At 42.6% G+C, this 83,478-nt stretch carries 78 protein-coding genes and 2 pseudogenes (1 of these 80 running past the window's edge); 63 read left to right on the top strand and 17 right to left on the bottom strand.

The features are described from left to right. The 3 genes and pseudogenes from CVV77_RS20845 to CVV77_RS20835 all read left to right on the top strand — a co-directional run. Window positions 1-230 (top strand): annotated as a pseudogene (locus tag CVV77_RS20845) (glycosyl transferase family A); the annotation flags it as partial. 130 nt (window positions 231-360) lie between these two features. Beyond that, a complete protein-coding gene (ggaB, locus tag CVV77_RS20840; RefSeq protein ID WP_100276407.1) occupies window positions 361-3,063 on the top strand; it encodes a poly(glucosyl N-acetylgalactosamine 1-phosphate) glucosyltransferase in 2,703 nt (900 codons plus the stop codon). 115 nt (window positions 3,064-3,178) lie between these two features. Then, window positions 3,179-4,137, top strand: a pseudogene (locus CVV77_RS20835) (IS1182 family transposase); the annotation flags it as partial. 115 nt (window positions 4,138-4,252) lie between these two features. On the opposite strand, the gene galU reads toward CVV77_RS20835, so the two are convergent. Continuing rightward, on the bottom strand, window positions 4,253-5,131 hold the full coding sequence (galU, locus tag CVV77_RS20830; RefSeq protein ID WP_029316912.1) for a UTP--glucose-1-phosphate uridylyltransferase GalU: 879 nt from the start codon (window positions 5,129-5,131) through the stop codon (window positions 4,253-4,255). 237 nt (window positions 5,132-5,368) lie between these two features. Here galU and wecB point away from each other — a divergent pair, with 237 nt between their 5' ends. Next, window positions 5,369-6,511: a non-hydrolyzing UDP-N-acetylglucosamine 2-epimerase gene (gene wecB / locus CVV77_RS20825; protein ID WP_100276415.1), complete on the top strand. Its 1,143-nt coding sequence runs from the start codon at window positions 5,369-5,371 to the stop codon at window positions 6,509-6,511. A gap of 40 nt (window positions 6,512-6,551) precedes the next feature. Here the strand turns inward: wecB and tagU are convergent, their stop codons facing one another. Further along, window positions 6,552-7,472, bottom strand: a complete 921-nt coding sequence (tagU, locus tag CVV77_RS20820) for a polyisoprenyl-teichoic acid--peptidoglycan teichoic acid transferase TagU (RefSeq protein WP_100276406.1) — start codon at window positions 7,470-7,472, stop codon at window positions 6,552-6,554. A gap of 183 nt (window positions 7,473-7,655) precedes the next feature. Here tagU and CVV77_RS20815 point away from each other — a divergent pair, with 183 nt between their 5' ends. The 12 genes from CVV77_RS20815 to CVV77_RS20760 all read left to right on the top strand — a co-directional run bounded on the left by CVV77_RS20815 (window position 7,656) and on the right by CVV77_RS20760 (window position 22,128). Next, window positions 7,656-7,964: a hypothetical protein gene (locus tag CVV77_RS20815; RefSeq protein ID WP_100276405.1), complete on the top strand. Its 309-nt coding sequence runs from the start codon at window positions 7,656-7,658 to the stop codon at window positions 7,962-7,964. Between the two features lie 23 nt (window positions 7,965-7,987). Continuing rightward, window positions 7,988-10,105, top strand: a complete 2,118-nt coding sequence (locus CVV77_RS20810) for a SpoIID/LytB domain-containing protein (protein WP_100276404.1) — start codon at window positions 7,988-7,990, stop codon at window positions 10,103-10,105. A gap of 40 nt (window positions 10,106-10,145) precedes the next feature. Continuing rightward, a complete protein-coding gene (gene lytC / locus CVV77_RS20805; RefSeq protein ID WP_100276403.1) occupies window positions 10,146-11,636 on the top strand; it encodes an N-acetylmuramoyl-L-alanine amidase LytC in 1,491 nt (496 codons plus the stop codon). A 226-nt stretch (window positions 11,637-11,862) separates the two neighbouring features. Further along, the gene (locus CVV77_RS20800; protein ID WP_003235493.1) at window positions 11,863-12,522 is read left to right on the top strand and encodes a sugar transferase; all 660 of its coding nucleotides are present in this window, start codon (window positions 11,863-11,865) and stop codon (window positions 12,520-12,522) included. A gap of 55 nt (window positions 12,523-12,577) precedes the next feature. Continuing rightward, window positions 12,578-14,029, top strand: a complete 1,452-nt coding sequence (gene tuaB / locus CVV77_RS20795) for a teichuronic acid biosynthesis protein TuaB (protein ID WP_029316911.1) — start codon at window positions 12,578-12,580, stop codon at window positions 14,027-14,029. Continuing rightward, window positions 14,026-15,195, top strand: coding sequence for a teichuronic acid biosynthesis protein TuaC (gene tuaC, locus CVV77_RS20790; protein ID WP_100276402.1), 1,170 nt, complete (start codon window positions 14,026-14,028; stop codon window positions 15,193-15,195). Before tuaB ends, tuaC begins: the two co-directional genes overlap by 4 nt. Window positions 15,196-15,256: 61 nt before the next feature. Beyond that, complete coding sequence (gene tuaD, locus CVV77_RS20785) at window positions 15,257-16,642, top strand: UDP-glucose 6-dehydrogenase TuaD (protein ID WP_100276414.1); 1,386 nt, start codon at window positions 15,257-15,259, stop codon at window positions 16,640-16,642. Window positions 16,643-16,727: 85 nt separating this feature from the next. Continuing rightward, window positions 16,728-18,194 carry a teichuronic acid biosynthesis protein TuaE gene (gene tuaE, locus CVV77_RS20780; protein ID WP_100276401.1) on the top strand — a complete coding sequence of 489 codons (1,467 nt, stop codon included), beginning with the start codon at window positions 16,728-16,730 and terminating at the stop codon, window positions 18,192-18,194. 28 nt (window positions 18,195-18,222) lie between these two features. Further along, window positions 18,223-18,903 (top strand): teichuronic acid biosynthesis protein TuaF, encoded by a 681-nt coding sequence (gene tuaF, locus CVV77_RS20775; protein WP_100276400.1) that lies wholly within the window; start codon window positions 18,223-18,225, stop codon window positions 18,901-18,903. A gap of 23 nt (window positions 18,904-18,926) precedes the next feature. Next, window positions 18,927-19,685: a teichuronic acid biosynthesis protein TuaG gene (gene tuaG / locus CVV77_RS20770; protein WP_019259613.1), complete on the top strand. Its 759-nt coding sequence runs from the start codon at window positions 18,927-18,929 to the stop codon at window positions 19,683-19,685. 28 nt (window positions 19,686-19,713) lie between these two features. Continuing rightward, a complete protein-coding gene (tuaH, locus tag CVV77_RS20765; protein WP_100276413.1) occupies window positions 19,714-20,907 on the top strand; it encodes a teichuronic acid biosynthesis protein TuaH in 1,194 nt (397 codons plus the stop codon). 144 nt (window positions 20,908-21,051) lie between these two features. Then, window positions 21,052-22,128, top strand: a complete 1,077-nt coding sequence (locus tag CVV77_RS20760; protein ID WP_100276399.1) for an MraY family glycosyltransferase — start codon at window positions 21,052-21,054, stop codon at window positions 22,126-22,128. A 71-nt stretch (window positions 22,129-22,199) separates the two neighbouring features. Here CVV77_RS20760 and CVV77_RS20755 read toward each other — a convergent pair whose 3' ends face one another. Both CVV77_RS20755 and CVV77_RS20750 read right to left on the bottom strand, forming a co-directional pair. Further along, window positions 22,200-23,324 (bottom strand): LCP family protein, encoded by a 1,125-nt coding sequence (locus tag CVV77_RS20755; RefSeq protein WP_100276398.1) that lies wholly within the window; start codon window positions 23,322-23,324, stop codon window positions 22,200-22,202. After that, on the bottom strand, window positions 23,324-23,977 hold the full coding sequence (locus CVV77_RS20750) for a YigZ family protein (protein WP_100276397.1): 654 nt from the start codon (window positions 23,975-23,977) through the stop codon (window positions 23,324-23,326). Before CVV77_RS20750 ends, CVV77_RS20755 begins: the two co-directional genes overlap by 1 nt. Before the next feature lie 217 nt (window positions 23,978-24,194). Between CVV77_RS20750 and degS the strand changes: the two genes are divergently transcribed. The 30 genes from degS (at window position 24,195) to minJ (ending at window position 50,388) form a co-directional block, all read left to right on the top strand. After that, the gene (degS, locus tag CVV77_RS20745; RefSeq protein WP_003235467.1) at window positions 24,195-25,352 is read left to right on the top strand and encodes a two-component sensor histidine kinase DegS; all 1,158 of its coding nucleotides are present in this window, start codon (window positions 24,195-24,197) and stop codon (window positions 25,350-25,352) included. 82 nt (window positions 25,353-25,434) lie between these two features. Continuing rightward, window positions 25,435-26,124 (top strand): two-component system response regulator DegU, encoded by a 690-nt coding sequence (gene degU, locus CVV77_RS20740; protein ID WP_003219701.1) that lies wholly within the window; start codon window positions 25,435-25,437, stop codon window positions 26,122-26,124. Between the two features lie 97 nt (window positions 26,125-26,221). Then, the gene (locus tag CVV77_RS20735) at window positions 26,222-27,067 is read left to right on the top strand and encodes a DegV family protein (protein ID WP_019259610.1); all 846 of its coding nucleotides are present in this window, start codon (window positions 26,222-26,224) and stop codon (window positions 27,065-27,067) included. A 107-nt stretch (window positions 27,068-27,174) separates the two neighbouring features. After that, entirely contained in the window at window positions 27,175-28,557 is a 1,383-nt protein-coding gene (comFA, locus tag CVV77_RS20730; protein WP_100276412.1) for an ATP-dependent helicase ComFA, read from the top strand. 68 nt (window positions 28,558-28,625) lie between these two features. Further along, window positions 28,626-28,922 carry a late competence protein ComFB gene (gene comFB, locus CVV77_RS20725; protein WP_019259609.1) on the top strand — a complete coding sequence of 99 codons (297 nt, stop codon included), beginning with the start codon at window positions 28,626-28,628 and terminating at the stop codon, window positions 28,920-28,922. Beyond that, window positions 28,886-29,608: a ComF family protein gene (locus CVV77_RS20720; RefSeq protein WP_142397316.1), complete on the top strand. Its 723-nt coding sequence runs from the start codon at window positions 28,886-28,888 to the stop codon at window positions 29,606-29,608. The genes comFB and CVV77_RS20720 overlap by 37 nt, the downstream gene beginning before the upstream one ends. 72 nt (window positions 29,609-29,680) lie before the next feature. Then, the gene (locus CVV77_RS20715) at window positions 29,681-30,100 is read left to right on the top strand and encodes a TIGR03826 family flagellar region protein (protein WP_100276396.1); all 420 of its coding nucleotides are present in this window, start codon (window positions 29,681-29,683) and stop codon (window positions 30,098-30,100) included. 79 nt (window positions 30,101-30,179) lie between these two features. Next, window positions 30,180-30,446 (top strand): flagellar biosynthesis anti-sigma factor FlgM, encoded by a 267-nt coding sequence (flgM, locus tag CVV77_RS20710; protein WP_003235453.1) that lies wholly within the window; start codon window positions 30,180-30,182, stop codon window positions 30,444-30,446. A gap of 15 nt (window positions 30,447-30,461) precedes the next feature. Continuing rightward, window positions 30,462-30,944 (top strand): flagellar protein FlgN, encoded by a 483-nt coding sequence (flgN, locus tag CVV77_RS20705; protein WP_100276395.1) that lies wholly within the window; start codon window positions 30,462-30,464, stop codon window positions 30,942-30,944. An 18-nt stretch (window positions 30,945-30,962) separates the two neighbouring features. Further along, on the top strand, window positions 30,963-32,480 hold the full coding sequence (flgK, locus tag CVV77_RS20700; protein ID WP_100276394.1) for a flagellar hook-associated protein FlgK: 1,518 nt from the start codon (window positions 30,963-30,965) through the stop codon (window positions 32,478-32,480). Between the two features lie 9 nt (window positions 32,481-32,489). Then, window positions 32,490-33,386 (top strand): flagellar hook-associated protein FlgL, encoded by an 897-nt coding sequence (gene flgL, locus CVV77_RS20695; RefSeq protein WP_100276393.1) that lies wholly within the window; start codon window positions 32,490-32,492, stop codon window positions 33,384-33,386. Window positions 33,387-33,432: 46 nt separating this feature from the next. Further along, entirely contained in the window at window positions 33,433-33,996 is a 564-nt protein-coding gene (locus CVV77_RS20690) for a DUF6470 family protein (RefSeq protein ID WP_100276392.1), read from the top strand. A 32-nt stretch (window positions 33,997-34,028) separates the two neighbouring features. Continuing rightward, window positions 34,029-34,460, top strand: a complete 432-nt coding sequence (gene fliW, locus CVV77_RS20685; protein ID WP_014115344.1) for a flagellar assembly protein FliW — start codon at window positions 34,029-34,031, stop codon at window positions 34,458-34,460. Beyond that, window positions 34,454-34,678 carry a carbon storage regulator CsrA gene (csrA, locus tag CVV77_RS20680; RefSeq protein ID WP_003235443.1) on the top strand — a complete coding sequence of 75 codons (225 nt, stop codon included), beginning with the start codon at window positions 34,454-34,456 and terminating at the stop codon, window positions 34,676-34,678. Before fliW ends, csrA begins: the two co-directional genes overlap by 7 nt. 143 nt (window positions 34,679-34,821) lie before the next feature. Next, on the top strand, window positions 34,822-35,733 hold the full coding sequence (gene hag, locus CVV77_RS20675) for a flagellin Hag (protein WP_100276391.1): 912 nt from the start codon (window positions 34,822-34,824) through the stop codon (window positions 35,731-35,733). 243 nt (window positions 35,734-35,976) lie between these two features. Continuing rightward, window positions 35,977-36,306 (top strand): flagellar protein FlaG, encoded by a 330-nt coding sequence (gene flaG, locus CVV77_RS20670; RefSeq protein ID WP_088111989.1) that lies wholly within the window; start codon window positions 35,977-35,979, stop codon window positions 36,304-36,306. 17 nt (window positions 36,307-36,323) lie between these two features. Next, window positions 36,324-37,820 (top strand): flagellar hook-associated protein 2, encoded by a 1,497-nt coding sequence (locus tag CVV77_RS20665; RefSeq protein ID WP_100276390.1) that lies wholly within the window; start codon window positions 36,324-36,326, stop codon window positions 37,818-37,820. A 21-nt stretch (window positions 37,821-37,841) separates the two neighbouring features. Continuing rightward, entirely contained in the window at window positions 37,842-38,243 is a 402-nt protein-coding gene (fliS, locus tag CVV77_RS20660; RefSeq protein WP_019259599.1) for a flagellar export chaperone FliS, read from the top strand. After that, window positions 38,240-38,581 (top strand): flagellar protein FliT, encoded by a 342-nt coding sequence (gene fliT / locus CVV77_RS20655; RefSeq protein WP_003235438.1) that lies wholly within the window; start codon window positions 38,240-38,242, stop codon window positions 38,579-38,581. Before fliS ends, fliT begins: the two co-directional genes overlap by 4 nt. Before the next feature lie 9 nt (window positions 38,582-38,590). Continuing rightward, on the top strand, window positions 38,591-38,968 hold the full coding sequence (locus CVV77_RS20650) for a DUF8042 domain-containing protein (protein WP_019259597.1): 378 nt from the start codon (window positions 38,591-38,593) through the stop codon (window positions 38,966-38,968). 189 nt (window positions 38,969-39,157) lie between these two features. Next, a complete protein-coding gene (gene hpf / locus CVV77_RS20645) occupies window positions 39,158-39,727 on the top strand; it encodes a ribosome hibernation promotion factor (RefSeq protein WP_003235436.1) in 570 nt (189 codons plus the stop codon). A 168-nt stretch (window positions 39,728-39,895) separates the two neighbouring features. Then, the gene (secA, locus tag CVV77_RS20640; RefSeq protein WP_084995355.1) at window positions 39,896-42,421 is read left to right on the top strand and encodes a preprotein translocase subunit SecA; all 2,526 of its coding nucleotides are present in this window, start codon (window positions 39,896-39,898) and stop codon (window positions 42,419-42,421) included. Between the two features lie 68 nt (window positions 42,422-42,489). Next, window positions 42,490-43,591 (top strand): peptide chain release factor 2 gene (gene prfB / locus CVV77_RS20635; protein WP_100206186.1). Its coding sequence is split into 2 segments (ribosomal slippage): window positions 42,490-42,561 and window positions 42,563-43,591, totalling 1,101 coding nucleotides; the frame shifts between segments, so codons are not numbered across the junction. 165 nt (window positions 43,592-43,756) lie between these two features. Continuing rightward, the gene (locus CVV77_RS20630; protein ID WP_088111991.1) at window positions 43,757-44,602 is read left to right on the top strand and encodes a YitT family protein; all 846 of its coding nucleotides are present in this window, start codon (window positions 43,757-43,759) and stop codon (window positions 44,600-44,602) included. A 48-nt stretch (window positions 44,603-44,650) separates the two neighbouring features. Continuing rightward, entirely contained in the window at window positions 44,651-44,989 is a 339-nt protein-coding gene (gene cccB / locus CVV77_RS20625; protein WP_019259594.1) for a cytochrome c551, read from the top strand. Between the two features lie 234 nt (window positions 44,990-45,223). Next, complete coding sequence (ftsE, locus tag CVV77_RS20620; RefSeq protein WP_003235431.1) at window positions 45,224-45,910, top strand: cell division ATP-binding protein FtsE; 687 nt, start codon at window positions 45,224-45,226, stop codon at window positions 45,908-45,910. Then, window positions 45,903-46,793 (top strand): permease-like cell division protein FtsX, encoded by an 891-nt coding sequence (gene ftsX, locus CVV77_RS20615; protein WP_032731804.1) that lies wholly within the window; start codon window positions 45,903-45,905, stop codon window positions 46,791-46,793. Before ftsE ends, ftsX begins: the two co-directional genes overlap by 8 nt. A 140-nt stretch (window positions 46,794-46,933) precedes the next feature. Next, complete coding sequence (ctpB, locus tag CVV77_RS20610) at window positions 46,934-48,376, top strand: carboxy-terminal processing protease CtpB (RefSeq protein WP_100276389.1); 1,443 nt, start codon at window positions 46,934-46,936, stop codon at window positions 48,374-48,376. A gap of 383 nt (window positions 48,377-48,759) precedes the next feature. Beyond that, window positions 48,760-49,113: a swarming motility protein SwrAA gene (gene swrA / locus CVV77_RS20605; RefSeq protein WP_015251121.1), complete on the top strand. Its 354-nt coding sequence runs from the start codon at window positions 48,760-48,762 to the stop codon at window positions 49,111-49,113. A gap of 78 nt (window positions 49,114-49,191) precedes the next feature. Beyond that, complete coding sequence (gene minJ, locus CVV77_RS20600) at window positions 49,192-50,388, top strand: cell division topological determinant MinJ (RefSeq protein ID WP_100276388.1); 1,197 nt, start codon at window positions 49,192-49,194, stop codon at window positions 50,386-50,388. Window positions 50,389-50,435: 47 nt separating this feature from the next. Here the strand turns inward: minJ and CVV77_RS20595 are convergent, their stop codons facing one another. The 4 genes from CVV77_RS20595 to CVV77_RS20580 form a co-directional block, all read right to left on the bottom strand. Continuing rightward, the gene (locus CVV77_RS20595) at window positions 50,436-51,770 is read right to left on the bottom strand and encodes an MFS transporter (RefSeq protein ID WP_100276387.1); all 1,335 of its coding nucleotides are present in this window, start codon (window positions 51,768-51,770) and stop codon (window positions 50,436-50,438) included. A gap of 30 nt (window positions 51,771-51,800) precedes the next feature. Next, window positions 51,801-52,370, bottom strand: coding sequence for a TetR/AcrR family transcriptional regulator (locus CVV77_RS20590; protein ID WP_084995365.1), 570 nt, complete (start codon window positions 52,368-52,370; stop codon window positions 51,801-51,803). Between the two features lie 76 nt (window positions 52,371-52,446). After that, complete coding sequence (locus CVV77_RS20585; protein ID WP_100276386.1) at window positions 52,447-54,942, bottom strand: PEP/pyruvate-binding domain-containing protein; 2,496 nt, start codon at window positions 54,940-54,942, stop codon at window positions 52,447-52,449. Window positions 54,943-55,241: 299 nt separating this feature from the next. After that, window positions 55,242-55,685 carry a hypothetical protein gene (locus CVV77_RS20580; RefSeq protein WP_100276385.1) on the bottom strand — a complete coding sequence of 148 codons (444 nt, stop codon included), beginning with the start codon at window positions 55,683-55,685 and terminating at the stop codon, window positions 55,242-55,244. Window positions 55,686-55,960: 275 nt separating this feature from the next. Here CVV77_RS20580 and CVV77_RS20575 point away from each other — a divergent pair, with 275 nt between their 5' ends. The 4 genes from CVV77_RS20575 to hag (CVV77_RS20560) all read left to right on the top strand — a co-directional run bounded on the left by CVV77_RS20575 (window position 55,961) and on the right by hag (CVV77_RS20560) (window position 62,468). Then, window positions 55,961-56,191: a CsbA family protein gene (locus CVV77_RS20575; RefSeq protein WP_003228053.1), complete on the top strand. Its 231-nt coding sequence runs from the start codon at window positions 55,961-55,963 to the stop codon at window positions 56,189-56,191. 185 nt (window positions 56,192-56,376) lie between these two features. Further along, the gene (uvrB, locus tag CVV77_RS20570; RefSeq protein ID WP_003235422.1) at window positions 56,377-58,362 is read left to right on the top strand and encodes an excinuclease ABC subunit UvrB; all 1,986 of its coding nucleotides are present in this window, start codon (window positions 56,377-56,379) and stop codon (window positions 58,360-58,362) included. 7 nt (window positions 58,363-58,369) lie between these two features. After that, the gene (gene uvrA / locus CVV77_RS20565) at window positions 58,370-61,243 is read left to right on the top strand and encodes an excinuclease ABC subunit UvrA (protein WP_003235421.1); all 2,874 of its coding nucleotides are present in this window, start codon (window positions 58,370-58,372) and stop codon (window positions 61,241-61,243) included. A 355-nt stretch (window positions 61,244-61,598) separates the two neighbouring features. Beyond that, on the top strand, window positions 61,599-62,468 hold the full coding sequence (gene hag, locus CVV77_RS20560; protein ID WP_019259586.1) for a flagellin Hag: 870 nt from the start codon (window positions 61,599-61,601) through the stop codon (window positions 62,466-62,468). Window positions 62,469-62,666: 198 nt separating this feature from the next. On the opposite strand, the gene CVV77_RS20555 is transcribed toward hag (CVV77_RS20560), so the two are convergent. Then, entirely contained in the window at window positions 62,667-62,897 is a 231-nt protein-coding gene (locus tag CVV77_RS20555) for a hypothetical protein (protein ID WP_100276384.1), read from the bottom strand. 217 nt (window positions 62,898-63,114) lie between these two features. Between CVV77_RS20555 and yvlA the strand changes: the two genes are divergently transcribed. The 4 genes from yvlA to CVV77_RS20535 are packed head-to-tail and all read left to right on the top strand — an operon-like array spanning window position 63,115 to window position 65,126. Then, on the top strand, window positions 63,115-63,441 hold the full coding sequence (yvlA, locus tag CVV77_RS20550) for a protein YvlA (RefSeq protein ID WP_003235418.1): 327 nt from the start codon (window positions 63,115-63,117) through the stop codon (window positions 63,439-63,441). A gap of 24 nt (window positions 63,442-63,465) precedes the next feature. Further along, window positions 63,466-64,563, top strand: a complete 1,098-nt coding sequence (locus CVV77_RS20545) for a DUF4097 family beta strand repeat-containing protein (protein ID WP_088111999.1) — start codon at window positions 63,466-63,468, stop codon at window positions 64,561-64,563. 4 nt (window positions 64,564-64,567) lie between these two features. Then, window positions 64,568-64,765 carry a PspC domain-containing protein gene (locus CVV77_RS20540; protein WP_003235416.1) on the top strand — a complete coding sequence of 66 codons (198 nt, stop codon included), beginning with the start codon at window positions 64,568-64,570 and terminating at the stop codon, window positions 64,763-64,765. Between the two features lies 1 nt (window position 64,766). Then, on the top strand, window positions 64,767-65,126 hold the full coding sequence (locus CVV77_RS20535; protein ID WP_003228066.1) for a phage holin family protein: 360 nt from the start codon (window positions 64,767-64,769) through the stop codon (window positions 65,124-65,126). A 29-nt stretch (window positions 65,127-65,155) separates the two neighbouring features. Here CVV77_RS20535 and CVV77_RS20530 read toward each other — a convergent pair whose 3' ends face one another. Then, window positions 65,156-66,367, bottom strand: coding sequence for an MFS transporter (locus tag CVV77_RS20530; protein WP_100276383.1), 1,212 nt, complete (start codon window positions 66,365-66,367; stop codon window positions 65,156-65,158). Between the two features lie 21 nt (window positions 66,368-66,388). After that, window positions 66,389-66,898 carry a pulcherriminic acid biosynthesis transcriptional regulator PchR gene (pchR, locus tag CVV77_RS20525; protein ID WP_100276382.1) on the bottom strand — a complete coding sequence of 170 codons (510 nt, stop codon included), beginning with the start codon at window positions 66,896-66,898 and terminating at the stop codon, window positions 66,389-66,391. Between the two features lie 429 nt (window positions 66,899-67,327). Here pchR and pchC point away from each other — a divergent pair, with 429 nt between their 5' ends. Both pchC and cypX read left to right on the top strand, forming a co-directional pair. Further along, a complete protein-coding gene (gene pchC / locus CVV77_RS20520; RefSeq protein ID WP_100276381.1) occupies window positions 67,328-68,074 on the top strand; it encodes a cyclo(L-leucyl-L-leucyl) synthase in 747 nt (248 codons plus the stop codon). 14 nt (window positions 68,075-68,088) lie between these two features. Further along, complete coding sequence (cypX, locus tag CVV77_RS20515; protein WP_100276380.1) at window positions 68,089-69,309, top strand: pulcherriminic acid synthase; 1,221 nt, start codon at window positions 68,089-68,091, stop codon at window positions 69,307-69,309. 35 nt (window positions 69,310-69,344) lie between these two features. Here cypX and CVV77_RS20510 read toward each other — a convergent pair whose 3' ends face one another. Next, a complete protein-coding gene (locus CVV77_RS20510) occupies window positions 69,345-69,818 on the bottom strand; it encodes a MarR family transcriptional regulator (protein WP_100276379.1) in 474 nt (157 codons plus the stop codon). Between the two features lie 164 nt (window positions 69,819-69,982). Here CVV77_RS20510 and CVV77_RS20505 point away from each other — a divergent pair, with 164 nt between their 5' ends. Continuing rightward, window positions 69,983-73,852 (top strand): lamin tail domain-containing metallophosphoesterase family protein, encoded by a 3,870-nt coding sequence (locus CVV77_RS20505; protein WP_100276378.1) that lies wholly within the window; start codon window positions 69,983-69,985, stop codon window positions 73,850-73,852. An 18-nt stretch (window positions 73,853-73,870) separates the two neighbouring features. On the opposite strand, the gene nagR is transcribed toward CVV77_RS20505, so the two are convergent. Genes nagR through nagA form a run of 3 tightly spaced genes read right to left on the bottom strand, consistent with a single transcriptional unit; the run spans window position 73,871 to window position 76,535 of the window. Further along, on the bottom strand, window positions 73,871-74,602 hold the full coding sequence (nagR, locus tag CVV77_RS20500; protein ID WP_100276377.1) for an N-acetylglucosamine utilization transcriptional regulator NagR: 732 nt from the start codon (window positions 74,600-74,602) through the stop codon (window positions 73,871-73,873). Between the two features lie 17 nt (window positions 74,603-74,619). After that, on the bottom strand, window positions 74,620-75,348 hold the full coding sequence (gene nagB / locus CVV77_RS20495; protein WP_019259579.1) for a glucosamine-6-phosphate deaminase: 729 nt from the start codon (window positions 75,346-75,348) through the stop codon (window positions 74,620-74,622). Beyond that, window positions 75,345-76,535 (bottom strand): N-acetylglucosamine-6-phosphate deacetylase, encoded by a 1,191-nt coding sequence (gene nagA, locus CVV77_RS20490; protein WP_100276376.1) that lies wholly within the window; start codon window positions 76,533-76,535, stop codon window positions 75,345-75,347. Before nagA ends, nagB begins: the two co-directional genes overlap by 4 nt. A gap of 181 nt (window positions 76,536-76,716) precedes the next feature. On the opposite strand from nagA, the gene hprK reads away from it, so the two are divergent. Genes hprK through hprF form a run of 5 tightly spaced genes read left to right on the top strand, consistent with a single transcriptional unit; the run spans window position 76,717 to window position 80,603 of the window. Further along, on the top strand, window positions 76,717-77,649 hold the full coding sequence (gene hprK, locus CVV77_RS20485; protein ID WP_003235406.1) for an HPr(Ser) kinase/phosphatase: 933 nt from the start codon (window positions 76,717-76,719) through the stop codon (window positions 77,647-77,649). A gap of 13 nt (window positions 77,650-77,662) precedes the next feature. Continuing rightward, a complete protein-coding gene (gene lgt, locus CVV77_RS20480; RefSeq protein ID WP_100276375.1) occupies window positions 77,663-78,472 on the top strand; it encodes a prolipoprotein diacylglyceryl transferase in 810 nt (269 codons plus the stop codon). 23 nt (window positions 78,473-78,495) lie between these two features. Then, entirely contained in the window at window positions 78,496-79,434 is a 939-nt protein-coding gene (locus CVV77_RS20475; RefSeq protein WP_003235404.1) for a nucleoside recognition domain-containing protein, read from the top strand. After that, on the top strand, window positions 79,431-80,081 hold the full coding sequence (ppaX, locus tag CVV77_RS20470; RefSeq protein ID WP_019259575.1) for a pyrophosphatase PpaX: 651 nt from the start codon (window positions 79,431-79,433) through the stop codon (window positions 80,079-80,081). Before CVV77_RS20475 ends, ppaX begins: the two co-directional genes overlap by 4 nt. Window positions 80,082-80,084: 3 nt before the next feature. Continuing rightward, complete coding sequence (gene hprF / locus CVV77_RS20465; RefSeq protein WP_003235402.1) at window positions 80,085-80,603, top strand: heptaprenylglyceryl phosphate O-acetyltransferase; 519 nt, start codon at window positions 80,085-80,087, stop codon at window positions 80,601-80,603. 21 nt (window positions 80,604-80,624) lie between these two features. Here the strand turns inward: hprF and pelC are convergent, their stop codons facing one another. Both pelC and CVV77_RS20455 read right to left on the bottom strand, forming a co-directional pair. Next, on the bottom strand, window positions 80,625-81,290 hold the full coding sequence (gene pelC / locus CVV77_RS20460; RefSeq protein ID WP_003235401.1) for a pectate/pectin lyase PelC: 666 nt from the start codon (window positions 81,288-81,290) through the stop codon (window positions 80,625-80,627). A 254-nt stretch (window positions 81,291-81,544) separates the two neighbouring features. After that, window positions 81,545-82,288: a C39 family peptidase gene (locus tag CVV77_RS20455; RefSeq protein WP_100276374.1), complete on the bottom strand. Its 744-nt coding sequence runs from the start codon at window positions 82,286-82,288 to the stop codon at window positions 81,545-81,547. Window positions 82,289-82,538: 250 nt separating this feature from the next. Between CVV77_RS20455 and CVV77_RS20450 the strand changes: the two genes are divergently transcribed. Next, on the top strand, window positions 82,539-83,478 hold the 5' portion of the coding sequence (locus tag CVV77_RS20450) for an ATP phosphoribosyltransferase regulatory subunit (protein ID WP_100276373.1). Its footprint extends 236 nt past the window's final position; 940 of the gene's 1,176 nt are visible here — the first part of the coding sequence; the start codon lies at window positions 82,539-82,541; its stop codon lies beyond the right edge, outside the window.

Here is an 83,478-nt window from a genome sequence, read left to right as displayed (position 1 = left end):
TATATATAAAATATTTTAATACATTAAAAAAATGCAAACGAGAAGAACTGAAAAAAACAATAGAAGTATGGGGATATAAATTAAGAGATTTTAGACATGCTGGCTTTGTTGTTGAAATACCAATTTGGGCCTTTGCATTTGACTTTATCCTAAAAACACCAAATGATGCTTTAGAACTTAACCATGTAAACATTTTTAAAAGTTTGCTTACAAGGGTTTTTAAAAAATAAGTAAGGAATGCTTTTCATACATTTTACTAAATTAATCATATTTTTTCAAAAATTTAGCACTATCTTTGTTTTTTACTTTTATTTACCCGGATTCTTATTCATATAAACATTTTGTTAGGAGTAATCTTTTATGAACGAAAAGAGTTTTAACTATGATTTCAGTGTTATAATGCCGATTTATAATGTTGAGTTATATCTAACTGATGCTATAGAAAGCGTCATTAACCAGACTATAGGTTTCGAGAATATTCAGTTAATACTTGTGAATGATGATAGCCCCGATAAAAGTGAAATCATTTGTAAAGAATATGCACAAAAATATCCAAAAAACATTGTATATGTAAAGAAACAGAATGGCGGAGTGAGCAGTGCCCGAAATTATGGTTTAAAGTATGCTGAAGGTAGATATATTCAATTTTTGGATCCGGATGATTTAGTTTCAGAAGAAACATTCGAAAATGTTTTAACCTTCTTTAACCAACATAAGAATGAAATTGATATTGTAGCAATCCCTATTTTTTTTGAAGAAGGAAGAACTGGAGAACATAATCTAAATAATAAGTTTTCTTCTACTAGAATATTGGATGTAGAAAAAGAACCACATCATATATTAACTCATTGCTGTTCTACATTTATAAATAAAGGTGCCTTGAAAAATATCAGATTTGATGAAAATTGTAAAATAGGTGAAGATGCCAAACTAGTTAATTTAATAATATCGGAAAAGAAAAAGTATGGTTTGGTTAAAGAGGCAAAATACCATTATAGAGTTAGAGAAGATGGATCATCTGCCATGCAGACAGCTAAAGCAAATAAGAATTGGTTTAACCATTCACTTATCACTTTCTCCAAGAATTTAATCGATAGCACAAAAAATCATGAACAGAAAATACCTTTGTTTCTTCAATATATGGTTATGCATGATTTAAAGTGGAAATTATTGATTAAGGATATTAGTGAAACACCTTTAGACGAAAATGAATACCGCGAATTTTTAAGATTGATTCGAGAAATATTGTCGTATATTGACGATGATGTCATCATTGAAACAAAAAGTGTCAGCCATTTCTATCTATACCATGCTTTAAAAATAAAACACGGTGCAAATTATAGTAGGTATGTATATGAAGGAGAAACTGAACAGGATTATTATTTATACAGAGAAGGTAAAATTGTTTCGAAATTATCGGATCAAACTCTAACTATTGAGATTTTAGAAGAAAATGAGGATTCTGTTCACATAGAAGGTTTTTGGAGCTCTCTGTTTAATTCTAAAGGTTTTAATTTTTATGCTAAAATTGGAGAAACAAAAATAAAAGCAAAGAATATAAAAAGACAGCATAATGATTATATAAGTTTAGGAGAAGTAATAAAAAAATATCCTGGTTTTTCTATAGATATTCCCAAAAGCTATTTAGCAGACAATCACCATATTGAATTTTTTATAACAAAGGGTAAAAAAAGAAAGATGACAAAACTTCGCTTTTTCAAGTATTCAGGTTTGTCAAATGATCTATATAATTCTTATACAGCTAAAAAGGATTATATCTTTCATTATAATTATAAAAAATTAATGTTTGAAAAAAACAATGTTAAAAATAGATTTATAAAAGAATTTCGTTTCTTAAAATCCCTTCCTAAATCAGGAGGGAAATCAAAGAAACGAAAATCAGCTATTAAGAAGGCTATGGTGGCAAGAATTGCACATCATGTTTTCACTATTTTTAATAGAAAACCAGTATGGTTATTCATAGATAGACAAGATAAAGCTGATGATAATGCCGAGCACCTCTTTAAATATGCAATCAATAAGAATGATGGGGTAAAAAAATACTTTATAATAAAAAAAGATAGCAAGGATTACGACAGAATTAAAAAATACGGAAAGGTTATACCATACAGATCTTTTAGACATAAAATTTTAACCTTATCCTCTTCCAAGGTAATATCGACACATGCAGATATATGGGTTGTAAATCCATTTTTCAATATGGAGATTTATTTTAGAGATTTATTTAATTTTGAGTTTGTCTTTTTACAGCATGGAATAACAATGGCGGATCATTCTGAATGGTTAAACAAATACAGCAAGAATATCAAATTATTAGTCACTTCAGCGAAACCTGAATATCGGTCTATTGTGAAAGGGAATTACAATTATAAAAAAGAAAATATCTTTTTGGGTGGATTTCCGAGATACGATAATCTTAAGAAGAGTGAAGGGGAAAAGCAGCTTCTAATAATGCCTACATGGAGGAAAGATATTGTATTACCTAAAGATCAGGCAAAAGGAGTAAGACCGTACAATCCGAAATTTAAAGAAAGTGAATACTTTGATAGGTATAATGCCTTGATTAATGATGAACGGCTAATTGAATTTGCTAAGAATAATAATTATAAGATAACCTTTTTCCCGCACCCGGACATTCAACAACAGATGGTAGATTTTGAAAAGCATGAATATGTAGAGTTTGCAGATTATAATAGCAGCTATCAAATGTTATTTAATTCTTCTAATATAATGATTACTGATTTTTCATCCGTTGCATTTGATTTTGCATACGAGAAAAAACCTGTGATCTATTATCAATACGAAAAGTCATACCATTTTAAACTTGATTACTATGATTATAAGAAAATGGGCTTTGGTGATGTAATAGAAGATCATAATAGTTTAGTTGATAAAGTTATCTATTATATGAAAAATGATAGTCGTATGGAAGATAAGTATAGAAAAAGAGTAGATAACTTTTTTGCATATACTGATAAAAATAATCGGAATCGTATTTATAATGCTATTTTGCAATTAGACAAAAGTAAAGTTGCTAAATAAGCTTGGTTTTGCTCTATATTGACACTTCAAAATGTTGGGAGAAGTTCTGCGGGACTTCTCTTTACTTTTTAAAAGTGAAAAAACTCAACATCTTTTACAATATTCACCGGTTGCTTTTGATGAGATCGTTCTTCAGGCCACAATCATGACATGGTGGGCGGACGTGTCCTATTCACCGATTCCACTCACCTTAAAGCCAATGCCAACAAGCATAAATACACAAGAAAAACGATTGAACTGGATACACAAAACTATATCAAAGATTTAAATGAAGCCATCCAAGAAGATCGGGAGGAACACGGAAAAAAGCCACTAATAGTCAAAGAGGAGGTGACAGCTGAAAAAGAGATCCGCCACAGTACAACTGATCCCGAAAGTGGATATCTGTATCGTGAAAACAAACCAGAAGGTTTTTTCTATTTAGATCACCGCACAACGGATATGAAATACAACATTATCACCGATGCCTATGTCACACCTGGAAATGTCCATGATTCTGTACCTTATCTTGACCGGTTAGATCACAAAATCGCACGATTTGGTTTTCAAGTAGAAGCTGTTGCCCTTGATTCCGGATATTTAACGACTCCCATCTGTAATGGATTATCTGACAGTCATATTTTTGGCGTCATTGCCCACAGACGATATCACCCTACTAGAGGCTTGTTTCCAAAATGGAAATTTCTTTACGACATTGAAAAAGACAGGTACATTTGTCCGAACCATCAAACACTCACATACTCAACAACTGGCTGAAAAGGATACAGGTCATATAAATCAAATCCTGAAACATGTCCCTCATGCCCTTTTCTCGAAAACTGCACAAAATCACATCAGAAAGTCATACCCGGCATGTATGGGAAGACCACAAAGAAAAGATCAGGCAAAATCGCTTGACTATTTCCGGAAAAAACCTCTACAAAAAAAGAAAAAATAAAGCGAAGTTTTGCAGATTCAAAATAGCTGCATGGGCTTCGCTATTGCAGGTTGAGGGGAAAACGGAATGTGAGCGAACAAGTTCTCCTCACAGCCACATGCCAGAACATGAAGAAAATTGCCACATACCTAGCCAAGCCTAGGTATGTGGGAGCTCTTTTTCTGTTTTTGAAATCAGCTGAAAATCTAAAGAAACATTACAAAACAAAAAAGCTTGTAGAAAAAACATCGTTTTCTCTACAAGCTTTTTTGTTTAGATTTCTTCTTTGTTTAGTAAACCTTCCATAAATGGAACGAGCTGCTCGCGAAGCTCTTTATCCTGCATCGCAAACTCAAGAGTTGTTGTGATAAAGCCGAGCTTTTCACCAACATCATAACGCTTGCCTTCAAAATCGTAAGCAAACACTCTTTGAATTTCATTCAGTTTTTGGATGGCGTCTGTCAGCTGAATTTCACCGCCGGCGCCAACCTGCTGCTCCTCTAAGTACATGAAGATCTCAGGTGTGAATACGTAACGGCCTAAGATGGCAAGGTTAGAAGGTGCAGTGCCTTTAGGCGGCTTTTCAACGAAATTTTTCACCTGGTAACGGCGGCCCTCACTTGTCAGCGGGTCGATAATGCCGTAGCGGTGTGTTTCATCTTCAGGCACTTGCTGAACACCGATAATAGAAGAAAGTGTTCTTTCGTATTCATCCATTAATTGGCGCAACCCTGGTGTTTCTGCCTGTACAATATCGTCTCCAAGCAGAACCGCAAACGGCTCGTCACCAATAAAGTTGCGTGCGCACCAGACAGCGTGTCCGAGTCCTTTAGGCTCTTTTTGGCGGATATAGTGAATGTCAGCCAGGTTAGAAGCTTTTTTCACTTTTTCAAGAAGTTCAGTTTTTCCTTTTTCTTCTAGGTTTCTTTCAAGCTCAGGAGAGTAATCAAAATGATCCTCAATCGCACGCTTGCTTTTTCCTGTTACGATAATAATATCCTCAATACCGGCTTCAACAGCTTCTTCAATTATGTATTGAATGGTAGGCTTATCAACGATAGGAAGCATTTCTTTCGGCATTGCTTTCGTAGCCGGAAGAAAACGTGTTCCTAAGCCTGCTGCTGGAATTATGGCTTTACGTACTTTTTTCATTTAAAGGCACCTTCCTTATGATCGAAAAAATTTATGGTTAAACTATTCTCTATTTACCCTAATAATTATGTTTTTACACATTTTCATGATATAGGATAAACCATTTTTAAACAAGGTTTATCCTTAATACATATATAATTTTATTTGAATCGGAATGAAATGATTTAAAATGATATATTTTTATGTAGAATAAGGAGTATGAATTTATTTACTTTAGCAGAAAACCAGGTGACAAATATGAAAAAACTAAAAGTCATGACCGTTTTCGGGACCAGGCCGGAAGCGATCAAGATGGCACCGCTTGTGCTTGAATTGAGAAAATATCCTGAAATAGCTTCCTATGTGACGGTCACTGCACAGCACAGACAAATGCTCGATCAGGTTTTAGATGCGTTTCACATAAAGCCTGATTTCGATTTGAACATTATGAAGGAGCGGCAGACGCTGGCAGAGATTACGTCCAACGCACTTGTGAAATTGGATGAGCTGTTTAAAGACATCAAGCCTGATATTGTGCTTGTCCATGGTGATACGACGACGACATTTGCCGGAAGCCTAGCCGCTTTTTATCATCAAATTGCTGTTGGCCATGTGGAGGCTGGGCTCCGTACGGGGAATAAGTATTCCCCATTTCCGGAAGAGCTCAACCGCCAGATGACCGGTGCGATTGCTGATTTGCATTTTGCGCCGACAGGCCAGGCGAAAGACAATTTATTAAAAGAAAATAAAAAGGCAGACTCCATTTTTGTAACGGGCAATACAGCGATTGACGCACTCCGCACAACGGTGAGGGACGGCTATTCACATCCTGTCCTCGATCAGGTGGGCGAGGATAAAATGATTCTGCTGACCGCGCATCGCCGGGAAAATCTAGGTGAGCCAATGGAAAACATGTTCAAGGCCATCCGCAGAATTGTTGAGGAATTTAAAGATGTACAGGTCGTTTACCCTGTGCACCTGAATCCTGTTGTCCGGGAAGCGGCTCAGAAGCATTTTGGCGATTCTGACAGAGTGCATCTGATTGAACCTTTAGAAGTTATTGATTTCCATAACTTTGCGGCAAAATCCCATTTCATTTTGACAGATTCTGGCGGCGTGCAGGAGGAAGCACCATCTCTCGGGAAACCGGTGCTTGTGCTGCGTGATACGACGGAACGGCCTGAAGGAGTGGAAGCGGGAACGCTGAAGCTTGCGGGGACGGATGAGGAAAACATTTATCAGCTGGCAAAACAGCTGTTAACTGATGATGATGAGTACCAGAAAATGTCCTACGCTTCTAATCCGTACGGAGATGGAGAGGCCTCGCGACGGATTGTGGAAGAATTGCTGTATCATTACGGATATCGGCAAGACCATCCGGACTCATTTACAGGAAATTAAAAAAGAAGCTTTGCACACTGTGCGAAGCTTCTTTTTTATTTTATTTTTCGAGGCTTTCCTTCAGCTCTTTTGTGATATCGGAAAGTGCGCTTTCATCAGCTTGGTAGTAGTAAATTCCGTTGATTTTCGTGCCTGTGCCTTTTAGTTCGTGCTGTTTAATCTTTTTACGCGCGCCTTTGTAGTCGGACTGGATATCCCACATGTCATCGAAGGTCAAGTTCGTTTTCACATTATCTTCAACGACTTTAAACATATCTCCAAATTTCGTGATAGAAGAAATATTTGCGCCTTTATTAATGATTCCTTCGATCACCTGGCGCTGGCGGTCCTGGCGGCCGAAATCGCCTCTCGGATCTTCTTTTCTCATCCGGGTATAGGCGAGCGCTTCTTTTCCGTTCAGCGTGATTTTTCCTTTGCCGAACGAGTAACCGTCATAGCTGAACGCGAATGTGCTGTTTACTGTGATGCCGCCAAGTGTATCAACAACGTCTCTAAAGCTTTCCATGTTTACTTTTACAAAATAATCAACCGGAACATCGAGGAAGTTTTCAACCGTGTCAACCGTCATTTGCGTACCGCCGAATGCGTATGAATGGTTGATTTTATCCATTGTGCCTTTCCCGATAATTTTTGTATATGTGTCACGCGGAATGCTGACCATGTCAGTTGTATTCGTTTTTGGGTTAACGGTCATATAAATGAGCGTGTCGGCACGGCCTTTATCGCCGTCGCGTTCATCCACACCCATGATTAAGACGGAAAACGGATCTTTTTTATTGATGTTGACCTCAGTATCCCTCTTTTTAGATTTATCAATACTTTCATGAATACTTGCCACGGTTGAAGCTGCTTTATGCCATAAGTAGTATGCGTAGCCGCCTGTTCCGAGCACAAGAAGTCCGATTATCGTTAAAATCGTCAATAATAAGGTTTTTTTCTTTTTTCTGCGTTTACTTCTCATCCTTTGCACCTCGTCTGTTAAATTATTTTTATTATGAGTTAAATTTCCAATAAATACAACTCTATTTAATACAAGAATGAAATCCTAAAATAGTCGTTTTTTATTAAAAAAAGTTTCACTGTTTCTTAATTTTTCTTTAAAATATAAAATAGATTGACGATAAAACATAATGAGGTGAAAAAAATGAAAAAATTGATTGCTTTAATGTTCTTTATATTGCTTCTTTCGGGTTGCGGGGTTAATAGCCAAAAGAGCCAAGGTGAAGATGTATCGACAAACAGTAACATTGAAACAAAAGAAGGTATTTATGTAGGGTTAGCAGATACTCATACAATAGAAGTAACTGTAGATAATGAGGCGGTTAGTCTTGATATCACAGAAGAATCGACAAGTGATCTTGATAATTTTAACAATGGAGATAAAGTCAAGATTACATATGAAAAAAATAATGAGGGTCAGCTTCTGTTAAAAGATATTGAACGTGCCAACTAAGATATAGGGAGGAACCTGAAATTTTGAAATCTTGCAAACGATTGATAATGTGTTCGCTTGCTGCAATCTTATTATTGATTCCATCAGTTACTTTTGCAGCAGACTCAAACATCTCAGTTAAATTGTCAAATTATATTGGAAATAAATCGAGCATCAGTCTATCGCCAACAGGATTTTATAAAGTAACTGGAGATAATGTTGCTGTTACGAATCGCTTTGCAGGCGCTTCACGATATGAAACTGCAACTCTTGCATCCAGCAGTCAGTGGAAAAATCCTAATACAGTTATATTGGTGAACCGAGATATATTTATTGATGCATTGCCTGTTATTCCATTGGCAAAAAAACTGGATGCTCCAGTTTTATTTACTCAGCCTGACACGTTAACAAAAACTACTGAAAGACAAATTGCTAAGTTTAACCCTGATAATATTTTAATTATTGGGGGAGCACGAAGCATTTCAAAAGATGTAGAAAACAAGCTGAAATCATATGGAGCCGTGAAAAGGATAAGCGGAAAAAATAGATATGTATTATCAGAAAATATTGCAAAACAAATGGGCAGTTATGATAAAGCGATCGTTGTAACCGGAAGGGTATTTCAAGATGCCTTAGCCATTGCTCCGTACGCAGCAGTAAACGGATACCCTATTTTGCTTACAGAGAAAGATAAGCTTCCGGATTATGATTTGCCAAAACAAGTAATCATTATAGGCAGTTCATTTAGTGTCAGTGATAGTGTAGAAAATCAAATTAAAAAAACTTCAACTGTACAGAGGATACCTGGATCAACCAGATATGAGCTCACAGCAAATATAATTAAGCAACTAAAGTTGAAGGCTGATAAAGTCGTAATGACGAACGGAACGAAATATGCAGACGTATTGGTAGGTGCTTCGCTTGCTTCGAAGAAAAACAGCCAACTTTTATTTATTAAACAAGATAGCGTTCCGACGGCGGCTAAAAGCATAACGAAGGATAAAGCCACATATGCATACGACTTTATCGGAAGCACCAGTTCTATTTCTGCTGAAGTCGAGAATTCACTTGCTGATGAATTTTATTTAGCAAACGGAAGCACCTATAATCTAAAAATCAGCAGTGGAAAATTAAATCTTGAAAATATCAAAACTTACGGAAACTCTCTAAGAATTAAACCAGAAAACTATTCCACTTCTAACAGGATTAGTCTTAATGGAAATCAGTATCTTGGAACGGTTAATTTCTCTATTGAATCTACTAAATATATCCGACCGGTAAATGAAAATATTCCATTTGAGGATTACTTAAAAGGCGTTATTCCAAATGAAATGCCTGCAAGCTGGTCACTTGAGGCTCTTAAAGCACAGACTGTCGCTGCAAGAACCTACTCGATAACAAAAACAGGAACTACTGTACCTGATACAACCGCTTTTCAAGTTTATGGAGGATACAGTTGGAATTCAAATACCAATAAAGCGGTTGAGCAAACGAAGGGGAAAGTTCTGAAATATAACGAATCTCTTGTGACTGCAGCTTATTCTTCCAGTAATGGCGGTTACACAGAAGCGAGTAACGAAGTATGGTCATCAAGTGTACCTTACTTGATTGCAAAGAAAGATACTAAGGATCCTCAAATAAACTGGACGCTTACTCTATCAAAAAAACAGCTTGATACGAATTCGCTGGACTTAACGAAGCCGTCTTCTTGGTGGTCTTCAGCAACTGAAGTTGATTCTGCAAGGCTTTCTGGGGTTAAAAACTGGATCTTGAAAAATAAAGAAACAGGTGCTGACTCTGTCAAAATTGCGAGTATAGATGATTTGAGCTTTAGCGGTACGACGCAGGGACAACGTGCAAAAACAGCAACGATGAAAGTGAAGTATTTTGTTAAAAGCAGTACCGGCTCCTATAACTTGAGTAAAATTGCAACCATTAGTGTACCAACAACTGAGTTAAGAACAATGATTGGGGCGACTGTATTTAAAAGTACTTATGTGACTGTTAAAAAAGATACTTCAAAGTATACAATCAGCGGTAAAGGATATGGTCACGGAATCGGAATGAGTCAATATGGAGCAAAAGCAAGAGCAGAAGCTGGAGATTCATATAGTTCAATTTTGAAATTTTACTATCCTGGTACAACTCTGACAAGTTATTGATTATTTTAGGGTTTTAGAGGCCATTTAAGGAGGAAATCAATTGCGTTCTTATATAAAAGTCCTAACAATGTGTTTTCTGGGGCTCATTCTTTTTGTACCAACAGCATTGGCCGATAACTCGGTAAAAAGAGTCGGGGGAAGCAATAGATATGGCACTGCTGTTCAAATATCAAAGCAAATGTATTCAACAGCAAGTACAGCTGTAATTGTCGGTGGAAGTTCTTATGCAGATGCGATTTCAGCAGCACCTCTTGCTTATCAGAAGAATGCACCATTGCTTTACACAAATACTGATAAGCTTTCGTATGAAACAAAAACAAGATTGAAAGAGATGCAGACTAAAAATGTAATTATTGTGGGTGGAACACCTGCTGTTTCTTCTAACACTGCTAATCAGATTAAAAGCTTAGGGATAAGTATTAAACGAATTGCAGGAAGCAACCGCTATGATACGGCTGCACGGGTGGCAAAAGCGATGAATGCGACCTCAAAAGCTGTTATTTTAAATGGTTTCTTATACGCAGACGCTCCGGCAGTAATCCCTTATGCAGCGAAAAATGGTTATCCAATACTTTTTACAAATAAAACATCTATAAATAGTGCGACAACATCGGTGATAAAAGATAAGGGGATTACAAGTACTGTTGTTGTAGGGGGTACTGGAAGTATCAGCAGTACGGTATATAATAAGCTGCCTTCCCCTCTAAGGATTAGCGGTTCAAACAGATATGAGCTTGCTGCAAATATTGTACAAAAACTTAATTTATCAACAAGCACCGTATATGTAAGCAATGGATTCAGTTATCCTGACTCTATTGCAGGAGCTACTTTGGCAGCTAAGAAGAAACAATCTCTTATTCTGACAAATGGTGAAAATTTATCTACAGGAGCTCGGAAAATCATTGGCAGTAAAAACATGTCTAACTTTACGATTATCGGAAACACTCCTGCTATAAGCACAAAAGTAGCTAATCAGCTAAAGAATCCTGTTGTAGGTGAAACAATTTTTGTTGACCCCGGTCACGGTGATCAAGATTCAGGAGCTATCGGCAATGGACTCCTTGAAAAAGAGGTTAACCTTGACATAGCGAAAAGAGTAAATACAAAGCTAAATGCTTCGGGGGCTCTTCCAGTAATGTCGAGATCTAATGATACTTTTTATTCTTTACAGGAGAGAGTAAGTAAAGCAGCTTCTGCACAAGCAGATTTATTTATCAGTATACATGCAAATGCTAATGATAGCTCATCACCAAATGGAAGTGAGACGTACTACGATACAACATATCAAGCAGCAAATAGCAAGAGACTGGCTGAACAAATTCAACCAAAGTTAGCTGCTAATCTTGGAACGAGAGACCGGGGAGTAAAAACAGCTGGTTTCTACGTTATTAAATATTCTAAAATGCCAAGTGTTTTAGTTGAGACTGCCTTTATCACAAATGCATCTGATGCAAGTAAATTGAAACAAGCGGTTTATAAAGATAAAGCTGCACAAGCTATTCATGACGGCACAGTATCTTATTACAGATAATCGAAAGAGACAAATCTAATCACAGATTTGTCTCTTTTTTATATGAAATGATTAAAACAAATAGTACTTGTATATAAAATAATAAAAGAGTATTAACAACATTTATCAGAAAAAACACGTAATTCACACTTCTTAACATACCATTTACATACAATTAACATCCGTCTGCTAAACTGACTGGCATAGGTCATCATAACATCCCAAACAAATCGTGAGGTGTGTGTCAGTGAGTGCAGAGAAAAGCATGAATGTGAGTCGTGAATTCTCAGTTCAGCAAATAAATTCTTTTACATTATCTGAAAAGACGACTCGTTATTTGGCAGTAAAGCGCGTAATGGATATTTGGTTTGCGCTCATTGGATTGGCGATTGCGCTGCCAATGATTGCGGTATTTTCAATATTGATTTGTTTGGAGACGCCGGGGCCTGCCATTTATACGCAGGAACGCGTAGGGAAAGGCGGAAAACCATTTAAGCTTTATAAGCTTCGTTCCATGAAAATAGATGCCGAGAAGTCCGGGGCTGTTTGGGCGCAGAAGCAAGATCCGCGGGTGACAAGGATCGGAGCTTTTATCAGAAGAACGAGAATTGACGAGCTTCCTCAGCTATTTAATGTGCTGAAAGGCGATATGAGTATGATTGGCCCTCGTCCGGAACGTCCCGTGTTTACGGAAAAATTCCAGAATGAAATTCCAGGCTTTACACAGCGACTGGCTGTTAAACCGGGATTGAGCGGCTGGGCTCAGGTGAACGGCGGTTACGATATGACGCCGAAGGAAAAGCTGATATTTGATTTATATTACATTCGCAATCTGACTTTCACTTTAGAATTAAAAATTATGTTAAAAACTTGTAAAGTAGTCTGGACAGGTGATGGTGCAAGATAAAACTGAATGCCTGCAATCTCCATCAATCTGAGCTTAAAAAGAAGTAGGGAATATGATGCCAAGTATTACAAAACAAATCATGAGCGGGGCAAAGTGGACAAGTATTTCAACCATGTGTATTACAATCATACAAATTGTTCAGTTTGCTCTGCTAGGAAATATGATGACCTTAACGGAATTTGGACTCGTCGGCATGATCACAACGGTTACAGTATTCGCCCAGATTGTGCTTGATATGGGTTTTGGCGCAGCGTTAATTCAGAGAGATGATGCGACGGAGCGACAGCTGTCAACACTGTATTGGCTTAATATTATGACCGGCGTTTTGCTGTTTGTTCTATTATATGTGAGCAGTCCCGTCATTGCGGGATTTTATCAAAGGGAAGAGCTGGTGTTTCTGATTCGGATTTTGGCGATTATGTTTTTAATCGCGCCGATCGGACAGCAGTATCAGTATATGCTGCAAAAGCAGCTGCATTTTAATACGTTAAGTAAAATTGAGATTTTTTCAAATGTATTGTCCTTCGGATATTTAGCGATAGCGGTTTTTATGATGGATGCGATTTTGGCATACGTCATTTCTCAAGTGCTGCTGCAGTCCAGTAAAGGGCTTTTATATTGGGCCGTATACCGGAAAAAATGGCACCCCGCTTTTGTTTTTGACTTGAGAGGAATGAAGGAGTTCTTTTCCTTTGGAGCCTTTCAGCTTTCATCCCGTCTTGTGAACAGGCTGGGAGCGAATATCGATATGATTTTGATCGGCCGGTTTATCGGTGCTGAAGCGTTGGGGATTTATAACCTTGCTTACCAGATTGTTACCATTCCGGTTTTGAAGATCAATCCGATTGTGACACGGGTGGCATTCCCTGTTTTCGCAAAAAACAAATATGAAAACAGCGTGATCAGAGAAGGATTTTTGAATATGACAAAAATGCTGGCGCTAGTGTCGTTTCCTCTGTTAATCGGGCTTGTGTCTGTGTCAGACGCCTTTATCGCAGCGGTATTTGGAGAAAAATGGCTTGCTGCTGTTCCGGTTCTAAATGTTTTGGCCATTGTCGGGATACTTAGAGTACTCATGAATCCAAATGGATCTGTACTTCTTGCTAAAGGAAGAGCGGACTTAGCGTTTTATTGGGATTCCGGTGTGCTGCTGCTTTACGGTTTGTCACTGTTTGCAGCTGTACAAACGGGAAATCTGCAGACAGTCGCATGGGTATATGCCATCATCAGCGTTTTCAATTTCCTGATTGGGCGCTGGCTCCTGTCATATGTCATTAAGCTTAACCTTTCGGCTTATTTCCAGTCTATTATGAAGCCGTTTCTGATCACAGCCGCGATGGGCATCATCGCGTTTGGTGTAAGCCTAGGTACAGAACACTTCAGTCTGCAGGCAGAAATGCGACTGGCTATTTCAGTGGCGGCCGGGGCGCTGTGCTATCTCTTTCTTTTAGTAAAAGCGTACCCTCAAACGAAAAGCAAACTACTAAGAAAAGGACGTTTGTCATGAAGATTTTGTGGATCACAAGCGTATATCCGAGCAGTCTGAAACCCGGTGAGGGTGTGTTTCATGAGACACAGGTGCAAGAGCTGCAAAAACTCGGGCTAGATATCACCGTGATATGCCCAAGGCCTTTTCATTCGGCCCCTGTCCGCATGCTGAAAAAGGCATATCGAAAAAAGGATGCCAGACCAGAGTATGAGATTAGGAAGGGGATACCGGTTCACCGGCCTTTCTATCGAGCAGTTCCCGGCCAGCTGAAATGGGCTCAGCCTCACCGGAGAATCGCATCAGCCGTTTTAAAAACGATAAAACAGTGTGACTTACATCCGGATCTGATCCATGCGCATTTTGCCATGCCATCGGGCGGGGCTGCGGCAGTCGTGTCGGAGTCAGAGCGAATTCCTTATGTTCTGACCTTGCACGGCAGTGATGTGAATGTCTATCCGCATTACAGCAAAGGGGCGTTTAAAGCCTTCAATCGTGCGGTTGGTTCCGCGTCAGCCGTTTTAGCAGTCAGCCACAAGCTCCAGGAAGAAACCAAAAAGCTTTCCGGCTTTGACAGCTCGATTTTGCCGATCGGCATACAGCTGAGCCGCTTTCAGGAGAATGAGCAAACAAAAGAAGAAATCAGAAAAAAACTCGGGCTTCCGCTCGATCAGCGTCTGGCGGTCTATGTGGGACGGCTCGTCAGGGAGAAAGGCATTTTTGAACTGTCTGAAGCCATCGAATCGTTGAAGGAACCTCCTAAGGCAGTCTTTGTCGGGGATGGTCCTGCAAAATCATTGCTGATCCAGAAGGGACATATCGTCACAGGTCAAGTGCCCAATCATAAGGTAAGAGACTATTTGCTTGCGGCAGACATGTTCGTGCTTCCTTCTTACAGTGAGGGGATGCCGACTGTCGTGATTGAGGCGCTGGCGCTAAGAGTTCCTGTCATCTGTACAGATGTTGGCGGTGTGGCATCATTATTCGGAAAGCATCAGCATTTGCTGATTAAACCGAAATCTGCTCAAGCCTTGGCGGAAGCGATCACTCTGTACGAACATGAGCAAATATGGAAACCGGAAGTTGCAGATGATTTGTATGAAATCGTGCAGGCGCAATTTGACGCCGGAAAAAATGCCAAGGCCTTGCATCATCAGTATCAGACGGTCATGAAAACGTCCGTTTAATCGTAAGAAACTGCGACCAATATAAATAAGAAGGTAATTTTACAGGAGAGGGATGAGCGCTGTGAAAAAAATAGCTGTAATTGGAACAGGTTATGTAGGACTCGTGTCAGGCACTTGCTTTGCGGAGATCGGCAATAAAGTTGTTTGCTGTGATATCGATGAATCAAAAATCAGAAGTCTGAAAAATGGAGTAATCCCGATCTATGAGCCAGGGCTTGCAGACTTAGTTGAAAAAAATGTGCTGGATCAGCGTCTGTCCTTTACTAATGATATCCCGTCCGCCATTCGGGCGTCAGACATTATTTATATTGCAGTCGGAACTCCGATGTCCAAAACAGGTGAAGCTGATTTAACGTACGTCAAAGCGGCGGCGAAAACAATCGGTGAGCACCTCAACGGCTACAAAATTATCGTAAATAAAAGCACAGTCCCGGTCGGAACAGGAAAACTGGTTCAATCAATCGTTCAAAAAGCTTCAAAGGGAAGATACTCATTTGATGTTGTATCTAATCCTGAATTCCTTCGGGAGGGCTCAGCGATTCATGACACGATGAATATGGAGCGTGCCGTGATTGGCTCAACAAGTCATAAAGCTGCTGCCATCATTGAGGATCTGCACCAGCCTTTCCACGCTCCTGTCATTAAAACAAACTTAGAAAGTGCAGAAATGATTAAATATGCCGCGAATGCGTTTCTGGCGACAAAGATTTCCTTTATCAACGATATCGCAAACATTTGTGAGCGAGTCGGCGCAGATGTTTCAAAAGTTGCTGATGGCGTGGGGCTTGACAGCCGTATCGGCAGAAAGTTCCTAAAAGCGGGTATTGGGTTTGGCGGCTCCTGTTTTCCTAAGGATACAACCGCACTGCTTCAAATCGCAAAATCGGCTGGCTATCCATTTAAGCTTATAGAAGCTGTCATTGAAACGAACGAAAAGCAGCGCGTTCACATTGTAGATAAACTCTTAACTGTTATGGGAAGCATCAAAGGAAGAACCATTTCCGTTGTCGGATTGGCCTTCAAGCCAAATACAAACGATGTGAGATCCGCTCCTGCTCTAGATATTATCCCGATGCTGCAGCAGCTGGGCGCACATGTAAAAGCATACGATCCGATTGCTATTCCTGAAGCCTCAGCGATCCTTGGCGAACAGGTCGAGTATTATACAGATGTGTATGATGCGATTGAGGACACTGATGCATGCCTGATCTTAACGGATTGGCCGGAAGTGAAAGAAATGGAGCTTGTAAAAGTGAAAACTCTCTTAAAACAGCCGATCATCATCGACGGCAGAAATTTATTTTCACTTGAAGAGATGCAGGCAGCCGGATACATTTATCACTCCATCGGCCGTCCTGCTGTTCGGGGAGCGGAGCCTTCAGACAAGTATTTTCCGGGCTTGCCGCTCGAGGAATTGGCTAAAGACTTGGGGAGCGTCAACCTATAAAAAGAAAAAGTGTTACTTGGTTAAAGCTGCTGGCTGCTTAGGCTCGGCCGCCGGCTCCTGAAACATCAGGAAAGGGGTTAAACATGTGAGTATCAAACGTTCAGCGGTCCATACGCTTTTGTTACTGGCCGCTGCCATATTTGGAGTCGTCCTATTGCTGGGAGCCATCCGTACAGATATAGGTTTAATACAGATGGCTGCCGTGCTTGCGGTGTTGGCAATTGGTCTGTTTGTACTGACGCTTGCAACCGCATTTACAACAAAAGAACGGCTCTTTATGGCTGTAATCTATATTTTGATCGCCTGCACTTTTTTAAATAATGCATTTTTCGCGATTCATCTTGGATTTTTCAGTTTGTTTCTTTACAGGCTTCTGCTCATTGCAGCGGGGTGCCTCCATGTGATCGGTGTAGTGCGGAATCGAACACATATTGAAAGATGGAACGGACTGCAAGTGAAAGGGATTTTGCTCTTTTTCGCTTTTTGGTTTATATACGGCCTTGTTTCTCTGCTGTGGGCCAAATCGGTGACAGCCGGCATCAAATATTTGGCCTTGTTGGCAATGGGAATTTTCTTCATTTACCTCATTGTCATGTACGTGCAAAAAATGGAGCGGCTGATGATCGTTTATACCATTTGGCTGGTGATGACAGTATTCCTGATGATCATTGGTTTTTACAATCATATGACCCATCATCATCTCCCGAGTTCAACGTTATACAGCGGACCGGAATATAAGCAGCATTATCCGACATCGGTCTTTTTTAATCAAAATGACTTTGCAACATTTTTATCGATCAGCTTCTTTTTTTACATTACATTAGTGAAAAACATAAAGAATGGATACATCAAGGCGATTGGCCTTTTGCTCTCGCTCTGTGCGTTGTATTTAATTTTTGCTACCGGTTCAAGAGCCAGCCTTCTGGGCATTTTTGCCGGCACTGCTGTCTACATCTTCATTGTATTGCCGCCTGTTCTAAAGAAAATGGCCATTTGGCTGTCTGCGGCAGGAATCACCATTTTTGCAGTTCTTTTCGCCGGCCGAATTTATTCAAAGTTTTGGGAGCTGTTTCTGGCCCCGCAGACGCTGCATTCATTTCATGACATGCTTCCGTCAAATGTGGCCCGGGCCAATCTGCTGAAAAACGCATGGCACTTTTTCCTTGATTCATACGGATTCGGAGTTGGGGCAGGGAATGTATCCTATTATCTTGAGCATCATGCTTTATATGATACTGACAACGTGACAGAGGTGCACAACTGGCTTGTTGAAATCCTTGCTAACTTTGGCTTGTTCATCATGCTGGGATATCTGGCCGTTTATGCTTACCTCATTTGGGTGCTTTACAAATTTTATGAAAGAAAATTGGGAAATCAGTCAAAACTGATCACAGAAGGGCTTATTACGGCACTGGTCAGTTTCCTGGTATCCAGTATCAGCCCAAGTTCTGTTTCAAATTTATTTTTCCATTGGGTGTTTCTGGCGCTCGTCATCGCCGCCGTGAATGTGTTAAGGCGATCCAGACAGATGCCTGAACCGCTGTACAGATAAACTGACTACAAAAAGCAGGGAGACTTATATGAACGATATATTGATAAGAATAGCCCGGCGTATTAAAAAAAATATCATTTGGATCATAGCAGTGCCAATTATATTAGGTGCGGCCGGTTATATCCTGCCGTCACAGATCGCTGATCAAAAGAGCTATACAGCCGAGGACACTTTGGCTGTGGGGAGCTATGATCATCCGGTTTATAACAATACAGAGGAGATTCGGCTTCTGCTCAAAAGTGACTCTTTTTTGAAGGAGGCGCTTCCTGACGAAAAGGATGAAGATTTGGCAGAGATCAAAGAGAAGCTTACCATCAAAACGGAATCTAAATCTTTACTGACCTTGAGCTATAGTGACGAGGATAAGGATAGAACGGAATCCATCTTAAACGGCATTACCTCCGCCTTTCTCAAAAACGATCAAAAGCTGTATTCAGAAAGAGAAGCCGTCATCCGCCGCAGCATAGATGCACTCGAAGGTGAGACGGTAAGCGAGGATTCCAAAGTGGATAAAGAGAGATTTTTGTATGAGCTGAAAAACACGCAGCTTAATCTGAAACCGGCCAGTGTCACTGATTCTGAAACCGTAAGTGAGGCAGCAGGCGGCGGAATGTCCCCGAAAAAGAAAGCGGTTCTTGGCGTTATGATCGGCCTCACGATTGCCTTTATGTTCGTTGTCATTCCTGAATTTTTCAGGGAATCCTTTTAAAATCATACGATGGAGATGTGATCATGACCAATTGGAAACCTCTCGTATCTGTCATTACACCTTCTTATAATGCGCGTGACTATATTGAAGACACGATTCATTCAGTGTTAGATCAGAGCCATTCTCATTGGGAAATGATTATCGTGGATGATTGCTCAACGGACGGGACACGAGACATTTTAAAGCAGTATGAAAAAATAGATGAAAGAATTCATGTCGTGTATCTGGAAGAGAACAGCGGAGCTGCGGTTGCTCGAAACAAAGCATTGGAGCGCGCTCAAGGACGTTATGTAGCATTTTTGGACAGTGATGACAAATGGAAAAAAGACAAACTGGAAAAGCAGCTTGATTTTATGATGGAGCGTTCCTGTGCGTTTTCTTTTACAGGCTACAGCTTAATGGCGCAGGACGGAACCCCGCTCGATAAATTTATTCATGCACCGGAAAGTCTGACGTACGATGACGCTCTGAAAAACACGATTATCGGCTGCTTGACCGTGATGATTGACAGGGAGCAAACGGGACAGATCCAAATGCCGAATATTAGAACGAGACAGGACTTGGCCACATGGCTGTCTCTTTTGAAAAAAGGATTTACCGCCTATGGAATGAATGAATGCCTAGCTGAATATCGGCTTGTAGATAACTCGATATCCAGCAACAAATGGAAGGCTGCGAAAAAAACGTGGTTTGTCTACAGGGAGATCGAACGGCTTCATTTCATCAAAGCCACATGGTGTTTTGTTCAATATGCAAAAAACGCGGTGAAAAAAAGATTATAGCCGCAGACAGAGAGAAAAGGTGATGAAGGTGGAAACAAAAGAAGCAATCATTCATGTCATCGTTGCCACTGCTGAATGGGGAAAAGACCAATTGAGATACAGAAGGCACCGGCTGGCGGAATTTTTAGCCGCTCAGGAGGAAACGAAGGAAGTCATTTGGGTGTGCCCGGCTCCGCGCCCCCAAGGAAATGAATTTCAGCAAGTTCATTCAGGCATCAGGCAATTTGCTGTCAAAGACCTGCTGGAGAAAAAAATGTTTCGTTTCGGACGATATACAGATGTCTTTTACAGGCATAAGCTCAAACCCTTACTTGATGAGCTGACATCTGCTTCTGCAAACGGTGAACGCTGCTGTTTATGGTACACGTTCCCTGGATTCCCGCTGCTGTCTTCGCTGTATCCCTGGGATCAGGTCATTTATGATTGCAGTGATTTATGGGCAGCGCCTATCAGCGGCCGTTCAAATCTGCTGTCTGAGTTTCGGCGAAAAGTCATTAAATCGGCGGAGCTGAGAATTATAGACCGTGCAGATTCCATTACCTGCTCATCGGATTATCTTCACAAAGAAGTAGACAAAAAACTGACAGCAGGACGAGAAAAGGTTCATACAGTCGAAAACGGTGTTGAATATGAGCTGTTTTCTGCAAATAAACAAGCTCCCGATCGCAGCATATTGCAGGGAAGAGAAGGAACAGTATTAGGTTTTATCGGCGGGATCAAACCTAAACTCGATTTTAAAATGATTGAAGAAGCTGCGCTGCAAAAGCCTGATTGGACATTTTTATGGGTTGGTCCGGATGCCACCAACGGCGATGTCTCGTTTCAAGAGCTTTTGGGGCTTCCCAATGTCATATGGACCGGCCCGGCAGATCCAAAAGAAGTTCCGCATTATATGGAGCTTATCGATATCGGTATCATGCCATATAAAAAATCATCGTATAATCAAGCTGTGTTTCCGCTGAAACTATTTGAATTTTTGGCGGCTGGAAAGCCTGTCGTCGGCTCTAATCTTCCGTCAACCTCAAAAATGAAACAGCCGTATGTATACGAATATGTAGAAGGCGATCATCCGATTGATTTTATAGTCGCTTGCGAAAAAGTGCTCAGTCAAAACGAAGATGAAACGTATAAAGAAATGCGCCGAAACATTGCCCGCGCGCAAGATTGGAATTGCTTATTTAAACAAATCATGAAGTATACAGGGATTCAAAAACATGCGTAGTCCTATAAATTGGGATGCGCGTTTTTTGATTATACGTGTTTCTTTTTGATGAAGCTTGTTATAATAACTAAGGAGAAGGTATAATGGAAGGAACGGTTCTCTATATAAATAAAGACTTCATTTAATTCCAAAGGAGACTTCTTTATGCTTGACGAACGCATGATTCGCATTGTTGTTGCGTTTATTGTCTCGCTGCTTACAGTTTTAATCATAACCCCAATCGTAAAAAGGATTGCGATTAAAATAGGTGCAGTTGATCAGCCCGGCAATCGAAAAGTACATGACAAAATCATGCCCCGGATGGGCGGGCTGGCCATATTTATCGGGGTGGTTGCAGGCGTGCTTGCATCCGGTATATACACAGAAACAAGAATGACGGCTATTACAGTCGGGGCATTCATCATTATTGTGTTGGGTATTCTTGACGATAAATATCAATTAAGTGCAAAAGTTAAGTTTTTGATTCAATTAGGTGTAGCCATTATGATTGTAAGCACTGGCTTAAAAATGGACTTTTTCTCAGTACCTTTTTTAACAGAACGGTTTGAGTTAGGATGGATGGCTTATCCGCTGACAGTATTATGGATTGTCGGCATCACAAACGCCATTAACCTGATTGACGGATTAGATGGCCTTGCCGCAGGTCTCTCTGTTATCGGCCTGTCAACGATCGCCGTCATGGCGCTATCGGGCGGAAAAGTACTGATTCTGTCACTCTCATTAGTTGTGATCGCCAGTACGCTTGGATTTTTGTTTTACAACTTCCACCCGGCAAAAATCTTTATGGGTGATACAGGATCACTTTTTTTAGGGTATAGTATTTCGATTCTTTCATTATTAGGCTTGTATAAAAGTGTAACATTGTTCAGTATCGTTATCCCGATTATTATATTGGGCGTACCGATTTTTGATACAACATTTGCAATCATCAGGAGAATATTAAACAAACAGCCCATTTCGGCGCCAGATAAGTCGCATATCCACCACAGACTGATGGCCTTTGGCCTTTCACATCGGATGTCGGTCATTGTGATTTATCTAATTGGATTTATTTTCAGCATAAGTGCAATTGTACTTAAAAGTGCCACAATCTGGCTTTCTTTGTTTATTATCTTCATTTTAATTATTTTTATGCAGATTATTGCAGAAGTGACAGGACTTGTGAATGAAAAATTTAAGCCGTTTACGAAATTTTATAAACGGCTGTTGAAAAGGAATTAAAAACTCCGGCTGAATTGCCGGAGTTTTTTTCTGCACAAAAAAGCCCGATCCTCTAAAGGACCGGGCTTTTTTTAATAGGATGAATCAGTTGTTGAATTTGTTGTACTGTTTGAGCTTGTGCTGCTGTCATTCGAATAGCTGCTTCCGCTCGTCGTACCGTCAGTTGTTGTGCTTTCTTCTGTGCCAGTGCTGCTTGTATCTGGAGTATAATCTAAATGCTCTTGGAGCGTTTGTCTGACTTTCTCCAGATTTGTGGCATCCGGTTCAAAATAATACGTGTTGCTAGGCCCTAAATACAAATCAGATCCTGTAATGCTCAAAGTGTCGATTTTCTTGCTGGTAAAGCCGCTGTATATCTGCTGCAGCGCTAAACCTTCAGTAATGCGAATATTGGTTTCAACGTTCTCGCTGGCTTTTTCTGCGATTTTATCAATCTTAGCAATGTTGCTTGCACTTGACATTCGGTCAATCAGTGCATTTAAAATTTGTTTCTGTCTGTCATTACGTCCGAAGTCTCCGCGTTTATCCTGTTTTCTCATACGGGCATACGCCAAGGCTTCTTCGCCGTTTAAGTGCATCTCGCCTTTTTTGAAGTAGATCCGTTTGCTTTCGTCTACGTCACTTTTTTCATCGAAATCGAAAGGCACATCTACATCAATACCGCCAACTTCATTAATTACATCTTTAAATCCGTCAAAATCAACTGTGACATATTTATCGATCGGGATTTGCAAGAAGTTTTCAACGGTTTCAACTGTCTCATCTTTTCCGCCTTTGCTGTAAGCGGCATTAATCTTTGTTTTGCTTCCGGTTGTGTCACTGGCTAATTGCACCCGTGTATCACGCGGAATGCTCAGCATTTTCATGGTTTTATTTTTGGGATCAAGGGTAACTACAATAAGAGAGTCTGATCTCCCTTTTTGTCCTTTGGTCGCGTAATCCTCTATTCCCATAAATAAAATAGAAAACGGTTTTTTCTTCATATCTACAACTTCGCTGCGAAGATTTGATTTATTTCCGCGGGAAAGAGCATCGTATGAATCATCCGCAGCGCTAATGGTTTTATAAAGTTTATATCCTCCAAGCCCAACGACTACCAATAATGCAAGGGCGAACAATAACACAATTCTTTTTAAGATTTTCCTGCGTTTGCTCTTTTTCTTTTTTCGCACACGCACTCTAACGCGTTCAGCCATTATTCAGTCTCCTTTAAGTGATTGACGGCTTTTTCAAGATACGTCAACTCTCCCTCTTTAATATCACTTTTTCCATTTGTCAGTTCTGTCATCCACTCAGAAAATGCGTTTGTATCTTTTTCTTCCACGTATGTTTCGAATTCAACATTTTCCGCATAATGGATTTCCTTTAACAGAAATTGTGATTCTCTTAATTCATTTTCAATCTTGCCAAGCCAAGTGTAATCTGCGGAAGTATGCATGACCCGCATAAGTTTCCGTTCTACAACACCTATATAATTTAATCCTTCAGACACTGATTTCCCATAAGCGCGAATTAATCCGCCGGCCCCAAGTTTAATGCCTCCAAAGTATCGTGTAACGACGGCGCAAGTGTCCTTAAGTCCGCGTTTTTTTAATACCTCGAGCATCGGCACTCCCGCTGTACCGCTTGGTTCTCCATCATCATTGGCTTTTTGGATATGATCGTTCTCGCCAATTACGTAAGCCGAGCAATTATGAGTCGCATTCCAGTGCTGTTTCTTTATTTTCTGTATAAATTCCTGTGCCTCTTGTTCGGTAGAAACACGGCTTAAATGACAGATAAAACGCGATTTTTCTATAACAATCTCGTGTTCTCCTGCTTCTTTCACAGTAAAATAGCTGTGCAGCATGCTTGCTGACCCTCCTGCTAAGCATAAAAGACTGTCTATACAAATTCGTACAGTCTTTAGAATTTTTGTGCGTATTTTGTTATCATAAAGAGTAAGAAGGTATATAAAATTGTTTTTTTCTAGAATATACGCATTCTTTCATTATAATTCGACACAATTTGCAGATCAATTACATTTATAATAAAAATATATGACAACGCCGTGACGGAGGGAAATTATGAATAAAACAAAGATGGATTCCAAAGTGCTGGATTCTATTTTGATGAAGATGCTGAAAACCGTTGACGGGAGCAAGGACGAGGTTTTTCAAATCGGGGAGCAGTCACGCCAGCAGTATGAACAGCTGGTTGAAGAACTGAAACAAATTAAACAGCAGGTGTATGAAGTTATCGAGCTTGGCGATAAACTTGAAGTGCAAACCCGCCATGCGAGAAACCGTTTATCTGAGGTCAGCCGCAATTTTCATAGATTCAGTGAAGAAGAAATCCGCAATGCTTACGAAAAAGCCCATAAGCTGCAGGTAGAATTGACGATGATCCAGCAGCGTGAGAAGCAACTGCGAGAACGCCGGGATGATTTAGAACGCAGATTGTTAGGCCTTCAGGAAATCATTGAGCGGTCTGAATCATTAGTAAGCCAAATTACAGTTGTGCTCAACTACTTGAATCAGGATTTGCGCGAGGTGGGACTGCTGCTTGCTGATGCTCAGGCAAAACAGGATTTCGGCTTAAGAATTATTGAGGCGCAGGAAGAAGAGCGAAAAAGAGTCTCCAGAGAAATTCATGACGGGCCTGCTCAAATGCTGGCAAATGTTATGATGAGATCGGAATTAATTGAGCGGATTTTCCGTGACCGGGGTGCTGAGGACGGATTCCAAGAAATTAAAAATCTCCGTCAAAATGTGCGGAATGCCCTTTACGAAGTGAGAAGGATTATATATGATTTAAGACCGATGGCCCTTGATGACCTAGGCCTAATTCCAACTTTAAGAAAATATCTATATACAACCGAGGAATATAACGGGAAGGTCAAAATACATTTTCAATGCATCGGTGAAACAGAGGATAAGCGCCTAGCGCCCCAGTTTGAAGTTGCGCTCTTCAGGCTCGCACAGGAAGCTGTGTCTAATGCGCTAAAGCATTCTGAATCTGAAGAAATTACAGTCAAAGTTGAGATCACAAAGGATTTTGTGATTTTAATGATTAAAGATAACGGCAAAGGGTTCGACCTGAAGGAAGCGAAAGAGAAGAAAAACAAATCATTCGGTTTGCTGGGCATGAAAGAAAGAGTAGATTTATTGGAAGGAACCATGACAATAGATTCGAAAATAGGTCTTGGGACATTTATTATGATTAAGGTTCCGTTATCTCTTTGACTATGATTTGTAAAATAGAGCCAAAAGGCATATTGACTGAATGATAGAGTATATAGAACAATAATACAAGGAGGCGTGGCTTGTGACTAAAGTAAACATTGTTATTATCGACGACCATCAGTTATTTCGTGAAGGTGTAAAACGGATATTGGATTTTGAACCTACCTTTGAAGTGGTAGCCGAAGGTGACGACGGAGACGAAGCGGCTCGTATTGTAGAGCACTATCATCCTGATGTTGTGATCATGGATATCAATATGCCAAACGTAAATGGTGTGGAAGCTACAAAACAGCTTGTAGAGCTGTATCCTGAATCTAAAGTAATTATTCTATCAATTCACGATGACGAAAATTATGTAACACATGCCCTGAAAACAGGCGCAAGAGGTTATCTGCTGAAAGAGATGGATGCTGATACATTAATTGAAGCGGTTAAAGTAGTTGCAGAGGGTGGTTCTTACCTTCATCCGAAGGTTACTCACAACCTCGTTAACGAATTCCGCCGTCTTGCAACAAGCGGAGTTTCTGCACATCCTCAGCATGAGGTTTACCCTGAAATCCGCAGACCATTACATATTTTAACTAGGCGGGAATGTGAAGTGCTGCAGATGCTTGCAGACGGAAAAAGCAACCGCGGTATTGGTGAATCATTGTTTATCAGTGAGAAAACCGTGAAAAACCATGTGAGCAATATCTTACAAAAAATGAATGTAAACGACCGGACGCAAGCTGTTGTGGTCGCCATTAAAAATGGCTGGGTAGAAATGAGATAGTATAAAATGAGACTTGCCTTTTACTAGGCAGGTCTTTTTTTAGGTCGCTGTTTCCCTTACAATAGAGTTATAAAGCAATAAGGCAGGTATCGAAGCTATGAATATTGCAGTAGTAACAGACAGCACAGCATATATTCCGAAAGAAATGCGTGAACAACATCAGATACATATGATCCCCCTTCAGGTTGTTTTTGGGGAAGAAACTTACCGTGAAGAAATCGAACTGGACTGGAAAAGCTTTTACGAAGAAGTTAAAAAACATAATGAGCTTCCGACGACTTCTCAGCCGCCAATCGGCGAGCTGGTTGCTTTGTATGAAGAGCTTGGCAAGACTTATGATGCGGTCATCAGTATCCATCTTTCCAGCGGAATCAGCGGTACGTTCAGCAGTGCAGCAGCGGCTGACACTATGGTCGACAATATTGACGTGTATCCATTTGACTCAGAGATCAGCTGTTTGGCCCAAGGATTTTATGCGCTTAAAGCGGCTGAATTAATCAAAAATGGAGCATCATCGCCGGAAGATATTATAAAAGAATTGGAAGAAATGAAAAAAACAGTTCGAGCGTATTTTATGGTAGATGATTTAGCCCACCTTCAGCGGGGCGGACGATTAAGCAGCGCCCAAGCCTTCATTGGGAGTCTTCTAAAGGTAAAGCCTATTCTTCATTTTGACAATAAGGTAATTGTGCCTTTTGAAAAGATTCGCACACGTAAAAAAGCAATTTCGCGAATTTATGAGCTTTTAGACGAAGATGCGAGTAAAGGATTGCCTATGCGTGCTGCTGTTATCCACGCTAATCGAGAAGAAGAAGCGGCGAAAATCATTGAAGAGCTTTCTGCTAAATATCCTCATGTTGAATTTTATAACAGCTATTTTGGCGCGGTAATCGGCACTCATTTGGGTGAGGGCGCGCTAGGAATTTGCTGGTGTTTTAAATAACGCAAAATCTCCGTTTTAGCAGCGGAGATTTTTTTATATTCTTATTTTGATTGCTGGACAGAAAATATTCATTCAGGCATACTGTCTCGAAAGGAGGCGGTGCTATGCTGATTGTGCCAGCTGAAAAGAACATTTCTTTCTCAAAAGAATTGCAGCAGACGCTTCAAAGCCGTCAGTTGCTCAGAACTGAACTCCCATTTTCCGAGGAGATGATTGAATGGCATATCAAAAATGGCTATATCGCCGCTCAAAACTCTATATCCATAAATAAACGGGGGTATAGATGTAATAGGTGCGGCCAAAATGACCAGCGGTATTTTTCTTTTTATCATTCATCTGGAAAGAATCAGCTGTATTGCCGTTCTTGTGTCATGATGGGCAGAGTGAGTGAAAATGTTCCTTTATATTCATGGATAGAGGAGGATGAACCAAATGGGCAGCCTATCAAGCTTACGTGGAATGGCCAGCTCTCAAGCGGACAGCAAAAAGCTGCCAATGTCTTAATTGAGGCCATATCAAAAAAAGAAGAGCTCCTCATCTGGGCGGTTTGCGGCGCTGGCAAAACAGAGATGCTATTCCCCGGTATAGAATCCGCATTAAATAAAGGATTGCGTGTTTGTATTGCGACACCCCGCACCGATGTTGTATTAGAGCTAGCTCCGAGACTCAAGGCTGCCTTTCAGGGTGCTGACATTTCAGCGCTTTATGGAGGAAGCGAGGACAAAGGGCGGTTATCTCCGCTTATGATTTCCACTACACATCAACTCTTGCGATATAAAGACGCATTCGACGTCATGATTGTTGATGAAGTTGATGCTTTTCCGTATTCTGCTGATCAAACTCTTCAATTCGCTGTTCAAAAAGCAAGAAAGAAAAACAGCACTCTTGTTTACCTAAGTGCAACACCCCCTAAAGAATTAAAAAGAAAAACACTGAACGGACAGCTACACTCAGTTCGGATTCCAGCAAGACACCACAAAAAACCTTTGCCAGAACCGCGCTTTGTATGGTGCGGAAACTGGAAAAAGAAATTAAACCGAAACAAAATTCCGTCAGCGGTAAAGAGATGGATAGCGTTTCATGTGAAAGAGGGGAGGCCTGTTTTTTTATTTGTTCCCTCCGTTTCTGTTCTGAAAAAGGCAGCTGCATGCTTTAAAGATGTTAATTGCAGAATTGCGTCTGTACATGCGGAAGATAAGCAAAGAAAAGAGAAAGTACAGCAATTCAGAGACGGCCAGCTTGATCTCTTACTCACAACAACAATACTAGAAAGAGGCGTCACGGTCCCAAAGGTGCAGACAGGTGTATTAGGGGCAGAATCACCTATCTTTACGGAAAGCGCACTTGTTCAAATTGCAGGAAGAACCGGGCGGCATAAAGAACATGCGGATGGTGATGTCATTTTCTTTCACTACGGAAAAACAAAGAGTATGCTGGATGCAAGAAAGCATATAAAAGAAATGAATGACTTGGCAGCAAAAAATGAATGAACAGACTAGCCATTATTTGAAAACATGGTACAGTATACTCATATAACCGATGATGAGGAGCTGTAAAAATGCTTGTCAATTCAAAAGAAATCGTAATGAAAGAACTGCTCGACCGATATATGGACCAGCTTCATATGACTTGCACTTGCCAAGTATGTAGAAACGATGTATTGGCACTTTCTTTAAACAAAGTAAAGCCATCCTATGTCACTGATCTTAAAAAGATCGCATATACGAAAGCTGAGCTGGTAGATAAACAAAAAAACACGGCTATGCTTGTCATTTTGGCTGAATCTGCTGCTGTGGTATCAGAGAGTCCAAGCGATTTATGCCAAACGAAGCAGGAGGAGGCATTCATAAACTGATCTGTCTATTGTGCGATTCACAATTTTCTCAAGCTGTTACATGGAGCGCCCTTTTTTTATTAAAGCCTGACGAAAAGGTCTGTCATTCCTGCAGAAGCAAATTTAAGAAAATCACAGGACAAATCTGCACCTTGTGCGGCAGACCTCAATCCGTTCATGCGGTATGCAGAGATTGCGAGGTGTGGAAATCAAGGGTCAGTGACAGTTTACTGCTCCGCCAAAACCGTTCAGTTTACACATATAATGAAATGATGAAAGAAACGCTCTCCCGTTTTAAATTTAGAGGTGATGCAGAAATCATAAATGCATTTAAAAGCGATTTTTCTTCAGCCTTCTCAGAGGTTTACCCCGATAAGCATTTTGTTCTCGTTCCTATTCCGCTGAGCAAGGAACGGGAAGAAGAGCGCGGATTTAACCAGGCGCAGCTCCTGGCAGAATGTTTAGACCGTCCTATCCACCATCCCCTCATCCGCCTGAATAATGAGAAACAGTCTAAGAAAAAGAAAACAGAACGCCTGCTTTCGGAGCGTATTTTTGATACAAAAAACAACTCAGCCGAAGGTATGAATATCATTTTAATAGACGATCTTTATACAACAGGCGCCACTTTGCATTTTGCAGCCCGCTGTTTATTAGAGAAAGGAAAAGCACGTTCAGTGGCATCTTTTACCTTGATCAGAAGCTAAATGATTCTGTTTTTATGCCGATATAATCACTAGAAATTAACACAGGCATATTATCGAATAAGGAGAAAAAAGATGGGAGAACTGGCGAATTGTCCGAAATGCAATGCTTTATTTTTAAAAACAAAGCTGCAAACCGTATGTCAGGCGTGTATTAAGGAAGAAGAAAAATCATTTGAGATTGTATATAAGTTTTTAAGGAAACAGGAAAACCGGCAATCAACTTTGAGCCGTATAACCGAGGAAACAGGTGTAGAAGAAGAGCTGATATTGAAATTCATCAGGCAAAAACGCATTCAAATCACTCATCTTCCCAATTTGGCATACCCTTGTGAAAGGTGCGGGACATCGATTCGGGAAGGCAAGTTCTGCAAGGGTTGTCAGTCCGATTTAAAGGCTCAAATGGATCATTTGGACCACGAGGACGCACTGAAAACAGAGAGAAAAAATAGTAAAAAAGACACATACTATGCCTATAATACCAAAAACAACTGATTCCCTAAACTAACTGAAAACGCAGTCGATAAAAGGGTTAGATTGTTTAAAGACTGCAACGGAAAGCGAGAGGAATCCTATGAAAATCAATCAATTTGGAACACAATCCGTTAATCCATACCAAAAAAATTATGAAAAGCAAGCGGTGCAAAAAACTGCTGCACAGCCTCAAGATAAAATTGAAATTTCATCACAGGCTAAAGAAATGCAAAATGCATCCGACGCAGTCACTGGTTCACGCCAGGAAAAAATTGCGCAGCTTAAAGCGCAAATTGAAAACGGGTCATACAAAGTAGACGCAAATCATGTAGCGAAAAATATGATTAATTTTTATAAAAAGCAATAAAAAAGGAGAAAGCCCATGTCAGCAAAGCCAATTATTGAACAATTGAAGCGACTTTGCGTTCTGCATGAGCACCTGCTCACGCTGTCTGAGGAAAAGACTGAAGCGCTCAAAGGCGGCAAAACAAAAGAGCTTTCTAATATTTTGACAAAAGAGCAAAAATATATTCAAGCTATCGGGCAGACAGAAGATGACCGGATCAAAGCAACTTCTGCCTTTCTCGGATACAGCGAAAATAACACCATTTCCGCATGTATCGCCAAAACCTCTGGCAGTGAAAAGGAAGAGCTGGAACAACTATATGAATCTCTTTCTAAAGTTCTCGGACGACTGAAAGAAGTGAATGAGATGAATAGGCAGCTGACGAGAGACGCGCTGCAATTCATCTCTATTTCATACGATACGCTGGTTCCTAAGGAAAACAACTTCAATTATAGTAAATCAATTAAAGCTGAGCTTCCGAAGAGCAGCCGAATGAAACTATTTGATTCAAAAGTTTAGCAGAAAGGAATTCAGAATATGACATCTACCTTTATGGGGCTTGAAACTGCAAGGCGGGCGTTAAGCGCTCAGCAGGCAGCGTTAAGCACTACTGCAAATAACGTGGCAAATGCCAATACTGATGGTTATACAAGACAGCGAGTCTCATTAGAGGCAACTGACTATTTCCCTGCTGTATCCAAAAACGCAGAAAAAACTGCAGGACAAATGGGAACCGGTGTTCAAGGGAAGTCAGTTGAGAGAATAAGAGATATCTTTCTTGACTACCAATACCGTCTTCAAAACAACAGTGCCGGATACTACGACACGAAAGCTAAAGCTCTGTCCCAAATGGAAGGCATCTTAAATGAGACGGATGACAGCGGCTTAAACAGTGTGCTCAATTCGTTTTGGAATTCCCTGCAGGAATTATCGAATAATACAAACGAAGACAGCGCGCGTTCTGTTGTTGCTCAAAAAGGGAAAGCTGTAGCAGAAACGTTTAATTATATTTCTGAATCACTTACAAATGTTCAATCGAACTTAAAAGCAGAGCTAGATACGACTGTGTTGGATGTCAATTCTCTGCTTTCTCAATTAAACAGTTTAAATAAGCAAATCGCACAAGTAGAACCGGTCGGGCTTCTTCCGAATGGTTTATATGATCAGCGAGATTTGTTGATAGATAAATTATCCTCAATGGTTGATATCAAGGTCAGTTACAACAAATCAGGCGGGAATGCGCTTGCTTCTGCTGAAGGGACTGTTTCCATTGAAATCCTTGATAAGAATAAACAGTCTCTGGGAACTGTTTTGGACGGTAAAAATTACGAGGTTTCAGAACTTGCAGCCAACTATGATAATGAAACTGGGTTAGTATCAAGTATTTCAATCGGAGACACTGCTGTACAGGCTGAGTCATTCAGCAGTAAGGGATCCCTTTTAGGATTTATAGAGTCTTACGGGTATGTAACAGCAGACGGCCAAGAAAAGGGCATATACCCGGACATGCTTTCTGACCTTGATAATATGGCGCTTGAATTCGCAAAAGCTTTTAATGAGGTGCACAGAAATGGTTTGACCAAGAGCGGCGAACAAGGCGGGGACTTTTTTGATTTTACCAGCGGTGAAACTGTAAAAGGAGCAGCAGGCAAGATTAAAGTTGCTGACAGCATATTAGATTCAAAAGGCGCAAACATTGCTTTCTCACTTACTGGCGCAGCCAACGATAATTCAAATGCAACAAATTTAGCGAATGTTTTAACCGGTGATATAACCATTAATGGTAAAAAAACAAGTGTGTTAGATTACTATGCAGGACTGATTGGCGAGCTTGGAATTAAAGCACAAGAAGCTAATCGCCTGGCGTCTAATACAGAAACACAGCTGAATGATGCTGACATAAACCGTCAGCAAATGAGTGCTGTTTCTTTAGACGAAGAAATGACGAATATGATTCAATTCCAACACGCATACAATGCTGCTGCGAGAATGGTCACTTTACAAGACGAAATACTCGATAAAGTGATCAATGGCATGGGTGTCGGAGGAAGGTAGGTAGATCAAATGAGAGTAACACAAGGCATGATTCAGCAAAACTCATTGAGATATATCGGTTCAAGCTACTCGAAGCTGGATAAACTTCAATCACAGATTTCATCAGGGAAAAAAATCTCAAAAGCGTCCGACGATCCTGTAGTAGCAATGAAAAGCTTAAAATATAATACGCAATTGTCTCAAGTGCAGCAATATCAAAATAATGCTTCTCAAGCCTTTACCTGGCTCGAAAACACAGAGACGAACATTACTGAAGGAATTGACATATTAACAAAAGTCAAAGAATTAGCTGTTCAAGCTCAAAATGACACAAATGGTGAAGCGGAGCGGCAAGCAATTGGCGTAGAAGTGAAGCAGTTAAAGGAACAGCTTTTAAATATTGCGAATACACAAGTGAACGGCAGATATATCTTTAATGGCACAAACTCAGACAAGCCTCCCGTTACAGATAACGGAGACGGAACTTTTACAATCTCTGATACTGCTGATGTCATTGTCAATATCTCTAATAATATGACATTAAAAGTGAATTCAGATCCAAAGTCAGCTTTTGGGGGCACTTCTGAAAGCGGACAGAATGTGTTTGAAATGCTTAACTCATTTGAGAAAGCACTTAGTTCAGGTTCACTAGATGGCATGGATAGCGTTTTAAATGATATTGATCAATTTTCTGAGGGCATGAGTGCTGAACGTTCTGATCTTGGAGCGAGGTATAATCGTCTTGAACTGATTAATACAAGACTCTCAGCTCAGGAAGAAACAGCTACAAAAGTGTTATCAGACAATGAAGATGTAGAATTGGAAGAAGTAATAACGGAATTTATTGCGCAGCAAAGCGTGCATAGGGCTACTCTGGCTGTAAATGCGCAAATTGTTCAGCCTACATTGATTGACTTTTTAAAGTAAGCGGCTCTTAGGAGTTCGCTTTTTTTATAGTTTAGGAGGTAGAGTGATGCAAATTCCCAGATTGATTATGCATAGTGTTCAAGGGAAAATTGGTTTAACAACGACGCCTGCCAGCTTACAAATGGAGCAGCCGCAAGCCGATTTAGATATCGAACAGCCAAGCGCGGAAATGGAAATATCGGTGACACCTGGAAAACTCACGATTGACCAAACGCAAGCATGGGAAGAATTAGACAGAAAACATATATTCAAAAGAATCGAAGAAGCCGCCCAGCAAGGACATGAGGATGTCATGGAGGGAATAGCCCGCACTGCAGAAGAAGGGGACGAGCTTATGAGAATTGAAAATAAGGGGAACCCAATCGCTTCACAAGCAAAGAGGAACTCTGAGATGCACCAAATTCAATTAGGCGAAAATTATGCCCCTTCTCTTTCAAGGGTGAAAATACAATATACCCCGTCACAGCTTGATATTCAGATTACGCCGCGAAAGCCTGTTATTCAGGCTGAACCGCATAAACCAATTGTTGAATATACGCCGGGGAACGTTAAGGTTGACATGCTTCAATACCCTGATTTAAATATAGATGTAGAATACCCGAAAGAATAACTCGAAAAGTAAAAAGAAAAGGATCGTGAACAATGATCATTCATACTAAGTACCATGGCCAAATGAACGTAAAAGAAGAACAAATCATTCTTTTTGAAAACGGGATTCCAGGCTTTTTAGAAGAAAAACAGTTCGTCATTCTTCCGCTTTCAGAAGACTCTCCATTCGTGGCACTGCAGTCCGTCACTTCAGAAAATCTTGCGTTCATCGTTGTGAGTCCGTTCATCTTTTTTAAGAATTATGAGTTTGACCTTGATGAATCAACTGCTGAACTTTTGGATATCGATAATATTGAAGACGTAGAAGTCATGACAATCTTGACCATGGCAGAGCCATTCGAAAAATCTACTGCCAATTTATTGGCCCCCATTATTGTGAATCGCAAGAACATGATGGCTAAGCAAGTCGTTTTACACGACTCCTCATATACGACAAAACATCCGATTGGAGGAGAATCATGCTAGTTTTATCGCGGAAAATAAATGAAGCGATTCAAATAGGTGCTGATATTGAAGTAAAAGTGATTGCGGTTGAGGGTGATCAAGTGAAACTGGGAATTGAAGCCCCAAAGCATATTGATATTCACAGAAAAGAAATTTACTTGACCATTCAGGAAGAAAATAACCGTGCAGCAGCGTTATCCAGCGATGTGATCTCCGCATTATCCTCACAAAAAAAGTGAGGATTTTTTTATTTTTGTATTAACAAAATCAGAGACAATCCGATATTAATGATGTAGCCGGGAGGAGACGCAAATACTTCGCCAGTTACAAAAAATGAGGCACAAGGACGTGCCTAAAAACATATTCAGGGAGGAACAAAACAATGAGAATTAACCACAATATCGCAGCACTTAACACACTGAACCGTTTGTCTTCAAACAACAGTGCGAGCCAAAAAAACATGGAGAAACTTTCTTCAGGTCTTCGTATCAACCGTGCGGGAGATGACGCAGCAGGTCTTGCGATCTCTGAAAAAATGAGAGGACAAATCAGAGGTCTTGAAATGGCTTCTAAAAACTCTCAAGACGGAATCTCTCTTATCCAAACAGCTGAGGGTGCATTGACTGAAACTCACTCTATTCTTCAACGTGTTCGTGAACTAGTTGTTCAAGCAGGAAACACAGGTACTCAAGATGGTACTGACCTTCAAGCAATCCAAGACGAGATCTCTTCACTTGTTGAAGAAATCGGCGGTGGCAGTGGAGCAAATGGTATTTCCGATCGTACTGAGTTTAACGGTAAAAAACTTTTAGACGGTACTTTCAGTTCTACTGGTACTAATAAGCTTACATTCCAAATTGGAGCAAACGGTGGTCAACAACTTTCTGTTAATATCGAAAGCATGGCTGCTACTGCTATCGGAGCAGTAGATGGTACTGGAGCTCTTGTTGCTGGACAAGCAGTTTCAAATATCAATGTGAAAAACTTTGCGACTACTGCAGCGGACGCAGCTGGCGGGTTCAACGAACAGCTTAAAATCGTTGACGATGCTATTAATACAGTTTCTACTCAACGTTCAAAACTTGGTGCGGTACAAAACCGTCTTGAGCACACAATCAACAACTTAAGCGCTTCTGGTGAAAACCTGACAGCTGCTGAGTCTCGTATCCGTGACGTTGACATGGCTAAAGAGATGAGCGAGTTCACAAAGAACAACATTCTTTCTCAAGCTTCTCAAGCGATGCTTGCTCAAGCGAACCAACAGCCGCAAAACGTACTTCAATTGTTACGTTAATTTTAAAACAGACCTTGGCGTTAGCCGGGGTCTTTTATTTTATATTTCTAACTCCGAATCATTCCCCTTGCTGTCTCTAACCTTTCGTTAGCTCATGATATAATAATCGAATTCTCCACCTGCTTTATAAATGTATTTCCAAACAAGAAATATAAAACGGATGAGTTTTTTTCCAAAAATATGTGTAATCTTATCTCGACTTAGTCGATATAAACGATAGATTGGGGCATAGGGGATGATCAATTGAATATTGAAAGGCTCACTACGTTACAACCTGTTTGGGATCGTTATGATACTCAAATACATAATCAGAAAGATCATGAGAGTGAGGTTCCTGTTCATCAAGTTTCATATACCCATCTTGTTGAAATGGTAGGGGAAATGAACAAGCTTTTGGAACCTTCGCAAGTTCATCTGAAGTTTGAGCTCCATGAAAAGTTAAATGAATACTATGTAAAGGTAATAGAGGACTCTACAAATGAAGTCATCCGCGAAATTCCGCCGAAACGGTGGCTTGATTTTTATGCGGCTATGACTGAATTTCTTGGGTTATTTGTAGATGAAAAAAAGTAGATTAGGAGTGGTTTGAAATGGTCACGAGAATAACAGGTCTGGCGTCAGGAATGGATATAGATGATATCGTATCAAAGCTGATGCAGACAGAAAGAGCGCCGCTTGATAAGCTGACACAAAAAAAACAGACTCTTGAATGGCAGCGTGACAGCTATCGTGAAGTAAACTCAAAAATAAAAGAATTGCAAGATTATATGTCTAAAAATACGTTGACATATCCGAGTACGTATCAGAGCAAAACTGTGACCAGCTCCAATGAGTCTGTGTTAACTGCTACAGGAAGCGCAAGTGCGCCAAACTCTTCTTCTACTGTTGAGGTAGCGAGCTTGGCAACCGCAGCAACGTATAAGGCAAATAATTATACGGGATACACACAAGGCGATTATAATTTGGCATTTAACGTTGTTGCGCCTGGAGAGACAACGGCAAAAACAGTAAACATCAGTGTGACGAGTGCTGATACGATTGATAATGTGATTTCTAAAATTAACAGCTCAGATCTAGGAGTATCAGCATTTAAAGATAAAATTTGGAATGGTACAGAGTATGTAGAAACGATTGCGTTTTCTTCTAAATCAACAGGCGCAGGAGGCAGCATACAGGCAGCAGACTCTGCTACAGCAGGTTTTATGTCAGGTCAGCTTGGTTTTTCTTTGGACGCTGATAATAAGCTCACTGCTTACAAAGAAGGAACAAATGCAAAAGTCACTATTAATGGCTTTGAAATGGAGAAGCTGACAAACAATTTCACGGTTAATGGCGTTACCTACTCAATTAAAAATACAACTGCAGCCACAGGCCCTGTTACAACATCTGTTTCGACTGATGTTGACGGGATTTACAACCAAATTAAAGAGTTTGTAGATAAATACAATGAATTGGTTGACAGCCTAAATGAAAAGCTGCAAGAAGAGAAATACAGAGACTATACTCCGCTGACGAGTGAACAAAAAGAAGCAATGTCTGATAAAGAGGTAGAACTCTGGGAGGAGAAGGCAAAAAGCGGTTTGCTGAGAAATGATACCAGCATAAGCACTGGTACGAACCAAATGCGGTCTGATTTTTATTCTCAAGTAAATGCGGATGGGAAAACTTACCAATTAACTGAATTTGGCATCACAACCTCAAGTGCTTACCAATTGCGGGGACATTTAGAGATTAATGAAGAAAAACTGAAAGCGAAAATAGAAGAGGATCCGCAAAGTGTTGCCGCTTTATTTACTAGCGGAACGAACAGCAGCGACTATAGTGAAAAAGGAATTATGAAACGCATCGGTGACACACTGAAAAGTACAGTGAAAAGCATTGAAGCAAAAGCCGGTAACTCGACAATGGGAACCAATGACTACTCAATCGGCAAAAATTTAAACACGATTAGTACGGATATCACCAAAATGCAGGACAGATTGAATACCATAGAAAACCGCTATTATACAAAATTCAGTGCAATGGATTCTGCGATTCAAAAAATGAACGAACAAGCGTCCTATTTATCACAGCTTCTTGTACAATAAATGTAATTTGGAGGATGACACATGGCGATCCAAAATCCTTATACAGCCTATCAGCAAAATTCAGTGAATACCGCTACACCCGGTGAGCTGACGCTTATGCTGTATAATGGCTGTTTGAAATTTATAAGACTTGCATCTCAGGCGATTGAGAATGATGATATGGAACGTAAAAATGAAAATCTCATTAAAGCGCAAAATATCATTCAAGAATTAAATTTTACGCTTAACCGTAACATAGAGCTTTCCGCTTCTATGGGTGCGATGTACGATTATATGTATCGAAGATTGGTACAGGCAAATATCAAAAATGATACGAGTATGCTGGCTGAGGTTGAAGGTTATGTAACAGATTTTCGCGATGCTTGGAAACAAGCTATGCAAAGTGAACGGAAGGACCGGCACGGATCAGGCGGGATCGCATGAAAAACATAGATCAACTATACACTGAGACGAAGAGTATGCTGTCACACATACAAGATACACCGGAAAGCGATGAACTTTTAAAGCAAATTGAAGACTTTGTTGCTAAACGGTCTGAACTTATTCAGGAGATATCTCTGCCGCTTTCAGAAGAGGAACAAAAGCAGATGAAGCTAGTCCTGACATGGGATCAGCAAATTGTGAAGGAAATGGAGAGACTGAAGCAGTCAATCGCAGCAGAACTCCAGCAGGTAAAAAGAAAACGTGCGATGCATACGACGTATTTAAATCCTTATAACAATATCACGATTGACGGCAGATATTATGACAAGCGTAAATAGGTGAGTGCCTTGAAAAGCATTGAAGATTATACGCTTTTATCAGCTTATTATCATCTTCTTTTTACCATTGAAGAAGGGCTGTGTTATTTGATAGAGGCTGAACAGAATTTATCAAAAACAGAAGGGGATCGGATCTACCAAGATCTGATCCAAGCCTTTTTTCATTTGGATTCAACACATTCAACACTTCTCTTTGTTATGAATACGCGGTGCGCTGAAATTTGCGTTAAAGCATTTGACGAAATTTTTGCGGAGTTTGATCAATTGGTTTCTTTCTCTTTTCCCTCCCATGAGTTCTGTGAGTATTTAAAAGAACATTTTTTGATTCATTATAGAAAATGGATGATGTCCATTCATAAATGCATGGAGCCCTTTGTAATCAATTAGGCGAGGGTGAGGTATTTGTTTCGTACCATCAGCATATACATATACCTCCGAACCGCTGATATAGCAGCAAATACAACACAATTCGACAAAGTTCACTGAATTTTCACAAAAAGTTTACGTTTCAGCAGGAATTGTGAAGGGTAAAGGAGAAATAGATACATATCCTTAATAAAAGGGAGGCGTTCTTTGATGAACTATAACATCAGAGGAGAAAATATTGAAGTGACACCCGCGTTAAAGGATCATGTCGAGAAGAAGATCGGCAAGCTGGAGCGTTATTTTGACCATAGCGTGAATGCCGATGTGAACGTCAACTTGAAGTTTTACAATGACAAGGAGTCTAAAGTTGAGGTTACGATTCCAATGACAGATCTGGCGCTTCGGTCCGAGGTGCATAACGAGGATATGTACAACGCAATTGATCTCGCAACAAACAAACTGGAACGTCAAATTCGTAAGCATAAAACGAAAGTAAACCGTAAATTCCGTGAGCAGGGCTCTCCAAAATATTTATTGGCAAACGGCCTTGACTCTGATACAGATATTGCGGTTCAGGATGAAATAGAAGAGGATGAGAGCTTGGACATTGTCCGTCAGAAACGCTTTAATTTAAAGCCGATGGATAGTGAAGAAGCGATCTTGCAAATGAATATGCTCGGCCATAATTTCTTTGTTTTCACAAATGCGGAAACAAACCTTACAAATGTCGTGTACCGCAGAAATGATGGAAAATATGGCTTGATTGAACCGACTGAATAATGAAGAGCAGCCTTCCGTGATGTCCGCGGAAGGTTTTTGTTTTTCTTATTTGCAAATTCTTTGGAAATAACAAAAGGTATGATATGATAATGAGAGGTATACATGGACTAGTAAATTATTTATACATGCCTGCAAAAACAGGCATGTGAAGATAGAGGAGCGTTATAAATGCTTGGAATTTTAAATAAAATGTTTGATCCAACAAAACGTACGCTGAATAGATACGAAAAAATAGCTAACGATATTGATGCGATTCGCGGAGACTATGAAAATCTCTCTGACGACGCGCTGAAACATAAAACAATTGAATTTAAAGAGCGCCTTGAAAAAGGGGCGACAACTGATGATCTTCTTGTGGAAGCATTTGCTGTTGTTCGGGAAGCTTCACGCCGCGTAACCGGCATGTTTCCGTTCAAAGTCCAGCTCATGGGGGGCGTGGCGCTTCATGACGGAAATATCGCAGAAATGAAAACAGGGGAAGGGAAAACGTTAACGTCTACTCTGCCTGTTTATTTAAATGCGTTAACAGGTAAAGGCGTACACGTCGTGACTGTCAACGAATATTTGGCAAGCCGTGATGCTGAGCAGATGGGGAAAATTTTCGAGTTTCTCGGTTTGACTGTCGGCTTGAATTTAAACTCAATGTCAAAAGACGAAAAACGGGAAGCTTATGCTGCTGACATTACTTACTCCACAAACAACGAGCTTGGCTTCGATTATTTGCGTGACAATATGGTTCTTTATAAAGAGCAGATGGTTCAGCGCCCTCTTCATTTTGCGGTAATAGATGAAGTTGACTCTATCTTAGTCGATGAAGCGAGAACACCGCTTATCATTTCTGGACAAGCTGCGAAATCCACTAAGCTATACGTGCAGGCAAATGCTTTTGTCCGTACGTTAAAAGCAGAGAAGGATTATACGTATGATATCAAAACAAAAGCTGTTCAGCTTACTGAAGAAGGAATGACGAAGGCGGAAAAAGCATTCGGCATCGATAACCTGTTTGATGTGAAGCATGTCGCGCTCAACCACCATATCAATCAGTCCTTAAAAGCTCACGTTGCGATGCAAAAGGACGTTGACTATGTAGTGGAAGACGGACAAGTTGTTATTGTTGATTCCTTCACGGGACGTCTGATGAAAGGCCGCCGCTACAGTGAGGGGCTTCACCAGGCGATTGAAGCGAAGGAAGGGCTTGAAATTCAAAATGAGAGCATGACCTTGGCGACGATTACGTTCCAAAACTACTTCCGCATGTACGAAAAGCTTGCCGGTATGACGGGTACAGCTAAGACAGAGGAAGAAGAATTCCGCAACATCTACAACATGCAGGTTGTCACAATTCCTACTAACCAGCCTGTTGTCCGTGACGACCGTCCGGATTTAATTTACCGCACGATGGAAGGAAAGTTTAAGGCGGTTGCGGAGGATGTCGCACAGCGTTACATGACGGGACAGCCTGTTCTTGTCGGTACGGTTGCGGTTGAAACGTCTGAGCTGATCTCTAAGCTGCTCAAAAACAAAGGGATCCCGCATCAAGTATTAAACGCCAAAAACCATGAACGTGAAGCGCAGATCATTGAAGAGGCCGGCCAAAAAGGTGCAGTTACGATTGCGACAAACATGGCGGGGCGCGGAACGGACATTAAGCTTGGCGAAGGTGTAAAAGAGCTTGGAGGCCTAGCTGTTGTCGGAACGGAACGCCATGAATCACGCCGGATTGACAACCAGCTCCGGGGACGTTCTGGACGTCAGGGAGACCCGGGGATCACTCAATTTTATCTTTCTATGGAAGATGAATTGATGCGCAGATTCGGAGCTGAGCGGACAATGGCGATGCTTGACCGCTTTGGTATGGATGATTCCACTCCGATTCAAAGCAAAATGGTATCCCGCGCGGTTGAATCGTCTCAAAAACGCGTGGAAGGAAATAACTTCGATTCACGTAAACAGCTTCTGCAATATGATGACGTTCTCCGCCAGCAGCGCGAGGTCATTTATAAGCAGCGCTTTGAAGTCATCGACTCTGAAAACCTGCGTGAAATCGTTGAAAATATGATCAAGTCTTCTCTCGAACGGGCAATTGCTGCCTATACGCCAAGAGAAGAGCTTCCTGAGGAGTGGAAGCTTGACGGTCTCGTTGAGCTTGTCAACGCGACTTATCTTGATGAAGGCGCGCTTGAGAAGAGTGACATCTTCGGCAAAGAACCGGATGAAATGCATGAACTCATCATGGATCGCATCATGACCAAATATGATGAAAAAGAAGAAAAATTCGGCGAAGAACAAATGCGCGAATTCGAGAAAGTCATTGTCCTTCGCGCCGTCGATTCAAAATGGATGGACCATATCGATGCGATGGATCAGCTTCGCCAAGGGATTCACCTTCGTGCTTACGCGCAAACAAACCCGCTGCGTGAGTATCAAATGGAAGGCTTTGCGATGTTTGAGCATATGATTGAATCAATTGAGGACGAGGTCGCAAAATTTGTGATGAAAGCTGAGATTGAAAACAATCTGGAGCGCGAAGAGGTTGTACAAGGCCAAACGACGGCTCATCAGCCTCAGGAAGGCGATGAAAACAAAAAAGCGAAGAAAGCACCGGTTCGCAAAGTGGTTGATATCGGCAGAAACGCGCCATGCCACTGCGGAAGCGGGAAAAAATATAAAAATTGCTGCGGCCGGACTGAATAGTTCGCTCAGGCAAGGGTACTGACCGCGGCGCCTGTGGCGCCCGCGGATCTTTTAATGAGGTGAATGGAATGGAATTATCAGAAATCAGAGCAGAGCTCGAAAATATGGCTTCTCGTTTAGCGGACTTTAGGGGGTCTCTTTGACCTCGAATCAAAGGAGGCCCGCATTGCTGAGCTAGATGAACAAATGGCTGATCCGGAATTCTGGAATGATCAGCAGAAAGCCCAAACGGTCATAAATGAAGCAAATGGTTTAAAGGATTATGTCAATTCCTATAAAAAATTGAATGAATCCCATGAAGAACTGCAAATGACTCATGACCTTCTGAAAGAAGAGCCGGATCAGGATCTCCAGCTAGAGCTTGAGAAAGAGCTAAAGGCATTAACTAAGGAGTTCAACGAATTTGAGCTTCAGCTTCTTCTCAGTGAACCGTATGATAAAAACAACGCAATTTTGGAGCTGCATCCGGGTGCGGGCGGTACAGAGTCACAGGATTGGGGCTCTATGCTCCTCAGAATGTACACTAGATGGGCTGAGCGCCGCGGTTTTAAAGTGGAAACACTCGATTACCTTCCAGGTGATGAGGCCGGAATTAAGTCAGTCACATTGCTGATTAAAGGCCACAACGCTTACGGATATATCAAGGCGGAAAAAGGTGTTCATCGTCTTGTTCGGATTTCTCCGTTTGATTCTTCAGGCCGCCGCCATACATCATTCGTATCGTGTGAAGTCATGCCTGAATTTAACGATGAGATCGATATTGATATCCGTACGGAGGATATTAAAGTTGATACGTACCGTGCAAGCGGAGCGGGCGGACAGCACGTCAATACGACGGATTCAGCCGTTCGGATTACTCACTTGCCGACGAATGTGGTTGTGACGTGCCAAACGGAGCGCTCACAAATTAAAAACCGTGAAAGAGCCATGAAAATGCTGAAGGCCAAGCTGTATCAGCGCAGAATTGAAGAACAGCAGGCAGAGCTGGATGAAATCCGCGGTGAACAAAAAGAAATCGGCTGGGGTAGCCAAATCCGCTCTTACGTATTCCATCCGTATTCCATGGTAAAAGACCATCGGACCAATACAGAAATGGGTAACGTTCAAGCGGTAATGGACGGAGACATTGATACATTTATTGATGCCTACCTGCGTTCTAAGCTTTCATAAGCAGAAAACACACCTGATGTATACAGGTGTGTTTTTTAATTTCTTCATATCCTTGATTTCACTGCTGCTTTAGCATATTACCACTGTGTTTGGGTGTTATTTACATCTAATCAGGGAAGGATTAAAATGCTATCGGAGAGCATTGGATGAAACGGAGGATATATGATGGATGTACGGAATCAAACACTTCAGGTTTTGCGGGATTATGTATACATATTAATAGGAGCAGCGATTACAGCCGTGTCCTTTAATGTATTTTTGCTTCCAAACAAGATTGCCGCCGGCGGTGTCAGCGGAATCAGTACGATTTTGCAGTCATATGGTTTTGAAGCAGCGTTTGTACAGTGGATTATTAATATTCCTTTATTTATTGCCGGTGTCATTTTGCTCGGCGGTAAATTTGGGCTTAAGACGCTTGCGGGTTCTGTTTTTTTGCCCCTTGTTGTGTTTTTGACAAGGGATATTCAGCCCGCTACTCATCATGAGCTCCTTGCGGCGATTTTTGGCGGTGTCGGCATTGGTGTGGGAATTGGCATTGTGTACTTAGGAAAAGGCTCGACGGGAGGAACGGCCTTGGCTGCACAGATCATTCATAAGTACTCCGGTCTGTCGCTGGGGACGTGTCTCGCAATCATTGACGGATTGATTGTTGTTACGGCTATGATCGTATTTAATATTGAGCAAGGCTTATATGCCATGCTTGGCGTCTTTGTGTCCAGCAAAACCATTGATGTCGTTCAAGTCGGCTTCAATCGTTCAAAAATGGCGCTCATTATTACAAAGCAGGAACAGGCTGTTAAGGAAGCCGTTTTACAGAAGATTGACAGAGGCGTGACGAAAATTTCCGCGGTCGGCGGATATACTGACGATGACCGCCCAATTTTAATGTGCGTGGTTGGGCAAACTGAATTCACCAAATTGAAACAAATCGTCAAACAGATTGATGAGTCAGCTTTTGTGATTGTGGCGGATGCGAGTGAGGTGCTGGGCGAGGGTTTCAAACGTGCTTAAACGAGGTTATAATATGGAAGAGATCGTAAAGGAGTTGTGCTTCTCAACATGAAATCAAAGTTATCGATACTAATGCTTGTATTTACGCTTTCAGTTCTGTTGGCTGCCTGCGGTTCAAATGATGCAAAAGAAGAGAAGACAGACACAGGCAGCAAGACCGAAGCCTCTGCATCTGAAGGGGAAGAATTATATCAGCAAAGCTGCGTAGGCTGCCACGGCAAGGATTTAGAAGGTGTGTCAGGGCCTAATCTTCAAGAGGTCGGAGGCAAATACGACGAAGACAAAATTGAAAGCATTATTAAAAACGGCCGCGGCAATATGCCGAAGGGGCTTGTAGATGATAAGGAAGCCGCCGTTATTGCCAAATGGCTGTCAGACAAAAAGTAAGATAAGAAAATCTTTGCCGCAGTGCAGGCAAGGATTTTTTTATGCCATGACAATATGAATGAAAAGAAACTGTAATAGTATTATGTCTAAATTTGACGTATAATGAAGTGTATTGAAAAATGAAACTTTCAGATTTTTCATCTTTTAACAAATGAGTGGGTCATAAATTGTCGAATGCATTCGAAGAGTATGACCGTGTGATACATAAAATGATATAAAAGATTAGGTGATTTCATGATAGAGATGAAAGAAGTATACAAAGCCTATCCGAACGGCGTAAAAGCGCTTAATGGGATTTCTGTTGCCATTCATCCCGGCGAGTTTGTTTATGTTGTCGGTCCGAGCGGAGCGGGTAAGTCTACTTTTATTAAAATGATATACAGAGAAGAAAAGCCGACAAAAGGACAAATTTTACTTAATCATAAAGATCTCGCGACAATTAAAGAAAAAGAGATTCCTTTTGTGCGCCGTAAAATAGGCGTTGTCTTCCAGGATTTCAAACTTCTGCCGAAACTTACTGTTTTTGAAAATGTAGCATTTGCCCTTGAAGTGATTGGAGAACAGCCGTCTGTCATTAAGAAACGGGTGCTTGAAGTGCTTGATCTCGTGCAGCTGAAGCATAAAGCGAGACAATTTCCTGACCAGCTTTCAGGCGGGGAGCAGCAGCGTGTATCTATTGCCAGATCAATTGTGAACAATCCTGATGTTGTCATTGCTGATGAACCTACAGGAAACCTTGATCCGGATACGTCCTGGGAAGTCATGAAGACGCTGGAGGAAATTAATAACCGCGGGACAACAGTCGTGATGGCGACACATAATAAAGAAATCGTAAACACCATTAAGAAACGTGTCATTGCAATCGAAGATGGTATCATTGTGCGTGATGAGTCAAGAGGGGAGTATGGTTCATATGATTAAAATTCTCGGGCGCCATTTGCGTGAGAGTTTTAAATCTCTCGGGAGAAACACATGGATGACGTTTGCATCCATTAGTGCTGTAACCGTTACGCTGATTTTAGTCGGCGTGTTTTTAGTGATTATGCTGAATTTGAATAACATGGCCACGAATGCTGAAAAACAAGTCGAAATCAAAGTTTTGATTGATCTGACTGCAGATCAGAAGGCACAGGACAAGCTGCAGAACGATATTAAGGAATTGAAGGGCATTCAGAGTGTCACTTTTTCATCAAAAGAAAAAGAGCTTGACCAGCTGGTTGACAGTTTTGGTGACAGCGGTAAATCCCTGACGATGCAGGATCAGGAAAACCCGCTTAATGATGCATTTGTCGTTAAAACGACAGATCCGCATGATACGCCGAATGTGGCAAAAAAGATTGAAAAAATGGATCATGTGTATAAAGTCACTTACGGAAAAGAAGAGGTCAGCCGTTTATTTAAAGTGGTCGGCGTTTCCCGCAACATCGGAATCGCGTTAATTATCGGCTTGGTATTTACGGCGATGTTCTTAATTTCCAATACCATTAAAATTACGATTTTCGCAAGAAGAAAAGAAATTGAAATCATGAAGCTTGTCGGCGCGACGAACTGGTTTATCCGCTGGCCGTTTTTCCTTGAAGGATTACTGCTTGGCGTATTCGGTTCTGTGATTCCGATCGCACTGGTGCTGAGCACTTATCAATACGTCATCGGATGGGTCGTTCCAAAGGTTCAAGGATCATTTGTCTCTCTTCTTCCTTATAATCCATTTGTATTCCAAGTTTCGTTGGTGCTGGTTGCAATCGGCGCAGTAATTGGAGTATGGGGAAGTCTGACTTCCATCCGCAAGTTTCTGCGAGTATAAAGAGAAAAAAGCCGTCCCGCTTCCGGGGCGGCTTTTCTTTTGCCTTCTTTTTCTTCTATAATTACATGAAATCTCCATCCTTTACATATACTATCTCTAGGTTTTGATAAAGACAGTCTGGCATACAGGAGGAGTAAAGGATGAATCAAAAGATAATGGCTGTGATCGCAGCGGGGAGCATGCTGTTCGGAGGCGCCGGTGTATATGCGGGAATGAACCTGCTTGAGATGGATAAGCCCCAGACTACAGCTGTTCCTGCGACGGCACAAGCTGACTCTGAACGGCATAAGGCTATGGACAAAATCGAAAAAGCGTATGAGTTAATTTCGAATGAGTACGTAGAAAAAGTTGATAGAGAAAAACTGCTCGAGGGAGCCATCCAAGGAATGCTGTCTACGCTAAATGATCCTTATTCTGTCTACATGGACAAGCAGACGGCTAAGCAATTTTCTGATTCTCTTGATTCCTCGTTTGAAGGCATCGGGGCTGAGGTTGGAATGGAAGACGGCAAAATTATTATTGTTTCTCCATTTAAACAATCACCAGCCGAAAAAGCAGGGCTCAAGCCCAATGATGAAATTATCAGCATCAATGGAGAATCGATGGCCGGCAAGGATTTAAACCAAGCGGTGTTAAAAATAAGAGGAAAGAAAGGGTCCAGCGTTTCAATAAAGATTCAGCGGCCTGGGACGAAGAAGCAGCTGTCATTCCGGATCAAGAGAGCTGAGATTCCGCTCGAAACGGTTTTTGCTTCAGAGAAAAAAGTACAGGGGCATTCTGTCGGGTATATCGCCATCTCTACTTTTTCTGAGCGTACAGCAGAGGATTTTGCAAAAGCGCTGGGGAATCTTGAGAAAAAAGGAATAGAAGGCCTCGTCATAGATGTACGCGGCAACCCGGGCGGATATCTTCAAAGTGTGGAAGAAATTCTTAAGCACTTCGTCACAAAGGATCAGCCGTATATTCAGATTGCTGAACGCAATGGAGATAAAAAACGGTATTTTTCAACATTGACCCATAAAAAAGCGTATCCTGTCAATGTGATCACGGATAAAGGGAGTGCCTCCGCATCGGAAATCCTTGCCGGCGCATTAAAAGAAGCAGGGCATTATGATGTTGTAGGCGATACGTCTTTTGGTAAGGGAACGGTTCAACAGGCTGTTCCGATGGGAGACGGCAGCAACATCAAATTAACGCTTTACAAGTGGCTGACGCCGAATGGGAACTGGATTCATAAGAAAGGAATTGAGCCGACCATTGCAATTAAACAGCCTGATTATTTTTCCGCCGGGCCCTTGCAGCTTAAGGAACCGCTTAAAGTGGATATGAACAATGAAGACGTCAAGCATGCACAGGTATTATTAAAAGGCCTCAGCTTTGATCCTGGACGTAACGATGGCTATTTCAGCAAAGACATGAAAAAAGCGGTTATGGCCTTTCAGGATCAAAACAAGCTGGATAAAACGGGTGTAATCGACACTCGCACTGCAGAGGCATTAAATCAGCAGGTAGAAAAGAAAAAATCCGATGAAAAAAATGACTTGCAGCTTCAAACAGCGCTGAAATCATTATTTGTCAATTAAAGGAGATGGTATTCCATCTCCTGTTTCTTTATGCTTAAAGAGAAAGTGGATCATAAGTCACATAAAAATCGAGTTTTTGACAAGAAATTAAAAAAATTTTCACAAATAAACATTTATAAAGGACTGTGATTACCCGATATCAATATATGAGAGAGACTTTCTAACGAGATAATATGCATTTAAAATGAAACTTTTGCAAGTTGCCTAGTCTTTGTTTACTTCATACAATATAAGAAGGTTCTAAAAAGAACAGTAATCAGGTTTATGGCAGCTGAACGACAGGTATTTAAAGAGTAACGTTAGCGAGAATGCTTGTTAGCACTCCAGTACTGCTGCTTATACTGGCCCGTGCTTATCTGTATAAAGAAAATGGGGGTTCACAATTGAAGAGGGCAAGTATTGTGCGTGAAAAAAAATATTATGAATTAGTGGAACAATTAAAAGACAGAACACAAGACGTAACATTTTCGGCTACAAAAGCACTAAGTCTTCTTATGCTATTCAGCAGGTATTTGGTCAATTACACCAATGTCGAATCAGTAAATGACATCAATGAAGAATGTGCCAAACATTATTTTAATTACTTAATGAAAAACCATAAGCGATTAGGAATCAATCTGACAGATATAAAAAGGTCGATGCATCTGATCAGCGGGCTATTGGATGTGGATGTAAACCATTATTTAAAGGATTTTTCACTATCGAATGTCACGCTGTGGATGACGCAAGAGAGATAAACCCTCCTGAGGATATCCAAGCCATTTAATATTTGATAGAATATGAGTAACATGTTTGGCTTGAGGCGGTGAAAGATAGTGTCTGTTCAATGGGGAATTGAACTGTTAAAAAGTGCGGGCCTGTTCTTCTTACACCCGCTTTTCTGGTTTTTTATCATCATAAGCCTGGCTTTTGGCTATGTAAGAATCAAACGGGAACGAAAAACCTTTCATACAAGAATAGCAGATATTTATGATGAACTGAAATTTACTTATACAAAGGGACTGATCCCTGGTCTCCTTTTGTCAGTTGTTGTAGGCGTACTCGGGATCTCGATTCCTCTCGGTATACTTGCGATTATTGCCGTTATCACTGCAGCGGCAGCGCTCACTCTTCGCGCAAACTGGATGTCTGCTGCATATATCGTCAGTGTGAGTATGCTGATAGGTTTTGGACTGCAAATGAGTCAGGCGGAACCTTTCCTGGAGATATTCCCGCAAGGATTTGCAGTCGTTTGGCCGGCTATGGCCGTGTTTTTAGGCTTGCTGATTATCATTGAAGGAGCGGTTGCTTATCGCTCTGCACATGTAAGAACATCACCGGCACTTGTCGTGAGCAGCCGCGGTTTGCCGATCGGCCAGCAGCTGGCAAACCGGATATGGCTTTTGCCGCTGTTCCTTCTCGTACCCGGTAACGGATTAGAATCGCACTTCAGCTGGTGGCCTGTGTTTACTGTTCCCGGCGGGTCATTCCATTTTCTATGGATTCCTTACTTTGTCGGATTCGGACAAAGGGTGCAGGGGTCGCTGCCTGAAACGAGCATAAGGATCACAGCGAAACGCGTTTGTATTCTCGGCCTTGTCGTCACAGCTCTCGGTGCAGCAAGCTTACTGTGGGCGCCGCTTGCGGGTGCAGCCGTTTGTGTGGCTTTATTAGGACGTATTTTTCTATCCATTAAGCAAAGGGTAAATGATAACGCGGCTCCGTTTTATTTCTCGAAACGCGATCAGGGCTTAATGGTGCTTGGTATTATACCAAATACGCCAGCTGAGGACCTGGAATTGAAAATCGGGGAAATCATTACGAAAGTCAATGGCATACCCGTTAAGAACGTATCTGATTTTTATGAAGCGCTCCAGCATAACCGTGCATATGTAAAGCTTGAAATTATCGGTTTGAATGGAGAAATTCGCTTTGATCAGCGAGCTTCGTATGAGGGAGAACACCATGAATTGGGTATCCTTTTCGTAAAGGATGACCGTGAAGACGAAGCAGCCGCTTTGTCCGGATCATAAAAGACAGCCCGGCACCGCAAGAAGATGTGGTGCCGGGCTGTTTGGTGTTACGCTGAGTTTTTTTCCATTTGTGCAGTTTCATCAGATTTGATGCCCAATGAAACAAAAACGCCAATGATGGATACAGCAAAGAGAATCATAAATAGGGTGTGATATCCTGAAATCAGGCCGATTAAGGCTGATGAAATGATGCTTCCGAAATAACGGAAGGTCGAGAAAATGCCGGACGCGACTCCTGACATGCCGGGGTCTACTGTGGCAAGGGACGATACCTGCATGCTGGTCAGTCCGACTCCGGATGCGAGCCCTCCCAGGATGAGAGAAATCATCAGGAATAAGACCGAGTGAGAGCTGCTTAAGAACAAAAATAATAGATTCGCTCCAGCCATCATCGCAAATGAAAGAAAAATGATTTTCTTTGCTCCCCATTTGTGATGGAGCTGTGCGCCCACCCAGTTGCTGGCCGACATAAAGATCGAAAATACAGAAAGCGCCATGCCGCTGTTAGACGTATTAAGCCCAAATTGGTTCGTCATGAATAACGGCATGATCAATAAGACGGCATACATCATCAGATTGCTTAATAAGACTGATAGATTGGCATTTGTAAAGGTTGAGCTTTTAAACAGTGTAAAGTCAATAATTGGGTGCTGTGTACGCTTTTCTCTTCTGAAAAAAAGCGGGACAAAAAGAAGTATCAATACACTGTATACCGCATAGCCCCATGAAGCCTCATTTTTCGTCAGCAGGATAATCGAAACGATACTGCCTGCAAGCAAGAGAGAGCCGATGATATCCAGCGGCGCGTTAGATTTGTTTTCTTTATATTGAGGGAACATCGTTAATGCCGTAAATAAAGCAATGGCGAGAAACGGGATATTGACCCAAAAAATTGAATGCCAGCTGAAGCTGTCAATCAGCATAGAGCCGATGAAAGGTCCGAGTGCTGCCCCAAGTCCTGCGCCAAGTCCGAAAAATCCAAACACTTTCGGAAGGCGTTTTTCAGAAACAACGTGACGGATAATGGCTATGCTGTTTGGCGTAAGCAGTGCGCCGCCGACAGCCTGCAATGCCCGAAAGACAATCAACAGCACCAGGCTCGGTGAGAGTGCGCAGCCTAAGGATGCGATAAGAAAAAGGCCGACGCCCCATAAATACATTGTTTTATTACCGTACATGTCCCCGAGTTTTCCGGCAATTGGCTGTGTGACTGCCATTACGATTAAATAAACGGTAACCACCCAAGTGATGCTTGCGATGGACTCGTTATACGTATGGGATATAGATGAGAGCGCGACCGCGATCATCGTTGAGTTAATGGGAACCAGGATGGCCCCCAATAATAGCGAGACGATCAGCGCCCATTCTTTTCTTGAGCTCATTGGGATCCTCCTTTTTGTTATGCCAAGGAGTTAATCAGCAGAAATTCCTTTGACAAATAGAGCGGTGCTATGCGCCAGCATTTTTTCCTGGGGCATTGAAATCACACGGTTTCCTAAATGGAGACGGTGAATAAAATAACCGAAAATGATCGACATGAACACGTCGGCATGCTCCGCTTCATCTCCTGTCTGAATAACCCCTTTTTCGCCCATCGTTTTGAGATAATCAACCAATAGCTGTTTCATAGATTGGGGATATTCAGTTACGTGGTTGATGACATCCTGAAACATGGCCGGTTCACGAAAGCTGATTTTAATCATATCTTTTCTTTGTTCGAGCTCCTCCAAGAGACAGGTTCCGATATGAAGCAGGTCTTTGTACAAATCGCCTTCTGTTTGTTCCAAAATGCTGCTTCTGTTTGGAGGATGCTGAGAAAGCAAAGCCTCAACTAGTCCCTGTTTGTTTTTGAAATTCCTGAAAATCGTCGCTTCACTTACATTTGCTTTTTCTGCGATTTCTTTTGTAGTCGTTGCGCGATATCCTTTTTTGACGAGCAGCTGCATGGCAGCGTCAAGGATTCGCTTGTTTGTCGGTCTCAATACGTTTCACCTCACGAATATACTGGCAGGACAAGTATACACCTGCCCCGCTTGTATAAGAAAGAGGCAGGATGCATCAGGCCCGGCTGACAACTGTGATTTTGCCGCTGCTTCCGTCAACAGTGATGATGTCTCCGTCCTGAAGTCTTTCTGTTGCTGTACGTGTGCCGAGAACGGCGGGAATGCCATATTCGCGGGCAATAATCGCAGCGTGAGACAAAATGCCGCCCGTATCTGTAATTATCGCTTTGGCGTCTTGAAACAGGCTGGTCCATAGAGGTGTGGTCATTTTGCAAACGAGGACTTCCCCAGGCGCGAATTGAGAAAATTCACTGGCGTCCCGAATGATTTTAACCGGACCTGTTGCAATGCCGCTTGATGCCGCGATGCCAAAAATATGATTCTCCGTGTTTTTTTCATCCTCTATGACAGCGCCGACAATTTCTTCAGCAGCTTTGAGCTGTTCTTTTGTCGGAGTGCCGAGATAGGCAGGGGCTTGGGCCAGCTCATACTCGTGAAAGACCTGTCTGCGTTTTTCAGCCTTTTCTTGGAGGGATACAGGGTGAAGAAGCGCGTTTTCCACTTCATCATCATATAAGAACCAAAGGTCTTCACGATCCTGAATGACACCGCTATCCGCCAGCAGTTCACCTACCTTCAGCAGAAAGATTCTTGCCTTGGCATCCAGCATGGCGTCAATATAAAAGTGGTGGTCATCCTTTATATTTGCAGCGCTCAGCGTCCACTGATAGTAACGGTCAAATTCTTTACGCAAAGCGGGATCTTCTATGTTTTCCAAGAACTCATTGTATAATTTCTCTCGTTTTTCTCTCGTTTTCTGAAATTCGTTGTCAAAATGATAGCCATTGCGGACATAATTTTGAATATTGGCCAGTGCAAAATACGGATTTTCTGCCCAGATCTGTTCAATCAGATCATGGCTCTTAACAGATCTCCACCCGTATTCCTGTAAGAATTCATGGATGTTCTTCAGGAAGTGTCTGCCCACATCTGTTTGTTCCAATTTCTCCTGCAGCTGTTCCGGCTTGGTGTTTTCAAAAATCGCCAGCAGATTCGGGTTTTCCCGAACTTCAACGGAAAATAGCCACAGGCAGCGGTCTGTTTCCAGTGATTTGTTCATTTTTCCTGTCAGCATCTCGTAAAAATGAGCGTTTTCGGACTCTCCTTGAATATGCTGATACATCGCTTGCAGTTTGTTTGTTAGAAGGATTTGCGGGAAAACGATATTGAAGTGCTCCTCATAAGCCGTGAGATAAAAGGCTTTTAATTTTTGAAAAGCATCCAGTGCGCTTTCTGCGGTATGCTCAGTTTGTGCGAGCTGATCCAGCTTCCTGTAAAACGGGAGGTATGTGTGATTGATGATGTCATACATACGCTCCGATAATATCGGAAAAAGCTCTTTGCCGCAGTCTTCAGAAGGTGGCTGTTGTCCGCCTTGGTTTTTGGAATAAATGTGCCCGCGATAAAGTTTTACTTCGTCAACAACTACGCCAATCGGGAACTTTTGCATGCTCTTCTTCAAGCCGTATTCCAATGCCGGCACAATGAACGATGAAAATAACGGACTCACCGGACCTTCAATATTTGACTCCATGTTGAGCCAGAAATCATTCATATCAGCGTCTGTAATCATGAAGCTGCGTTCTTCTTCTGCCGCTTTTTTGTCCTGTTCAATGGTTGTAATCGGGCGGGCCTGCAGAAGGTATACTTGATGAGCAGCGATTCCGAATTCTACATCCACTGGATATCCGTACAGGTTCTCGGTTTTTTTCGTGATTTCAGTCAGTTCAATCACTTGTTCATCTGTAAGGCAAAAACGGCTGCGCATGTCTTCGCTCGTTTCTTTTTCAGCAATTCCTTCTGCCGCAGACTCCATGTAAATTTCCTTTGCACCTATCTCTTTCTGAATCTCAAATGAAGATTTATTGACTATAAATGTGTCTGGGGTGACACTTCCTGATACGACAGCTTCCCCCAAACCGTAGCTGGCACTGATTAATAGCTCTCTATCATCATGGGTAACGGGATTGCGGCTGAAAATAACGCCTGATACTTCAGAATCGATCAGGCCTTGAACGACAACTCCCATTAACGGCTCTGCGATTTGATTGTTCATTTTTTTCTTATAGCTGCTGACTCGGCCTGAGAAAAATGAGGCCCAGCATTCTTTCACTTTAGCTAGAAACTCTTCTTCTGTTTTGATATTTAAGTAGGTTTCATATTGACCCGCGAATGAAGCGCCTTCTAAATCTTCCGAGGCAGATGAAGAACGCACGGCAACAGAGCGGTATGATTCTCTCAGCTTGTAAAAGGAATTTGTCAGCTCATGTTTCAGTTCATCTGAAAATGCTCCGGCGATGATCGCGCTCTCAATGCTTTCGCTTGTATCATGAATCTGGTTGTCCTCCATAAAACGGGCGAGTGCATTCGTCTGAATAATAAACCCGTCCGGAACAGGAAGACCGTGTTTGGTCAGTTTGATCAAATTCATGCCTTTTGCTCCAGCCAGCTGGCTGGACTCTTCTGCCTGGCGAAATAAAACAGAATACATATTTGAAACCCCTCTTTCCTTCATTTTGTTTTCTCTCTAGTTTTTTATGACGGAGCCTGCGTTCAAAAAATGATAGTGAACACTATCGTTCAATTGTAGGTTTTCAGGAAAATGCTGTCAAACTCAGAAAGTCCTAAATTAAATGAATAGTTAAGTTAGTTATATTATCATGGAAAATGCAGTTGAACTGGTGCTGTATGCCTATTTTCTTTTATTCTTGTAATCTGGCGGCAGGCATGCATTCATAAAAAAGTGCCGCTGATTGAAACAGCGGCACTCATGTAAATTAATATATGTTCTTACTTTATAGAATAAGTGAAATCATAGTTGCTTGTTGTGCTGTAGTCACCATCATGGGATTTCAGCCTCATGTACACACTTTCTCCGGGCTTAATCGAGGTGAGGTGAATGGAGTCCGTACCCCCTTGGCCATGATCTTCAGCCTTGATAACGATTGTCTTCTCGGGGGTCACATATTGTACTTCAAGATCGTAGTTTTTTCCGCTTGGAGAAGTAAACGAAGCGGACACATCATGCTCGTCAGCCGTTTTGTTTTTCCAAAGGAACCAATCTTCATCGGCAGCCGTCTGGAGCTTCCATCTATAATGATTATCCGGAAGAACTTCAAGTGCTGAACTTTTATTATCAGCTAAACCCGTGATTGCAGAAGCGGGTTGTGTTGCCATAAGGAGACCGGATAGTACAGCTGCTGTTGAAACATATGTAACGAACTTGAACTTCATATTTGTCACTCCCTGTCTATTTTTGTTTTAAACTGACCAGTTCTTACAACCATAATATAACTCTGCTTGTTTATCTTGTAAATCATTCCATTCTATTAATTATCATTGTTAGATCTATTGATGTTTCTCTTGACCGGGACCAAAGTGCAGATATGATGGTTGATTTAGGCTGAAAAAGGGTATGGTGTAGAAAGAGGGAACGATTGCACGATTGTCCGATTCTTCATTTTTTACTATAATCAGATCAGATGAAGAATCCTTGAGGAGGGTTTTTGTTGATTACAAAAGCCGTTTTTGCATTGTTTTTCCCTTTTATGCTTGTTGTCCTTTTTACAAGAGTCACCTTTAATCATTATGTGGCGATCGCTCTAACAGCTGCATTGCTGTTTGCCTCTTATTTGAAAGGCTATACAGAAACGTATTTTATTGTAGGATTGGATGTTGTGTCTCTTGTGGCTGGCGGACTGTATATGGCCAAAAAAGCTGCTGAGAAAAAAGAAGAATAAAATCGGACATAATGAATATAACGACTGAATTCCTGCTTTTACGTTTTAAAAGCAGGTTTTTTATACATGAAAACAGCTGGAAATAAAAAACCACCGAACTTTAGTTCGTATTTTTAGTGATTTTGCATTCCATTGTGTTACTATATCTATAGGAAGATTTCGTTAAAGAAACGGAGGCTTATTTTGTGAAAGATCGCTTTGAGTTAGTCTCGAAATATCAGCCCCAGGGAGATCAGCCGAAAGCCATTGAAAAACTTGTAAAAGGAATTCAGGAGGGCAAGAAGCATCAGACTCTGCTGGGTGCGACAGGAACGGGCAAAACATTTACGGTGTCCAATTTGATTAAAGAAGTCAATAAGCCGACTCTCGTGATAGCCCATAACAAAACCCTCGCCGGACAGCTTTACAGTGAGTTCAAGGAATTTTTTCCGAACAACGCTGTCGAGTATTTTGTCAGCTACTATGATTATTATCAGCCGGAGGCGTATGTGCCTCAAACGGATACGTTTATAGAGAAAGACGCAAGTATTAATGATGAAATTGATAAACTGAGACACTCCGCTACATCTTCTTTGTTTGAGCGGAGAGATGTCATTATCATCGCGAGTGTGTCTTGTATATATGGCCTCGGTTCGCCTGAAGAATACCGGGAAATGGTCGTGTCACTGCGGCCTGAAATGGAAATCGAGCGCAACGAACTGCTCAGAAAGCTTGTAGACATCCAATATGCCCGCAATGATATCGACTTTCAGCGCGGTACATTTCGTGTGCGCGGAGATGTCGTGGAAATCTTCCCGGCATCTCGTGATGAACACTGTGTAAGAGTCGAGTTTTTCGGAGATGAAATTGAACGGATCCGGGAAGTGGACGCCCTGACAGGAGAAATTCTCGGCGACCGCGACCATGTCGCGATTTTTCCGGCATCCCACTTCGTAACGCGGGCCGAGAAAATGGAGAAAGCGATTCAAAATATCGAGAAGGAGCTTGAGGAGCAGCTGAAGGTCATGCATGAAAACGGCAAGCTGCTTGAAGCGCAGCGTTTAGAGCAGCGGACAAGATATGATCTTGAAATGATGCGGGAAATGGGTTTCTGCTCCGGCATTGAGAACTATTCAAGACATCTGACGCTTCGGCCTCCGGGTTCAACGCCGTATACGCTTCTCGATTATTTCCCAGACGATTTTATGATCGTGGTAGATGAGTCGCATGTGACGATTCCTCAGGTGCGCGGCATGTTTAATGGAGACCAGGCGCGGAAACAGGTGCTCGTGGATCACGGCTTCCGGCTTCCGTCAGCGCTTGATAACCGTCCGCTCCGTTTTGAAGAGTTTGAAAAGCATATGCACAATATCGTGTATGTATCAGCAACGCCAGGGCCGTATGAGATTGAGCATACGGATGAAATGATCGAACAGATCATCCGTCCGACGGGGCTTCTTGACCCGCTTATTGATGTCCGCCCGATCGAAGGCCAGATTGATGACTTGATCGGCGAAATTCAAGCAAGAATCGAGCGGGATGAACGGGTGCTCGTGACAACCTTGACGAAGAAAATGTCAGAGGATCTCACCGATTATTTAAAGGAAATTGGCATTAAAGTAAACTATCTGCATTCAGAGATTAAGACGCTTGAACGGATTGAAATTATCCGCGACCTGCGCCTCGGCAAGCATGATGTGCTTATCGGCATCAACCTGCTGAGGGAAGGCCTCGATATACCCGAAGTATCCCTCGTTGCGATTTTGGATGCGGATAAGGAAGGCTTCCTTCGTTCGGAGCGTTCGCTTATCCAGACCATCGGACGGGCAGCAAGGAACTCTGAAGGCCGCGTCATTATGTATGCCGATAAAATAACGAAGTCTATGGAAATTGCGATTAATGAAACAAAACGCCGCCGCGAGCAACAGGAGCGGTTTAATGAAGAGCACGGCATTACGCCGAAAACAATAAATAAAGAAATTCGCGATGTCATTCGTGCCACAGTAGCAGCTGAGGACAAAGCGGAATACAAAACAAAAGCCGCGCCGAAGCTGTCGAAAATGACGAAGAAAGAACGCCAGAAAGTCGTTGAACAGATGGAGCACGAAATGAAAGAAGCCGCCAAGGCGCTTGACTTTGAAAGAGCCGCGGAGCTTCGCGATTTACTTTTAGAGCTAAAAGCGGAAGGATGATGAACAAATGGCTATGGATCGGATAGAGGTGAAGGGAGCCAGGGCGCATAACCTGAAAAATATAGATGTAACAATTCCGAGAGATCAGCTTGTCGTTGTCACTGGTTTGTCCGGATCAGGGAAATCCTCCCTTGCCTTTGACACCATATATGCAGAGGGACAGCGACGGTATGTTGAGTCTTTGTCTGCCTATGCCCGCCAGTTTTTAGGGCAAATGGATAAGCCGGATGTTGATGCGATTGAGGGGCTGTCTCCCGCCATCAGCATTGATCAAAAAACAACAAGCCGCAATCCGAGGTCTACTGTCGGTACGGTAACTGAGATTTATGATTATCTGCGTCTTTTGTATGCGAGAGTAGGGAAGCCTCATTGTCCGGAGCACGGAATTGAGATTACATCGCAGACCATCGAGCAAATGGTGGACAGAATTCTGGAATATCCGGAACGGACAAAGCTTCAGGTACTGGCTCCGATTGTCTCGGGCCGAAAAGGCGCTCATGTCAAGGTGCTTGAACAGATCAGAAAACAAGGCTATGTCAGAGTCAGAATTGACGGCGAAATGGCTGAGCTTTCTGATGATATTGAATTAGAAAAGAATAAAAAGCATTCGATTGAGGTTGTCATTGACCGAATTGTGGTGAAAGAAGGCGTGGCAGCCCGTCTGTCAGATTCATTGGAAACGGCCCTCCGTTTAGGTGAAGGACGGGTCATGATTGATGTCATCGGTGAGGAAGAGTTGATGTTCAGTGAGCATCATGCCTGTCCGCACTGCGGATTTTCAATCGGCGAACTTGAGCCGCGGCTGTTTTCATTCAACAGCCCATTCGGAGCGTGTCCGACGTGTGACGGTCTCGGAATGAAGCTTGAAGTGGATGCGGATCTCGTCATCCCCAATCAAGATTTGTCATTGAAGGAGAATGCGGTCGCCCCTTGGACACCGATCAGCTCACAATATTATCCGCAGCTGCTTGAGGCGGTCTGCACCCACTACGGGATTGATATGGACGTGCCTGTAAAAGATCTGCCGAAGCATCAGCTGGATAAAGTGCTGTACGGCAGCGGAGATGATTTGATTTATTTCCGTTATGAAAATGACTTTGGACAAATACGTGAAGGCGAAATTCAATTTGAAGGCGTATTGCGCAATATTGAAAGACGCTATAAGGAGACAAGCTCTGATTTTATCCGTGAACAAATGGAGCAGTATATGTCTCAGAAGTCTTGTCCGACGTGCAAAGGCTATCGGTTAAAGAAAGAGGCGCTTGCTGTACTGATTGACGGACGCCACATCGGAACAATTACCGAGCTGTCTGTCGGTAATGCACTTGCTTTCTTCAAAGGCCTTACCCTTTCTGAGAAGGATATGAAGATTGCCGATATGATCTTGCGCGAAATTGTGGAGCGCTTAAGCTTTCTGGACAAAGTCGGCCTTGATTACCTGACACTGAGCAGGGCTGCGGGAACATTGTCCGGAGGAGAGGCACAGCGCATCAGGCTGGCGACGCAAATCGGCTCGCGCTTATCCGGTGTGCTTTATATTTTAGATGAGCCGTCTATCGGCCTGCATCAGCGTGATAACGACCGCTTAATCAGCGCCCTGAAAAACATGAGAGACCTTGGGAACACGCTGATTGTTGTCGAACACGATGAGGACACGATGATGGCAGCCGATTATTTAATTGATATTGGGCCTGGCGCCGGCATTCACGGCGGACAGGTGACATCTGCGGGCACGCCGGAAGAAGTGATGGGAGATCCAAACTCATTAACGGGCAGCTATTTATCAGGGAAAAAGTTCATCCCATTGCCTCCTGAAAGGAGAAAGCCGGACGGCCGTTACATTGAGATTAAAGGCGCTGCAGAAAACAACCTGAAAAAAGCGAATGCCAAGTTCCCGCTTGGAACGTTCACAGCGGTTACAGGGGTTTCCGGATCAGGAAAGAGTACCCTCGTTAATGAAATTTTGCACAAGGCGCTGGCGCAAAAGCTTCATAAAGCGAAAGCGAAGCCCGGCAGCCACAAAGAGATTAAAGGCTTGGATCATTTAGACAAAGTCATTGACATTGACCAGGCGCCAATCGGAAGAACGCCGAGATCCAATCCTGCGACATACACTGGTGTGTTTGATGACATTCGTGATGTATTTGCACAGACAAATGAAGCAAAGGTTCGCGGCTATAAAAAAGGCCGTTTCAGCTTTAACGTGAAGGGCGGGCGATGTGAAGCCTGCCGCGGAGACGGGATTATAAAAATTGAAATGCACTTCCTTCCTGACGTATACGTTCCGTGCGAGGTGTGCCACGGCAAACGCTATAACCGGGAAACGCTTGAAGTGACGTACAAAGGAAAAAGCATCTCTGATGTGCTTGATATGACGGTTGAAGATGCTCTTTCTTTCTTTGAAAATATCCCGAAAATCAAGCGTAAGCTCCAAACCCTTTATGATGTCGGATTAGGTTATATTACACTCGGTCAGCCAGCGACGACCTTGTCGGGCGGAGAAGCGCAGCGCGTGAAGCTCGCATCGGAGCTGCACAAACGGTCAACAGGGCGCACGCTCTACATTTTAGATGAACCAACGACAGGTTTGCACGTCGACGATATCGCCAGACTTCTTGTCGTGCTCCAGCGTTTGGTGGACAACGGAGATACAGTACTCGTCATCGAGCACAATCTTGATATCATTAAGACAGCGGATTATATTGTGGATCTGGGGCCAGAAGGCGGAGCCGGAGGCGGAACCATTGTCGCGTCGGGAACGCCTGAGGAAATCACTGAAGTGGAAGAATCGTATACAGGCCGTTATTTGAAGCCTGTTATGGAGCGTGACAAAAAACGCATGAAATCGCTCTTAGAAGCGAAAGAAACGGCTACATCTTAACATCCTCTATTCAGAGAGGTTTCAGCTTGTCAGCAAGTCCATCCTTGGGCTTAGCAGGCAAGCTTTTCTTATGGCATAACGGAAAAAGATAATATTTGTGTGATCGTTTCAATTTTTAATGGGGAAAATTTCTTTGGAAAAACACCTAAACATTTACAAAGCGCTGTCGATATATGAATTGAGGGGCGGATGATGTTTTCTATATTGAGCAAAAAGGCCCTATTAAGGGATTTGAAGGTATCCTTATAACAGGATCTACATAAGTTAGAAGCTTTATTGGAATCGCAGCCGCCAGAAATCAAAGAAAAGGAAGTCTTTGATTTCAAAAACATAAACACATGGAGGTATTTTACACATGAGAATTAACCACAATATCGCAGCGCTTAACACACTAAACCGTTTGTCTTCAAACAACAACGCGAGCTCAAAAAACATGGAGAAACTTTCTTCAGGTCTTCGTATTAACCGTGCAGGAGATGACGCAGCGGGTCTTGCGATCTCTGAAAAAATGAGAGGACAAATCAGAGGTCTTGAAATGGCTTCTAAAAACTCTCAAGACGGAATCTCTCTCATCCAAACAGCTGAGGGTGCATTAACTGAAACTCATGCGATCCTTCAACGTATGCGTGAACTTACTGTTCAAGCAGGAAACACAGGTACGCAAGATGCTACGGACCTTCAAGCGATCCAAGACGAAATGGACTCTTTAATTGAAGAGATCGGTGGGCAAGATGGAAGTAAAGGTATTGCGGACCGTACGCAATTTAACGGTAAAAACCTGTTAGACGGTTCTTTTTCAGAAGCAAGCGGCAAAAAGCTTACATTCCAAATTGGGGCGAATGGCGGACAGCAGTTAAGTGTAAACATTGAGAGCATGAAAGCTGCTGACATAGGTACAGACGCTATTAAAATCAAAGATATTAAAGTAACAGATTTCACAACTAATTCATTTGACGATCAACTTGGAGCTATCGACGCAGCAACGAATCAAGTATCTGCTCAACGTGCTAAACTTGGTGCGGTACAAAACCGTCTAGAGCACACAATCAACAACCTTGGTGCTTCTTCTGAAAACTTAACAGCTGCTGAGTCTCGTATCCGTGACGTTGACATGGCTAAAGAGATGAGCGAGTTCACAAAGAACAATATTCTTTCTCAAGCTTCTCAAGCGATGCTTGCTCAAGCAAACCAACAGCCGCAAAACGTACTTCAATTGTTACGTTAATTTCTGAATGGCTATCTCTTTCTGATAGTCACAGCTTGCCGACAGGAGTCCATTAACTGGATGTGCCGGCAGGCTTTTTTTGTTACAATCATTTTGTGACAGCCAAAATCACTTGTTTCCTCAAAACAAAAAAGGCAAGATCTTGTCATCTAACCTTTAGCTTTGTTTCAGTTATAATGAATGTAACTTTTTCCGCAATTACAAAGTCTTCTTATACAGCTGCTTGCTTACACTCATTAAATCTTGAACAATATGCGTATTGCTGCTGTCGAGCAGCACTTTTATATATTGAATATCGTGAGAGATCGGAAAAGGTCCGTGAATCTGTTCTAGCTCGGCGATCATTTCACGATTCATTCTTTTTTGTTCATGAATCAGCTTTAACACTGATTCTTGTGTTACTGTAAAGTCACTGGGATCTTTCTCCATTGCTTGTCCAGCCTCCTTGATTGCCGTAAGCTTTTTACATATTGTAATCGGTACAGCGGAAAGATTCTACTTCTAAAACTTTTTAAAATCCAATTTCCGTAAATCGGAGCATGTCTAAAGAATGAATTTGAAACCTTCAACAGGTTTTAAACGTATGAATAAGTAAAATGTCCCTGATCTTTTGTCATGGGCAATTACAATAGGAGTGTGGAATGAATTGAACCGTAATCAAGCTATTATTGCATCACTTTGTTATTTTAGTGTGTTCATTGCGCCAATCATTGTGCCGATCGTCGCTTATTTTGTTGTAAATGAGAAAGAAACTAAACGCCATGCGATACGTTCTCTTATTTCTCACATTGTTCCTTTTGTCGGCTGGCTGGTCCTTTTTATTGCTTTTCTTGGCGGAGCCGTAGCGATTGATGGAGACAGCCTGCTGCCTGTATTTGTGATCATAGCGGGAGCGGTTATTTATTTCTTAGTTGTTATTGGCATTATCATTTGGAATGTGATTCAGGGTATTAAGGTACTGCGTGCAGCATAAGTAGACAATGGGGAGGAGATCGCAATGAAGCAAGAAAAGGAACGAATCCTTAAGCTCGTGGAGGAAGGAAAGCTTACAGCACAAGAGGCTTTGACACTGATTGAAAAGCTTGACAGCGACTACAAGGAAAAGGAAGAAAAAATCACAGCGCTCTCAGTTCATGTACATGACGAGGAAGAGCCGTTTTCAGCAGCAAAAAAAGAAAGCAGCAAGCCGTCTTTAGGAGCCAAGCTGTTTGACTGGATTGATTCTGCTGTGAAAAAGGTCAAGGAAGTTGACCTTGATTTGAACTTTGGCCATGCGTATGATGTTCAGCACATTTTTCAATTTAAAGATACTGACTTTTCCAGTGTTGAGCTTCAAATTGCCAACGGCAGCGTGAATATCGTCCCATGGGAAGACGAGGATATCAGAGCGGAATGCCAGGCGAAGGTATATCGTGCTGACAGCCAGGATGCGGCGAGACATGCATTTCTTCAGCATATTGAATGTGAAATCAAAGGAAATAAGTTTTTTATCCGTACTGAGAAGAAAACGATGAAAACGAATGTGACTTTGTATATTCCTCAGAAGGAGTATGATAAGATTCGGGTGAAGCTGTTTAATGGCCCGGTCAGAGGGGAACATTTACATGTAAAAGAGTTCTCGGCGAAAACGACAAACGGCGTGCTGTCGTTCTCGCATTTAACAGCTGAAAAAGCCATAGCTGAAACAGCCAACGGGCAAATTAAGCTTGCCGGCCACAGATGCGGCACGATAGAAGCGGAAACCATTAACGGATTGATTGATCTCCGCGGGAGAAGCGAATCCATTGACGTTCAAAGCTTTAACGGAAATATTGCGATTAACGTAACAGAATCGGACTGCCGCTCCATTTATACCAAAACGACGACTGGAAATGTAGAGCTTGCGATTCCGGACGATCTTGCAGTGAAAGCGGAACTGAAAAGCAATCTGGGTTCGCTGTCCCATGAATTAATGGATGTTGAGATGCTGAAAGAAAAAAATGATACCATTCAAAAAGAAATGATGTTCACTTCAAATCAGGCACATGATCAAAACATCACCGTCTTCTCAGAATCATTAACAGGCGCCATCAAACTAAAGTACTCACAGAGGTGATCGAATGAATAGGCTTTATCGTTCAGAAAAAAACAAGAAAATGGCCGGCGTCATCGGCGGTCTTGCGGAATATTTCAACTGGGACGCATCGCTCCTCAGAGTCATAACTGTCATTTTAGCTGTTATGACAAGTGTTATCCCTGTTTTGCTTATTTATATCATTTGGATTTTTATCGTCCCGTCAGAAAGGGATATGAAATGACATGGTAAAATGGGCAGTCAGCATTTTGGTAAATGCATTGTTATTAATCGTTATCGATGGATACATTGACTCCATCCATATCAGCAGCATCGGGGCAGCGATTATCGCCAGCCTCATTTTATCGATCTTAAACGTGCTGATTAAACCGCTTTTAATTATCTTTACACTGCCAGTCACGATGGTGACGCTTGGTCTCTTCTTGTTTGTGATTAACGCCATCACGCTGATGATGACCGCGTCCATTATGGGTGACAGTTTTCAAATTGACGGCTTTGGCACAGCGATATGGGCATCCGTCATCCTGTCGGTGTTCCATTTGCTGATTCAAAAAGGCATTTTAGAGCCGCTGCGAAAGAAATAAAAAAGCTGCCATACAGAAGGCAGCTTTTTTTACATGTGGTGTTTTTTTTGTTTAACGCGCTTCTGCGGCGGATACATTTGAGGCAGAAGGCAAAAGCCCAATGCGGCAAATACAAGGCCTAAGAGGCCAAAGGACATGGCAGACGGCATCATGGTGAGCAGATAGGCAGATATCATCGGACCTGCCGCCATGCCTGTGTATCTGATAAAGTTGAAAATGCCGATTGCACTCCCTCTGTTGTGTTCAAATTCATTGGTGATCATTGTGGAGTACAAGGGAGGAATGACCCCCATCGAGATGCCAAACAGTGCCAGTGTAAGAGCCATGAGAACGAGAGAAACGGAATGTGTAACGGCGAACAACATGATACTGCAGGCCGCGGCCGCATTGCTGCCGATAAACAATGTGTTCAGCGAGATTTTTGCCTGTATTCTTTTAAACAAAAACGTACCTGCGATCGTGCTTAGCGCCAGTGGCAAATATAACAATCCTGCTATGCTCACATCAATATGATAATGCTCCGTCAGTAATATCGGGAGGTAGACGATCACCGCAAAATAAATGAAAAAGAGGACAAAACTTAAGGCCAAAATGACGTTTCCTGTTCGATTTGTAAATATTGATTTGTAATGAGTGAACACATTGCCTTTGGTTTTCTGCTTAGATCCTGCGGGAGAGTCCTTAGGAAAAATCATGCTGTTTGCAACCAGCATAACGACAGAGATGGCCGTGAGCATCCAGAAGATCCCTTCGTATCCGGCTGCTCCGCCTATGAATCCGCCGAGGACAGGGGCGACAGCCGGCGCGGCGGAAAGGAGCATTTGATACGTTCCCATCGCACTCCCGCGTTCACTGCCTGTAAAAAGCTGTCCGATCGTTGTGGCAGCAATGAGAGGCAGTGCTGCGGACCCGGCAGCCTGTATCATTCTGAATATCAGAAACAAAGTAAAGTCAGTGGTCACCGCACAGCCGATGCTGGCTGCTGTCGTTGCCAGAATTCCGGCAATCAAGACAAACCGCGCGCCTTTAAAATCGATGATGGTCCCTAATATAATTTGCATAATCGCTGTCACAATCATAAAGACGGAGACTGACAGGTTCACCATTGCTGCTGAAACATGGAACGATTCTTTAATGATCGGGATAATAGGTGAATAAATGTTTTGGCTTAAAGATGCAAAAAATGCGCTGAAGCAAACAATGTATAAGATCAATACCGCTTTTGATTTCATTTGAGCCATAAAGAATACACCACCTTTTGTTTACTTTACAGGTTTGTCCGGAGTCCCATCGGTTTGTTCTGCTTCAAGTGTAGACGTCAGCTGCTCTAAAAATTTCAATACAGCATTTTGCTCATCTTGTGAAAACGAATCGAGGAATTGGTAAAAGGCCAGCTCCTTTTTTTTATGCAGTTTCTCATGCAAATCGAAAATCCGTTTGCCTTTACGGGTTAATTTGAAATACACTTCTTTTTTGTTATCTGTCAGCTGATAGCTGTTAATGAATTCTTCCTTGATCAGCTTTGTGCTGATTTTCGTTACATTCGCTTTCGATAAGTTCATTTTTTTGGCGATCCCCGCATTGTTAATGGGCTCATGCTGGCCGATGCAGTCAATGACATGAATGCTTGTCATGTTTTTAGGGATATCGATCACATCCTCTTCTGCGGCCTCCTTAAAAAATTGCTGAAGTGAAGTGTTTGCTTTTTGTTCATTAAGGTGCAGCAGTCTCACATATATGTCGTATATCATCTGCTTTGTCAAATCAGACATAGGCTACCTTCTTTCTGAGGAATAATAGTTTACGGTGAAACAATAAATAAAATTGTTTACCGGTGAACGATTTAATTTTATCTTTTCTTACTTTCGTTGTCAATTGCTGGTGTTTAAACTTTATCCGGTATTATGTCATGCTGAATAGGAGTGTAAAAAGTGTATGAAAAATGTGATATTTACATTTATTTCAAAAAATATGTACTATTCATATTGACGGGTGGAACAATAAGGGATAAAATGACTAATGTTTACTAGTAAACATTTATCATGATATGAATAATGAAAAAGAAGTTTTAAATCTTAAAATAATTCACTTAGAAACTTTAAGTGCTGCCTGCCATTCGTCTTGTTCAGTTGTGCCAGTTATTCCATCTCATTTTTGAGGGTGATGACTTAAAGCGGGATAAGTTTTTAGAGGTGACTGAGATGACCGAAATGGTGACGGAAAGAAAGCCTGTAGATTTTACTGCTGAGTCACTGACACAAAACTGCAGAGAAATATTTGAACGGCGCCGGCATGTTTTGGTGGGGATCAGCCCATTTAACAGCAGGTTTTCTGAGGATTATATTTACAGATTGATTGGATGGGCAACGGCTGAATTTAAAAGCGTTTCCGTTTTGCTTGCGGGGCATGAGGCGGCTAATCTTCTTGAAGCGCTCGGAACTCCCAGAGGCAAAGCTGAGCGAAAAGTAAGAAAAGAGGTATCACGAAACAGAAGATTTGCAGAAAGGGCTCTTGCGGCTCATGGCGGGGACTCAAAGGCGATTCACACATTTTCTGATTTCGCGGAAAACAATGCCTATCAGCTGATGAGACAAGAAGTTGAACATGCGTTTTTTGAGCAGCCTCATTTTCGGCATGCTTGTTTGGACATGTCTCGTGAAGCGATGATCGGGCGTGCACGCGGCATCAGTTTGATGATGGAAGAAGTCAGTGAGGATATGCTGAATTTGGCTGTGGAATATGTCATTGCTGAGCTGCCGTTTTTTATCGGAGCTCCGGATATTCTTGAGGTGGAAGAGACGCTCCTTGCTTATCATCGTCCGTGGAAGCTCGGTGAGAAAATCAGTAACCATGAATTTTCTATTCGTATGCGGCCTAATCAAGGGTATCTCATTGTGCAGGAAACGGCGCAGATGCTTTCTGAAACACGGATCACATCTGAAGGATGATAGGGGGAGTAAACATGAATCAATCAATTAAGTTGTTTAGTGTGCTTTCTGATCAATTTCAAGAAAATCCATATGCTTATTTTTCACAGCTGCGGGAGGAAGATCCTGTTCATTATGAAGAGTCGATAGACAGTTATTTTATCAGCCGCTATCACGATGTCCGCTATATCCTTCAGCATCCGGATATTTTTACGACAAAATCACTTGTTGAGCGTGCTGAACCGGTCATGCGCGGCCCTGTGCTGGCCCAAATGCATGGGAAAGAACACTCCGCAAAAAGAAGAATTGTAGTGAGAAGCTTTGTCGGGGACGCATTGGATCATCTGTCTCCATTCATTAAGCAAAATGCAGAAAACTTATTAAATCCTTATCTAGAAAAAGGGAGAATCGATCTCGTCAATGATTTTGGAAAGACGTTTGCGGTGTGTGTCACGATGGACATGCTCGGGCTGGATAAAAGGGATCATGAAAAAATCGCTGAGTGGCACAGCGGAGTTGCCGATTTTATTACGAGTATCTTTCAGACTCCTGAAGCGCGGGCGCATTCTTTATGGTGCAGCGAACAGCTTTCCGATTACTTGATGCCGGTCATCGAGGAACGCCGCGTCAATCCGGGATCAGATTTAATTTCTATCCTGTGTACTTCTGAATATGAAGGCATGGCGATGTCGGACAAGGATATATTGGCACTGATTCTCAATGTGCTGTTAGCCGCAACGGAACCGGCAGATAAGACACTGGCGCTGATGATATATCATTTGCTCAACAATCCCGAGCAGATGAATGATGTTTTGGCTGACCGTTCGTTGGTGCCGAGAGCCATTGCGGAGACGTTGCGTTATAAACCGCCGGTTCAGCTGATTCCGCGGCAGCTGTCCCAAGATACGGTGGTCGGCGGTATGAAAATCAAAAAGGATACGATTGTTTTTTGTATGATCGGAGCAGCTAACCGGGACCCGGAAGCGTTTGAACATCCTGACGTGTTTAATATTCATCGGGAAGATCTCGGCATCAAGAGCGCTTTTAGCGGCGCCGCCCGGCATCTCGCTTTCGGATCTGGCATCCATAACTGTGTAGGAGCAGCTTTTGCCAAAACCGAAATCGAGATTGTAGCCAATATTGTGCTGGATAAGATGCGGAATATCAGGTTAGAGGAAGGTTTTCGTTATGCTGAGTCCGGTCTGTATACACGCGGACCTGTCTCACTTCATATTGCGTTTGACAGGGCTCAATAAGATTGAAAGGTCTCTCCCATCGGGTGAGGCTTTCTTTACATATATTTGACCCACAAGTTGAAAAACGCAGTCACCGTTTTTAAATCATCAATTGAAAATTCATTGAAGAGCTGTTTGTATTGCTCCTTTGCTTTTTCATGAAGCTGTTCATGTAATGCCGCCAGTTCTCTGCCGCTTTCAGTTAACGTATAAAAAATTTCTTTTTTGTTGCCGGGTTTTTTTGTCACTGTGATGATATTGTGTTTCAACAAAGCTTGAACTGCTTTTGAAACAGCTGCTTTTGAGATGTGTAAACGGGATGCTAAGAAGCTGTTGTTCACATTTTGGCTGGTATGTATACAGGAAACAATGTGAAGCTGGGTCAATGTCCAGTCTTTTTTGAGGTGTTCGAGATGTGCTGAGGACATGCCGCGGGATGGTATTTGTACCTTTTGCCAGACGCGTTTATCCCTTTTTAATGCGAATTGTTGTATAGCTTGAAATAATTCATCATGAATACTGTTGTCCATCAATCTGCCTCTCTGATTTAATTGTTAACTGGTTAACTATCCTCAGTTTACTGGGTAATAGTGGAATTTTCAAGAGGCAGACGCTTTTTTGTTCTTTTTGCACAAAAATAAACTCATAAGCTTCCCTATTCAGACGCAAAATACGTGAAAAGGGAGGTGTTTTGATGAGGAAATACACAGTTATCGCTTCTTTGTTCTTGTCTTTTCTTTCAGTTTTGTCTGGCGGCCATCATGAATCGAAAGCTTTCCCTGTTATAAAGCAGGAATCATTCCAAACGCCTCATTACATACCCTTGCTTGAAAATCCTCCTCAAATCGATGTGAAAGCTGAAATGAAAAGCAATCTGATGATTGAGGCTCAAGTGCGTGACAATGAGTATCAAGCATTTTCTGCCTTTCTTTTTTATAAACAGAGTAATGAGCTGGGCTACAAAATGGTGCCGATGGACCCGACACCCGGAGCGATTCACAAGTTTTTGGCGCAAATTCCGAAACGATTGATTTGGAACAGCGAGCTTGAGTATTACATTGTGATTTCCAATGGGAAGCAGCGGGTCGAGTCGGAGACGAAGAAACTGAAGCTTGAAGGATATCAGGCTGATCTCGCCCATATTCCGGAGCTTCTGATCACAGAGCTAGCGGTTGATACGAAGAACACGGGACGTGCAGACGGTTATGAATTTATTGAGATTTATAATACGACTGACAGAACGATTGATTTTAAAGACTATCATATCCGTTACCGCTATCCGAAAGAAGGGCCTGACTCCGATCTGATTTGGAGACCGGATGAAAGGATCACCATTCCATCCGGCGAAACTTTTGTGGTTTGGCTGAAGCCTGCCGGGCATCCAGAATTGACGGCGGAGGAGTTCAATCGATATTACCAGACACAATTAACGGAAGGGAAAAATCTCGCGGTATTAGAAGAGACAGAGGGGATGGCCAATACCAGGCCGCGGTCAGTTGTGATATCAACGAATACAGGAAAAGATATTTCGGTCGCGCATTATCGGAAACATGCGCTGCGCCGGCTGTCATCTGTGCTTTACAAGTATCCGCTGGACGGAACCGCAGAACTTCTCAATATCTCAATCGGAGAAAAAAATCCGTCCCCGGGAACGGTATTACAGGCGCAAGTTCCTGAGCAGAAACGAAAAATTAAGCTTGATAAAGAAAAGCCGGTCATTGAGGATTTGACTGACCGCAAGCCTGTCCGCCCTGCTGAAAGCATTGAGCTGCGGGCTGATATACGGGACCGCAGTCTTGTGAAAACAGCGGCCTTCTACTATCGGACAGATGAAAACAAACCGTTTAAGCGCATTCTCGCTGAAAAAGACCGCAACGACAATCTCTACCATTATATTGTGTATTCGCCTGAACTGATCGGGAAGGATCAGCTTGAGTATTACGTGGCAGCAGGGGACGGAATCAACGAGGCGAGAACGCCGGTCAAAATGATTGATATTAAACAAACAAGCAAATCGCACGGTTTGCGGATGAACATTGAAAACAGAGACACGCTATCGGGAACTCAGTTTCTCAAAGCGACAACAGACGGGCGCACTGACAGCATTAAGCTGTGGATAGACGGAAAAAAACAGGTGACAGAGCCCGCTATGGAAAAAGAAGTGTATTTTGCGTTCGATACGAGAAAAACGAATCTGTACTTTAAAAACGCGGTAACGATGGAAGGCAAAGTGTTAAAGGTATTTGATGATACAACAAATAAATACCGCACCTATTCTGTTCCCTTGCCAGAGATGCTGCTTCGTAAAGGGAAGCAGCTGCAGCGTATTACGATACGGTCAGGTTCAAAGGTGTCTCCATTTGATACGGCTGAAAACCGTGATGATTTCTTAGTCAAAAACGCCCGATTGGTGTTATCGGATGGGACGGTGATCAGGGATCAGAGGGTTTCTCCTGAGAAGGAACTCTTTATTGGAGATAATCAGCGCTCGAATAAAAGCTGGCAATTTCAATTCAATCTTCCTGACGGACTGTTTACATCACAGTTGCTGAAGTGGGATACATCAAAGCTTTCTGAAGGCGCTCACCATATTCAAGCAAGCGACGGCAAGGAAAATGTAAGCTTGGTTGTGCGTGTAGATAATTCGGGGCCGCATATCGAGCCGAATATCACCGAGGGACAAACGTACAAAGGAAACCTCATCCTGCAGGCGGATATGTATGATAAATGGAGCAAAATTGAGGAAGCGGAGGCGTCTTTAGATGGTGAGAGCATTACACTTCCCTACCATACGTCATCTTCTGAACTTTTGCCGGGAAAACATTCTCTAAAAATAACCGCAACGGACCTCGCGGGCAATAAAACAATCATTGAGCGGACGTTTAAAACAGAACGTGAGCATCCGGATCAGCCGGAGGTCATAGACAGCGAAGCCGATACGCATAGGGCTAAGCTTTCTGTGCGGGTGAAGGATCCGACGGATGACCTCATGGACGTCGCTTTTTATAGAGGATTTCAATATACAGCACGAAACAATGTGAAAATATTCAAGCACGCGTCACTGACTGAACCGCCGAAAAGCTTTGTGCCGGAAAGCGAGACCCCCTTTACGAATAAAGAATTGGAGCGGGTATCTGCTGCTGACGGAAAAACAGTATCGACAGAAAAGAAGGAGCTTTTCCCTTATCATCGCTTTGAAGTGACGGTTGATCCGTCAGTTGATGAGAATGACTTGGCGGAAGCGGTCTGGAAGGGAAGTTCTTTGCCGGGAAGAAAGGTGACGATGTATGCTTGGAATTATCGGACAAACGAGTGGCAGCCGGTTGACAGCTTCGTTGCCAAGGATCACAAACCGTTTACGCTGAAGGCGTCAGTAATCGCCTCCGATTTTGTGCGGAAGTCGAAGATGAATGTGATTGTCCAGGATGAAATTCCTCCTGCGAAGGATATGTACACATTTGCCTGGATGTCCGATACGCAGTATTACGCGGAAAGCTATCCGCATATTTTTGATAAACAGACCGCATGGATCAAAAGTAATCAAAAGCAGCTCAATATCAAATATGTGTTTCACACGGGTGATATTGTAGACGATTCTGCCGATATCAGACAGTGGAAAAACGCTGACCGGTCAATGTCTGTTCTGGATAAAAGCGGGATTCCTTACGGCGTGCTGGCAGGTAACCACGATGTCGGGCATAAGGACGGCTCCTACAGGGCGTTTGGCAAATACTTTGGCAGTCATCGTTTTGATAAAAAATTGCATTATGGCGGTTCTTATAAAAATAACCGCGGACATTATGACTTAATTTCGAGCAACGGCAATGATTATATCATGCTGTACATGGGATGGGGCATTACGGATGAAGACATCGCGTGGATGAATCAAGTGCTGAAGAAGCATCCTGACCGGATGGCTGTTTTAGCTTTTCATGAGTATTTGCTGGTCAGCGGAAACAGAAGCCCGATCGGAGAGAAGATATTCAAAAAAGTCGTGAAGCCGAATCCGAATGTGGTGATGGTGTTAAGCGGGCATTATCATAGTGCGATGAGAAAAACTGATGAGCTGGATGATGATGGTGATGGAAAACCGGACCGCCTCGTGCATCAAATGCTGGCCGATTATCAGGGCGGGCCAGAAGGCGGACAAGGGTATTTGCGTTTGCTGCAGTTTGACCAGGCGAATGATATGGTGCATGTGTCGACGTACTCTCCGCATTTACAAGATAAAAACTACTATGATACGGATACCTACGGCAACAAGGATGAGTTTTCGCTTTCGCTTGATTTGAAGCCGAGGATCAAAAAGGTGGAAACCGATTATTTTGAATGTAATGTATATACCAATGAAGAGCTCGGAAAACGGGAGCAAGTGAAGAGCGGGGATACCGCTGAATTCCGCTGGGATGATCTTGAACCGCACTCTGTTTATTATTGGTACACCATTGTGGAAGACAGCTTTAACGGCAAAACGAAATCACCGATCTGGAAGTTCAAGACGAAAAAAGAGACATATCGTCCGTCGCCAGACCAGTTTGATTTTCGCCATGTCTCCAATCCTTAAAAAGGGTTGGAGATTTTTTTATGAAAGCCGGTCCATATAGTGAACAAATGTATAACGGTCGCCTCTGTATACTGATTTTGCATGTTCAAAAGCAGTTCCGTTCTGTAAATACGTTGTTCGTTTGATTAATAGGACAGGCGCCCCTTTTTGAATGCCAAGGATGCTTGCTTCTTCCGATGTTGCAGCGCTTGGTTCAAGCTCCTGTTTTGCACGGGAAATCGGGATGCTGTTGTACTTTTCAATATGCTCGTAAATCGACGACTGAAAATGCGATTCGTTTAATTCACCCGCAAGCTCAAACGGAATATGCGAGGATTCAATCGCCATTGGAATATCATTTGCCAGCCGCACTCGAGTGATTTTATGGATAGGAGAGGGATGCCCGCAGCCTAATAAAGCTGCGAGCTCCTCAGTTGACTCAATTAGCTGATAGTCAATGAGCCTGCTGCTTGGTGTCATCCCGCGGCTTTTCATATCCTCGGTAAAGCTTGTAAGCCCTTGGAGTGCTTGTTCCATTTTTGGCTTGCTGACAAAGGTGCCCCGTCCTTTCAGGCGATAAAGAAAGCCTTCATTGACTAAATTAGATAGCGCCTGACGAACCGTCATCCGGCTGATTCCGAATTGTTCGGCATATTCACGCTCGGAGGGAATAGGCATATCCGGCTGCAGCTCTCCGCTCTTAATTTGGGCTTTTAATTGCTCCATAATCTGATAATAAATCGGAATAGGCGATTGTTTATCGATTTTCATAAGTCAGCATGTTCCTTTCAAGGTCTTAATGCCGCGGCTTCACGATCAATCAAAATCGTAACATCGGGGTGCAGGTGCAAAGCCGATGCTGGGAAATCTTCGCTTACGTCTCCTTCTAACAGCTTTCTCGCAGCTTCCGCTTTGCTTTTTCCAGAAATAAGCAGCAGAATGCGCTTGCTTGAGAGAATCGTCTGGATTCCCATTGTGAGTGCTTTTTTCGGCACACTGTCTATTGAAGAAAAATATCTGGCATTCGCCTGGCGGGTTTGTTCATTTAATGTCACAACGTGTGTTCGCGACTTGAAAGGCGTTCCCGGTTCGTTGAAGCCGATATGTCCGTTTCGGCCGATGCCGAGAAGCTGAATGTCAGTGCCGCCAATGGATTCGACTAGTTGTTCGTACCGCCTGCATTCGGCTTCCAGGTCGTCTGCATTTCCATTGGGAATAAAATGCCGGCTTGGCTGGCTGTCGATATGCTGAAAAAAACGAGAATTCATATAGTAGTGATAGCTGTTCGGATCATCGCTTGAAAGTCCGGCGTATTCATCCAAATTAACCGTGGTGACGTTTTTAAATGAGAGATTCTCAGTTTGGTGCAGGCGGATCAGCTCGCGATACGTGCCTTCCGGTGTGCCGCCTGTTGCTAAACCGAGAACGGCGTCAGATTTTTCCTTGATTGTGTCTGCCGCTATTCTGGCTGCTTTTTGGCTTAGCTCTTCATATGTTTGACATTCCACTACTTTCATATCTGGTCAGCCTCCTTGGATAGAAATGCAATGTTTCCGCGGCAGATGGTGAGAATCACCTCGCAATCACTGCTGACAATCACAAGATCCGCATCTTTTCCCTCTGTCACACTGCCTTTTCGGTCAAAGATGCCCAGCTGTTTAGCCGCGTTTGCAGAAGTTATATTAGCTATATCCGTCCAAGAGCAATTTGTAAACTCACGCATATGCCGTGCGCCTTCGTTCATTTTAAGAATCGAACCGGCAAGTGTTCCGTCGGAAAGAAGAGCTGTCTTTCCTCTTACCGTCACACTTTGGCCGCCGAACTCGTATACACCATCCTTCAGGCCTTTTGCCCTCATGGAATCGGTAATTAAAATGAGCTTGCTGCTGCCTTTTGCCAAAAAAGCAAGCTTTGCCGCTAAAGGATGGGAGTGGATGCCGTCAGCGATAAGCTCTGTCACAAACCCATCATGGGCTAGCGCCGTTCCGATCACTCCGGGCTCTCGGTGATGAAACGGGCTCATCGCGTTGTAAAGATGGGTCATATGGCTTGCGCCTGCTTTCGCGGCCTCCGACAGTAATGCGGAGTCGGCATCTGTGTGCCCCATCGACGCGATAATCGATTCGTCTTTTAAATAGCGGATCAGTTCAAAATGCTGATCCTCCTCCGGCGCAAGTGTGACGATTTTGATCAGTCCGCCCGCCTCCTGCTGCCACTTTTTGAAAAGCGCAACATCCGAAGGCCTGATCCATTCCTTTGGCTGCGCTCCGGCTCTTTTAGGTGAAACAAAGGGCCCCTCCAAATGAATGCCGAGCAGTTCCGCGCCTAATAAAGAGGATTCTTCAGCTGCTTTCCAATCTCTTGCATTCACCAAAGCTTGGGAAATGTGCCCATGTTCCTGGGTAATGGTTGTTGCTAAAAAGCTCGTCGTGCCTTCTTCTGGAAGTCTTGAGGACATGGTGTCGAGGGCGGAAAAGCTTGCATCCATCGTATCTGCGCCATAGCCGCCGTGAATATGAATGTCAATCATCCCGGGAAGCAAAACGGAATCTGCCGGTGCTTGAATCTCTTTTGAGTAAGATTCTTTAGGCCGTTCTGTTGAGACTGTGCTGATTTTTCCGCCATTGATTCCGACATAGCCATTTTTGATTACTTCATTTTCTGTCACGATCGCGATGCCTTTGATAAGAAGACTTTCTGCCATAGGTGATCCGCCTTTCTGGAATATGAATACATTTATTTTACCCCTTTTCTGACTAGTGATCTAGACCAGCTGAGGTGTTTTCCCGTCTTTTATAAAATCTGTTTTAGGTTCAAGCCCGAAAGTGATAAAATGAAAGTATTGTGAGCAAGCTCGGGGCAGCCCGGAACAGGAGGAACATATCGTGGCAAAGGTTCGCACAAAAGACGTAATGGAACAGTTCAATTTGGAATTAATCAGCGGAGAAGAAGGGGTTAACCGCCCGATTACAATGAGTGACTTATCTAGACCAGGCATTGAAATTGCCGGATATTTTACATATTATCCGAGAGAACGCGTGCAGCTTCTCGGAAAAACAGAGCTTTCTTTCTTTGAACAGCTGCCGGAAGAGGATAAAAAGCAGCGCATGGATTCTCTGTGCACTGATGTAACACCAGCTATTATTCTTTCCAGAGATATGCCTATCCCGCAGGAGCTGATTGACGCTTCCGAGAAAAACGGCGTGCCTGTCCTCAGATCGCCGCTGAAAACGACAAGGCTGTCAAGCCGTTTAACCAATTTTCTTGAGAGCCGTCTGGCGCCTACTACAGCGATTCATGGTGTTCTTGTCGATATTTACGGTGTCGGCGTGCTGATTACGGGAAAAAGCGGCGTCGGGAAAAGTGAAACCGCACTGGAGCTTGTGAAAAGGGGGCACCGCCTCGTTGCCGATGATTGCGTTGAAATTCGGCAGGAGGATCAGGATACCCTTGTCGGAAACGCGCCGGAATTAATTGAGCATCTCCTTGAAATCAGGGGGCTTGGCATTATCAACGTGATGACGCTGTTTGGCGCCGGCGCGGTCAGAAGCAATAAACGAATTACGATTGTCATGAATCTTGAACTCTGGGAGCAGGGCAAGCAATACGACCGTCTCGGACTTGAGGAAGAAACCATGAAAATCATTGATACAGAAATTACAAAACTGACAATTCCCGTCCGTCCGGGCCGAAATCTCGCAGTCATCATCGAAGTGGCAGCGATGAACTTCAGATTGAAGCGGATGGGTCTGAACGCCGCTGAGCAATTTACAAACAAGCTGGCGGACGTCATTGAAGACGGCGAACAAGACGAATAGGAGTTGGCGTTAAATGAATGAAGCGATAGAACCACTCAATCCGATAGCTTTTCAGCTGGGGCCGTTAGCCGTCCATTGGTACGGAATCATTATCGGTCTCGGCGCTTTGCTAGGGCTTTGGATTGCGATGAGGGAAAGTGAGAAAAGGGGGCTGCAGAAAGATACGTTTATCGATCTTGTCCTGTTTGCCATTCCGATTGCGATTATTTGCGCACGAATTTATTACGTTGCATTTGAATGGGATTATTATGCAGCGCATCCGGGAGAAATCATTAAGATTTGGAAGGGCGGCATTGCCATTCACGGCGGGTTAATCGGCGCCATTTTAACAGGTTATGTATTTTCAAGAGTGAAAAACCTTTCGTTCTGGAAGCTTGCGGATATTGCCGCGCCAAGCATTTTGCTCGGCCAGGCGATCGGCCGCTGGGGAAACTTCATGAACCAGGAAGCGCACGGCGAGGCAGTCAGCAGAGCCTTTTTAGAAAGCCTGCACCTGCCTGAATTTATCATCAATCAAATGTACATCAACGGGCAATATTACCACCCTACTTTTTTATATGAATCACTGTGGAGCCTTGTCGGCGTCATCGTTTTGCTGCTCCTGCGCAGAGCGAATTTAAGGAGAGGCGAGCTGTTCTTGATCTATATCATTTGGTATTCAATCGGAAGATACTTTATTGAAGGAATGCGGACTGACAGCTTAATGCTGGCTGATTCACTTCGCATCGCTCAGGTGATTTCAATCGTATTGATTGTTTTGGCTGTGGGAGCCATCATCTTCAGACGGGTCAAGGGGTACTCGAAGGAGCGGTACGCGGAGTAGACGTCAACAAAGGGGGATGAGGGATGAAGAAAATCTTTCTGACTGGTCTTGCGGCAGGTCTTCAAACAACATGGACGCTCGGTAAAGTCATTTTCCCGGTAACACTATTGGTCACTTTGCTCCAGCATACGCCTGTCATGGATTGGCTGGTACGGCTGATCACACCGGTTATGGGCCTGTTCGGGCTTTCAGGTGAAGCGGCTATTCCGCTTGTGCTGGGAAATATGCTGAATCTGTACGCTGGCATTGCCGGGATTTTAACATTGGATTTATCTGTGAAGGAAGTTTTTATTTTAGCTGTTATGCTTTCATTCTGTCATAACTTGATTATTGAATCGACAGTTGCCGCAAAGGTTGGCATCAGAATTGGCGTTATTTTGGCGGTGCGCATCGGTTTGGCCGCTGTGTCAGCAATCGTCATTAATCTCATTTGGCATGGCGGACAGGAAACGGCGCAGTACGGTTTTATCGCTTCAAAGAGTGCAGCGCCAGACGGCTGGCTGGCAATGCTAGCCGAGGGTTTAACGAAAGCCGGACTTGGTGTTTTGCAGCTGGCGGCAATTGTGATCCCGCTGATGATCATCATTCAGTTTTTAAGAGATTTAGGCTGGCTGCATCGTTTTTCCAGGTGGCTGTCTCCGTTTACGCAGCTGCTTGGCATGAATAAAAATACGTCCATGACGATGGTGGCGGGATTGACGATCGGTCTGGCCTACGGAGCCGGTGTTATGATCAAAGCTGTCGAGGATGACGGCGTGAGCAGACGGGATATGACATTGGCGTTTATTTTTCTTGTTGCCTGCCACGCGGTCGTGGAAGATACACTTGTCTTTATTCCGCTCGGCATACCGGTCTGGCCTCTTCTTCTGATACGTGTCACCACAGCAGTGCTGCTGACAATGATTATTGCGCATACATGGAAAAAATGGAAACCCTCAGCGGTTGGAAAGGAAGCAATATGAGTGACAAACAAGTAACGACAATTCTGTTTGATTTAGACGGAACGCTTATTAATACGAATGAATTAATTATCGCGTCCTTTTTGCATACACTGGAGCATTATTACCCGAGCAAGTATAAACGAGAGGATGTCCTTGCGTTTATCGGGCCGTCTCTTTTTGAAACATTCTCCTCGATGGATGCTGATAAATGCGATGATATGATCGCCATGTACAGAGCGTACAATCATGACATGCATGATTCACTCGTAACCGAATATGAAACAGTGTATGAAACCCTGGATGCATTGAAAAAGGCCGGCTTTAAATTAGGGATTGTAACAACGAAATTAAGAGATACTGTCAATATGGGCCTCAAGCTGACGGGGATCGGTGAATTTTTTGAAACGGTCGTCACCCTCGATGATGTGTCGATGGCAAAGCCTGATCCCGAGCCGGTTCTTTTAGCGCTGAAACAGCTTGGAAGCGAGCCTGGGGAAGCCATTATGGTCGGAGATAATTACCACGATGTGCTGGCAGGGAAAAACGCCGGAACAAAAACGGCAGGAGTCGCATGGACGATTAAAGGGCCGGAAATGCTGGCGAAGCATGAGCCTGATTATATGCTTGAGAAAATGAGTGATCTATTACAAATCGTTGGAGTGAAGTAATCTGTGAGAAAAACAGATCGCCATCCGGTCTCGGGGGCTAACTCACTATGGCATGTCTATCAAACGGTGCCTTTTGTAAAGGTTGTCAAAAATTTTATCGTCATTCAAATTGCGAGATATACACCGTTTATAGGGATGAAAAACTGGCTGTACCGTACATTTCTGCGGATGAAGGTTGGAAATCAGACATCCTTTGCCCTCATGGTGATGCCGGATATTATGTTTCCGGAAAAGATCTCAGTCGGAACAAATACAATTATCGGGTACAATACGACCATTTTGGCCCATGAGTATTTGATTCATGAATACCGGATCGGCAAAGTCCTGATCGGAGACGAAGTGATGATCGGTGCGAACACGACTATTCTGCCAGGTGTGGAAATAGGGGATGGTGCGGTTGTGTCAGCCGGAACGCTTGTCCATAAAGACGTGCCTGCCGGGGCATTTGTCGGTGGAAATCCGATGAGGATCATCTATACGAAGGAAGAAATGCAAGCAAGATTGAAAAGTCCCGCTGAATAAACATCAGCGGGATTTTTTATTTTAAAATTGAGTATTGTTGTTTTCGTAAATATGCTGAACGCCAATCCATTTTTGGCCGACATTGGAGTAGCGTGTATTTGTCATTCTGACCGTACTTGTTTTGCTGTCTGTCCGGAATATCGCTTCTTTCATGTTCGTGATGGTGCACTTGTCGATGATCACATCAACGTGGAAGGTTGAACCGCCAAGCTGTCTAATGAACTTTCCGCCATTGTCCGCCGTGAAGTTTTTCACTGTGAAGGTGCTCGCTTTATTGATTTGGAAAATCTTATCTGACGCTTTTTGGGCAGAGCCGCCATCGATGGTCACTTTTCCTTCCTTCTTCACCGTTAACGCATCCTCACCAACATCTTCCCACTTCACATTCTGAATGTTAACGTTTCCATAAGTGTGCACGCCATCAGCAGCAGGTGTGCCGAGCACCACATTTTTCAGAGTTGCTCCATCCTCCACACGAAAAACAGGTTCCTGGTTTTCAGACTGGCTTCCGTCACCTAATTCTTTCCCTGCTACAAACCGCTGTCCCTTCCCGTCATATGTTGTATTTTTTGGTACGATAATTGTTTCGTGAACCACTTTGTCAGCTGCAAAAGCAGTTGATGATTGAAACTGGCTGAAACCCATAACCAAACTGAACATAAATAGGATAGACACGATTTTTTTCAATAATAAAATCCTCCCCGGATATCTTTAATTTTTGTAAGAGAAGCCTCAGCGTCTTGCACCGGCTTCTCTCACATCGATCGGGGCAAGGCTGAATCTGCTTTAATCATAAAAACAGACAGCCTGAAAGTAAAGACAATTTTGGATGATAAATGGAAAATGAATCGATATTACCGATTGAAACAAAAAGCATGAATATTGTCGTATTTGCTCAGGGTAGAGCATAGGCACTGTGAAAGCGAACAGTTTTCAGCAGTTTACTTTTGAATAACGATGGCTTGGCTGCCCATTTGTTCCCACGCTTTTTCAAAGCTCGTTCTGTCAGTTTTTCTGTTTTTGTAGCCATACGGATCATTGAGATACACGTATTTTTCATCATATCCCGTAACGGCGACACTGTGTTCGCTGTACGTGATATCTATTGTTCCGTTTGGCGTTTTCCATGTCTGCATGTTGTCAACCGGCGTAAAGTTGGCGGTCGTAATGACCCAAACAGGATTGCCTTTCTCAAGCTGTTCATAAACAGCGGAAATGCTTTTTCCAGTCAGGTCAGACACTTTGTTGCCGGCATAGGTTTTCGCCAGCTCATAGATCGGTCCGTGGTAGACACCGAGACCCGGGCCATTCGCCATATCCCCGACAAATCCGTCATTCGGATCACCTTTTAATCCGCTGCTGTATGTCAAAGGCACTGTGGCAATCTGGTCTGCCAGTGTGTTTTTTGTTACGTCGTATCCCGCGTACTTCAGCACCATCGCAAGGCTTGTTACTTCACAGCCGTTATAGAGCCGAGGCACGTCCATCTGGTTATAAAGGATGACATCCAGCGGTTCGGCGCTTCCCTTCAGCTCCTTTTTGCTGTTCGCAGCCGATTCTTTTTCAGCCTCTTTTTTAACGCTATTGAAAAAAGGAATATCTATATCTTTTGCATTTATTTTAAGTCCGAAAAAAATGACGCCTGAAAGTATGATCAGTATACATAGAGTTCGCAGTGTTTTCATCTTTATCTCCTTGTTCTCTATTTGATTTGTATTATAGCATGCCAAACATAAAGAATTTGAGATATTACCTACCTTTAATCATTTATTCATGATTTTTTCATAATTAGGAGGAGGGCATCTGAATGAAAAATATCCTAGCTAAAGTTAAGCATTGATTTTCACTCTTTCATCTGCTAACATATTATCATATTAGCGAACTAAAGGATTCGGAATTTTCCTTCAAACAATGGCAACGGAGGTGCTCGGGTTGATGTTTATGTTTGAAAAACCGCACGGCATGAGAGATACACTGCCCGGTTTATACGAAACGAAAAAAAAGGTGAGACAATCGTTAACCGATTTGATAGATAAATGGGGATATCAATTTATGGAAACGCCGACGCTGGAGTTTTACGATACCGTTGGCGTGCAGTCAGCGATTGAGGAGCAGCAGCTGTTCAAGCTTCTTGATCAGGACGGCAAGACATTGGTGCTTCGCCCGGATATGACAGGACCGATTGCAAGGGTGGCGGCATCAAAGCTTCTGAAACACGATCATCCGCTCAGAGTCGGCTATGCGGCAAATGTGTTCAGGGCTCAGGAACGCGAAGGCGGACGCCCTGCCGAATTCGAGCAGGTCGGAGTGGAATTAATCGGTGATGGCACGACAAGTGCGGATGCGGAGGTCATTACTTTAGTAATCGGTGTGTTAAAAAGTGCCGGGCTGTCTTCCTTTAAAATTGCCATCGGCCATGCCGGCATTGCGGATGCCCTATTTGTTGAGGTGCTCGGAAACGTTGAGCGTGCTGATGTGCTGCGGAGGTTTCTATACGAGAAGAACTATGTCGGCTACAGAGAACATGTCAAGTCTCTCCCGCTTTCCTCCATTGATAAAAGCAGGCTGCTTGAGCTTCTTGAATTGCGGGGCGGCATAGAAGTATGCAGACGTGCTGAGGAAATCGTCGATTCTGAGCAAGGAAAAAGCGTGGTTGATGAGCTGAAGGCGCTGTGGGACATTCTTGAGGATTACGGATGTACGGAAAATGTCCGCCTTGATCTGAATATGGTCAGCCACATGAGCTATTACACAGGGATTTTATTTGAAGTGTACGCCGAAAATGTCGGTTTTGTCATTGGAAGCGGCGGCCGTTATAACAAGCTTCTGGGCCATTTTGATTCACCCGCGCCGGCGACAGGCTTCGGGCTTCGGA

The sequence above is a fragment of the Bacillus sp. SN1 genome, assembly GCF_002796895.1.
GTDB classification, from domain to species: domain Bacteria; phylum Bacillota; class Bacilli; order Bacillales; family Bacillaceae; genus Bacillus; species Bacillus inaquosorum.
Note: the sequence above shows the minus strand (reverse complement) of the source record. Positions and strands in the feature narration are given on the sequence as shown.

Coding starts and splice junctions, on each gene's coding strand:
- tuaB (WP_029316911.1), top strand. CDS start 12,578: ATGCCAAGTATTACAAAACAAATCATGAGCGGGGCAAAGTGGACAAGT.
- flgN (WP_100276395.1), top strand. CDS start 30,462: ATGTCAGCAAAGCCAATTATTGAACAATTGAAGCGACTTTGCGTTCTG.
- ppaX (WP_019259575.1), top strand. CDS start 79,431: ATGAGTGACAAACAAGTAACGACAATTCTGTTTGATTTAGACGGAACG.
- ctpB (WP_100276389.1), top strand. CDS start 46,934: ATGAATCAAAAGATAATGGCTGTGATCGCAGCGGGGAGCATGCTGTTC.
- flgM (WP_003235453.1), top strand. CDS start 30,180: ATGAAAATCAATCAATTTGGAACACAATCCGTTAATCCATACCAAAAA.
- ftsX (WP_032731804.1), top strand. CDS start 45,903: ATGATTAAAATTCTCGGGCGCCATTTGCGTGAGAGTTTTAAATCTCTC.
- hag (WP_019259586.1), top strand. CDS start 61,599: ATGAGAATTAACCACAATATCGCAGCGCTTAACACACTAAACCGTTTG.
- hag (WP_100276391.1), top strand. CDS start 34,822: ATGAGAATTAACCACAATATCGCAGCACTTAACACACTGAACCGTTTG.
- uvrA (WP_003235421.1), top strand. CDS start 58,370: ATGGCTATGGATCGGATAGAGGTGAAGGGAGCCAGGGCGCATAACCTG.
- CVV77_RS20540 (WP_003235416.1), top strand. CDS start 64,568: ATGAATAGGCTTTATCGTTCAGAAAAAAACAAGAAAATGGCCGGCGTC.
- CVV77_RS20580 (WP_100276385.1), bottom strand. CDS start 55,685: ATGAAGTTCAAGTTCGTTACATATGTTTCAACAGCAGCTGTACTATCC.
- galU (WP_029316912.1), bottom strand. CDS start 5,131: ATGAAAAAAGTACGTAAAGCCATAATTCCAGCAGCAGGCTTAGGAACA.
- secA (WP_084995355.1), top strand. CDS start 39,896: ATGCTTGGAATTTTAAATAAAATGTTTGATCCAACAAAACGTACGCTG.
- CVV77_RS20720 (WP_142397316.1), top strand. CDS start 28,886: ATGCCAAACGAAGCAGGAGGAGGCATTCATAAACTGATCTGTCTATTG.
- flgK (WP_100276394.1), top strand. CDS start 30,963: ATGACATCTACCTTTATGGGGCTTGAAACTGCAAGGCGGGCGTTAAGC.
- nagR (WP_100276377.1), bottom strand. CDS start 74,602: ATGAAAATCGATAAACAATCGCCTATTCCGATTTATTATCAGATTATG.
- comFB (WP_019259609.1), top strand. CDS start 28,626: ATGCTTGTCAATTCAAAAGAAATCGTAATGAAAGAACTGCTCGACCGA.
- CVV77_RS20585 (WP_100276386.1), bottom strand. CDS start 54,942: ATGTATTCTGTTTTATTTCGCCAGGCAGAAGAGTCCAGCCAGCTGGCT.
- CVV77_RS20545 (WP_088111999.1), top strand. CDS start 63,466: ATGAAGCAAGAAAAGGAACGAATCCTTAAGCTCGTGGAGGAAGGAAAG.
- CVV77_RS20510 (WP_100276379.1), bottom strand. CDS start 69,818: ATGGACAACAGTATTCATGATGAATTATTTCAAGCTATACAACAATTC.
- CVV77_RS20815 (WP_100276405.1), top strand. CDS start 7,656: ATGAAAAAATTGATTGCTTTAATGTTCTTTATATTGCTTCTTTCGGGT.
- tagU (WP_100276406.1), bottom strand. CDS start 7,472: ATGAGAAGTAAACGCAGAAAAAAGAAAAAAACCTTATTATTGACGATT.
- fliW (WP_014115344.1), top strand. CDS start 34,029: ATGATCATTCATACTAAGTACCATGGCCAAATGAACGTAAAAGAAGAA.
- wecB (WP_100276415.1), top strand. CDS start 5,369: ATGAAAAAACTAAAAGTCATGACCGTTTTCGGGACCAGGCCGGAAGCG.
- tuaC (WP_100276402.1), top strand. CDS start 14,026: ATGAAGATTTTGTGGATCACAAGCGTATATCCGAGCAGTCTGAAACCC.
- pchC (WP_100276381.1), top strand. CDS start 67,328: ATGACCGAAATGGTGACGGAAAGAAAGCCTGTAGATTTTACTGCTGAG.
- cccB (WP_019259594.1), top strand. CDS start 44,651: ATGAAATCAAAGTTATCGATACTAATGCTTGTATTTACGCTTTCAGTT.
- tuaG (WP_019259613.1), top strand. CDS start 18,927: ATGACCAATTGGAAACCTCTCGTATCTGTCATTACACCTTCTTATAAT.
- flgL (WP_100276393.1), top strand. CDS start 32,490: ATGAGAGTAACACAAGGCATGATTCAGCAAAACTCATTGAGATATATC.
- tuaF (WP_100276400.1), top strand. CDS start 18,223: ATGAACGATATATTGATAAGAATAGCCCGGCGTATTAAAAAAAATATC.
- CVV77_RS20665 (WP_100276390.1), top strand. CDS start 36,324: ATGGTCACGAGAATAACAGGTCTGGCGTCAGGAATGGATATAGATGAT.
- CVV77_RS20535 (WP_003228066.1), top strand. CDS start 64,767: ATGGTAAAATGGGCAGTCAGCATTTTGGTAAATGCATTGTTATTAATC.
- fliT (WP_003235438.1), top strand. CDS start 38,240: ATGAAAAACATAGATCAACTATACACTGAGACGAAGAGTATGCTGTCA.
- nagA (WP_100276376.1), bottom strand. CDS start 76,535: ATGGCAGAAAGTCTTCTTATCAAAGGCATCGCGATCGTGACAGAAAAT.
- CVV77_RS20690 (WP_100276392.1), top strand. CDS start 33,433: ATGCAAATTCCCAGATTGATTATGCATAGTGTTCAAGGGAAAATTGGT.
- cypX (WP_100276380.1), top strand. CDS start 68,089: ATGAATCAATCAATTAAGTTGTTTAGTGTGCTTTCTGATCAATTTCAA.
- CVV77_RS20555 (WP_100276384.1), bottom strand. CDS start 62,897: ATGGAGAAAGATCCCAGTGACTTTACAGTAACACAAGAATCAGTGTTA.
- CVV77_RS20750 (WP_100276397.1), bottom strand. CDS start 23,977: ATGCTGCACAGCTATTTTACTGTGAAAGAAGCAGGAGAACACGAGATT.
- CVV77_RS20760 (WP_100276399.1), top strand. CDS start 21,052: ATGCTTGACGAACGCATGATTCGCATTGTTGTTGCGTTTATTGTCTCG.
- ftsE (WP_003235431.1), top strand. CDS start 45,224: ATGATAGAGATGAAAGAAGTATACAAAGCCTATCCGAACGGCGTAAAA.
- CVV77_RS20715 (WP_100276396.1), top strand. CDS start 29,681: ATGGGAGAACTGGCGAATTGTCCGAAATGCAATGCTTTATTTTTAAAA.
- CVV77_RS20735 (WP_019259610.1), top strand. CDS start 26,222: ATGAATATTGCAGTAGTAACAGACAGCACAGCATATATTCCGAAAGAA.
- fliS (WP_019259599.1), top strand. CDS start 37,842: ATGGCGATCCAAAATCCTTATACAGCCTATCAGCAAAATTCAGTGAAT.
- lgt (WP_100276375.1), top strand. CDS start 77,663: ATGAATGAAGCGATAGAACCACTCAATCCGATAGCTTTTCAGCTGGGG.
- hpf (WP_003235436.1), top strand. CDS start 39,158: ATGAACTATAACATCAGAGGAGAAAATATTGAAGTGACACCCGCGTTA.
- CVV77_RS20755 (WP_100276398.1), bottom strand. CDS start 23,324: ATGGCTGAACGCGTTAGAGTGCGTGTGCGAAAAAAGAAAAAGAGCAAA.
- CVV77_RS20530 (WP_100276383.1), bottom strand. CDS start 66,367: ATGGCTCAAATGAAATCAAAAGCGGTATTGATCTTATACATTGTTTGC.
- nagB (WP_019259579.1), bottom strand. CDS start 75,348: ATGAAAGTAGTGGAATGTCAAACATATGAAGAGCTAAGCCAAAAAGCA.
- CVV77_RS20630 (WP_088111991.1), top strand. CDS start 43,757: ATGGATGTACGGAATCAAACACTTCAGGTTTTGCGGGATTATGTATAC.
- CVV77_RS20455 (WP_100276374.1), bottom strand. CDS start 82,288: ATGAAAACACTGCGAACTCTATGTATACTGATCATACTTTCAGGCGTC.
- ggaB (WP_100276407.1), top strand. CDS start 361: ATGAACGAAAAGAGTTTTAACTATGATTTCAGTGTTATAATGCCGATT.
- CVV77_RS20505 (WP_100276378.1), top strand. CDS start 69,983: ATGAGGAAATACACAGTTATCGCTTCTTTGTTCTTGTCTTTTCTTTCA.
- CVV77_RS20595 (WP_100276387.1), bottom strand. CDS start 51,770: ATGAGCTCAAGAAAAGAATGGGCGCTGATCGTCTCGCTATTATTGGGG.
- degS (WP_003235467.1), top strand. CDS start 24,195: ATGAATAAAACAAAGATGGATTCCAAAGTGCTGGATTCTATTTTGATG.
- csrA (WP_003235443.1), top strand. CDS start 34,454: ATGCTAGTTTTATCGCGGAAAATAAATGAAGCGATTCAAATAGGTGCT.
- pchR (WP_100276382.1), bottom strand. CDS start 66,898: ATGTCTGATTTGACAAAGCAGATGATATACGACATATATGTGAGACTG.
- CVV77_RS20475 (WP_003235404.1), top strand. CDS start 78,496: ATGAAGAAAATCTTTCTGACTGGTCTTGCGGCAGGTCTTCAAACAACA.